This window comes from Paludibacter jiangxiensis, from assembly GCF_001618385.1.
Lineage (GTDB): Bacteria > Bacteroidota > Bacteroidia > Bacteroidales > Paludibacteraceae > Microbacter > Microbacter jiangxiensis.
The window spans coordinates 922,745-1,038,087 of sequence record NZ_BDCR01000001.1; the positions used below are offsets into that span (position 1 = coordinate 922,745).

At 44.4% G+C, this 115,343-nt stretch carries 68 protein-coding genes, 2 tRNA genes and 2 pseudogenes (2 of these 72 running past the window's edge); 32 read left to right on the forward strand and 40 right to left on the reverse strand.

The features are described 5' to 3' along the window. The 6 genes from PJIAN_RS03600 to PJIAN_RS03625 all read left to right on the forward strand — a co-directional run. Positions 1-882, forward strand: the 3' portion of a protein-coding gene (locus PJIAN_RS03600) for a hypothetical protein (RefSeq protein ID WP_068702086.1). Its footprint begins 333 nt before the window's first position; the window shows 882 of its 1,215 coding nt (coding positions 334-1,215); its start codon lies beyond the left edge, outside the window; it ends in the stop codon at positions 880-882. Between the two features lie 38 nt (positions 883-920). Beyond that, on the forward strand, positions 921-1,673 hold the full coding sequence (locus PJIAN_RS03605; protein WP_068702088.1) for a UDP-2,3-diacylglucosamine diphosphatase: 753 nt from the start codon (positions 921-923) through the stop codon (positions 1,671-1,673). Positions 1,674-1,690: 17 nt separating this feature from the next. Continuing rightward, positions 1,691-2,263, forward strand: a complete 573-nt coding sequence (locus PJIAN_RS03610; RefSeq protein WP_068702090.1) for a non-canonical purine NTP diphosphatase — start codon at positions 1,691-1,693, stop codon at positions 2,261-2,263. A gap of 85 nt (positions 2,264-2,348) precedes the next feature. Next, complete coding sequence (locus PJIAN_RS03615) at positions 2,349-3,047, forward strand: Crp/Fnr family transcriptional regulator (protein ID WP_068702092.1); 699 nt, start codon at positions 2,349-2,351, stop codon at positions 3,045-3,047. A 26-nt stretch (positions 3,048-3,073) separates the two neighbouring features. Then, positions 3,074-3,664 (forward strand): hypothetical protein, encoded by a 591-nt coding sequence (locus PJIAN_RS03620; protein ID WP_153802474.1) that lies wholly within the window; start codon positions 3,074-3,076, stop codon positions 3,662-3,664. A 113-nt stretch (positions 3,665-3,777) separates the two neighbouring features. Next, positions 3,778-5,967: a tetratricopeptide repeat protein gene (locus tag PJIAN_RS03625; RefSeq protein ID WP_068702096.1), complete on the forward strand. Its 2,190-nt coding sequence runs from the start codon at positions 3,778-3,780 to the stop codon at positions 5,965-5,967. Between the two features lie 158 nt (positions 5,968-6,125). Here the strand turns inward: PJIAN_RS03625 and PJIAN_RS03630 are convergent, their stop codons facing one another. The 3 genes from PJIAN_RS03630 to htpG all read right to left on the reverse strand — a co-directional run bounded on the left by PJIAN_RS03630 (position 6,126) and on the right by htpG (position 10,737). After that, on the reverse strand, positions 6,126-7,790 hold the full coding sequence (locus PJIAN_RS03630; RefSeq protein WP_068702098.1) for a hypothetical protein: 1,665 nt from the start codon (positions 7,788-7,790) through the stop codon (positions 6,126-6,128). A 228-nt stretch (positions 7,791-8,018) separates the two neighbouring features. Then, positions 8,019-8,558 (reverse strand): hypothetical protein, encoded by a 540-nt coding sequence (locus tag PJIAN_RS03635; protein WP_153802475.1) that lies wholly within the window; start codon positions 8,556-8,558, stop codon positions 8,019-8,021. Between the two features lie 121 nt (positions 8,559-8,679). Further along, entirely contained in the window at positions 8,680-10,737 is a 2,058-nt protein-coding gene (gene htpG, locus PJIAN_RS03640) for a molecular chaperone HtpG (protein ID WP_068702102.1), read from the reverse strand. Positions 10,738-11,020: 283 nt separating this feature from the next. On the opposite strand from htpG, the gene PJIAN_RS03645 reads away from it, so the two are divergent. From PJIAN_RS03645 to PJIAN_RS03665, 5 genes are all read left to right on the forward strand, one after another. Continuing rightward, a complete protein-coding gene (locus tag PJIAN_RS03645; protein WP_068702104.1) occupies positions 11,021-12,019 on the forward strand; it encodes a 2-hydroxyacid dehydrogenase in 999 nt (332 codons plus the stop codon). Positions 12,020-12,116: 97 nt separating this feature from the next. Continuing rightward, a complete protein-coding gene (locus PJIAN_RS03650; protein WP_068702106.1) occupies positions 12,117-14,012 on the forward strand; it encodes an ABC-F family ATP-binding cassette domain-containing protein in 1,896 nt (631 codons plus the stop codon). A 1,230-nt stretch (positions 14,013-15,242) separates the two neighbouring features. Further along, positions 15,243-16,208 (forward strand): PorP/SprF family type IX secretion system membrane protein, encoded by a 966-nt coding sequence (locus PJIAN_RS03655; RefSeq protein WP_084252277.1) that lies wholly within the window; start codon positions 15,243-15,245, stop codon positions 16,206-16,208. 48 nt (positions 16,209-16,256) lie between these two features. Continuing rightward, complete coding sequence (locus tag PJIAN_RS03660) at positions 16,257-18,464, forward strand: OmpA family protein (RefSeq protein WP_172795566.1); 2,208 nt, start codon at positions 16,257-16,259, stop codon at positions 18,462-18,464. A gap of 101 nt (positions 18,465-18,565) precedes the next feature. Beyond that, on the forward strand, positions 18,566-19,408 hold the full coding sequence (locus PJIAN_RS03665) for a hypothetical protein (RefSeq protein ID WP_068702112.1): 843 nt from the start codon (positions 18,566-18,568) through the stop codon (positions 19,406-19,408). A 5-nt stretch (positions 19,409-19,413) separates the two neighbouring features. Here PJIAN_RS03665 and folD read toward each other — a convergent pair whose 3' ends face one another. The 6 genes from folD to PJIAN_RS03695 all read right to left on the reverse strand — a co-directional run bounded on the left by folD (position 19,414) and on the right by PJIAN_RS03695 (position 28,412). Further along, entirely contained in the window at positions 19,414-20,289 is an 876-nt protein-coding gene (gene folD / locus PJIAN_RS03670) for a bifunctional methylenetetrahydrofolate dehydrogenase/methenyltetrahydrofolate cyclohydrolase FolD (protein ID WP_068702114.1), read from the reverse strand. Positions 20,290-20,399: 110 nt separating this feature from the next. Then, complete coding sequence (gene panB, locus PJIAN_RS03675; RefSeq protein ID WP_068702116.1) at positions 20,400-21,221, reverse strand: 3-methyl-2-oxobutanoate hydroxymethyltransferase; 822 nt, start codon at positions 21,219-21,221, stop codon at positions 20,400-20,402. A gap of 187 nt (positions 21,222-21,408) precedes the next feature. Beyond that, positions 21,409-22,407, reverse strand: coding sequence for a TlpA disulfide reductase family protein (locus PJIAN_RS03680; protein ID WP_068702118.1), 999 nt, complete (start codon positions 22,405-22,407; stop codon positions 21,409-21,411). A gap of 328 nt (positions 22,408-22,735) precedes the next feature. After that, entirely contained in the window at positions 22,736-24,160 is a 1,425-nt protein-coding gene (locus PJIAN_RS03685; protein WP_068702120.1) for a SusD/RagB family nutrient-binding outer membrane lipoprotein, read from the reverse strand. A gap of 12 nt (positions 24,161-24,172) precedes the next feature. Then, positions 24,173-27,391: a SusC/RagA family TonB-linked outer membrane protein gene (locus PJIAN_RS03690; protein ID WP_068702122.1), complete on the reverse strand. Its 3,219-nt coding sequence runs from the start codon at positions 27,389-27,391 to the stop codon at positions 24,173-24,175. Between the two features lie 85 nt (positions 27,392-27,476). Further along, positions 27,477-28,412: a type 2 periplasmic-binding domain-containing protein gene (locus PJIAN_RS03695; RefSeq protein WP_068702124.1), complete on the reverse strand. Its 936-nt coding sequence runs from the start codon at positions 28,410-28,412 to the stop codon at positions 27,477-27,479. Between the two features lie 840 nt (positions 28,413-29,252). On the opposite strand from PJIAN_RS03695, the gene PJIAN_RS03700 reads away from it, so the two are divergent. Then, the gene (locus tag PJIAN_RS03700; RefSeq protein WP_068702126.1) at positions 29,253-29,426 is read left to right on the forward strand and encodes a BF3379 family histone-like protein; all 174 of its coding nucleotides are present in this window, start codon (positions 29,253-29,255) and stop codon (positions 29,424-29,426) included. 157 nt (positions 29,427-29,583) lie between these two features. On the opposite strand, the gene PJIAN_RS03705 is transcribed toward PJIAN_RS03700, so the two are convergent. The 4 genes and pseudogenes from PJIAN_RS03705 to PJIAN_RS03725 all read right to left on the reverse strand — a co-directional run bounded on the left by PJIAN_RS03705 (position 29,584) and on the right by PJIAN_RS03725 (position 32,379). Further along, positions 29,584-30,021 (reverse strand): DUF4265 domain-containing protein, encoded by a 438-nt coding sequence (locus PJIAN_RS03705; RefSeq protein WP_068702128.1) that lies wholly within the window; start codon positions 30,019-30,021, stop codon positions 29,584-29,586. A 1-nt stretch (position 30,022) separates the two neighbouring features. Continuing rightward, positions 30,023-30,118 (reverse strand): annotated as a pseudogene (locus PJIAN_RS15065) (HNH endonuclease); the annotation flags it as partial. A 1,360-nt stretch (positions 30,119-31,478) separates the two neighbouring features. Then, positions 31,479-31,551 (reverse strand) — tRNA-Lys (locus tag PJIAN_RS03720). Between the two features lie 78 nt (positions 31,552-31,629). Beyond that, positions 31,630-32,379: a DUF5715 family protein gene (locus PJIAN_RS03725; RefSeq protein ID WP_153802476.1), complete on the reverse strand. Its 750-nt coding sequence runs from the start codon at positions 32,377-32,379 to the stop codon at positions 31,630-31,632. A 240-nt stretch (positions 32,380-32,619) separates the two neighbouring features. Between PJIAN_RS03725 and PJIAN_RS03730 the strand changes: the two genes are divergently transcribed. From PJIAN_RS03730 to buk, 3 genes are all read left to right on the forward strand, one after another. Further along, entirely contained in the window at positions 32,620-35,139 is a 2,520-nt protein-coding gene (locus PJIAN_RS03730) for an ATP-dependent Clp protease ATP-binding subunit (protein WP_068702136.1), read from the forward strand. A gap of 319 nt (positions 35,140-35,458) precedes the next feature. Next, on the forward strand, positions 35,459-36,502 hold the full coding sequence (locus PJIAN_RS03735; RefSeq protein WP_068702138.1) for a sugar kinase: 1,044 nt from the start codon (positions 35,459-35,461) through the stop codon (positions 36,500-36,502). Positions 36,503-36,618: 116 nt separating this feature from the next. Beyond that, complete coding sequence (gene buk, locus PJIAN_RS03740; protein ID WP_068702140.1) at positions 36,619-37,692, forward strand: butyrate kinase; 1,074 nt, start codon at positions 36,619-36,621, stop codon at positions 37,690-37,692. 5 nt (positions 37,693-37,697) lie between these two features. On the opposite strand, the gene PJIAN_RS03745 is transcribed toward buk, so the two are convergent. From PJIAN_RS03745 to PJIAN_RS03785, 9 genes and pseudogenes are all read right to left on the reverse strand, one after another. Further along, positions 37,698-38,471, reverse strand: a complete 774-nt coding sequence (locus tag PJIAN_RS03745; protein ID WP_068702142.1) for a DeoR/GlpR family DNA-binding transcription regulator — start codon at positions 38,469-38,471, stop codon at positions 37,698-37,700. A gap of 23 nt (positions 38,472-38,494) precedes the next feature. Next, positions 38,495-39,100, reverse strand: a pseudogene (ribB, locus tag PJIAN_RS03750) (3,4-dihydroxy-2-butanone-4-phosphate synthase); the annotation flags it as partial. A gap of 116 nt (positions 39,101-39,216) precedes the next feature. Then, on the reverse strand, positions 39,217-40,086 hold the full coding sequence (locus PJIAN_RS03755) for a sugar ABC transporter substrate-binding protein (protein WP_084252243.1): 870 nt from the start codon (positions 40,084-40,086) through the stop codon (positions 39,217-39,219). 9 nt (positions 40,087-40,095) lie between these two features. Beyond that, complete coding sequence (locus PJIAN_RS03760) at positions 40,096-41,100, reverse strand: GRP family sugar transporter (RefSeq protein ID WP_068702144.1); 1,005 nt, start codon at positions 41,098-41,100, stop codon at positions 40,096-40,098. Between the two features lie 97 nt (positions 41,101-41,197). Continuing rightward, entirely contained in the window at positions 41,198-42,616 is a 1,419-nt protein-coding gene (locus tag PJIAN_RS03765) for an L-fucose/L-arabinose isomerase family protein (protein WP_068702146.1), read from the reverse strand. Positions 42,617-42,649: 33 nt separating this feature from the next. Next, on the reverse strand, positions 42,650-44,125 hold the full coding sequence (glpK, locus tag PJIAN_RS03770; RefSeq protein WP_068702147.1) for a glycerol kinase GlpK: 1,476 nt from the start codon (positions 44,123-44,125) through the stop codon (positions 42,650-42,652). A 66-nt stretch (positions 44,126-44,191) separates the two neighbouring features. Then, positions 44,192-45,712 carry a DUF5605 domain-containing protein gene (locus PJIAN_RS03775; protein WP_068702149.1) on the reverse strand — a complete coding sequence of 507 codons (1,521 nt, stop codon included), beginning with the start codon at positions 45,710-45,712 and terminating at the stop codon, positions 44,192-44,194. A 30-nt stretch (positions 45,713-45,742) separates the two neighbouring features. After that, positions 45,743-46,669, reverse strand: coding sequence for a transketolase family protein (locus PJIAN_RS03780; RefSeq protein ID WP_068702151.1), 927 nt, complete (start codon positions 46,667-46,669; stop codon positions 45,743-45,745). Positions 46,670-46,683: 14 nt separating this feature from the next. Further along, complete coding sequence (locus tag PJIAN_RS03785) at positions 46,684-47,541, reverse strand: transketolase (RefSeq protein WP_068702153.1); 858 nt, start codon at positions 47,539-47,541, stop codon at positions 46,684-46,686. 468 nt (positions 47,542-48,009) lie between these two features. Between PJIAN_RS03785 and PJIAN_RS03790 the strand changes: the two genes are divergently transcribed. Both PJIAN_RS03790 and PJIAN_RS03795 read left to right on the forward strand, forming a co-directional pair. After that, on the forward strand, positions 48,010-48,588 hold the full coding sequence (locus tag PJIAN_RS03790) for a superoxide dismutase (RefSeq protein ID WP_068702155.1): 579 nt from the start codon (positions 48,010-48,012) through the stop codon (positions 48,586-48,588). A 27-nt stretch (positions 48,589-48,615) separates the two neighbouring features. Continuing rightward, positions 48,616-49,137, forward strand: a complete 522-nt coding sequence (locus tag PJIAN_RS03795; RefSeq protein WP_068702157.1) for a ferritin — start codon at positions 48,616-48,618, stop codon at positions 49,135-49,137. 85 nt (positions 49,138-49,222) lie between these two features. Here the strand turns inward: PJIAN_RS03795 and PJIAN_RS03800 are convergent, their stop codons facing one another. From PJIAN_RS03800 to PJIAN_RS03820, 5 genes are all read right to left on the reverse strand, one after another. After that, positions 49,223-49,960: a shikimate dehydrogenase family protein gene (locus tag PJIAN_RS03800; protein ID WP_068702159.1), complete on the reverse strand. Its 738-nt coding sequence runs from the start codon at positions 49,958-49,960 to the stop codon at positions 49,223-49,225. Positions 49,961-50,054: 94 nt separating this feature from the next. Continuing rightward, on the reverse strand, positions 50,055-50,666 hold the full coding sequence (locus tag PJIAN_RS03805; RefSeq protein WP_068702161.1) for an L-threonylcarbamoyladenylate synthase: 612 nt from the start codon (positions 50,664-50,666) through the stop codon (positions 50,055-50,057). A 108-nt stretch (positions 50,667-50,774) separates the two neighbouring features. Further along, positions 50,775-51,926 (reverse strand): glycosyltransferase, encoded by a 1,152-nt coding sequence (locus PJIAN_RS03810; protein WP_068702163.1) that lies wholly within the window; start codon positions 51,924-51,926, stop codon positions 50,775-50,777. A 117-nt stretch (positions 51,927-52,043) separates the two neighbouring features. Continuing rightward, positions 52,044-52,745 (reverse strand): LrgB family protein, encoded by a 702-nt coding sequence (locus tag PJIAN_RS03815; RefSeq protein WP_068702165.1) that lies wholly within the window; start codon positions 52,743-52,745, stop codon positions 52,044-52,046. Next, complete coding sequence (locus tag PJIAN_RS03820; protein WP_068702731.1) at positions 52,738-53,079, reverse strand: CidA/LrgA family protein; 342 nt, start codon at positions 53,077-53,079, stop codon at positions 52,738-52,740. Before PJIAN_RS03820 ends, PJIAN_RS03815 begins: the two co-directional genes overlap by 8 nt. 210 nt (positions 53,080-53,289) lie before the next feature. Between PJIAN_RS03820 and proB the strand changes: the two genes are divergently transcribed. Continuing rightward, on the forward strand, positions 53,290-54,375 hold the full coding sequence (gene proB, locus PJIAN_RS03825) for a glutamate 5-kinase (RefSeq protein ID WP_068702168.1): 1,086 nt from the start codon (positions 53,290-53,292) through the stop codon (positions 54,373-54,375). Between the two features lie 37 nt (positions 54,376-54,412). Here the strand turns inward: proB and PJIAN_RS03830 are convergent, their stop codons facing one another. The 6 genes from PJIAN_RS03830 to PJIAN_RS03855 all read right to left on the reverse strand — a co-directional run bounded on the left by PJIAN_RS03830 (position 54,413) and on the right by PJIAN_RS03855 (position 90,226). After that, on the reverse strand, positions 54,413-55,843 hold the full coding sequence (locus tag PJIAN_RS03830; protein ID WP_068702170.1) for a TlpA family protein disulfide reductase: 1,431 nt from the start codon (positions 55,841-55,843) through the stop codon (positions 54,413-54,415). A 112-nt stretch (positions 55,844-55,955) separates the two neighbouring features. After that, positions 55,956-76,244, reverse strand: coding sequence for a hypothetical protein (locus tag PJIAN_RS03835; protein ID WP_153802477.1), 20,289 nt, complete (start codon positions 76,242-76,244; stop codon positions 55,956-55,958). Between the two features lie 16 nt (positions 76,245-76,260). Further along, positions 76,261-80,766 (reverse strand): tail fiber domain-containing protein, encoded by a 4,506-nt coding sequence (locus PJIAN_RS03840; protein WP_068702174.1) that lies wholly within the window; start codon positions 80,764-80,766, stop codon positions 76,261-76,263. A 57-nt stretch (positions 80,767-80,823) separates the two neighbouring features. Continuing rightward, positions 80,824-86,223, reverse strand: a complete 5,400-nt coding sequence (locus PJIAN_RS03845) for a beta strand repeat-containing protein (protein WP_153802478.1) — start codon at positions 86,221-86,223, stop codon at positions 80,824-80,826. 20 nt (positions 86,224-86,243) lie between these two features. Further along, positions 86,244-89,729, reverse strand: a complete 3,486-nt coding sequence (locus PJIAN_RS03850; RefSeq protein ID WP_068702178.1) for a beta strand repeat-containing protein — start codon at positions 89,727-89,729, stop codon at positions 86,244-86,246. Continuing rightward, the gene (locus PJIAN_RS03855) at positions 89,726-90,226 is read right to left on the reverse strand and encodes a T9SS type A sorting domain-containing protein (RefSeq protein ID WP_153802479.1); all 501 of its coding nucleotides are present in this window, start codon (positions 90,224-90,226) and stop codon (positions 89,726-89,728) included. Before PJIAN_RS03855 ends, PJIAN_RS03850 begins: the two co-directional genes overlap by 4 nt. Before the next feature lie 1,243 nt (positions 90,227-91,469). Here PJIAN_RS03855 and PJIAN_RS03860 point away from each other — a divergent pair. Both PJIAN_RS03860 and ribH read left to right on the forward strand, forming a co-directional pair. Continuing rightward, positions 91,470-92,162 carry a tetratricopeptide repeat protein gene (locus PJIAN_RS03860; RefSeq protein ID WP_068702181.1) on the forward strand — a complete coding sequence of 231 codons (693 nt, stop codon included), beginning with the start codon at positions 91,470-91,472 and terminating at the stop codon, positions 92,160-92,162. Positions 92,163-92,251: 89 nt separating this feature from the next. Beyond that, entirely contained in the window at positions 92,252-92,740 is a 489-nt protein-coding gene (gene ribH, locus PJIAN_RS03865) for a 6,7-dimethyl-8-ribityllumazine synthase (RefSeq protein WP_068702183.1), read from the forward strand. Between the two features lie 54 nt (positions 92,741-92,794). Here ribH and PJIAN_RS14745 read toward each other — a convergent pair whose 3' ends face one another. Further along, on the reverse strand, positions 92,795-92,974 hold the full coding sequence (locus PJIAN_RS14745) for a DUF6132 family protein (RefSeq protein ID WP_084252244.1): 180 nt from the start codon (positions 92,972-92,974) through the stop codon (positions 92,795-92,797). Between the two features lie 148 nt (positions 92,975-93,122). On the opposite strand from PJIAN_RS14745, the gene PJIAN_RS03870 reads away from it, so the two are divergent. The 4 genes from PJIAN_RS03870 to queF all read left to right on the forward strand — a co-directional run bounded on the left by PJIAN_RS03870 (position 93,123) and on the right by queF (position 94,890). Further along, positions 93,123-93,551 (forward strand): transposase, encoded by a 429-nt coding sequence (locus PJIAN_RS03870; RefSeq protein WP_068702185.1) that lies wholly within the window; start codon positions 93,123-93,125, stop codon positions 93,549-93,551. Positions 93,552-93,605: 54 nt separating this feature from the next. Then, positions 93,606-93,688 (forward strand) — tRNA-Tyr (locus PJIAN_RS03875). Positions 93,689-93,761: 73 nt separating this feature from the next. Further along, positions 93,762-94,442 carry a queuosine precursor transporter gene (locus tag PJIAN_RS03880; protein ID WP_068702187.1) on the forward strand — a complete coding sequence of 227 codons (681 nt, stop codon included), beginning with the start codon at positions 93,762-93,764 and terminating at the stop codon, positions 94,440-94,442. 4 nt (positions 94,443-94,446) lie between these two features. Then, positions 94,447-94,890: a preQ(1) synthase gene (queF, locus tag PJIAN_RS03885; RefSeq protein ID WP_068702189.1), complete on the forward strand. Its 444-nt coding sequence runs from the start codon at positions 94,447-94,449 to the stop codon at positions 94,888-94,890. A gap of 23 nt (positions 94,891-94,913) precedes the next feature. Here the strand turns inward: queF and PJIAN_RS03890 are convergent, their stop codons facing one another. The 6 genes from PJIAN_RS03890 to gcvH all read right to left on the reverse strand — a co-directional run bounded on the left by PJIAN_RS03890 (position 94,914) and on the right by gcvH (position 100,668). Continuing rightward, positions 94,914-96,134 (reverse strand): C45 family peptidase, encoded by a 1,221-nt coding sequence (locus tag PJIAN_RS03890; protein WP_068702191.1) that lies wholly within the window; start codon positions 96,132-96,134, stop codon positions 94,914-94,916. Positions 96,135-96,141: 7 nt separating this feature from the next. Continuing rightward, positions 96,142-96,546 (reverse strand): hypothetical protein, encoded by a 405-nt coding sequence (locus PJIAN_RS03895; protein WP_068702193.1) that lies wholly within the window; start codon positions 96,544-96,546, stop codon positions 96,142-96,144. Then, positions 96,512-97,288 (reverse strand): hypothetical protein, encoded by a 777-nt coding sequence (locus tag PJIAN_RS03900; protein ID WP_153802480.1) that lies wholly within the window; start codon positions 97,286-97,288, stop codon positions 96,512-96,514. The genes PJIAN_RS03895 and PJIAN_RS03900 overlap by 35 nt, the downstream gene beginning before the upstream one ends. Before the next feature lie 26 nt (positions 97,289-97,314). Next, the gene (locus PJIAN_RS03905; protein ID WP_068702197.1) at positions 97,315-97,767 is read right to left on the reverse strand and encodes a Rieske (2Fe-2S) protein; all 453 of its coding nucleotides are present in this window, start codon (positions 97,765-97,767) and stop codon (positions 97,315-97,317) included. A 77-nt stretch (positions 97,768-97,844) separates the two neighbouring features. After that, positions 97,845-100,259: a DUF5686 family protein gene (locus tag PJIAN_RS03910; RefSeq protein WP_084252245.1), complete on the reverse strand. Its 2,415-nt coding sequence runs from the start codon at positions 100,257-100,259 to the stop codon at positions 97,845-97,847. Positions 100,260-100,290: 31 nt separating this feature from the next. Continuing rightward, complete coding sequence (gene gcvH, locus PJIAN_RS03915) at positions 100,291-100,668, reverse strand: glycine cleavage system protein GcvH (RefSeq protein ID WP_068702201.1); 378 nt, start codon at positions 100,666-100,668, stop codon at positions 100,291-100,293. 578 nt (positions 100,669-101,246) lie between these two features. On the opposite strand from gcvH, the gene PJIAN_RS03925 reads away from it, so the two are divergent. The 8 genes from PJIAN_RS03925 to PJIAN_RS03960 form a co-directional block, all read left to right on the forward strand. Continuing rightward, positions 101,247-102,236 carry a GntR family transcriptional regulator gene (locus PJIAN_RS03925; protein ID WP_068702205.1) on the forward strand — a complete coding sequence of 330 codons (990 nt, stop codon included), beginning with the start codon at positions 101,247-101,249 and terminating at the stop codon, positions 102,234-102,236. Between the two features lie 75 nt (positions 102,237-102,311). Then, a complete protein-coding gene (locus PJIAN_RS03930; protein ID WP_068702733.1) occupies positions 102,312-103,244 on the forward strand; it encodes a dihydrodipicolinate synthase family protein in 933 nt (310 codons plus the stop codon). A gap of 52 nt (positions 103,245-103,296) precedes the next feature. Next, positions 103,297-104,781, forward strand: a complete 1,485-nt coding sequence (locus PJIAN_RS03935; RefSeq protein WP_068702207.1) for a DUF4992 family lipoprotein — start codon at positions 103,297-103,299, stop codon at positions 104,779-104,781. A 33-nt stretch (positions 104,782-104,814) separates the two neighbouring features. Next, positions 104,815-108,156 (forward strand): SusC/RagA family TonB-linked outer membrane protein, encoded by a 3,342-nt coding sequence (locus tag PJIAN_RS03940; protein ID WP_068702209.1) that lies wholly within the window; start codon positions 104,815-104,817, stop codon positions 108,154-108,156. 12 nt (positions 108,157-108,168) lie between these two features. Then, positions 108,169-110,322 (forward strand): RagB/SusD family nutrient uptake outer membrane protein, encoded by a 2,154-nt coding sequence (locus PJIAN_RS03945; protein WP_068702211.1) that lies wholly within the window; start codon positions 108,169-108,171, stop codon positions 110,320-110,322. Between the two features lie 258 nt (positions 110,323-110,580). Next, complete coding sequence (locus tag PJIAN_RS03950) at positions 110,581-112,218, forward strand: thrombospondin type 3 repeat-containing protein (protein ID WP_068702735.1); 1,638 nt, start codon at positions 110,581-110,583, stop codon at positions 112,216-112,218. A 195-nt stretch (positions 112,219-112,413) separates the two neighbouring features. After that, positions 112,414-113,064: a DUF3826 domain-containing protein gene (locus PJIAN_RS03955; RefSeq protein WP_068702737.1), complete on the forward strand. Its 651-nt coding sequence runs from the start codon at positions 112,414-112,416 to the stop codon at positions 113,062-113,064. A 167-nt stretch (positions 113,065-113,231) separates the two neighbouring features. Further along, positions 113,232-115,343, forward strand: partial view of a DUF6298 domain-containing protein gene (locus tag PJIAN_RS03960; protein WP_068702213.1) — the 5' portion only. It continues 1,014 nt past the right edge of the window; only the first 2,112 of its 3,126 coding nucleotides appear in the window; the start codon lies at positions 113,232-113,234; the stop codon falls past the right edge of the window.

Sequence of the window (115,343 nt, forward strand, 5' to 3'; positions counted from 1 at the left end):
TCGGTGTACCATTTCAACGACAGACCTTCGCAGAGTTTAAGATCCTATCGCCCCGACAGAGCTCCATCCGGTTACAGATCCGGTAGCTCCCGTAATGACGATCTTTATAATTCCCGCCGGAATCCTAACTATGATAACCGGGGTACGCGGAGCAGTTCTACTCCCCAAACGAATGGCAGTCGTTCGTCCGACAACTGGCAGAATAGTTCTCCCAACAGGTCTTCTCAACCCGGTAACCAGCAATGGAACCAGGGAGGGAATTCCAATCAGAGAAATCAAAATTCTCGTCCGGATGGTTCATACAACCGCCAAAATCAAAACCCGGGTCAGGGAAACAACGGAACTGTAAGTCCTTCAAATAATAACAACACCAGACCACAGGGCGGAACTCAGAATCAATTGAATAATGGAAATTCTAACCAGAATAACCAGGGCACCCGTCCGGATGGAACTTACACCCGTCCGACTCAAAATCAAGGTCAGGGGAACAGTGGCACTGTCACTCCTTCGAATAATAACAATACCAGACCGCAGGGAGAAGCTAGATATCAATGGAATAGCGGAAATTCTAACCAGCATAGTCAGGGTGCCCGTCAGGAAAATACGTATAACCGTCCGGCACAAACGAATACCGGAAATGCCGGCCAGGGAAGCCGTTGGCAACAGTCCGGTTCCGGTAATCAGAACACCCGTCAACCGGCGGCAGTAGCGCCTCAAAACCAACAGACGCAACCTGCCAACAATGGACAACGGCAATATCAGAGCAGAAGTAACAACCAGTCGCAGGAGGGAAGCCGTGTTCAGCGTTCGGAACGAAGTGCATCACAGCCGGCTCCCAGACAAGAAGCTCCCAAGAAAACAGAAGATACCCCGAGTAAATAACTGGTGGTTTATTCCATCCGAATGTAATATAGAAACGAGTGAAACGTATATATTTTGTATCCGATGCCCATTTAGGTTCACGACTGGTAAAAGACCCGCGCGAACATGAAAAAAAACTTGTTCGTTGGCTGGATTCCATCAAAGACGATGCTGAAGCCTTGTACCTGTTGGGCGATATGTTTGATTTTTGGTTTGAATACAAGACAGTTGTTCCAAAAGGGTTCACACGGTTTCTGGGGAAACTCGGAGAGCTATCGGATAGAGGAATTAAAATACACTATTTTACAGGTAATCACGACATGTGGACTTTCGGTTATCTGGAACAGGAAATCGGGCTGACGGTTCACCGTCGGCCTGAAATTGTTGATTGGAATGGTAAACGGCTTTATCTCGCTCACGGCGACCGTCTGGGCGATCATTCCAAAAGTGTGATGCTAATCCAGACTATCTTCCACAATAAAATTTGTCAGAAACTCTTCTCGTATGTTCCTCCTCGCTTAGGCCTCGGTTTTGGGCTTGGATGGTCAAAATCTAATCGCCAGAAACCGAAGCGCAACGATTATGCCGGGTATCTCGGCGAAGACAAAGAGTGCCTGGTTCGTTATGCAAAAGCCTTTCCGGATAGTGCCAAAGTTGATATTTTTGTCTTTGGACACCGACACATACTTCTCGATCTTATGCTCAAAAACGACAGTCGGGTGTGTATTATCGGTGATTGGTTCACTCAGTTTACCTATGGCATTTTTGAAGACGGAGAATTTTATCTCGAACATTTTGAAGCAGAAAACTAATCAGACTTATTTACCTCATGGATATTATTTTTGCCACCAACAACGATCATAAACTGCACGAAGTATCGGAATATATTAAAGATAAGTATACAATACTGAGTCTTAAAGAGATCGGGTGTTTTGACGACATACCTGAAACTGCTGAAACGCTTGAAGGAAATGCCTTGCTGAAAGCGCGTTACGTGTATGAACGTTTTGGGAAAGACTGCTTTGCCGACGATACCGGACTCGAAGTGGAAGCATTGAATAACGCTCCGGGAGTTTATTCTGCCAGATATGCCGGTGCTGATAAGGATGCCGGAGCTAATATGCGTAAGCTGTTGCAGGAACTGGAAGATAAAACTAACCGAAAAGCCCGTTTTCGTACCGTTATAGCCCTGATAAAAGAGGGAAAAGAATATCTGTTTGAAGGAGAAGTTAAAGGCACTATTTTGGATGAACCCAAAGGCGTTAACGGATTTGGATATGATCCGGTTTTTGTGCCCGAAAATTATAACAAAACTTTTGCCGAACTCGATCTTACGGTCAAAAACCAGATAAGCCACAGGGCAAATGCGGTTAAAAAGCTGGTAGAATTTTTACAAGCATAAATCTAATCTAAAGAGAATCAGCATTTTTCGACAGAATTGATTTTTTGTTGAAATTGCTTACATTTGTGTTGAAAAACATGTTTTTATGGCACCAAAACAGACAACGGATTTGTCCATCCTGTCTCTTCCCGGAATTTGGGATGTGTTGACCGGTGAACAACTGGATTATTTGCGAAGCAATTCCAAGATGCAGCAGTTCAAGCGCAATGAAATGATCTACTGTGAAGGAGAAACACCAACCCATCTGCTTTGTTTGATCAAAGGGAAAGTGAAAATCTACAAAGATGGAGTCGGTGGGCGTAGCCAGATTGTACGGATGATTAAGCCGATCGACTATTTTGGATATCGTGCCTTTTTTGCCGAAGAACCCTATCTGACAGCTGCCTGTGCGGTAGAAACGGCAATGATTTTTATGATCCCGTCGGAAGTGATTGGTAAACTCCTGAAGGAAAACAATGAACTGGCACTGTTTTTCATCAAAGCAATGGCGATAGATTTAGGTATTGCCGACACCCGTATTGTAAATCTTACTCAAAAACATATTCGTGGACGTCTTGCCGAATCCATTCTTTTCCTTGTGGATAGTTATGGGTTGGAAGAAGACGGTGCTACACTCAATATTTACCTCTCCCGTGACGATTTGGCAAGTCTTTCCAATATGACCACATCCAACGCCATTCGTACATTATCCAATTTTGCAACCGAAAAGATTATTGCGGTCGATGGCCGAAAAATAAAGGTTATCGATGAAGAACGATTGCGCAAAATCAGTCGGATCGGTTAATGTTGCAAACGACAATTTTTTTCACCGTGAATATTGCGATTAAATATATGGTTGACAAAGCAGTAACGGCAACCGTACTCATCTCTCTGTGTTGTCTTTTCTTCGGATGCAACAGTTCCGACAATGACATTAAAGCTATCTGGAGTTATGAACAACGCCAGACTGCCGATCCCGATTTCCGGTTTTACCCTCTCGAAACAAAAACAGTTGGTCAGGTCACTGTCAATGATAGCCTTACATTTATAAAAAAATCACTCGTCCAGCCAGTCGACACACTTCTGAAGCAAAACAGCAAAACACTCCGGAGCCTTTTGCAGATGCAAACGCTTTATGTCAGGTATGATATGGAAACGATGCGTGAAAGTATAGCTGCTGAAATCAGACCGCTGGAGGCGAGCCAGAAATGGTTGAATTCCATGAAAGCAAAGATGGACAATTATCGCAACATGCCGTCCGACAAAGTGTTGCTGAGGAAAGTCGAATGTCGTTTCGAATACGAAATTCCCCTAACGTCGAAGAAAGAGACCAAAGATAAAATTTACTACATACATACTACAAGCGGCAATGTGGTGCAGGCCGAGGAAAAACCTCTCACGAAGCCAGCGTCTTCAAATTAGGCCACGTTCGTGGCACGGTTTTTGTTTTAAGTTAAACGGCACTTTTCATCAGTATTAATGAGAAAAGGTGCCGTTTTATATTACCTTAGCAACCGATTAATACATTACCGGATATGACAATAACCGAGATGCAAAATACCGCTACCCAGATTTTGGTGCACCTCAAGAACCGACGTCTGAAACAGGCTATCGATGCGCTGCGTAGTTGGCTTCAGGATGTTCATCTGCTCGAATATGTCGATAGCGTTGATGAACTGGAGAACAACTATCGGCTTATGCTCCAGTATGCCGTCGACGGGGTGAACGATCCTCAGCGGGAACTCGTGTATCACAACCTCGTCAAAAAGGCCTTTTTACTTACCGATACTATCAGGGAAGAACTGTTCACCAAATTTTCAAGCGGGTACGATTACTCACAAATTCGTTATTACCGATCCCAGCTGAGAAGCCTGCGGGCCATTGTTCATTCATTAGAGGAACAATCAACCAATAAAGTGGTGGCGTTTCTGATCGAAGAGGGGCTCAATCAGCAAAGCAATCGCAAAGAGCAAATCGCCTTGCATGAACAAACCCGCCTGGAAATGTTCCGCTCGTTATGGCTGATTCAGGAAGTGGATGCCGACAGCTTCAAACTCCTGCTTGCAAGTGATACTATCGATCCGGTTGACAAATCATTTGCCATTTCGGCTCTGACACTCAATTTAGTTCGCCAGTTTAATGCCGAACGAATAGGTTTGCTGGCTGATGCATGCATGCACAAGCAGCCTGAGGTTCGTCTGCGCGCACTGGTCGGACTGGCACTCGCGCTGGCTATTTACAATGCACGATTGCCATTTTATGACGGTATCCGGCAACGTCTTGCGTTGTTGAGTGATGATCCGAAGTTTGCGAAGGCATTGGTTACCATTATCATTCAGTTTGCAAGGACATCGGAGACAGATAAAATCTCGCAAAAGATGCAGCAGGAAATATTGCCCGAAATGATGAAGCTGGCTCCTCAGGTGAAAGATAAAATCGATTTCGACAACATGTCTTCGGCTGAAGAATGGGAAGATAAAAATCCTGAATGGCAGGATCTTATTGAAAAAAGTGGGGTGGGCGACAAGCTTCGTGAAATGAGCGAGCTGCAGCTGGAAGGAGCTGATGTCTACATGAATACTTTTGCTCAATTGAAACATTATCCGTTCTTCAACGAGCTACCTAACTGGTTTTTGCCGTTCGATACAGGCCATTCCACTGTAGTAGATCTTTTTGCGGAAAATAACCAGATGATGCAGTTGCTCCTGAACAATGCCTATCTCTGCAACTCCGATAAATATTCACTGGCAATCAGTATGAAGCAAATAGCCGAATCGCAGCGAAAATCGATGATGCAGGCTTTCAAATTGGAGGCTGAACAGATTGACGAACTCAAAAAATCGGATCTGAATATGGAGACGGAAACGTACGAACGTCAGGTTTCCAACCAGTATATTCAGGATCTTTACCGTTTCTTCAAGTTGTTTGCTTACCGGAACGATTTCATGCCGGTGTTCAACTGGGCATTGAGGTTTCATTCTTGTTGGTTTTTCGATATGCTCGATTTGTCGGAAGAACAGCAGTTACAAATAGCCGAATATTATTTTGCCAAAGGATATTATGGCGAAGCTTTTGCCCTGTTTGAGAAGCTCTCAAAAGCAGATGTCGATGCCGGGCTTTTCCAGAAGATGGGTTATTGCCGTCAGCAAACCGCTGATTTTGGACAAGCACTGGAGTACTACCTGCGGGCTGAGGCTTTATTGCCCGAACAGTTGTGGCTGACACGAAAAATCGCCTTTTGCAACAAAATGCTTCGCAATTACGATGAGGCTCTCGATTATTATAAGCGTGCCGAAGTTCTCGATCCTGAAAACCGGAATATACAGTTGCAGATCGGGCATCTTTTCGTGCAGGAAAAACGTTATGCCGAAGCCTTGAACTACTATTTTAAGGTCGAGTTGGCTACTTCTACTCCTAAAGTGTGGAGAGCGATTGCCTGGTGTTCGTTTCTTAGCGGGAAGTTCCGTCAGGCGGAAAATTATTACGCCAAGATTATTGAGCAGAAGCCTACGAAACTCGATTATCTGAATGCAGGACATGTAGCGTGGTCGCAGCAGAAACGGAACGACGCTTTGCAGTTGTATGCCAAAAGCGTTCAGCTTTTCCGTCTGGATGACGACGATTTCTACAAGGCTTTCGATCAGGACGTTCCCCAGCTTCTTGCTTCGGGTATCTCCAAAGAGGAAATTCCGTTGATGATGGATAAATTGAGGTATATGATATAAACAAGCCAACTTGTCAAAAAATAGCACACGGATTTCACGGAATATACGGAATTAAACTATATCTAAATTATAGATATTCAAGATAAAGTGAAATACACGTTCAGTGTTTATCTGTTTTGTCTGTGAAATCCGTGTGCTGTACTGCCTTCTCAGATATCTTACCGTTTGCTGTACCACGGAATGCACTTGCCACAGGTGTCGTAGCCGTCGTTCAGTGCATCTTTCAGCACAAAATAACCCACTTTGTTTATTTCATTCATTTCATCCAGTTCGTCGCAATAGATGCGGTGAACCTCTTTCGTGTGTGTATTGGCGATGAATCCGGGCTGAGGAGTTGTGTTTTTCTGCAACTCTTTGATGTCCAGGTTGAGGGCAATGCGTACTTCGTTGTCGGTTGTGATTAATTCCTCCGGAGCAATCAGAGCATGGTATCCAAGCGACTCAATATTGATGTCCACTACTTTCGGACAAAGGACGATGGCATGGATATGCGACTTTATCATATCAATGATCCAGCCTTTTACGATTGCGACAGCTGCGTCGGTAAGATTTTCTACAAATGAATCTCCGAAATCGAAATCAACGTCGATCTGTTCCACTTCTCCCATCACTTCCATCTGATCGTTCAAGTAAATTCTTCCCTCAATATTTTTGAGAGTCACGGCGATATTATCTGTTACATTGACCAGTGTCTGATCGATGGCTGAGGTGGACGATTTTCCTAGTAGTCCCCACAGAACTTCGGTAGTTGTGGTGATGTCGGTCTTGATGTTCAGCCAAACATCAACGCCCATTTGCGTGTCAAAGATGGAGAACCGTTCGCCGGTCAAAATATTGATATTCGGCTTTACGAAATTGATGGTCGCTCCATAGTTCATCTTAGTATTGCAAAACGTGGTGTCGACATCAATCGCCCCAAGCGTGGCAACCTGAAGTACTCTTTCTGCAACATCAATCACATCGTTGACAAAATTCTGCACTTTATCCAACTGGTCGGTTTTGGATTTGGTAATGTAATGAGGTTTAATGGTAAACAGCCACCAGAAATCGATAACCTGCTGTATGGTACTTTCCGTTATTGCCATGTTATAGTCTGCTGTCCGGTTAAACTGAATGGCATTAAAATCGCCGGCAGTATCTTCAAACAGATCAATTCCTGCGCGAAACCATGAGTTGTCAATAATTTTGCCATCTACACGATTTACCGGCATCTGATGTGTTTCAGGAACACCGGGTACCTTCAAATCGAAGATGGAGAGCGGAATCGACACCGTTTCCATTTGGTGCAGCAATTCGTGCTGAACAATGTACTTGATCACGTCGTTGATGCGTTTGAGAGATGCTTCGTCCAGATCGAAATCATCGTTCAGGCTGATGGAGGTAATTTCGGCTTCCTTCAGGTCAAGTGAGAGTTTGTGATGGGCATTGTCGTACACAATTTTGGTTTGAGCGTCGATGTCGGCATCAAACTCAATTTCGACGCTTCCTAACAAGTAGAAAATCATCTGTGTATTCAGAATCAGATTGGCAGTGTCTTCTGCCACAAAATCAAGAAGTGGCGGACTGGTCAGTTTGGCTTTGCACGTTACTCCGGCAAAGTTGGTTAGTGTTGGCGGTAGTTCGTCTGAATGAAATTTGAATACCTTTTTGATGTAGAAAAGCCCTTTATAATAGAGGGCGGCCAGCGCTTTATTAAATACCTCTTCCTTGATTTGCAACGCAATGTCATAGCCTCCGGTGTACATGTTGACCTCCTTTTTTAAGGATTGATAATCAGGGTTTATGAATGACGCACCAGTAAACTTCCCGTTTGCCTGGAGCATTTATAGAGACTTAAGAATATGCAAATCAAGAGTTATTCGCACCACTTTTACAGGCTAAACAGTATCAACCGCATCAACCGCATGGAGGAACAACTTTACAAATATAGTATTAGAATCAGGCTTTTATTCCTGTCGGTCGGATAATTAAAAAGCCGCTGCAACAATAGATTGTTACAACGGCTTCGATATTTTTCTATCAGGAACGAGCTTTAGCTTATCATTCTATGATTATGGTTTATATACTACTTTCTCGAAAAGATTGATAATTTCTTCATGAGAATAGATTCTCATATTAATTCTTTTGTAATAGTCTGTTTTTATTAAATGCACCATGAGATTTTTGCAAACAAACTCTATGGTGTCTTTATTAAAAATGACTTGAAATGTATTGTGTTCATTTTTTTTAGGTCTTGTTATATTATTTCTGAGTGAGTAAAATAAGTTTTCAAAATTTAAGGTATCTCTTTGGTTATAAGTATATAACTTTTGAGGGAGAGTCTTTGTTGTATTTGCTAAAGGTAAGTTTTCTAATCTTGATTGAATGAAGACAGAGTCATTCTTCTTAAAAATAGTATTGTATTCTATTGTGTAGTCAAAGCATGCGCCAATGGAAGCTGTTAAATAGAGCGTATCTCCATTGTTCATTTTTTCAGAAAAACGGTATATGTCTCTTTCTAGGCTGAATGTTGATAATTGTCTTTTATTATTCGGCTTTTGAGAGCATCCGAAGAATATGAACATAACGAATAAAATGGGAAATAATTTCATTTTGTGGAATTTGAAGCAAATATAATTCGTATTCAGCTCTTTACCAAGCGATGTATATAAAAAAGCCGCTGCAACAAAAGATTGTTGCAACGGCTTCGATGTATAAACAAAGAATGGGTTCTTATTTCATCAGCTGGATGCTGCGTTTTACGAAATTGCTCAACGCTTCACCTTTCAGCAGATTGTTGGCCAACAGTGCCAGGTCGATCAACTGACGCACTTCAGGATTGTTGACCGCATAGTTCGATACCACTGCTTTTTTGCTTTCGGTGGCTTCGCTGCTTTGCTTGTCGATGGCTTCAAGCTCTTCTTTTTCTGCCTGAGGAATCTCCTCGTCTTTTTTGCCTTTATGCGATTCTTTCAGCGCATCACGACGTGTTTTAAGTTCCTGCAGTTTAGCTTCAAAAGGAGCAAGTTCGGCAATGCACTTTGTCTCTTCATCTTTCAACACCTTGTCAACCAATGGGTGAGCTGTGTTGACCACTAGGTTGTAACTGTCGGGCATTTCGCCATAGAAACTCATCATACCGCCGCCCTGCATGGCCGACATTTCCTTCATACGACGCATAAACTCGTTCTGAGTTACTACCAGCGGTTGTGCTTCGGCACCAATGTTTTCGAAGGTAACGATAAATTCCGTTTTGTCGAGTTTCGGAAGCTGAGAACTGAATACGGTTGTCAATGATTCGCGTTGCAAATCAGATAGCTCTACTTTTGGCTCGTCGCTCTTGCGGATCAGTTTTTCAACGATGTCGCTGTCCACACGTACAAAACGACTCTTTTCGAACTTCTGTTCCAACTGACCAACCCAGTGGATATCGAGCTGTCCGTCCATCAGCAACACGTCATACCCTTTGTCGCGGGCAGCCTGAATGTAGCTGTGCTGTTCAACAGCATCGTTGGCATACAAATAGATGAGGTTGCCCTCTTTGTCGGTCTGGTTGTCTTTGATAAGGGTTTTGTATTCTTCGAAAGTAAAGAATTTGTTCTCTGTATTTTTGAAGAGAACGAATTTTTCGGCGCGTTCGTAGAATTTTTCATCCGAAAGCATTCCGTAGATGATAAACAATCTCAGGCTGTCCCATTTTTCTTCAAACTGAGTACGGTCGTTTTTGAAGATTTCCTGCAGGCGGTCGGCCACTTTTTTTGTGATGTGGCTCGAAATTTTCTTCACATTGCCATCACTTTGCAGGTAGCTGCGCGATACGTTCAACGGTATGTCCGGTGAGTCGATCACGCCGTGCAGCAAGGTAAGGAATTCGGGAACGATACCTTCTACCGAATCGGTTACAAATACCTGATTGCAATAGAGTTGTATTTTGTTGCGTTGCAGCTCGATGTTGTTTTTTACCTTCGGGAAATAGAGGATACCGGTCAGGTTGAACGGGTAATCTACGTTGAGGTGAATGTGGAAGAGCGGATCTTCCGACATCGGGTAAAGTGTCTGGTAGAATTTGGTGTAGTCTTCCTCTTTCAGGTCCGATGGTTTTTTTGTCCAGGCAGGAGCTACCTCGTTGATAATGTTATCCTCTTCGGTTTCAACTTCCTTGCCGTCTTTCCATTCTTTTTTCTTCCCGAAAGCGATAGGGATCGGAAGGAATTTACAGTATTTGGTCAGCAGTCCGCTGATTTTAGCATCTTCGAGGAAATCGAGGTTGTCGTCATCGATGTGAAGTACGATGTCGGTTCCACGACCTTTCATATCGATCTCTTCCAGAGTATATTCGGGGTCACCGTTGCAGGACCAGTGAGCAGCTTTTGAACCTTCTTTGTGCGATAGAGTGTAGATTTCTACCTGTTTGGAAACCATAAAAGCCGAGTAAAAGCCCAACCCGAAATGACCGATGATGGCATTGGCGTCGTCTTTGTATTTATCAAGGAACTCTTCTGCACCCGAAAACGCAATCTGGTTGATATACTTTTCAATCTCCTCGGCCGTCATACCGATTCCGCGGTCGCTCACTGTAATGGTTTTTTTCTGTTTGTCAACCGAAACCGTGACTTTCAGCTCGCCCAGTTCACCTTTGAATTCGCCAACAGATGCAAGAGTTTTTAATTTTTGAGTAGCATCAACGGCATTCGATACCAATTCACGCAGAAAAATTTCATGATCGCTGTACAAAAATTTCTTGATTACCGGAAAAATGTTATCCGACGTTACTCCTATGTTTCCTTTCATATAGCACTTTAATTTAAATGATTATTTATTGGAATAAATAGCGTCTTATCAGTTGGACGTCGCTTACTGTTATCAAAAAAAGTGCCAGCACAAATATTCTGACAAAATGACAAGTTAGTTTTCTTTCGTTTTTCTTCATGCCACGATAGAATACAAATTTGCGCAAGAGATAAAGGTGGTTTTGTACGATTATCGGCTGAATTGCTTTGTCGATGGTTTTTGTTCATTGGGTATTATCATGTAACTTTGTAACGTTAGGATTAACCATAAATTTCCAACGATTATGAGTGTAAAAATTGCATTTTTCGATACCAAACCTTATGATGAAGCTTCTTTTAATGAAGTAAACTGTCAGTTTGGCTATACTATTAAATATCATAAAGAGCATCTGAATATCGACAATGTTGCGCTTACCAAAGGAGCAGATGTTGTCTGTATTTTTGTGAATGCTGTAGTGGATGCAACTGTGATTGATGAATTGGTGAATAATGGTGTGAAACTTATTGCCCTCCGGTGTGCGGGTTTCAATAATGTTGACTTGAATGCTGCTAAAGGCCGTATCAAAGTTGTGCGTGTGCCTGCTTATTCTCCTCATGCGGTAGCTGAACATACTTTGGCGCTTATGCTTACGCTGAACCGAAAAATACACAAAGCCTATAACCGGACCCGGGAAGGTAACTTTGCACTGAATGGATTAATGGGGTTTGATATGTTTGGTAAAACGGCAGGAATCATCGGTACGGGTAAGATTGCCAAGATTTTAATTGAAATTCTTCGGAGTATGGGGCTTCGCGTTCTTGCCTACGATCTTTATCCCGACAAAGCTTTTGCTGAGAAAAATGGAGTTGAATACGTTTCACTGGACGACCTCTATTGTAATGCTGATATTATTTCGCTGCATTGTCCTCTCAATAAAGATACAGAATATATAATCAATAAACATTCCATCAGCAAAATGAAAAATGGAGTGACGATTATTAATACGGGGCGTGGCAAACTGATTAACACACACGATTTGATACAAGGCCTTAAAAACAAAAAGATTGGAGCCGCCGGATTGGATGTGTATGAAGAAGAAAGCCATTACTTTTATGAGGATCGTTCCAATAAAGTGATGGACGATGATATACTGGCTCGTTTGCTTTCGTTCAATAATGTAATAGTTACTTCGCATCAGGCTTTCTTTACCAAAGAAGCATTATTCAATATCGCCGAAACCACCCTGCAAAATATTAAGGACTTTGTAGATGAAAAACCACTTGTCAATGAAGTGACCATTTAAATTCAGTGGAATTTTGGAGAGATGACACGTTCGTGGAATGTAGGTTGACCTTTTTCCCGGTTAGAATAATAGAACTTTTGTAAATATCACATATCTTATGGCCAGTTGCTTGCAAGTAGAGAATCTCACCAAATCATTCGGCGACAACCTTCTTTTCGAAAATATTTCATTCGGCATTGCCGACAGCCAGCGTGTTGCGCTGATTGCTAAAAATGGAGCGGGCAAAACGACACTTCTCTCTATTTTGGCCGGAGATGAGGATTACGAAAGCGGAACTATCTCATTTCGCCGCGATTTGCGAGTTGGGTACCTGCGTCAGGATCCTGCGTTTGCTCCCGAATTGAGCGTACTGGAGGCCTGCTTCAGCGCTCACAATGAAGTGACGGAAGCTATTAAGGAGTATGAATTATTGACCCGGCATCTGGAAGCCAACCCGGCATCTGTTGATCATGAGGTGTATCAACACGCTTTGGCCAGGATGGACGATCTGAAGGCCTGGGATTACGAAACGCGTATCAAACAGATTCTTGGTAATCTGAAGATTACCGATTTCGATCAAAAAATAGGCCATCTTTCAGGCGGACAGTTGAAACGTGTTGCTTTGGCTAATGTATTGATTGCCGAACCTGATTTGCTTATTTTGGATGAGCCAACCAACCACCTTGATCTGGAGATGGTGGAATGGCTTGAAAGTTTCCTTAAAGGCAGTAAAATGGCATTGCTGATGGTGACGCACGACCGTTATTTTCTTGATCGTGTCTGTTCCGATATTCTCGAAATAGATCAGGCCAGTATGTTTCACTACAAAGGAAACTATAGCTATTATCTTGAAAAACGGCAGGATAGGATTGATAATTTCAACGCGGAAACGGAGCGAACCAAGAATCTTTATAAAAAAGAGCTCGACTGGATGCGTCGTCAGCCACAGGCACGGGCAACCAAAGCCCGTTCGCGCGTGGAAGCATTTGCCGAAATTGAGCGTAGGGCCAAGCAACGTCGCGAAGAGAATAGCGTTTCGCTCGAAGTGAAAGCATCTTATCTTGGATCAAAGATTTTTGAAGCCAAATATATTTCAAAGGCTTATGGCGATAAAGTGCTGGTTGACAATTTCTATTATAATTTCTCGCGTTACGAGAAGATGGGAATTGTGGGTAAAAACGGTACAGGTAAATCGACATTCCTGAAAATGCTTTTGGGCGAAGTGAAGCCCGACAGCGGTTCGTTCGACGTAGGTGAAACCGTTTCGTTCGGCTATTACAGCCAGGATGGATTGAAGTTTGACGACCAGATGAAGGTAATCGACGTGGTGAGAGAATTTGCCGAAGAGATTGCGCTGGGGAATGGACGAAAGTTATCGGCATCGCAATTTTTGCAACTGTTTTTGTTTCCTCCCGAAGTGCAGCATAGTTTTGTTGCCAAGCTGAGTGGAGGTGAACGCCGTCGTCTCTATTTGTGCACCGTTCTAATTAAAAATCCTAACTTTCTGGTGCTCGATGAGCCTACCAACGATCTGGATATTGCGACTCTGAACGTGCTGGAAGAGTATCTGCGGGGGTTCAAAGGGTGTGTTATCGTGGTATCGCACGACCGTTACTTTATGGACAAGGTGGTGGATCACCTGTTGGCATTTGAGGGTGACGGGAAAATCAAGGACTATCCCGGCAACTATACCGATTACAGAGAATGGAAAGAGCTCCAACTCGCTCAGGAGGCAGAAGAGAAAGAAAAAGCTCCCAAGCCGGAAAAGGAAAAACAACAGCGTCCTAAAGCCGATAAACCCCAAAAGCTCTCATACAAAGAACAAAAAGAGTTTGAAGCTCTTGAAACTGAAATTGAATCGCTTGAAGCAGAGAAAAAACAAATTGAAGAACAACTTTCGATTGGAACTCTCGCTACCGATCAGATTATTAATTTCTCAAACCGCATTTCTGAAATTATATCTCTCCTTGATGAAAAGACCATGCGCTGGCTCGAACTGAGCGAGTTGGCATAATCGTAAAAGAGTCAACTGATAACGTTATTTTCGGTTGCCTCTTTTTTAGTCTTTTCTTCAAACGTTGTTCAAACTTGTCTTGCGGGGTTTGATTGGTTTTTTTGATTGTTATTGTTGAATTTTATATTAAAAACTATTTTGAATTAAATATAAGGCTATAATATTTAGTTAAAAACAAATTAAATAACAAAATAAAACATAATTAATGTAATGTACATAAATTAATTATTGTTATTAATTGGTAAAACAATTATTAGGTAAAATATATTGGGTACATTTGTAATGATTTAATAGATAGGTATTTGAAATAGATTAGTGTGTTTTGTTCAATAAATTGCTTTATAGGTCTTTGTTATTGCTTGATATAAACGTCAGTTTACGCGAATATTACGATGATGTTCTAATTTTTCTCTTGTTGTTTGAAACAAGCAGCCTAATGAGTTAGTAGGCTTAGGAAGCTCAGGTTTTCTTATAAAAACAAAGTCCGAAAACTTGTTTTCTTGTACTGTGAAGCGGCAGATTTTCTTTGTAACTCAATAAAACCACTGATAAAATTTAACTATATTAATATTATTTATTTGTTTTGTAAGGGATAACGAAAAATAAAGACACCCCTAGATTATTTTTTGTTAACAAAATATTGCATTTAGGTTGTATATTACAGCGCACTTCAGCCTAACCAGAAATAAACCAAAATAGAAATCAATTTGTTGTTTTTCTTATATCGGTAAGATATTTGAACTACTGATCATATAAACCAAAGTTCTAAGGAGAAATCGAGATCGTCGGCTCTATTCATTATCAGAATAGAGACCGTCTGATCTTTTAATTTAAAGAGAATAATGATAAGAATGTTAATTTTTGCCGGGGCAAATTGTGCTGTCAATCATACCTGAATGTCAGCATTACGTATTTCCTATTCCAAGAATGAAAAGATATTCTTTCTTTTGGAGTAGGATTTTTTTTGTGCACAGGCGGAAGCCGGTTCATCTACTATAAGGCAACAGCAAAATTGAATATCTCAAATTATTGTTCGTATTGTCTCTGACAAAGACGGATTTTGAATTGCTCTTCACGAAATAGATAATAAGGGCTACTAAAATGGGAGAAATAAAGCTGTCGTGAACGACGATTGATTGCGTGCTTGAATTGCAACGTTATATTGCGGACGGTCGAAGAAATGAAATCCAGATGGAAGCCAAATTTAAGAAACTAATAAAACGAATATATATGTCATCGGCTAAAAAGGTAATTTATCAGTTATCAGTTCTTGTATGCAGGAAGACGCTTTTCCTTGTTTTGAGTGCATTCGCTTTAACAGGCACACTTCAGGCACAGCAAGAGCCCATGTATTCTCAGTATATGTTCAATATGTTGAATATCAATCCAGCGTATGCGGGTAACCGGGCCTCGGATAATATTACGGTTCTTTACCGTAACCAGTGGGTTGGCTTTGACGGAGCGCCACGAACAGGAACCGTTTCGTGGGACAGGCGTAATGAAGATAGCAATGTGGGGTACGGCCTTCAACTGTATGATGATCGCCTGGGTATAGAAAGAACCACCGGTGTACAGGCCTTTTACTCTTATCATGTACCTTTCGAAGAGTCTTTCCTTGCTTTTGGGTTGAGTGGGGGAGTTCTTAATTACCAGGCTAATTACAGCAAGGTGAGTACCATCATGGGCGGAGACCCTGTTTTTCAGGATGATGTAAATGGATGGTTACCCACCGCAGGGTTTGGTATTTTGTACGCTTCGGAGTATTGGTACATGGGTTTATCGGTTCCGGCACTGCTTCATACTAAAATCCATGCGATTAATTACCTTAATCAGAATAATATCGGAGCCAACAATCACTATTTTCTCACGGCAGGTTATACATTTGAAGCCAGCGAAAGTATGAAGTTTAAGCCATCGGTATTGCTTAAGGCTGTCAAGGGAGCTCCCTTGCAATGCGACTTCAGCATGAATGCCTGGTTCCAGAATGTTTTGGGTGTAGGGGTAAGCTACCGTACGGGAGATGCCCTGGTGGGTTCTATCGAGTTTCAGTTGTTGCCGGAGCTGCGACTGGGATATGCTTATGACTATACGCTGTCTGATTTGAAGAGTTATAACCGGGGAACCCACGAGATCATGCTGCGACTTGAACTCAAGAGTAATCATAACGGGCTGATTCTTTCCCCGCGATACTATTAAATCAGGATATCATTACAGATGGTTACAAGAAATTACCAAACAGACAAGATGCAACATATCATAGAAAAGAGGAGTAAAACTGTATTAATCCTCTGTTTTTTATTGGGAGTGTTCTATATGAACGGTCAAACCTCGGGACAACTTCAGAAAGCAGATTTGGCTTACCGGGGACTTAAGTTCTCAATGGCCGCTGAATACTATGAAGCATATCTGAGTCAGGGAACGACAGCCAACCCTGAAGTATTACAACGCCTTGCCGATAGTTACTGGCAGATGCGCAACTATCCGGAGGCTCTGCGGGTGTATACCCGCCTTTATCCGAACGGGAAAATGAACTCCACGGCACAGGAACAGTTCCGCATCGGGGAGCTCTATGCTCGCCAGGGAGACTACACAAACGCTACCAAATGGCTGTCGGGGTTGGCGGGTTATGCTAACAAAGTTAAGGCTTATCGTAAAGCAGAGTTGTCTGTCATGAAGGGAGATTCAATGCTGTGGAATGTCAGTTACCTGACAATGAATAGTGTTTACCGAGAATTCTGTCCTTACCTATATGCGCAAAATTTATTGTTTAGCAGTAACCGACCTATGTCAACCAAGACCAAAGCCTTTGGTTGGGATGGAAACTACTATTCTCGCTTGTGGCAGGTGCCGGTATCTCAATTGTTGGCTCAGGGAACAGCACCTTCTCCGGAACAGGTTGCTAAGGCAAAACAACTAAAAGAATCGCACTTACAGGATAAGCGTCTGGCCGGGGTCTTTGCCGGCAGCGATGCCGATGCATCACCCAGAACAAGGAGTGCATACCTGAAAACGGAATACGTAAAAGCGGATAGTTCATTTTCGGGAACATTGATCTCGGGACTGGATAAACTAAACTACAATTCCGGAGGAATCTCCATTGATGGAGAAGGGACGGTTTATTTTTCGGCCAACTATAACAAGCCCGACAAACACGGGGTCAACCGTATCCGTTTGATGGAAGGGCACTACAATGGCAATGCTATAACAAATGTCAAGGCGTTACCTTTTGGAGATCCGCAGAACTACTCTGTGATGCATCCGGCTATCAATAAGGAAGGTACTATTTTGATTTTCAGTAGCGACAAGAAAGGATATCCCGGCAAATATGACCTTTATTTCAGTAGACGATCGAACAGAAATCAATATTGGGCGGAACCTTTTGTTATTCCAGGGCAAGTGAACACCGCCGGCAACGAGGTTTTTCCTTATATCTCAGGAGATGGTTATCTCTATTACAGCAGTGATGGCAAAGAAGGTTTGGGGGGCCTGGACATTTACCGGATCAAGCTGGAAGATGCTATAGCAGGTGTTGGAACACCTGAACATCTGCCATCTCCGGTGAACAGTACGAGCGACGATTTCGGATGGACGCAAAGTACTGATGGGAAAGTGGGATATTTTACTTCCGATCGTGTCAGCAGCGAAGATAATATTTATTCGGCCCGATATGATGAAGAAGCCGTCCGTTTGGCTGTGTTGGCAAAACAACCACGCAGCGTGGAAGGTTTGGTTCTCGATCGGCAAACAATGGATCTGCTCAAAAATGCTACAGTATTCTTGTTGAACAAATGCGACAACAGGGTGTATGTGGCTAAAACTGACGAGGAGGGTAGGTATTCATATCCGGTCACCAAAACCTGCGAAGTGGTTATTCTTGGCACAGGTAAGGGTTACAGCAGAGATTGTTTAGCCATGAATGTTACCCTTGATAAAACATCAAAGGAGCTGGTTCAGAAGGCGCCGCATGATTTGCTGCTGGACAGGTTTCCTCAGGACTTCAAGTGGAAGCTGAGCGATATACATTATGATTTTGATAAGTGGAATATCCGTGCAGATGCCCGTCCGATACTCGATAGTTTGGTTGCTATCCTGAAGACGTATCCGATCAAGGTGGAACTGGGTTCGCATACCGACAGCAGAGGAACGTTTGCATATAACGATGCCTTGTCGCAACGTCGTGCTGAATCTGCCGTTGCCTATATCGTATCAAAAGACATTGATCCTTCGCGGATTACCGCCAAGGGTTACGGAGAACATCAGTTGCTTAACAAATGTGCAGACGGCGTTCCTTGTAGCAAGGAGGAGCATCAGGCCAATCGTCGTACGGAAGTCAAGGTGCTGATAGGTCAGCCTGCCGATATGCCCACCGATTTTGATCCTTCGGAATATAGAAATGGTACTGTGATAGATACAAATAAACTGCCGGCAGATTTCTTTGGGAAGTGTAAATAAAATTCTATTGTATAACAAGTCAACAGGGTCGTTTCGCAAGAGGCGGCCCTGTTTGTTTTGTTATCTCATCTGTTTGTAATAGCTTTGCAAAAAAGTTCGCAATGAAAAAGATCGTTTTTTTATTTCTCATACTTGTCTCTTTTTTAGCCTCGTGCAAGAAAGATGATACCGTTCGCGCCAAAGAATATTTGCAAAAAGCTCAAACAGCTTTTTTATCAGGAAATTACAATGTAGCCAAACTCAATCTCGACAGTGTTCACTTGCTTTTCCCCCGTCTGATACCGATGCGTCAGGCTGCCGATACGCTGATGTACAAGGTAGAACTGGCCGAGGCAAAACGTAACCTGATTTTTGCCGATAAGATGTTTCCGTTGCAAAAACACCTGGCCGATTCTCTGCTAAGATCGTTTCGTTACGAGAAGAATGCGAAGTACGAAGATGTGGGCCGGTATATCTACAAAACGCAATCGGGTATGAACAGGATTGGGCTCAAAGCATATGTGACCGAACTGGGTGAGATGACCATCGTGAGCGCTTACACAGGATCACCGCTGGGATTCACGAAAACAAAAGTATTTGTGAATGATTTGTTTGCAGAGACAATTGCTGGTAGTGGCGATAGCCGTACAACATTTGCTAATCAGGGGCAATCGTGGGAGAATGTGAGCTACACCGATCCGGAGATCAACGGGGTGGATAATTTTATTGCGCACAACCTTACGGCAAAAATTGTGGTGACTTTAGAAGGGGGTAAACGCACCTATAGTTATGCGTTGTCGCAGGGAGACAAGCAGGCAATTACCCAATCCTACTATTTAGCCGAAATGTTGAGAAACGTGGTACGTTTGCAAAAGGACATTGAAAAGGCCAAGAACAAAATAACAATCGTTTGCCCCCATTTACGGCTAAATCCGCAGGATCAGTTGCCTGAAAAATTCAGGTAAGATTTTTATTGCTGCGCTTTATAAGCCAACAAAGTATTTTTGAGAAGCTCCACACGGGTCATCGGACCGACACCACCGGGAACCGGAGTGATGTATGAACATTTCGGCGATACTTCGTCGAAACGCACGTCACCGGTCAGTTTGAAACCGCTTTTGGTCAGCGTAGAAGGCACACGGGTAGTCCCCACGTCGATCACGACAGCACCCTCTTTCACCATATCTTCTTTCACGAAGCCGGGAGAGCCGATGGCCGCAATCAGAATATCGGCCTGGAGACAGATTTCTTTAATGTTTTGCGAACGGCTGTGGCATACGGTAACCGTAGCATCGCCCGGATAGGCTTTTTGCATCATCAGGCCGGCAATGGGTTTGCCCACAATGTTGCTCCGACCGATTACCACACAATGTTTTCCTTTGGTTTCGATTTTGTAGCGCTCCAAGAGTTCGACGATACCTGCCGGAGTGGCAGAAACCAGCGAAGGCAAACCAATCAGCATTCGTCCCACGTTGATGGGGTGAAAGCCGTCTGCATCTTTTGCAGGGTTGATAGCTTCAATAATTTTTTGTTCCGCAATGTGTTTCGGTAATGGCAACTGCACAATAAACCCGGTTACCGAGTTGTCGTTGTTGAGTTCTTCTACCTTTGCCAACAATTCTTCTTCCGTCACGTCGTCTTCGTAACGAATCAGTGTCGATTCAAAGCCAACCTGCTGGCAGTCTTTGATTTTGTGGGCAACATAGCTTTCGCTACCGCCATCGTGACCTACCAGAATTGCTACCAAATGGGGAACTTTTTTCCCCGCCGCCTTTAAGGCTTCCACTTCCTGAGCAATCTCCTGTTTGATTTGCTCAGAGATAAGTTTTCCGTCAATTAATTGCATAAAATATAGATGGTTTTAGAGTTTTTCGGGTTTGTTATAAATGAACACAAGGCCGCAGGAAATTGAATTCGTAGCGACCTTGTATTGTGTGTAAACATCATATTAATAGATTAATACTGTTCTTTTTCGTTTGGGAAATCGCCTGATTTTACGTCTTTCACATACTGCTGCACGGCGCCGTTCATGATGGAGTGCAGGTCCGCATAACGTCGCAAAAAGCGGGGCGAAAAGCCATTGGTCATGCCCAGCATGTCGTGAATCACGAGCACCTGTCCGTCGACTCCATTGCCGGCTCCGATACCGATAACCGGTATTTTTAATTCCGAAGCAACCTGAGTAGCCAGTGTAGCCGGAATTTTTTCCAGAACAACAGCCGAACATCCGGCTTCTTCCAGCAAATGAGCATCCGACAGCAGTCGTTTTGCCTCTTCTTCTTCGCGGGCACGAACCGTGTAAGTTCCAAATTTATTGATCGATTGAGGAGTCAGCCCCAGGTGACCGATAATAGGAATTCCGGCGGATAAGATACGTTTTACCGAATCGAGAATCTCTTCACCGCCTTCGAGTTTGAGGCAGTCGGCACCAGTTTCTTTCATAATGCGAATGGCCGAAGCCAGAGCCAGTTTGGAATTTCCCTGGTAGGTTCCGAATGGCATATCTACCACAACCAATGACCGTTTTACGGCTTTCATCACCGAGCGTCCGTGGTAAATCATTTCGTCGAGTGTCATGGGCAATGTGGTGACATTTCCTGCAATAACATTCGATGCAGAGTCGCCGACTAATATGACGTCCAAACCAGCCTGATCGACAATAGATGCCATCGTATAGTCATACGCAGTAAGCATCGATATTTTTTCACCCCGCTGTTTCATCTCAAACAGACGTCGGGTGGTCACTTTCCGGATATCTTCGGATTGATATGTTGACATAAGAATATAAGTGTGTGATTTGTGTGCAAAGGTACAACATTTCGGTGAGAATGGTAATTTTTCGGAGTGTATGTATGTCTCATGTCTGCCTGTTTGCTTTGCGTTAAAATGAAAAACCGGTACCCGTTCACTTGCGCGATCGGATACCGGAATGGCAAACACACAAAAATATTTATTAGTACAAATGTTATTTAGCTGACTGTCTGAAAATCTCCTCCAGTTTTTGCTCCAACGCTTCGCCTCGCAGATTTCGGGCAATAATTTTACCCGAAGGATCGATCAACACGTTGGATGGAATACTTCGAATGGCATAGAGACCGGCTGCCTCACTGTCCCAAAACTTGAGATCGGACACATGCTTCCATGTCAGGCCATCTTTGGCAATTGCCTCTGTCCATGCCGTTTTGTCTTTGTCGAGTGAAACGGAGAAAATATCGAATCCGCTCGATTTGAATTTGTTATACACTTTTACCAGATTCGGATTTTCTCTGCGGCACGGTCCGCACCACGAAGCCCAAAAATCGAGAAGCAGGTAGTGACCGAAAGATTGCGACAACCGTATGGTTTGGTTATCGGGAGTTGTTCCGGCAAAATCTACCGCAGGCTGACCGATTTCCACCCGTTTCTTGATAGCGACAATCCGTTCCAGCTCCTTGATATAATAGAGATCTTTGAGCGACGGATCGAACTGTGCCAGGTTATCTTCAAGTTCTTTTACCGACAAATCGTTGGAAAATTCGCGGTAGAGAATGTACGCGACAACTACCGATTTGGGCTCGGCCCGTACCAGCGAATCGATACTGAAGTTATCGTGTTTTGACTGCAATTTGACATACAGATCGTTAGCTTCTGATCCCACAATACGAGCCGTTCGTCGGTTGGCCACATCAATGGTTACGTCGAGCGGTTTGTTCTCAATAAAAATATAATAAGGACTGAAACTCTCGTTCCGGTCGGTGGTCAGGCCGTATAAATCGGTACGCGGTACGCTCCCTTTGAAGTGAAACTGTCCGTTGACAATTCGGGAAGAGTCGATGGTAAAGAACATTTTGTTCCGGAATTTCTTCAGATAAACCTTTCCTCCCGAAGCGTTGATTTTGCCGTTGATAGTAAACGACGGAGCCGGTTCGAACGAACTGAGGCCGACAACAGCCAAAAGCAGCGCGAATAATTTTAATTGTTTCATACGATAATAATTTTTAGATAGATGGCGTATGGAACTCCATGTTGCAACATTATCATTTTCTTGGATGTTTAGCAGAACATGTTCGTTTCATAATAATAAGTGATGATTATCCGTAAAACCTCCTAATCCGATAAGTGAATCTCCTACGGAGAAATAAAATCCGGGAAATATTTTCTTTCTACAGATATGCATGTCGTACCGACATGAACCGGTAGCCCGTCAGGGCTTACATATCAGTAGAAACTATCGAATGCAGGAAAAATACCTCGTAGAGGTTTCATGGATTTGATATACCCGCTTATGATGTTTTGCGGATGATTATAAAGATTTATTTTGCGTCAAACCATAATTTTGTAGTCAGCAGGTCTTTGCCCTGAGCGCTGATGGCCGCTTTATAACTAACTCCGTTCAACGATTGTTCGGTACCGGGATAGAAAAAGCGCGATGGAATCTGACCGTCGAGAACGGTAGCCGGGCCTGCCGTGAGCACCGGATAATCCAACCTACGCCACTCGGCAAAGGCGTCAAGCCCTTGTCCGAAAAAGGCGATCCATTTCTGAATACCAATCGATTTGGCAAAGTTGGTGGCATCATATTTTACTCCTGGCTGGCTCAGATAGTTGGCAATTACCGTCGCATCGGTTATCCCAAACTGGTTGAGCGATGCGGTGATGGCACTCTTGTACAGTTGCTCGGCATCACCCGAAATATAGCCACGGGCAACAGCTTCGGCGCGGGCAAACAACACTTCGGAATAGCTGAATATAACCGCCGGCGATTGAGGTGCCAGAAAATAGGTACCGGGTTTGGACGTTTTGGCAAAGCCCTGACTATTGGCATCGCTGTTGGACAGACCGTTGGCGCCGCCTACATATTTCCCGACGGAGGGATCGGACGGCAGTTGCGCGTAAACCGGCAGACGGGGATCCGACAACTCATACAGTTTGTCGACCATCGTTTTCGAGATGCGGTAGTCGTCGCGGGTATCGAACCAGGCCGAAGCCGGATTCTGCTGTGGTGAACTTGCATACACAAACTGGAACGTATCGCTATTACCGGCAAGCAATCCGGCAGCATCGCCGGTAGCCGCAATGGCAGCCTGCTTGGCCAGATCGGGTTCTTTGTCGGAAATGCGAAGAGCGATGCGAAGTCGCAACGAATTGACCAGTTTTTTCCATTTGCTGATGTTGCCGCTATAAACCACATCTCCGCTAACACTTCCATTAGCTGTGGCTAACAACGACTGAGCCTGTGTCAGATCGGCCAACAAACCGGTATAAACCTCTTTCTGGGTATTGTATGCCGGTGTTATTTTCAAACCGGCCTCCTGATAAGGAATGGAACCGTAGGCATCCGTCAGTAAAAGAAACACCCATGAACGCAACGTCAGGGCAATGCCTTTGTAGTTTGAATTTACCTGATTATCCTGAGAATTGAGAATGGTATTCAGGTCGGTAATGAGCGTCGAATATCCTGTATTCCAAAGCGATGTAAAACTCGAGTTGGAAACGTCATACCGGTCGGGTTCGGCATACTGAATTTTTGCCCAGTGCTGTACAAACAGCAGCGATGAGTTGAAGTTGCTCTCCGAACCCCAGTAGAGATCAGCTCCCTGTTTCAGGGCGCTTGTCAGCAGATATGGCGCCTGAGGCGTTTCTGTCGCGTTCGGATTTTTATTGATCTCGTCCAGCTGGCTGTTGCAGGAACTGGCAAGCAAGGCGATGATTAGTAAGGGGAATAATTTCTTTATCATAAGGATGTTTTTTTAGAATTTTACGTTGAGATTGAGGCTGTAGTTACGGGTTGTGGGCAATGCCAGACTTTCGAGTCCCTGACCGTTCCCGGTGCTGAGTGCCGTTTCGGGGTCGATATTCGGTACAGCTTTGTAAATAAAGAACAGATTTCTTCCCGTGAGCGTAAGGCTTGCATCCTGCAACCCGATTTTTTTAATCAATCGCTTGCCAACATTGTAGGTTAGTTTTACCTCCCTGAGTTTCACAAACGTAGAACTGTAGATATATGCCTCACTGATGTTGTACGACGCTTTGTAATACTCCTGAGCGCTAATCACCGTAGCGTTGGGAGTTCCGTCGGCCAGAACACCTTTGAAAATCACGCCGTCATCGTAAATTGTTTCCCCGTTTGGTGCCGAGGTTCCGGTGAGTAATTTCTTGCCGTTTGCTGAAAGATTCCCCGGATAATAGTAGCTAAGACCTCCATGGGCGGCATCACGACCGGGAAGCGTTTGTTTCAAAACGCCTGTATAGTTTCCTGTTCTATTGGTTCCCGAATAGAGTTTTCCACCCACATTGGCATCGATAAGAAATGACAATTGTAAATTTTTGTAAGTCAATGTATTGGTGATTCCACCCAACCAATCAGGCGTGTAGTGACCCAACACTCGGTTTTGCGGATCGGCTTTGGGTAGCCCGTTAGCTCCTACAATAATATTTCCGTTGGCATCGCGCAGATAAGCCGTGCCGTAGAGAGTTCCGTAAGCCTGACCAACTGAAGCCAACACATCAACTCCATTTGACGAACCGATGGTATAATTCTGAATCTGTCCAGCGTAGTCGAGAATCTTCACTTTACTCTTATTGCTCGAATAGTTCACTGCCACATTCCATTTGAAATGACGGCTTTGCAACGGCGTACCTTCCACCTGTAGTTCGATACCGTGGTTGTTGATTTTTCCGGCATTGATCAATTGCGAGGTGTAACCGCTTGATGCCGTTGTTTTTATTTCAAGTATTTGGTCAAAGCTGTTGGTGTTGTAGTAGGCGAAATCCAGATGCAAGCGGTTTTGCCAGAAGCTCGATTCCAAACCGAATTCTACCGAACGGGTAGTCTCGGGTTTCAGATCGGCATTCAGCTTTTTCTGCGACGAAGTCTGGATCGGATTCCCGTTGAAAGCCGTTTGAAAATTGTAGACCGTAGCCAACTGGTAAGGATCGGCATCGTTTCCTACTTCCGACCAGCCGCCTCGCAATTTCAGGAAATCGAGCGTCTTGCTCTTTATTTTTAGCGCATCCGACAGCACAACACTTCCGTTGACAGAGGGATAGAAATAAGAGCGGTTGTTGCTCGGCAACGTCGACGACCAGTCATTACGACCTGTGATGTTCAGATAAGCAAAATTCTTGTACGCCAGTTGAGCCGAAGCGTAGCCGCTGTATGCCCGTTGACGCGAGAAATAGTTGGACGACGTAAGCGCATCGCGTGAGTTGGTCAGCGTGTAAAGATCCGGCACAGCCAAACGGGGAGCTTTCTGGTAGTTGTTGGCATAGCTGCGATTGCGCAGATTGAATCCGGCAAGCGCGTCCAGACTGAAATCCTTGTTCAGCTTTTTGATGTACTGCAAAATCGCTTCGGTGTTGTTCTCGCTAACCGTGTAGGCATCTTCGGCATACGATCCGTAAGGTGTGCCGCTGGTACCGTATTTGATAGTGTATTTACGGCGATCGTTGTAATAGTCGGTACCGGTACGGAATCTGAAATTCAACCCGTCCGCAATCTTCGCTTCGAGGTGAATGTCGCCAATGAGCCGGTTTTTATCCTGAGTGGTAGTGTTGTAATAAGCATTCCAGTACGGGTTGTTGTAGTAACTATTGTTCCAGTTGTTGTTCCAGTTTTTTTTCAGCTCGTTGATATCTACCTGACGACCGAACCACAAAAACTGTAGCATAACACCGGCAGCACGGCCACCCGAAGGGCCACCCGGCAGGGCAGGCGCATTGGTAACGATATAATCGGCCGTTGCACCTATCTTTATATCTTTGGTCAACTGGTAATTGGAGTTGATGCTGAAATTGGTTTTCTTGATTTCCGAATTGGGCACCGTCCCTTTCTGCCGCTGGTTGTTCACTCCGAGGCGGAAATCGTATTTTTTGTCCGACCCGGCAATGGAAATTCCGTTGTCGAGTGTCACTCCGGTTTCAAAGAAATCTTTCACGTTATCGGGATGCGCCACAAAAGGTACAGCCACTCCGTTGGAAAAGAACTGAGGAATAAGCCGGCCATCCAGTTTCGGGCCCCAGCTTTCGTCCACACCGTCGTTTACGCCGCCCCCTTTTCCGTCCACATAACTGAATTTGCCATTCGAGCCCTGTCCGAAAACATTCTGATATTCGGGCAATGTAGCAACATTCGCAAGGGTAACGCCGGAAGTGAGGGTAATTCCTAAGCCCTTCTGACCTTTACCCGATTTGGTAGTGATGAGAATCACACCATGGGCGGCACGTGATCCGTAAAGAGCAGCTGCATTCGGCCCTTTCAGCACATTGAGCGATTCGATATCCTCGGGGTTGAGGTCGGCAATGGCATTACGGAAGTCGCGGGTAGCTCCTCCCGAATTCAGCTGTGAGTTATCCACCGGCACGCCATCTACTACAAACAGAGGTTGGTTGTTACCGGCAATGGAGGTCTCTCCACGAATAACAATACGCGACGATCCCATATCTCCCTGCGAATTGGTAATACGAACCCCGGCCAGTTTCCCGGTAAGGTTATTGAGAAGGTTGGTCTCTTTGGTATTCTCCAGGTCTTTGTTCTGTAACGCCTGAACGGTATACCCCAGCGATTTTTTCTCTTTGGTGATACCCAATGCAGTCACCACCACTTCATCAAGAGTATTCGACTGATCTTTTAACGAGATGGTTACCGCCTCGTTTTCATATACATCTACTTCCTGAGTCTTGTATCCGACAGCTCTTACCTGGAGGGTCACCGGCAGAGCATGTTTGATAGAGAAACGGAAAGAACCATCCGCTTCGGATACCGTTCCGTTTGTTGTTCCTGCGATTGTGATGGTAGCACCAATGACAGGAACTTTCTTTGAATCAATTATCTGCCCGTGCAGAGAGATGTTTTGTTGCGCATGAAGCAGAAAGGCCGAACCGGGAAGTAGTGCCAAAAAAGCATAAAACCGGAGGTGCTTTCTGGTGGATTGCACACAAGATCTGATAATTTGGAATAATTTTGTCATACTCTAACTTGTTTAGACAAAGCGCCCTTAATGCCAATTGCAGTCGGATAAAAGGGGCGCTTTTTTGTTACAGATTAATGGTTAGTTATTGAATGGTGGATAGCAATTTTTCATCGATATGTTCTTTTTGAAAGGCAAGCGTCGCTTCGTCGAGTTGCAGGAACCCGGCTGCATGATTGAATGCCTGTCCTTTCGTCAGAATCCATTTGATAAAAGCGGTAACGGTTTTGTTTTCGCGTTGTTCCTGCGAAAGAACGAACCCGATTTTTTCTACCGGAATATTATCTACACTGCTGTGTTCCAGTAGCGATAAGGTATTGTCCAGATCCGGCAAGCTCAGAACCTCTCTTTGTTGTGTCTTTACATTGAGCGGTATCAGGGCAATGCCGTTACTGAGTTTCCTGCTTTGAGTATCGAAAACATAACTGAGATTATTGAAGGTAATTCCGGTGGTATCTTTTCTGATTGCGCTTAACAGGTAAATATCATCGCCTAATACCTTTTTCCCTTTCAACTCTTCTGGTTTTGCTCCGAAATACTTTGCGAGGGCAATGGAAGAAGGGGTGTTGTTGTCGCGGGAATAAACCGTAGCGGCAAATTTGCTTTTTGCCTCATTATTGTCTTCTGCCAACTCATCGGCCTCTTCGAAGAAAATCTTTTTAAGCTGCTTTTTAGACAATCCGCTTTTCGGAATTCTTTCCAAAATAGGATTCTTCCGGTTGGTAACCGGTACCAGAGCATAGCGGCCTACATAAGTAATTTGTTGACTGATGGTTAAATCAGAGTCCGCTGGTTGCGATGTGATGATAGTTAACGAACTCTCTTTCCCGGTAAGCGCTTGTAGTTCTTTGCTTGCCTGAAATTCAGGATTTTCTTTTGTGTACTCGGCAATCCATCGTTCAATCAACGGATAGGTAAAGCGGGCATTTTTCACTGTCTGACCGGATATGTTAGTTTGAGCTGTAAGTGTGGCAGTAAACAGAAATGCTGCCGACAATATGTTGATAATTATCTTTTGCATAAATAAATGAGTTTAAATTTGAATCTTGTTGGGCAGCCCGGCGGGCAGGATCAGGGTTCATTCATCCGGGAGGAGATATACCTGAGAAGTTGCTGTTGAAGAAAGCGGTTGTCAGACTAAAAAACTTGTTGCAGACAAAAGCAAAATGATTTCATGATGTAACTTCTCCGGTGCAGGCCTCCGGGATTGTTTCTTGATTATCTCATATTGTGGCTACAGCCACACATGGACATTCGGGCCATCATGTTCATTTTTGGATGCATAAGTTCTTTTTCTAAAATTTATTCAAAACGTATAATTGTCTTACCTATTAGCAATTAGCAACCTTCAAAATGTAGTGAGAGAACGTTAGGTGCTATAAATATGTTTTACAGCACAAAATTCGGGGTTTTATTGCTCTCCCAAAATCCCTTCTGTGTGGTATTTTCATACCATATATGTGGTACGTGTTAGTAAAAATTGATAAATAATTTCTGCCTTGCTAAACAGAAATGACGCGAAAGATGGCTTTGCTACAAGAGGAAAGCCGGATGCGACGGGAGCTTTTAAAAAAGGAAAAGCAGGCAAAATTACCTGCTTCTCAAAATACAGAATCTCAATTTTATTTTGAACACCAATAGGTTATCATCCCATCCGCAAGTCTGCTCTTTGCTGTTTAGTTCCGTCTGCTATTTGATCCTTTCTTTGCACACGGGTCATGAGACCCGCACGAGCGAATCTTATATATCCGCGCTATCAGGGGGAGGATAGAGTATCACAACAGTGTCTTATTGTATGATACTTTAGGATGTTGGCGATAAACTATTATCTTTGCCTTGTAAAATCCAATAAAATAAACTCATGGAAGAACTGGTAAACAAAATCAAAGAACAAGTAAACATTTTTGTTGAAAATGCAGACAGTCAAGTGGCAAATGGCAACAAGGCAGCAGGTACCCGTGCCCGCAAAGCTTCTTTGGAGCTTGATAAGATGCTGAAAGAGTTTCGTAAAGTTTCAATTGAAGCCGGAAAATAAGCATTGATCGATTTTCCGAATCTGCCGTAAAAGCTTTTATAAAGGGCTTTTTACGGCAGTTTTTTATGGGAGCGATCTTGTTTGCCGAATGTTCAGTCCAAGATACCGCTTCGCTCATCTTGAACCAGTCAATTTGCCATGCTTGCGCCATTAAGGGTTAATATTCATGACATAGACATGACTCTTCATATACCCATTTGTTTTCATTCTCACCTTTGTCTAAAAAATGTTTGATATTTTTATATTCAACATTTTGAGGGATGTTGACTGCTACAATTTTTCTTTGAACTAAAACCTCTGATTCACAGCCAAATTTATTAAGAATCTGACGAACATTTTCCATCAAACATGCATCTTTAAAAAATAAACGCACTGTTGTGTTCCCAGAAACAGAAACAAAATCATCAAAATAATAAACTTTATCATCATTATCATATTCCGCTGTAATAATATCACCTAAAGATATTCGTTTTGCAACTATTGGAATATTATCAATTTGAAAACCATTATCAACCCTGGTACACCAAATTGATTCTGTTTCAAAATCACCTTCATGATTTTTTTGCACAAAAAAAACTCGTTCTTGCTTTTTCATGTCAATTCGTCCCCTTTTTTAAGTTGCAGTCTCTACATAGTACCTGACCATTATCAGGTGTTCCACTACCACCATTTGCTTTTGATGTTTTATGATCTACATGTGCTCCTCTTGTTCCAAGTTTGCCTGATGTTTAGCGCAAGTTTGAGCGAAGCGGTATCTTGTGCTGGAAACCAGAGTGGTTTGTAACCACAAACAACTTTCAGTGAAGCTAATCAGTTACAAACTGATTCTATTTTGCATCCAAGCTACACGTTGTTAAGCTTGAACGAGAATCTGGGGTCTCTACATGCTTGTGCCATTAAGGTGAGGTACGAGAAAACTCCCTTAATGGCATATGCAATATTTAAATTTCAATTTAAATTTATTGTCAATATAAACAAATGAAAAGCTTGTGGGTTCATACGGTAATGGTTCATAATCAGAATTGTATGGCACATTTTTAATTTTGTTCGTTCTTGTAAAAAAATTGTCAATCAAAACCGAATCATTAATAATAATATTATTTTTTTTATACTCCAAATATCCACCTCTAATATTAGAGACACTTACATTGTTTAACAAAACAGCTTCAAGAATATATTCATCAAAAAAACTCTCGTAACGAAAAAATATAAATTGACGTTCAGGTATATAATACGGGCACTTTTTACAGCAAGCAATAACTAAGTCAAAGATAGAGTTTGTAGCTGTATCTTTAATTGTTAAAACAGGTATTTCCTTATAGTTCGATATTTTGACTTTCTTACAAAAGCTAGGAGTAAAGGTCAAACAAAAAAACAAGACTATAAAAACACATTTGAATTTCATAAATTATTTTCTTTCAATAAAATTGTTAATATCATATGTCCGGGTTCCATTTTCGTCATATGGAGTTCGAATAAAAAATGCTTTAGTATATTCAGGAGTAAAAATTCCACATTTTACATTAGGCGAAGTTTGTTTTATGTACTTAACAGTATTCATATCATCTTCAGATGGATTAGAACTGCCATTGGTATGTGAATGATCAAATAAAACTACTTCTTTTTTAGTTTTGTTGGCTCCTCTTGTTCCAAGTTTGTCTGATGTTTAGCGCAAGATACCACTGCGCTCAATCTTGAGCCAGTCAATCTGTCAAACTTGCGCCATCAGAGGCCTACGTCGTTGTTAAAAGGAAAGCTCCTGCTTTCCAAATGCCTATCAAATGTAGCGATATTTCTTATAAACAAAAAAGCGACAGCTTATTAAGTTATTGTTCGGCTATACTTTCTCAAGCGTTGTTGCCGATTGGCTTGCCCATACGAGTAATTTGAGCGGAATCGGGGAAGATGGTTTTGGAATTGGAGGAAGGGTCGATGGTTGTGGTTTACGTCAGGGTTTACCTTTCTGTGTAAAACGAACCAAAAAGAAGGATGGAAATGAGATTTTGTGAAAATAAAAAAGCACCTAAATTGTTGAATTTAAGTGCTTTCTAGTGACCCCGGAGGGGCTCGAACCCTCGACCCATTGATTAAGAGTCAATTGCTCTACCAACTGAGCTACGGAGTCATTTCGGGCTGCAAAGGTAAAATAAAATATTGACTTTTGCCTGTTTTTATGGCGTTTTTTTTAATAAAAGATGACTCATTATTGCTCGGGTCTGTTGGCAAGGCTTTCCTTGCATATTGCTACCGTAATATGATAACAGCTTTGATGGCGCTCTTTTTTTATCAGGAAGCGGCATTGACGGCGCATATCAATGAGGGTCTCGGCAAAGATATGAGGAACTTTGGCCGGATAGGCAACCGTATCTCCATCCATGAATTTGTTGTAAGTGATGTCGAAGGTAGTGCCGTACCGATGCGCCGAATTATTGCTGGCGTTGCCGTTGTGTTTGCCCAGTTTATGCTGACTTTCGTCAGTCCGCAAAACAGACGTTACAACAAAACGGAAATCCTTCAAGCCATTTTCTTTCAGTCTCTTCTGAAACTCCACGCCTATATCTTTCAGTAAGTTAACGGCTTCCGGAACCAGATACGGATGAGAGTGCCTTAACTCATCTATATGGAAGAACTTACAATCAACCAGATGAACCAATATGTCTTTTTTAACCAGCACATCGGCGGCTTTCAAAAAATCACTGTCCGTATCGAATGTTTGTTTTAGTCCTCCTACCTGAGCATGTTCCAGTTGCACATCGTTGAGGTCGTCCAGTAATTCGGACGAACTAATCGGCGCAGCGGCATCTTTGCAGAAGTCGCAGGTGCAGGTATGAACACGAAACATACGTGGTTGCAGGTAAGGTCGTATGAAAAGGGCTGCTATTACTATTGCAATCAACAGCAAACTTAGTAATATAAAGAGGTGTAGGTGGTATTTCTTTTTTCGTCTCATCATTTTTCTGTCAGATGCAAAAATAGCACTTATTTTCTTTCCGCAGGAAGTAAATCTGCCAAAATTGCCGTTTTTTTTTGTGGCACAGGCTTTGATTGTAGTAGTATCTATTTCGGTAAGAAGATTCAACAGCTATCTTATCGGAATAAAAAAAGGCCAACTTTGCCGATAAAATGGGCAAAGCATTGGCAAAAGGCAAAAGGATTAGTTATATTTGTGGTATAAACAAGAAAGGGAATAATAATGGAAAACCGATTTTCGGATAAATTAAGAGATGTGCTCAGCTATAGCCGCGAAGAGGCGGAACGGTTGGGTAACAGCTATATAGGACCGGAGCACCTGATGCTTGGGCTGATACGCGATGGCGAAGGAAAGGCCATCGAAGCCCTCAATTCGCTGCATACCGATCTGTCTCAATTAAAAAAGAAGATTGAAGATCAGGTTAAAACAGATAATGTTGTATCAGCCAGCGATTTGACAGTTCCAAGAAACACAGAACGGATACTTAAGATCTTGTATCTTGAAGCTCGTTCGTTGAACAAAAGTATTGCAGACACAGAGCATCTTCTGCTTGCAATATTGAAGGAAAAGGATAATTTACCTGCTCAGCTTCTTGGAGGTGAGGATGTGAATTATGACAATGTACGTGGGTTGATAGAAGAGAAAAAAGACATTCATATGGGTGGTGGATTTCCTAATGATGAGGATGATGATGAAGAACTTAGCGGTTCGAAATTGTCAAATCAGAAATCGGATAAACCCGGCACTAAAGAGGTTGGAGATACTCCTGTACTCAACAATTTTGGGAGCGACCTGACCAAAGCTGCACGTGAAAATCTGCTTGACCCGGTTGTGGGACGTCAGAGCGAAATAGAACGTGTTGCTCAGATTTTGAGTCGCCGCAAAAAGAACAATCCGGTTCTGATTGGCGATCCTGGTGTGGGTAAATCGGCTATTGTTGAGGGACTTGCCATGCGTATCGTTCAGCGAAAAGTTCCCCGTACGCTCTTCGAAAAGCGTATTATTGCGCTGGATATGGCTTCTATTGTGGCCGGGACAAAATACCGCGGACAGTTTGAAGAACGTCTCATCGCCATTCTGAATGAATTGAAGAAGAATCCTCAGATCATCCTGTTTATCGACGAAATACACACTATTGTGGGGGCTGGCGGAGCTGCCGGTTCGTTGGATGCGGCGAATATTTTGAAACCGGTTTTGGCCCGTGGAGAAATACAGTGCATCGGAGCAACCACGCTGGATGAATATCGTCAGAGCATAGAAAAAGACGGGGCTTTGGAACGCCGCTTCCAGAAAATTGTGGTGGAACCGACTACGCCTGAGGAAACACTGGAAATTTTGAACAATATAAAATCACGGTACGAAGATCATCACCGTGTGATATATACTCCCGAAGCAATTGCCGCTTGTGTCAAATTGACAGACCGCTATATTACCGAACGTTGTTTCCCGGATAAAGCAATTGATGCCTTGGATGAATCGGGATCGAGGGTACATATTTCCAATATTGTAGTTCCGAAGGAGATCGAAACTCTTGAGAAAGAACTCGAAGAGGCTAAACAGGCCAAGCAAAAAGCGGTAGAAAATCAGCAATTTGAACTTGCAGCCGAATACAGAGATCACGAAAAGAAGTGTCATGAACGGCTGGAAGAAGCCACTTTGCGTTGGGAAGAATCGACCAAAGAACAGCGTCAGGTTGTGGATGCCGATAAGGTAGCAGAAACTGTCGCCATGATGTCGGGCGTGCCAATGCAGCGTATTGCGCAGGCTGAAAACGAACGACTGATTGAAATGCAGGAAAGCATCAACAAAAAGGTGATTGGTCAAACGGCAGCCGTAGAGAAAGTAGTGAAGGCTATTCAGCGGAACAGAGTCGGGCTGAAAAACCCGAATAAACCGATTGGTGCATTTATTTTCCTCGGACCTACGGGTGTCGGAAAAACGCACCTTGCCAAACAACTGGCTCAGTTCATGTTCGGTTCCGACGATTCGTTGATCCGGGTGGATATGAGCGAATATATGGATAAATACACCGTTTCGCGGCTTATCGGAGCGCCTCCGGGTTATGTGGGTTACGAAGAAGGTGGTCAGCTGACCGAGAAGGTGAGAAGAAAACCTTATTCGATCATCCTGTTGGACGAAATAGAAAAGGCTCACCCTGATATTTTCAACATCCTGTTGCAGGTGTTTGACGAAGGGCATTTGACTGACGGCCTTGGACGTCGTATTGACTTTAAGAATACGATTATCATCATGACCTCCAACGTGGGAACACGCCAGTTGAAAGAATTTGGAGCCGGTGTTGGTTTCCGTCTGGAAGAAAACGATTTGACGACTGCGTCGGAACGTTCACGGAGCGTGATTCAGAAAGCGTTGAACAGAACCTTCGCGCCTGAATTCCTCAATCGTGTGGATGACGTGATTATGTTCGATCAGTTGAGCAAAGAATCGATTCTGAAGATTGTTGATCTTGAATTGCAGGGTCTTTACAACCGGATCGAGAGCCTTGGATATCGCCTGGTGCTGACTGACGAAGCAAAAGAGTTTGTTGCCAACAAGGGATACGATGTTCAGTTTGGCGCACGTCCATTAAAACGGGCCATTCAGAAATATGTTGAAGATGAGATGGTTGATATAATTATGAGGGCAACGATTGCTCCCGGTGACACAGTTACAATGATTGTGAATACCGAAGAGGAAAAACTCGCTGCTCATATTGATCATCCGGAACCGCAAACAACATAATCACAGTAAATTAAAGCCATTTCGAATAACGGAATGGCTTTTTTATTTTCTGTCATTGTGTTAGAATATTCACCGTGTCGGCATTACATTTTGAAAGAAAACTACTAACTTCGCTTATATATTAATAGTGGAACCATTGTTTTTGCTATGTGCAGATAAACAATGTATTGGTTTCTATCCGGCATTGACGTGAGAAGAAAAAGACCCGAAAGAAAGGCTCTTTTCTCCTTCTTTTCAATGAAGGATAGATTTATTGTTTTGTGGAGCGATGCAAAAGCGTTGGAAATTCATGACATCATTTATCTAAAACTGATTTATAATGAAAAATAAGGTTGTTACGTTTGGAGAGATACTGTTGAGGCTTACAGCTCCGGGATACCTTCGTTTTGCCCAGGCAAAGGAGTATGTGGCTACATTCGGTGGAAGTGAAGCTAATGTTGCTGTTTCACTTGCCAATTTTGGCGTTGATACTGAGTTTGTAACACGTTTGCCGCAAAATGAAATAGCGCAAAGCTGTCTTAGCCAGCTTCGCTCCTACAATGTGGGCACACAGCACATTGCTTACGGAGGTAAACGGTTGGGTATCTATTTCCTTGAAAATGCATCCATATCACGTGGATCGAAGGTGGTTTACGACCGTGCCGATTCGGCTTTTGCCACCATTGCTTCGGGAATGATCGACTGGGAAAAAGTGTTTGCCGATGCCTCCTGGTTTCACTGGTCGGGTGTGGCGGCCGCTTTATCACCTGAGGCTGCCGATGTGTGCCGCGAAGCTATTCATGCAGCTGATCGGCTAGGACTGACCATATCATGTGATCTTAACTTCCGGAAGAATCTTTGGAACTATGGAAAAACAGCTCCGGAGGTATTACCCGAAATGGTGGCTTACAGCGATGCTGTTTTCGGCAGTCATGACGAATATCTCAAGGTTTTAGGCATATCAATGGCCGACTTCAAGGCGGTAGATACCAGCTACGAAATGGATCTTGCCAGTTACGAAAAAGCAGCCAAAGAGATGGTGGCAAAATTTCCCCGCTGCAAGAAAGTATTTATCGAATTCCGTAATACGATCAACGCCAATCACAACACGCTTGCCAGTGTTCTGTATTCCAACGGAACTTTGAAACACACCCGCGTTTACGACATTACTCACGTGGTTGATTGTGTGGGGGTTGGCGATGCATTTGTGGGAGGAATGATTTACGGTATGATTGCTTATCCGGACGACGACCAGAAAGCTTTAGACTTTGCTCAGGCAGCATCCACACTGAAAAATACCATTCAGGGCGACTTTAATCTGATATCGGTTGCTGAAGTGGAAGGTTTGATGAAAGGCGACGGCTCAGGACGTGTTTCAAGATAAGGAAAATTTATTATATTTGCACAAAAGTTAACCTTAATATAGGCGTACAAAAGAGAACTTTTGTGCAAATTTTCTTCTCTTTGTGGACGAATATATTAATTGATATTCAATTAATTATGTCGTACAATATTTTATCTCTCAATCCTGGATCAACTTCCACCAAAATTGCGCTCTACCAGGACGAGCATTGCGTTTTCACGTTAAACATCGATCATAGATCCGAGGAGCTAAAGCCCTTCAAAAAAGTAACCGACCAGTTCGAATTCAGGAAAAATCTGATACTGAATGCGCTTGGAAAGGCCGGTTTCGACCTGCAATCGCTGGATGCGATAGTGGGGCGGGGCGGTATGGTAAAACCTGTAGAATCGGGGGTTTATGAAATGAATGCCCGCCTGCATGAAGATCTGGTGCTAGGTATTCAGGGAGAACATGCCAGTAGTCTCGGAGGCTTGTTGGCTGAAGCAATGGTTGCTGACATTCCGGGAGCCCGTGCCTTTATTGCCGATCCGGTGGTGGTGGATGAAATGACGGATGTTGCTCGGGTTTCGGGACATGCGCTGTTTTGCCGCAAATCGTTGTTTCATGCCTTGAATCACAAAGCAATCAGTCGCTTGTATGCCAAATCGGTGGATAAACCGTATGAAGAGCTGAATCTGGTGGTTGCCCATTTGGGAGGCGGAGTAACGGTGGGAGCTCATCAATGCGGGCGGGTTATCGATGTAAATGATGGCATTAGCGGTTCAGGGCCATTTTCGTCCAACCGCTCAGGTCAGCTACCGGCAGTGGATGTTGCAAAACTTTGTTTTAGCGGCGAATATACGCTCGACGATATTAAGCAGATGATTAACGGTAAAGGCGGTGTGATGTCGCTGATGGGAACCAGTGATATGCGTAAGGTAGAACGTTTAGCAATGCAGGAAAATGACCCAAAGGCAAAGTTGGTGATGGATGCAATGGCGTATAATGTGGCAAAGGAAATTGGAGCTATGGCAACGGTTCTTGAGGGGAAAGTAGATGCTATCCTGTTGACCGGGGGAATTGCCTATTGCGGTTATATCGTAGACAATATCACCCGTCGGGTTTCGTTTATAGCTCCTGTGAAGGTTTTTCCGGGCGAAGATGAAATGGAAGCTCTGGCAATGAACGGACTGGCCGTATTGCGCGGAGCTCCCGTTAAAGTTTATACCTGAAGCAATTATTCCGTTGCTTCGGCAATCACGAACTGAACATCATAGTTCTTCAACCATTTGATGTCATCTGCCGTAATTTTAGAATCGGTGATCAGGTAGTTGATTAATGATAACGCACCCAGACTGGCAAATGAACTTTTGCCGATTTTGGTAGAGTCGGCAACCAGAAACGTTTCGTTGGCCGATTCGATCATGGCTCTTTTTACACAAATATCGCTGATGCCCGGATAAGTTAACCCCGACTTCAGGGCGATGCCCGCAGTGGCTAAAAATAGCTTGTCGACATGCAGGCTCTGGAAGAAATCAGCAGCTTTCTGACCTGTCAACGAAAGGGTAGGTGCTTTGAATTCTCCGCCGGTAACAATCACGGTAATACCCATTTGAGCTCCAAGGATGAGAGCAATGTTCAGGGCATTGGTAATGACGGTGAGATTGCGGTAGTTGGTTAACAACTTGGCGATTTCAGTTGTGGTTGATCCCGAATCAAGGATGATAGTATCGCCGTCGGTAATGAACTCTACAGCTTTGCGGGCAATGGCTATTTTCTCGGCAATATTTTCCTGATTTTGCAGGCTGAAATTCCTGACATTCGAATCAATATCTTTCAGGTAGGCTCCACCATGTTCGCGAACAATAAGACCTTCTTTCTCAATTCGTTCAAGGTCCTGACGTATGGTTACTTCTGTCACTTTGAAGATACGGCTCAGATCCATCACTTTAGCGTGGCCGTCTTCCCGGATCAGTTCCAGGATTTTTTCGCGTCGTTGGTTTGGGAGCATAATCGTTATTTTTGAATGTGTTTTCTATATTCTTTGATTTGGGTAATAGATATCAGTTTTACGGAGTGTTGCTTAGCAACTTCAACAAGGTCGTCCCAGCGTGCCATTGTGCCATCGTCGTTCATTACTTCGACCAATACACCGGCGGGTTTCAAACCGGCAAGACGGGGTAAATCCACCGAAGCTTCGGTGTGCCCCATTCGTCCTAACACGCCATCAGCATGAGCAATGAGCGGGAAAATATGTCCCGGACGAGCCAAATCTTCGGGCTTGGTGTTGGCATCCACAAGTGCTTTTGCCGTTTTGGAGCGGTCGGAAGCCGAAATGCCGGTAGTGCAGCCATGTCCTTTCAGGTCTACTGAAACTGTAAAATTGGTGGTCATTAAAGCCGTGTTGCTTTGCACCATTCGCTCCAGTTGTAATTCGTTACAGCGTTCTTCTGTGAGGGCGGCACATATAAGGCCTCTTCCGTATTTGGCCATAAAATTGATGATTTCCGGAGTTGCCAACTCAGCTGCTGCAATAAAGTCACCTTCATTTTCGCGGGCAACATCATCAAAAACCAACACAATTTTACCTTGTTTTATATCTTCTATAGCCTCTTCTACCGTATTCAGTTGCAATGACATGTGAGTCCTTTTTTAGTCTTGGGTTTGGTATGCAAAGATACAGTTTTATTTGCAAAAACCCGATTTCTTGTCGTCGTCCAAATTGCTTTTTGGAGAGTATAATAGCTTATTTTATATCAAATTGCATCGTTTTTTCTGCTGACTAAAGTGAACGGGGTAGTGAAAGAACCTCTGTTTTCCAAGCCTCCGACAACTTTCAGCGTGTATTGTATCCCTTCAACAGCCATTTGTGATCCGAAAGCATCTATTGTTGCCTGCATTTGTCCGTTTTCTAACAGCGGTTGAACGGATGGATCGTTGTCGAAACCCACAACCGCAATCTTTCCAGCCTTGTCGCTTTTATCCAGCACTTTAATTACTCCCAGAGCCATCGCATCGTTACTGCACATTACTCCGTCAATGTCGGGATGCTGAGCATATAAACGGGCAAATACTTCTTCTGCTTTGTCGGTTTCCCAGTCGGCGGCTTCCGAAGCAACCAGTTGAAGCTTATTTTCTTCGATTGATTGCAGAAATCCGGCTTTACGTTGTTGTGCATTTTCGGCAACCGCAAGGCCTTCGATAAGGATAACTTTGGCACCTTTGCCTATTTTAGCGGCCAGAACATCACCAACGGCTTTAGCGGCAGTAGCATTGTCGGGGCCGACATAGGTCAATTCGATACCGTTTTGTGTCAATAAGTCATCGTCCAGTCGAATGTCTATGTTGATGACTTTTATTCCGGCCTTTACTGCTTTTACAACAGCTGGAACCAATGCTTTCGAATCGATGGGAACAACCACCAGTGCATCGACCTTTTGTTGTATCAGGTTGTCGATCAGTTCTATCTGAAGCTCTATTTCTGTCTGAGTGTTAGTTCCGACAGTAATAAGTTCAAAATCATTGCGTGTGGCGGCAAATGCCAGAGCTCCTTTCTGCATTTCCTGAAAAAATTCGGCTTGCAGCGATTTCATTACCAGTCCGATAACTGCTTTTCCTTTGTTCATGGCAACTGTTTATGCTTTTGAAAGCGTGATCAATACCAGGCCGATGATAAACAGAGAGAACATGGCTGTAAGGAGAATGTTGGTGCTTTTGGGTGCAGACTTAAATTCTTTCCATACAAAAACACCCCAAAACATGGCCACAACGGGAGCTCCGTTGGTTAGTGCATACGAAATGGTTGGGCCTGCTTTCGGAACGGCCATAAAACTGATAACCATACCCGACATCCAGATAATGCCTCCCAAAACTCCGATTAGGTGAGTTTTCAGGTCGCCTTTGAAATAGTCGCGGAGAGTGAGTTTCTCGCCTTCGACCGGGTGACGCATTACAAAAAGGTTGAATATCGGGGTGCTGATGACCGCACCGATGGTGAAGAAAAATACGCCGGTAAAAGGAGTTAGATTTCCCGAGCCGCCGCTTACGTAAGCCGGATCGAGCGATTTTACTACCAGCCCGTAGAAAAAGGCGATGGTCAGACCGGCCAGCAACGAAACGACAATCCCTTTGGTAGTGGTTTGTTGTTTGCCGGCTACCAGTTTCTTATAGGCAGCCATGCAGCAGAAAATAGCGACTACAATCAGTGCGACGCCGGTAAATAATAGTGCGACGTTATTTCCCTGTGATCCGGCAATGATAAAGTTGACAATGATGCCGAGTACCCAGGCCAGTCCTCCACCGATGGGAAAACCGACAGCCATACCGGCAATAGCCATTGCCGCAACCAGCAAAAATGTTCCTAAATTCCAAACAATACCGCCGGCTAAAGCATATAGAATACTTGTTCCGTCAGCTTTTGCAATATCTTCCAGGAAAGGACGTCCATCGGAGCCGAAACTTCCGAGAGTGAAAGCAGCAACAACGGCAGTGAGGAGAAGGCCCCACACGAAGTCAAAGTAGAATAATTCGTAGCGCCAGGTTTTGGCAGCCATTTTCTGGGTATTCGCCCATGAACCCCAACATATCATGCTAAATATCAAAAAGATAATAGCCGGTACGTAGTTCTGGATTAGTGTCATTGTGTGTTTGGTTTAATTAGATTGAGATAAGGTTGAAATGGAAATAATTAGTGGTCAGTGATGAAAAGTCGATCACTAACCACTAATTGTCTTGTTGTTATTCGTGATTGTACAGATCCCAACCGAGATACGTTTCGATTGATTCCTGCAACACTTCGGCAACATTACCACGGGTGAGTGCCACATGGTGTTCGAAGCCGTTTTTGCACATAAATTTCATCAGTTTCTGAAGGTTGTTTACTTCTGTAACGGCGATACATCCATCCATTCCGTAAGGATCGTTGGTAATTTTTCCTTCTCCGAGGTACGATTTTATTACACCGTAATTATCGTCTGTAGAGATACGGAAGAAGGTGAAGTCGCCTTCGGATACTTTGCTGAGAATAGCGCCCACAGTATTAACCCGGCCCAACACGTTGCCTAATACGCCCAGAGAACTCACGGCCATTGGGGCTTTCGTGAAACCTTTGGCAAAGTTGCCGCAGTGTGTACAAACGCATTTGTTACGGTCTTCGGCGAAGTTGTTGTTCCAGTCGGCCAACACGGCAGGAACACCCGATGCCTGCATCAACGCGTACATAGAAACAGCACCGGCAATATCCGATTCGCAGGCACTCGGGAAGAGACGGTCGCTCATCATGCTCATGTTGAGGCAGGTGGCGCAACCGTAATTTTTTTCCAGCGAATCCCAGCACTGAATAGCCGAAGCGTCGATTTCATTTTCTGCAATCCAGTTATCCACTGCCTGACCGAATTGTGCCTGAAGCAGCAATTTGTCTTCCAGCTCTTTAGGTACACTGGCATAAGCTTTCATTTGCTCGATACGGCTTTTGATAACAGCCGATTCTTTGTCCATTTTGTTGGCAGCCGCAAGTATTTCCGATAAATCAACCGGCACAACGGTGATACCGCTGTTTTGCAACAGTTTTTCGCTGGCACGGCAGGTTTGGAAGCCGATAGGACGGCAACCGATCTGACCGATGCGAGCCTTACGCAAGCTGTTCACCACGCGGCAAATACGGGCGAATTTATCCACGTCTTTTTTGAACTCTTTGCTGTGGATGGAATAGGTATGGAGTGATGTGTCCGTAAACGGAATGTTGTACTGATACAGATTGTTGCAAACCGAAAGCTTACCGCAGAAAGCGTCACGGCGTTTGTCCAGTGATACTTTGTCATTTTCGTCGTCGCATGCCTGCACCAGCACCGGAACGTTGAGTTCTGACAAACTGATAGAGTTGACAATACCTACTTCATAGCCGAAGTTCGGCAACGAAACGATGATACCGTCTATTTTGTCGCGGTTGGCACGGAACAGTGCAGCGCATTTTTTTGCGTCGTCGTAAGTTTCGATGCTACCTGTAGGAGTTTCCGATTCGTCCAGAATTACGTAGTCGTGACCCTGAGCTTTTATTTCTTTTAAAACCGTAGCGCGTACGTCGGCTGCTAATGCCGAATTGAAATACGCTCTGGTACCGATAATGATACCAAATGTAAGTTGTTGTTTGTAAGCCATTGAGAGAGTGATTTAAGTATTAGGTTTATAAATTTACATCAACGTTCTTTTCACTGCCTTTTGCCATTCCCTGTACAAAGAATTGACTTTATCCGATGGCATTGTGGGCACAATATAGTCATTCTCTTTTCTAAGAGCAATAATCTCTTCTTCAGATGTCCATTGATTCATGGCCAGGCCGCTCATCAACACTGCACCTAAAGCAGATGCCTCTTCAATCGGACTGCGGTTGATTTTTGCCTGAAGCATATCGGCCTGAAATTGCATCAGAAAGTTATTTTTTACCGGACCGCCGTCTACCCGCAGTTCTTTCAGTGCTACGCCCGACTCCTGTATGAGCGACATCAGGTCTTTTACCTGATAAGCAATCGATTCGAGAGCAGCGCGAACAATGTGTGCTTTGTTAGTGCCGCGGTTCATGCCGCAAATAAGGGCTTTTGCTTCGTTGTTCCACCAGGGAGCGCCCAGGCCTGCAAAAGCCGGTACGAAGTAGACGCCATCGGTACTTTCTACGGATGTGGCCAGCGCTTCGGTTTCGGCTGCTGATTGTATTAGTTGCAGGTCGTCCTGCAGCCATTTGATAGTGGCTCCGGTGCAGTGAATATTTCCTTCGAAGGCATAATAAACTTTGCCATTGGCGGCAAAGCCTACAGAAGTCACCAATCCTTTAGGTGCAGTCAGCGCTTTTTCGCCGATATTGACCATGATAGACGAACCGGTGCCGTAGGTTGCTTTTCCCATTCCGCTTGCAAAACACATTTGTCCGGCCAACGCTCCGTGCGAATCGCCTAAAACACCAGCTATTGGAGTTTCGGCGAGCAGTCCGTTAAGGGTAGTGGAGCCGTATTGCGCATCGCAGGGAAGTGCCTCGGGCATCATCGTTGCTGGAATGGTAAATATGTTGAGAAGATCGTTGTCCCAGTCCAGTGTGTGGATGTTGAACAACAACGTGCGTGAAGCATTCGTATAGTCGGTGGCATGTTTTGCCCCGTTTGTGAAGTTCCAGATTAGCCATGCGTCGATGGTGCCCATCAACAGATGACCGGCTTCCGCATTTTCGCGGGCACCCTTCACATTGTCTAGAATCCACTTGACACCACTTGCCGAAAAATAAGGATTGATAATCAAACCTGTTTTTTCGGTAACCATCGGCTCGTGACCCTGAGCGATCAGTTGGTCGCAAATGGCAGCGCCACGATTGCATTGCCATACCACTGCATTGTAGACCGGTTTGCCGGTGCGTTTATCCCATACTACCACGGTTTCGCGCTGGTTGGTGATGGCGACGGCTTGTACCGATGACGGTGCGATACCACTTCTTTGCAGAACCTGCTCAGCAGCTTTGTAAGCATTTTGCAAAATCTCTTCGGCATCGTGCTCTACCCAACCCGGTTGAGGATAGTACTGTTTGTGATCGACGGATGCGCGGGTAACAAGAGCTGCGTTTTCGTCAAACAACATGGCTTTGGTCGCCGATGTGCTCTGGTCGATGGTTAAGGTGTATTTCATGCTCGAAAAAAATGAGAATCGATGTAGCGCTAAAGTTTACAATAAAATATAGAATTCAATGACAGATTACTTTTCTTTTGTACAACGTATTGCCGTAAAAGGTTTTTGCGGAAGCTGAATCAAGGTTTTTCCGCTATATTCACCTTCAACAGGAGTGATGGTCATGTCCCAGCCATTGATGATTTCAACTTTGTATTGTGCATTTTTCGGTAAGTTTACTATTTGGCTGCGCGGCTGATCCATGTTGTAATAATTCAGGAAATACTCATCTTTATAGGCAACAGCCGAGTATGGCATCCAATACTCATAATTGACAACCGGGGTCAAATATCCGGGAGCGCTTTCAATGATTGTTTTTAAGAACTTAATTCGTTCCTGGCTTTTTCCTCTGAGTACTCCGCCCTTGGACCACCACATTTCGGCATCCGACTTGTATCCGAATTGAACAGGGTTTTCGGTAAGGTAGGTTTCTCCATGCCCAACGTACCCCCCATTGGTAACTCCTCGCCAGAACTTGTTCACCATCTCTTCTGCTGTGAGATTTCCCCACGACCAATTGATATTGCCTTCGTATCGGCATTCATCGTAAATGATCGGTTTCTTGAATTTATTTCTCAGTTCTTTTGCCCGATAGGTATCTTCATTTTGAATGCTGGCGTGCGTCAGTAAGGGATTGGTGTGGTCATACATGACGGAACCATGATGGATGCTACGAAGGTGGTTGTATGGATCGTTGGCCGCAAAAAGCTGGATGTAATGATCCCAATCTTCCTTTTTCTTTTCTGCCATGAAATCGTATTCATTGGCCATGCTCCACCAAACATTCTTGTAAGCGGCAAATCGTGCTATAATGTAATTGATGTAACGATCATCCGTTTTCCGATCCATCTTCTTGAAGCCCCAACGGTCGTAGGGATGAAATACAATCAGGTCAGCTTCAATGCCCAGTGAATCCAGTTGAGCAATCCTTTTTTCAATATTTCTGAAATAGGCAGGATTGAATTTTGTGTAATCCCAATCGGTTAAAGGTTTCCCTTCGAAAGGATACAAGAAAGGCTCTTTTTTGTTCCAGTCATAATCTTTTGGGAAAATGCACATGCGCATTTTGTTGAAATAACCTTTTGATAATGTTTTGAGGGTTACTTCCGCAAGGCTATCTCCTTGATGCACCCAGGCATAACAGGTGGTGCCGAACGGATAGTATGGTTTGCCATTGGCGTATGCAAAGTGGAAGGTGTCAGCTACAACCACCGGTCCGAAATTTCCTTTGAGAGCTGCTGTGCACAGAAAATTCCCTTTTTTCTTATCGAGTTTTTTTGAATTGCTGGCGGTGATATAGCTCCATTTGCCCTCCTTTTGGGGCATAAACCTGATCTTGTAAATTCCGGCTCCATCGTAAAATCCGGAGACTGTCACTGTATCGTTATTCTGAATGAATTTACCTTGCAGCCGGATGTCTGTAAACGGATTCCCGTTGGTTGGCCCATTCAATTTTACTTCGAATATTTTCCATTTTTCGATGGTTGTCTGACCAAAAACGGAACCAATACATAAAAATGATAAGAATAAGACAGTTTTGATCTTCATGGTAGTTATAAATTAAAGGTATTCTACAAGTCAGGTCAGAGCGGCATTGACAATCCCGTCTGTATCGATCCCGTAATGATGGAAAATTTCCAGGGGTTTGCCATGAATCGCGAATTCGTCGGGAATGCCGAGAATTTTTACCGGTACAGGATGAGTCTGCGACACGATTTCGGTCACAGCACTTCCCAGTCCTCCAAAGATACTGTGTTCTTCCACGGTTATAATGCGTCCGGTTTCGGCAGCCGCTTTTTCAACGATTTCTTTATCGAAAGGTTTCAGCGTGTGCATATCGATTACGCGGGCATTGATTCCTTTTTCTTTCAATATCTTAGAGGCTTCCAGACAGTGATAAACCGTTTCTCCGGTTCCGATAATAGTCAAATCATCACCATCGGTAAGCTGATTGGCTTTCCCTATTTTGAATTCCACATTTTTCGATTCGTAAACGTTGGGAACTGCATTCCTGCCTACACGGATATAAACAGGATAAGGGTAGTCGATCAATTCTTCTACCAGTTTTTTCGTTTGATAAATATCGCAGGGCAAAACAATGTGCATTCCCGGGAACGTACGCAACACGGCAATATCGTGCAGGCTGTGGTGTGAAAAACCGAGAGCTCCATAGCTTACACCGCCGCTTACACCCAGAATTTTTACCGGATTGGCAGAATAAGCCACATCCACTTTTACTTGTTCGAGACTGCGTGCAACGTAGAAACATGCCGGACCACACACGAAAGCTTTTTTTCCGGCCGATACCAGTCCGGCCGCAACTCCAACGGCATTTTGTTCGGCAATGCCAAGCTCTACAAACTGAGCCGGTAGCTCGTTTGCAAAGGTATCCAAAGTTACGGAACCTCGTGCATCGGTGGTGACGGCAATGATATCTTTATCTTGTTTTGCCAGTTCAACCAGTGTGTCGGTGAACATTTTACGGCATGGAATCGTATTTGTCATATATTATTTACAAATTATCGGATTGACGCATTGGCATATTCTTGAATGCGTTCTTCAATTTCGGCAATGGCTTCGGCATATTGCTCGTCGTTGGGTATTCCGTGGTGCCATTTGGCCACTTTTTCCATGAAAGAGATGCCACATCCTTTTGTGGTGTGAGCAATCATCAGTTTGGGTTTATTGTTGGGAGCCATATTTACAAAGGTATTTGTCACATCGGCAATGTCATTGCCATCGACATCGAAAACTTCCCACCCAAAAGCTTCCCAGCGTTGACGCATGGGTTCGAGTGCCATGACGTCTTCTGTTTTCCCACTTATTTGCAGGCAGTTGCGGTCAATGATAGCAACCAGATTATCCAATTTATAATGACTGGCCGACATAGCAGCTTCGTAGATAGAGCCTTCGCCCTGTTCGCCGTCACCCATCAAAACGTATGTTTTGTATGATTTCTTGTCCATTTTTGCGGCGATTGCCATACCGACACCCACTGCCAATCCATGGCCCAATGCCCCGCTGTTGAGTTCTACTCCAGGAGTCTTTTTTGTCGGGTGACCGGCCAAAAGAGATTTGAACTTACCGTATGTTTCGAGTAAAGAATCGTCAATAAATCCGGCAGCGGCCAACACGGAATAGAGAGCTTCCACGCTGTGTCCCTTGCTGAGAATGAAGCGATCACGGTCTTCTTTTTTGGGATTTTTCGGGTCAATATTCATGACATGAAAATAGAGAGCGGTCTCTATTTCCACGGAAGAAAGCGAGCCTCCAATGTGGCCGGATTTAGATGCGTACACAATCTCCACCAACCGTTTTCTGATTTGTTCGGACTGTAATTGTAGACGATTGATTACAGCCTCTGTTACGTTAGACATAGTTACTTGTTTTCGTTTTTCACTAAATGCAAAAGTAATAACAAATAATCGAAAATTCAAAAGGCAAATATAAAAAGCAATAAAAAAGTTCTAAAAAAGGGAACAGGTGCTTTAATTTACAGTAAAATAGATACATACTCTTATAAACAATCGAAATGTTGTTTATATAGCGAAAGGAAAAGGTCTTTATTTTGTTTCTTTTCAATCCGAAAAAATAGTAATGATTCATAGCGCATCAATTGTTATTATTGTTAAATGCAGAAAGAACCAAGTTTCTTATAGATTTTATCAATAGCCATATTTATTTCTGTAAAAGTATAATCCGAAGATTTCCGCATTATATTTGCAATCACAATCAGATTTTAACACGCAACTGATATAGAAAAAGAAAAGACAGACCGATTGAAGTTCAACGAATTTTGAACAGTTGATTAGGTTATAAATTACTAACTATTAATATTTTCAACGATGAAATACGAATTACAGGCACTGCCGTATGCAGCAGACGCATTAGCACCAAAAATGAGTGAAACAACTGTTAACCTCCACTGGGGAAAACACGTGCAGACATATATCAACAACCTGAACGGGTTGATTCCGGGCACGCCGTTTGAAGATGCTTCACTCGAAGAAATTGTAAAGAAAGCCGAAGGTCCGATCTTCAACAACGGAGCTCAGGTATGGAACCATACTTTCTTTTTCTGGCAATTCGCACCGAAACCTGCCGCATCGAAACCTTCGGGAGCTTTGGCAGCCGCAATAGATAAGAGCTTTGGATCGTTTGATGCCTTCAAAGAACAATTTACAAAAGCAGCTGTTACCTTGTTTGGTTCCGGATGGGCATGGCTGGTAAAAAAAGAAGACGGTTCGCTCGGAATCGTACAGGAAAGCAATGCCGGCAATCCGCTGAAGAAAGGACTCGTTCCGGTACTTACCTGCGACGTGTGGGAACACTCATACTATGTTGACTATCAGAATCGCCGCGCTGATTTTGTGGCTACCTTCTGGGAACTGGTCGACTGGTCGGTGGTAGAAAAGAGGTATTAACTTTCAACCGATAAAAACCAACGAATTATGCTTAGCAAACTGTTAGAAAAGGAAATCAACGACCAGATTAATTACGAATTCTGGTCAGCTCAACTCTATCTCTCCATGTCGGCTCATTTTTCCGATTTGGGATTGCCGGGATTTGCCCACTGGATGTATATTCAGTATCAGGAAGAAACCACCCATGCCATTAAATTTTTCAACTACGTGATTGAACGTGGAGGTAAGGCAGAGGTTCAACCTATTAAGGCGGTTCCGACAAACTGGGATTCGGTGTTGGGCGTTTTTGAAGAAACGATGGAACACGAACAGAAAGTGACCGCTCGTATCAACCATCTGGCAGATACCGCTGTAGCAGAAAAAGACCATGCCACACAGAGTATGCTGCGTTGGTTTATTGACGAGCAGGTAGAAGAAGAAGCAAATGTGAAAGCCATTGTCGATACTCTGAAGCTGGTAAAAGACAACGGTTATGCCATTTACTCTCTCGACAAAGAACTGGCTGCCCGTGTATTTGTAGATAGCACACAAACTGGTTCTAACGCGTGATGCACTCAGGGTTGGTTTAGCATGTATCTTTACTCATAGGTTAACTCCCGCAGATTAAAATCGTATCTGTGGGAGTTTTTTATTTTCACCGGTTCCAGATTTTCCAAGCCTCCACAGCCTGTCCTTCCAGCATTTCCAGTCCGTTTTTGATGGCAGCTCCTTTCTCTTGTCCCAGGGCTAAAAAGCGGGTGCGGGGAGGGTTGTAAACCAGGTCGTACAATAGATGATCGGGAGTAACAAACTCGTACGGAATAGCCGGAGCTTCGTCGTCGTGCGGGAAGGTTCCTACCGGTGAGGCGTTGACAATCACCGTGTACTCTTTCAGAATTTCTTCGTTCAATTGGTCGTATGTCAGGCCATCCTTGAGGGGAGAACGTGAAACCAGCGTCGATGTGATGTTCAGCTCTTTCAATCCGTAAATAACAGCTTTGGAAGCGCCTCCGGTTCCCAGTACGAGTGCTTTTTTGTGATGCGGTTTGAGCATGGGGCGGATCGATTCGCGAAACCCTACCACGTCGGAGTTGCTACCGGTGAGCAGGATGTGTTCTCCATCGCGTACGATGCGGATCACGTTCACTGCCCCGATCTCGGCTGCCCGTTCGTCGAGCGCGTCTAGGTATGGAATTACTTGCTCCTTGTAGGGAATAGTTACATTGAGGCCGATGAGGCGTTCGTCCTTCAACACCTCAGGCAACAGGGCAATATCGTCGATATCGAACAATTCGTAGGCGGCATCGATGCCTTCGCGTTCAAATTTTTCGGTGAAATATTTCTTTGAAAACGAATGACCCAGCGGGTGGCCTATTAATCCGAAAAGCAGCATGTCAATTTGGGGATTTGAAGATTTGGAAATTTGAGGATGACAAGACACAATCAAACTCCAGTCTTTGTTCTTTATTCTTTGATCTTTGTTCTCTTTAAAGCTCCACTTTTCCTTTTCCCTGACGGACAATTTCTGGTTCTTCGCCTGTACAGTCGATAACGGTAGAAGGCTTGATGTTTCCGAAGCCGCCGTCGATAACCATATCCACTTCATAAATGTATTTTTCGCACATCAGTTCGGGATCGGTAAGATATTCGAGCACATCATCGTCGTCATCACGAAGCGAGGCCGAAAGGATCGGGTTGCCCAAAGCCTTTACCAGTTCTATTGTGATATTGTTGTCCGGTACACGGATGCCGACTTCCGACCGTTCTTTGAACAGCTTCGGCAGTTTGTTGCTGCGGTTCAGAATAAAAGTGAACGGGCCGGGCAGCAAACGTTTCATCAGTTTGAAGGTATTGTTGTCGACCTTGGCAAATTCGCTGAGGTGGCTCAGATCGGAGCAAACAATCGATAGGTGCGCTTTTGCCGGATCGATACCACGAAATTTGCAGATTTTTTCTACCGCCCGGGCCTGGAAAATATCGCATCCGAAGGCATACACGGTATCGGTAGGGTAGATAATAACGCCGCCATTTCTCAAGACCTCCACGGCTTGTTCCACGGCTTTTGGGTTGGGATTTTCAGGGTAGATTTTCAGTAGCATAAGGTTATATACAGGTTATTCATTGGCGATTATAGAGTCAGTAGCCAAGATAATAGAATCAAGACAACTGCTAAACTGGAAACAGCTTTGATCTTGATTCTTGGTTCTTTAATCTTTTGTCTCGAGTTGTTTGTACAGTACTTCAAATTGTTCGGTCATGGCTTCCCAGGTAAAACGCTTGCGTTCTTCGGCAATCGTTTCTGCAAAGTGCGGAGCTCCCCCGATGGTATAGAACTTCTCGATTGCTGCGGCAATGCTTTCGGGTGAAGATTCGGCAACAAAACCAGAACGCCCGTCGGAAACGATTTCGGCCAGTCCGCCCACGTTGGTAACAATCATCGGGACCGAGAACTGGTAGGCAATCTGCGTTACACCGCTTTGGGTGGCATCTTTATACGGTTGTACCACCACATCAACAGCCGAGAAGTAATATTTTACTTCGTCGTCGCGGATAAAGGAATCGTGTACCAGAATATCATCCTGAAGTCCAAGTGATTCAATTTGAGTGGTATATTTTTCTTTGTTATTGTAGTATTCGCCGGCAACAATCACTTTCTTTCCTTTTGTCAGCCCTTTATCTTTCAATAGTTTCCATGCGTCAATCAACAAGTCGAGTCCCTTGTAGTCGCGGATAATACCGAAGAAAAGCAGGTATTGTGTATCTTCCGATAAATTGAGATGAGCAATGGCTTCTTTGCGCTCTATGCGTTCCCCGAAGTTGGCAAATACCGGGTGCGGAGAGAAAAGTGCCGGTTTGGAGGTTGTGAATTTATCGAGATCCTGTTTCACCTGCTGCGACATGTAGACAAACCCGTCGACGGAACGGACAAAATAGTGTGTCAGCCACGAATCGAAAAAGTGAGCTTCGTGAGGCACCACGTTGTCGAGTTGCGAAAAGATGCGGGTATGTTTGTTGCTTTTTGCAAGGTAACAGATAGTTCCGAGGCAGGGGGCCAGAAAAGGAGTCCAGTATTTCACCAGTACCATATCGGGACGCTCTTTACGAATGCGCAGACCCATACGTATCCAGTTGAACGGGTTGACCGAATTTACACACCGTTCGATGTCGATGCCTTCGGGTGCTGCCGATTCGGAGTATTGTGTTTTGCCGGGGAATAGAAAATTAGGATACTGTACAGTAAAAGTTTTTATGTTCAGTTGTTTCCCTTTTTTTAGGAATGTACGAGCCAGCATTTCGTTGAACGAAGCTATTCCTCCACGGTAGGGATAAGCTGTTCCAAGTATGGTGATTTTATTCATAGAGTCTTTGGTTTGTATTCTCAAGTATAGTCTTCAAAAAGTGGGAATGAGTTGGGTTAACCACAAAGGACACAAAGCTCTTTGTGTTTAGTACATAAAGCACAAAAATACAAACATTTATTCGAAAAACCGCATGATGGCTTCAATAACGGGAACCATCACGGCAGTGACTACTCCCATCAATCCGATGGCCAGTCCGCTGATGGCGCCTTCCACAGCACCAAGCTCCATGGCGCGGGCGGTTCCTACGGCATGTGCGGCCGAACCAAGTGCCAGTCCGCGTGCCAGTTTACTTTCAATGCCCAGTTTTTTAAGAATAAACGGACCAATCACAGCCCCGAAAATGCCAACAAGAATTACAACAATGGCTGTCAGTGCGGGAATGCCGCCCGAATGCGCACAAACGGTAACCGCAATCGGGGTCGTTATTGATTTCGGTTCGAGAGAGGCAACAATGCGAGGGTCTGCACCTAAAGCTTTGGCAATGAGTATGACGCTTACGATCCCTACCACGCTTCCTATCAGAATGGCCGTCACCATGGCGGTGATGTTACCTTTCATGTGAGTCATTTGTTCGTAAAGCAGATAGCCTAACGCAACTACTGAAAGACCAAGCATAAAGTCAATGATTTTGGTTGCTTCGGCATACTCCTGATAAGGAATATCTGCGGTTTTGATTCCGGCAATGATAACCAGTAAGGAAGTAATCAGCGGATGCAGCAGCATTATCTTTGTTTTGCGGTATCCCCACAATGCAACCACATAGACACCAATGGTAAATGTCAGCAAAAATAGTTGGGAATGAATGAGGTTATGCATCTTTCTTTCCCTCCATCTTTTGAGCGATCAGTGCCACAACGACAAGCACCAGCACAGTGCTGACGGCCGACGCAATGGTAATTGCAGTTAAGAATTTGCCAATCAGGGCATAAGATGCTATCAGGCCAACCCCAAGTGGAATGAAAAACAGCATCATGTTGTCCAGAAAAAAAGTGGCTGACTTGCGCACTTGCTCCGGCTTTATAATCTTAAAAACCAGCGAAAGGAAAAGCAGCAACATACCCATGATGCTTCCCGGGATAAAATTACCGATGAGATAGGCAACCAATGTCCCCAGAAAATAGTAGAACAAAAGAATGAAAATCCCTGCCATAAGTCTAAAATTAAAAGGATAAATAAGAGAAATTTTATGGTAGAAATTAAGGCGGATAATACAAAACAACTTGTTTGTTTTGCGGTTGCAAAGATACATACAATCTGCCGAAAAGCGTTTCTCTGATTTCGGAGTTGACGTAATATTTTGTTACTTTGCAGAATAAATCAGAATACAAAGTTTACTCAGATCCCTTAAAGAGCAAACAATATGATAAAGTACAAACGTATAGCGGTAAAAGTAGGCAGTAACGTGTTGACTCGTCCCGATGGGCGGTTGGATGTTACGCGGGTTTCTGCCATTGTCGATCAGATTTCTGTATTGCATAAAGCCGGTGCAGAGATAATTTTGATATCTTCCGGTGCTGTGGCTTCGGGGCGAAGTGAGATTAAGCCGCACAAAAAACTGGATGCCGTTTCGGCACGACAGCTGTTTTCTGCAGTAGGACAGGCCAAACTGATCAACCGTTATTATGAACTTTTCCGCGAACAGGGCATTGCCTGCGGGCAGATTCTTACCACAAAGGAGAATTTCGGAAGCAGGTCGCTGTACCTTAACCAGAAAAACTGCATCAGCGTGATGCTCGAAAACAAGGTGATTCCTATTGTAAATGAAAACGATACAACCTCTATCACCGAACTGATGTTTACCGATAATGACGAATTATCGGGATTGATGGCAACCATGATGGATGTGGATGCGTTGATTATACTCAGCAATGTAGACGGTATTTACAACGGCAATCCATCCGATCCGGCCTCTCATGTTATCCGGCAAATACTTCCCGGCCAGCAGGATATGGACGATTACATCTCCGACCAAAAATCGACGCTCGGGCGGGGCGGAATGCATACCAAATGTGCCATTGCTCAAAAGGTAGCCGCCGAAGGTATTGCGGTAATGATTGCCAACGGAAAGAAAGAGAATATTCTGCTCGACTTGCTTAAGAAGTCGGAGACTACTATATGTACTTTGTTTGTACCCAGTGAAAAAGAGATTTCGAGTGTGAAGAAGTGGATTGCACACAGCGAAGACTTCGCCAAAGGTGTTGTTTACGTCAATGCCGGAGCAGAAGAGGCATTGCTTGATGAATCGAAAGCCAGCAGCCTTTTGCCTGTAGGAATTTCCCGCATAGAAGGTGAATTTGAAGAAGGCGACATTGTCAAGATCATTGGTGAAAGCGGTCGCACAATTGGGGTAGGGAAGGTTCAATACGACTCTGCTTCAGCGCGAAAGCTCGTCGGTAAAAAGGGGCATAAGCCTTTTATCCATTACGATTACATGAGTTTAGACTAACATGATAAAGGCTCCCGATCAGGAGCCTTTTTTTGTATTATTGAGCAATTGCTTTTTCCATATCATCGGCGTTATTCGGCAACGCCACTATTTTGTTTGTTTTGGCATCGACCAGTACCATGGTCGGCGTTGACAATACGAAATAGGCACTAGCCTCGGGACTTCTTACGCCCTGTTCGGCTCTTTTGTGCTTAAATGCCGGATACTTCAAGACCGCTTTTTCCCATAAAGGAATCTCGGTTGGCGTTTCGTCTAAGCTGATAGCAAACACATCGATCAATTCCCGGTGTGCCGGCATATCGTACCAGGGATACAGTTTTTCCAAAACCTCTCTGCAGTGCTGGCAGTCGGCCGACCAAAACAAAACCAGCTTGTATTTTGCTTCCGTCTTAAAGTCATGGAACTGAATCGTTTTTCCGGAACTCAACTTCCATGCAAAATCGGGAGCAACGGCTCCTGCCACCAGAGTCTCTATTCCTTTTATTCTGGATTCGATGGCTTGTCGTTTACTGGTCATGCACAAGGGATCATTCATATAAGGTTCCAGCATTTTAAGTCCTTTTGTAATATTGAACGCCTCATATCCCTGATAAAAGTAATCAACCATCCAGCCATAAACGATCGGGTCTCCCAGTTTGGCCTTCTCGATAGCACGGTTTCCGGCCAGAGTGAATAACGAATCCCGCAAAGCTACTGTTGTAGACATCGAACCGTAAAGATTGACATATTTGCTCATCCAGTCTTTGAGTTCCGCTGTGCGGATCATCAACGGATCTTTGAAATTGGCATCGTCGAAATAGTGTGATATGAGGCTGTTGAGCCGTTCCTGCTCGTTGCCATGCCAGTCGATACTCTGTAATTTTTGAAACTGAAATGTTTTGGAAATAAACAAATCTTTATACTGATTCGTTTCTCTGTCGATCCATTGATTATATTCAGTTCGCCGCTTCTCAAATTCTTTGACTCCCATGGTAAAAAACGATGATTGGGGCTGGTCGTAACTTAGGAGAAAATTCTGAAGTAAACCAATCTGTTCGCGTTTTTTCATGTTCTCTTTCATGAATACCTCGTACATGGCATTTTCCTTTTCTCCCGGTTGGAAGTAGGTACTATCCTTTTTTTGTAAGGCTCTGGGGTTAACCCATAGTTCCAGATTTTGATTGCTGACAAATATTAGCTTTTCGGAAGGATATGGGGTACTGGTTTCCTTTTCCTGATAATCGAAGCGAAGAACAAATTGGCTGGGCACCATGTCTTTGGTAAATTCCAGCGTCGTGCTTTCTCCATTTTTGATAGCCGGGCTCTCGATAACCGGCTTCAAAGCCTTAGGGCCCGCCATGGCAATAACACTCACCTTACTGGAATATACCCCTCCAAGATGAATTTTTAATTTTAGAGTTTGAGCGTCTATGTTAGAAATGGACAATACAGATCCAAACAGAATGAAAAGAAAAAGTTTACTGTTCATGCAAAATTTATTTTGGGCGCAGATAAAATAAATGGATTTATCTACAAAGAAAAACGTGTGCAAAAATAAAACGTTTTTCTTTGTAGATATCCATGGATAGTGATAATAATTGTTACGGGCGAATACAGCGTAAAGATGCACCAATTGACTTACCGCTATACGTAACGTAACTTGCTCCGGAATACAGATACATCATATATCCGTTATCAGTTCCATATTGTGCGCTAGACCAGTACCAGCCATAAGCTCCTTTATTGGTCATTGAACCACCACTCAGGTATCCGGCCAGATGTAATTTTAGCACCGAGTTGAATGCTTCTGCCGGGCTGGTCCAGTTTTGAGGAGGAGCATCGGCATTAAGCCATTCGTTATAGGTAGGAATCCGCCAACTTCCACCAAGCAATAAACTACAGGGATCGTTTGCAGGGCCCCAGTTCGCCGATTCTGATATACTTCCGTTCCATGCACTTGCCGGAGTTCTTGTAGATCCGTCATGTTTGTATCCTTGCGAGCGGTTGAATTGCCAATACCAACCAGCGGATGCTTCCGTTACGTCGCCAGCGGATGATGCCTGTTGATCAGCTCCCAGATTCTGTGTCAGCCAGCAAGCAGGACTTCCCGAAATGCTCGAGCTGATGGAATGGTATGTCACAGTTTTACTTACCGGGGCTCCGTTAACTCCTGCCGTATGCGTTACAGAGAATGACTGCGGACACATTTTGAAACTGGTTACGGTTGGACTATATGTTGTTCCTTTGCTGTTGGTTGCATAAGCACGAACATAGTAGGTAGGACCTTCACTTAAGCCGGAGATGGTTGTTGTAAATATGCCGGTACCACTACCATTAGCAATCTTATTGTCAGAAGTAGTAGGAGTACCAGTCGTGTTCCAACAAATACCTCGTTCTGATACATTAGCACCTCCATCCAAAGCTACAGTTGCAGTTCCGTCAGCCGTAGTAGCCGTCATTCCCGCAGTTGGGAACGTGATGTTACTTACAGAAGGAGCCGATATGGTAACTGCATCGCGGAGACAGCGCAAAGGAGCAGCATATGCCTTGTCGAGATATGAAATGGAAGAACCCAGATAGATGTCATCTCCGTTACTTGTATTGTATTGCGTACTAGCCCAGAAATAACTGTAGCTACCACGGTTTTGCAAAGCACCACTGTTATAAGCCAAAAGACCTGTATGATGAAGTTTGATCACAGAATTCCAGCCATCGTTGGCACTTGTCCAGTATTGAGGTGGCGAAACAGCTGCAGTCCATTCCGTCTTGGTTGGTATACGCCAACCAAGGCCAAGCAATAGGTTACAGGGGTCATTGGCAGTACTCCATCCACTACTTTCCGAGATGCTTGATACCCATGGCGTCCATGCATTAGATGGCGTGAGGGTAGAACCGTCATGCTTGTACCCTTGCGAACGGTTAAACTGCCAGTACCAGCCGGCAGAAGCTTCCGAAGCATCGGTCAAAGCAGTAGCCTGATGGTCAGCACCCAGGTTTTGTGTTAGCCAGCAGGCAGCACTACCCGATATGGTTGTATTGATAGAGTGATAGGTAACGGTCTTGGTTACCGGAGCTCCATTCAGGCCGGCAGTATGAATCACATCAAATGCCCTCGGGCATATTTTGAAACTGGTAACGACAGGGCTGTAGGCAACACCTGTGCTGTTTATAGCATAAGCACGCACATAATAAGTCGGACCTTCTGTTAAGCCGGTCATAGTTGCAGTGAATGAACCAACATCGCTTCCGGAGGTAATTTTATTGTCAGATGTTGTCGGAGTTCCGGTTGTGTTCCAGCAGATACCCCGTTCGCTCACAGTTGCTCCACCATCGATAGTGATGGTTGCCGTACAATCTGCCGTTGTTGGCTTTATTGTTGCATCTGGTATAGAAACATTGCTTACCATTGGAATTGCAGTAGTTACTCCCTGACGTATACAACGCAGCGGAGCAGCAATCGATTTGCCACTATATGTAACCACACTTGAACCGGAATACAGATACATCATATATCCGTTATCCGTACCATATTGTGTGTTGGACCAGTACCAACCATAAGTTCCTTTGTTGGTAATTGAACCTCCACTCAGGTAACCTGTCATGTGTAGTTTAAGTACCGAGTTGAAGGCATCTGCCGGGTTGGTCCAGTTTTGAGGAGGAGCATCGGCATTCAGCCATTCGTTGTATGTTGGTATACGCCATCCTGTGCCCAGCAGCAGACTACAAGGATCGTTCGCGGGTGCCCAATTAGCGTTTTCGGATATGCTTGGCCACGTTTCCCATGCATTTTTCGGCAACCAGCTGGATGTACCGTTGGGAATATACCCTTGCGAACGGTTGAACTGCCAGTACCAACCGAGTGCGGCATCTGATCCGTCATTAGTGGCTGAAGCCTGTTGATCAGCACCAAGGTTCTGTGTCAGCCAGCAAGCCGGGCTACCTGATATACTGGAACTGATAGAATGGTAAGTCACAGTCTTGGTTACCGGAGCTCCGTTTGTCCCTGCATTATGAATCACAGTGAATGTTTGTGGGCATATCTTAAAGCTGGTCACGGTAGGACTGTATGTTGTGCCTTTACCGTTTGTAGCATACGCTCTGACGTAATAAGTTTGAGATTCCGATAAAGCAGGCATTGTAAGGGTAAAGATTCCAAGGTCGGTACCTGAGTCTGTTATTACATTGTCCGAAAGCGTAGGCGCTATTGTTGATGAATTATTCCAGCAAAGTCCACGTGCTGTGATAGCAGAGCCTCCATCCGAAGCTACAGTTGCAGTTCCATCAGCCGAGTTGGCGGTCATTCCCGAAGTTGGGAAAGTGATGTTACTTACAGAAGGAGCCGATATGACCACAGCATCACGGATACACCGTAAAGGAGCAGCATATGCCTTGTCGAGATATGAAATGGAAGAACCCAGATATATATCATCTCCGTTACTTGTATTGTATTGTGTATTAGCCCAGAAATAACTGTAGCTACCACGGTTTTGCAAAGCACCACTGTTATAAGCCAACATTCCGGAATGATGGAGTTTGATCACAGAGTTCCATGCATCGTTGGCACTGGTCCAGTATTGAGGCGGAGAAACGGCAGCCGTCCATTCCGTCTTGGTCGGTATACGCCAACCGAGGCCAAGCAACAGGTTACAAGGGTCATTGGCAGTAACCCAACCACTACTTTCCGAGATGCTTGATGTCCAAGCAGTCCAGGCGTTGGACGGCGTGAGGGTAGATCCATCATGCTTGTACCCTTGTGAACGGTTGAATTGCCAGTACCAGCCGGCAGAAGCTTCCGAAGCATCGGTCAAAGCAGTAGCCTGATGGTCAGCCCCCAGGTTTTGTGTTAGCCAGCAGGCCGCACTACCCGATATGGTGGTGTTGATAGAGTGATAGGTAACGGTCTTGGTTACCGGAGCTCCATTCAGGCCGGCAGTATGAATCACATCAAATGCCCTCGGACATATTTTGAAACTGGTCACAACAGGACTGTATCCGGTTCCCTGACTATTTATGGCATAAGCACGTACATAATAAGTCGGACCTTCCGTTAAACCGGTCATAGTTGCAGAGAAAGTGCCGACACCACTTCCGGAAACAATTTTATTATCAGATGTTGTTGGATTTCCTGTCGTGTTCCAACAGATACCCCGTTCACTTACAGGAGATCCCCCGTCAGTAGGTACGGTTGCCGAACAATCTGCCGTTGTTGTCTTTATTGTTGCATCTGGTATAGAAACATTGCTTACCATTGGAACTGCAGCGCTTACTGCCTGACGTATACAACGCAGTGGAGCCGCAATCGATTTGCCACTATATGTAACCACACTTGCACCGGAGTATAAATACATCATATAACCGTTATCCGTACCATATTGTGTGTTGGACCAGTACCAGCCATAAGTCCCTTTATTGGTAATTGCACCGCCACTCAGGTAACCTGTCATGTGTAGTTTAAGTACCGAGTTGAATGCATCTGCCGGGCTACCCCAGTTTTGAGGAGGAGCATCGGCATTCAGCCATTCGTTATATGTCGGTATACGCCATCCTGTACCCAGCAGCAGACTACAGGGATCATTAGCGGGTGCCCAGTTAGCGTTTTCGGATATGCTTGGCCACGTTTCCCATGCATTCTTCGGCAACCAGCTGGATGTTCCGTTGGGAATATACCCTTTTGAACGGTTGAATTGCCAGTACCAGCCAAGTGCGGCATCTGATCCGTCATTAGTGGCTGAAGCCTGTTGATCAGCACCAAGGTTTTGTGTCAGCCAGCAAGCCGGACTACCTGAAATACTGGAACTGATAGAATGATATGTCACCGTTTTGCTTACCGGAGCTCCGTTTGTTCCAGCAGTATGAATTACAGTAAATTCTTGCGGGCAAATCTTGAAGCTGGTTACCGTAGGACTGTATGTTGTTCCTTTACTGTTGGTTGCATAAGCACGGACATAATAGACTGGCCCTTCCGACAAACTGCCCATAACGCCTGTGAAATTACCAATTCCACTACCAACTTTTATGACATTATCAGTCAATGTCGGGGTGGCACCGGTGGTATTCCAGCATAAGCCTCTTTCGGTCACCGTAGCCCCTCCATCCGAAGCCACTGTCGCCGTTCCTGCTGCTGTATTAGCCGTCATTCCCGAAGTTGGGAAAGTGATATTACTTACAGACGGAGCCGATATGACAACAGCATCCCGGATACACCGTAAAGGAGCAGCATATGCCTTGTCGAGATATGAAATGGAAGATCCCAGATAGATATCATCTCCGTTACTTGTATTGTATTGCGTATTAGCCCAGAAATAACTGTAGCTACCACGGTTTTGCAACGCACCACTGTTATAAGCTAAAAGTCCGGAATGATGGAGTTTGATCACAGAGTTCCATGCATCATTGGCACTAGTCCAGTATTGAGGCGGAGAAACAGCCGCAGTCCATTCCGTCTTGGTCGGTATACGCCAACCAAGGCCAAGCAATAGGTTACAGGGATCATTGGCAGTAATCCAACCACTGCTTTCCGAGATGCTTGAGATCCATGCAGTCCAGGCATTTGACGGAGTCAGTGTAGATCCATCATGTTTGTAACCTTGTAAGCGGTTGTACTGCCAGTACCAGCCGGCAGAGGCTTCCGAAGCATCGTTCAAAGCTGTAGCCTGATGATCAGAGCCCAGGTTTTGCGTTAGCCAGCAGGCAGCGCTACCCGATATGGTTGTATTAATAGAGTGATAGGTCACGGTCTTACTTACCGGAGCACCATTCAAGCCGGCTGTATGAATAACATTGAACAATCTTGGGCATATTTTGAAACTGGTCACAACAGGACTGTATGCCGTTCCCTGACTGTTGGTCGCATAAGCACGAACATAGTATGTCGGGCCTTCAACTAAATTAGTCATACTACCGGCAAATGAACCTAACCCTGATCCACCAACAATTAAGCTATCCGCAGTAGTTGGAGTTCCCGTTGTATTCCAACAGAACCCACGCGAAGTAACGGTTGCTCCTCCGTCGGTTGTAACGACTGCAGAGCAGATAGTCTTGGCGGCGCTCATTGTTGAATCAGGTATAGATACATTGCTGACCATAGGAACAGAAAGCGTTACTCCCTGACGTATACAACGTACCGGAGCAGCAATCGATTTGCCACCATATGTAATCATACTTGCACCGGAATACAGGTACATCATATACCCGTTGTCCGTACCATATTGTGTGTTGGACCAGTACCAACCGTAAGATCCTTTGTTGGTAATTGCACCGCCACTCAGGTAACCGGTCATGTGCAGTTTAAGTACCGAGTTGAATGCGTCAGCCGGGGTGCCCCAGTTTTGAGGAGGAGCATCGGCGTTCAGCCATTCGTTATATGTCGGTATACGCCATCCTGTACCCAGCAACAGATTACATGGGTCGTTAGCGGGAGTCCAGTTAGTGTTTTCGGATATGCTTGGCCACGTTTCCCATGCATTTTTCGGCAACCAGCTGGATGTACCATTGGGGATATACCCTTTCAAACGGTTGAACTGCCAGTACCAACCGATTGTAGAGTCATTGGCATCTGAGAATGAGGTAGCCTGCTTGGAAGCACCTAAATTCTGTGTCAGCCAGCAAGCCGGACTGCCTGAAATACTCGAGCTTACAGAATGGTATGTCACTGTCTTGCTTACCGGAGCTCCGTTTACACCAGCTGTATGGATGACCGAGAATGTTTGCGGACATAACTTGAAGCTGGTTACAGCCGGACTGTATGTTGTTCCTTTGCTATTTGTAGCATAGGCTCTGACATAATACGTTTGAGATTCCGACAAACCGGACATTGTCAGGGTAAAGTTTCCAAGATCGATATCTCCATCAGTAATTACATTGTCCGACAGAGTAGGAGCTATTGTCGATGAATTATTCCAACAAAGTCCACGTGCTGTGATAGCAGAACCTCCATCAGAAGCCACGGTTGCAGTTCCGTCTGCCGTAGTAGCCGTCATTCCCGAAGTTGGGAAGGTGATGTTACTTACAGAAGGAGCCGATATGACAACAGCGTCACGAAGACAACGCAAAGGAGCTGCATATGCCTTGTCGAGATATGAAATGGAAGACCCCAGATAAATATCATCTCCATTGCTGGTATTGTACTGTGTACTAGCCCAGAAATAACTGTAACTACCACGGTTTTGCAAAGCACCACTGTTGTATGCCAAAAGACCTGAATGATGGAGTTTGATAACAGAGTTCCATGCATCGTTGGCGCTGGTCCAGTATTGAGGTGGCGATACGGCTGCAGTCCATTCCGTTTTGGTCGGTATACGCCAACCGAGGCCAAGCAATAGGTTACAGGGATCGTTGGCTGGAACCCACACGCTACTTTCAGATATACTGCTTATCCACGGAGTCCATGCATTTGACGGAGTCAGGGTAGATCCATCGTGCTTGTACCCTTGTGAGCGGTTGAACTGCCAGTACCAGCCGGCAGAAGCTTCCGAAGCATCGTTCAAAGCTGTCGCCTGATGGTCAGCTCCCAGGTTTTGCGTTAGCCAGCAGGCGGCACTACCCGATATGGTTGTATTAATAGAATGATAGGTCACAGTCTTAGTTACCGGAGCACCATTCAGCCCGGCGGTATGTATCACGTCAAATGCCCTCGGACATATTTTGAAACTGGTTACAGCAGGGCTATAAGCGACACCTTTGCTATTGATAGCATAAGCACGTACATAGTAAGTTGGACCCTCAGATAGTCCACCAAGGGTTGCTGTGTATACTCCAAGTCCTTCTCCTACAGCGATCTTGTTATCAGTTATTACAGGCGTTGAACCTGTGGTATTCCAACAAACACCTCTTTCCGTAACTTTTGCACCTCCATCTGTTGCTACTGTTGCTATGCCGGCTGCTTTTGTCGTTGTTATGGTCGAATCAGGAATGACAACATTGCTGACCATAGGAACAGAAAGCATTACTCCCTGACGTATACAACGTACCGGAGCAGCAATCGTTTTGCCACCATATGTAATTATACTTGCACCGGAATACAGATACATCATATATCCGTTGTCCGTACCATATTGTGTGTTGGACCAGTACCAACCATAAGTTCCTTTGTTGGTAATTGCTCCGCCACTCAGGTAACCTGTCATGTGCAGTTTAAGCACAGAATTGAATGCGTCAGCCGGGGTGCCCCAGTTTTGAGGAGGAGCATCGGCGTTCAGCCATTCGTTATATGTCGGTATACGCCATCCTGTACCCAGTAGCAGATTACAGGGATCGTTAGCGGGTGCCCAGTTAGCGTTTTCGGATATGCTTGGCCATGTTTCCCATGCATTTTTCGGCAACCAGCTGGATGTACCGTTTGGTATATACCCTTTCAAACGGTTGAACTGCCAGTACCAGCCAAGAGCAGCATCTGATCCGTCATTAGAAGCTGAAGCCTGTTTATCAGCTCCCAGGTTCTGTGTCAGCCAGCAAGCCGGACTGCCTGCTATACTCGAACTGATAGAGTGGTAAGTGACGGTTTTGGTAACCGGAGCTCCATTTGCTCCTGCAGTATGAATTATAGTAAATTCTTGCGGACATATCTTAAAGCTGGTTACAGTAGGACTATAAGCTGTTCCCTTATTGTTGATTGCGTATGCACGGACGTAGTAAGTCGAATCTTCCGATAAATCCTCTATCTTTAACGTAAATGTACCTATAGACGCATCTGCATCTTTGATTACGTGATTAGATACGGTTGGTGCAGTTGTCGATGATGTATTCCAGCACAATCCACGTTCGGTTACGGTCGCTCCTCCATCGGAAGCCACTGTAGCAGTTCCTGTTGCTGTAGTAGCCGTCATTCCTGACGTTGGGAATACGATGTTACTTACAGAAGGAGCTGTTATGGTAACAGCATCACGGATACAGCGCAATGGAGCAGCATAAGCCTTATCGAGATATGAAATGGAAGAACCCAGATAGATATCATCTCCGTAACTTGTATTGTATTGTGTACTAGCCCAGAAATAACTGTAGCTACCACGGTTCTGCAAAGCACCGCTGTTATAAGCCAAAAGTCCGGAATGATGCAGTTTTATGACAGAATTCCATGCCGCTGTTGCACTGGTCCAGTATTGAGGAGGAGAAACAGCTGCAGTCCATTCAGTCTTGGTCGGGATACGCCAACCGAGACCAAGCAACAGGTTACATGGGTCGTTGGTTGTAACCCATACGCTACTTTCCGAGATGCTTGATACCCAAGGAGTCCAGGCATTTGACGGAGTCAGGGTAGAACCGTCGTGTTTGTACCCTTGTGAGCGGTTGAACTGCCAGTACCAGCCGGCCGAAGCTTCCGAAGCATCGGTCAAAGAAGTAGCCTGATGATCAGCTCCCAGGTTTTGTGTTAGCCAGCAGGCAGCACTACCCGATAGGGTGGTGTTGATCGAATGGTAAGTAACAGTTTTAGTTACCGGAGCACCATTCAGCCCGGCGGTATGTATCACATCAAATGACCTTGGACATATTTTGAAACTGGTTACAACAGGGCTGTAGGCAGTTCCCTTGCTGTTTGTGGCATACGCACGTACATAATAGGTTGGCCCTTCTTCAAGGTCAGCAAGTGAAATGGTAAACGTTCCTGTTCCGTTCCCACCTGAGATAGTATTATCCGATAGCGTCGGATTTCCTTTTGTATTCCAGCATAGTCCTCTGCTGGTAACCGCAGCACCTCCGTCAAGAACTACAGTGGCAATACCGTCTGCAGTTGTAGACGTGAGAGTTGAATCCGGAATCACCACTGCACTAACAGAAGGAATCGTTGGCGTCAATGATTGACGTATACAACGTAGTGGAGCGCCAATTGTTTTTCCACCATATGTAACCACACTTGCCCCCGGATACAGATACATCATATAGCCGTTATCCGTACCATATTGCGTACTAGACCAATACCATCCATAAGATCCTTTGTTGGTAATTGCACCACCACTAAGGTATCCGGTTACGTGTAGTTTAAGCACCGATTTAAATGCGTCAGTCGGACTGGTCCAGTTTTGAGGAGGAGCATCGGCATTCAGCCATTCATTATATGTCGGTATACGCCATCCTGTACCAAGCAACAGATTACAGGGATCGTTAGCGGGTGTCCAGTTAGCGTTTTCGGATATGCTTGGCCACGTTTCCCATGCATTTTTGGGCAGGTAGCTTGAGGTTCCGTTAGGAATATACCCTTGCGAACGGTTGAACTGGAAGTACCAGCCGATGGTTGAATCGTTGGCATCGGTTACCGATGTTGGTGCTTTATAAGCTCCCAGATTTTGAGTTAGCCAGCATGCCGTTTTTCCTGATAAATCTGCGGCAATAGAGTGGTAGGTAACGGTTCGTGTTACTGGAGCCCCATTGGTACCGGCTGTATGTATGACATCAAATTTGGTCGGACAACTGATAATTGTTGTTACCGAAGGACTATAAGCCGTTCCGTATTTATTGGTTGCATAAGCACGCACATAATAGGTGGTACCTTCAACCAGATCATCCATGGTTCCCTGGAACGATCCTGTACCTGACCCTCCGCTAACAATGTTATCGGCTATTGTCGGAGTACCCGTCGTGTTGTAACATAATCCACGAGCAGTTACAGAAGCTCCGCCATCGGATACAACAACAGCAATACCAAGAGCTGACGTTGTTGTACGCGAGCTATCCGGTAATGTGATATTACTTACCATCGGAATGCCGCGGGCAATGGTATCACGGATACAACGCAAAGGAGCAGCGTAAGCTTTATCTAAATATGATATAGAATACCCATTGTATATGTAGTCTCCGTAACTAGTATTGTATTGTGTGCTTGCCCAGAAATAGCTGTAGCTACCACGGTTCTGTAATGCGCCACTATTATATGCCAACAATCCTGAATAATGAAGTTTAAGTACTGATTTCCATGCATCGTTAGAACTTGCCCAGTTTTGAGGAGCTCCCGCGGCAGCACTCCATTCTGTTTTTGTAGGAATACGCCATCCGAGACCCAACAGCATGTTACAAGGATCGTTCGATGCACTCCAGCCGCTACTTTCGGAAATACTGCTTACCCACGGTGTCCATGCATTGGATGGAGTCAGGGTAGAACCGTCGTGCTTATACCCTTGCAGACGGTTAAATTGCCAGTACCATCCGGCGCTTCTTTCAGCCGATTCCGTCAGTGCTTTTGCCAGTGTGTCGGCACCCAGGTTTTGTGTCAGCCAGCATCGGAGCGCTCCCGTAATCTTAGTACTTACAGAATGGTACAATACCGTTTTGGAAACAGGTGCACCGTTGAATCCGGCGACGTGAATAGCCGTAAATGTAGACGGACAACTCTTGAAGCTGCTTCCGTCAGGACCATAGCCTACCCCTGCACTGTTCACGGCAAAAGCACGCACATAGTAGCTCGGGCCTTCTTTCAGACCAGAGATGCTGTCTTTGAATATACCTATACCAATGCCGCTGTCAATGATTACATTGTCGGCCATCGTCGGATTACCGGTAGTGTTCCAGCAAATACCACGTTTGGTCACCGCAGCGCCACCGTCGTCAATAATTTCGGCGGTAGTAACAACCGAAGTATCGGTAATTGACGAGAATTTAGCTTCACCTACTATTGGCGGTATCGGCAGCGTTCGTACCGTATCTGTTTTGCCATATGTTGTGCCTAAACTATTGGTTGCATAGGCTCTGATAAAGTATACGCTGTCGTGTTCGAGCCCTTTTATGGTACTGGTGAAGCTTCCAAGTCCGTTGCCATTCACTGTCTTTGTTATCAGGGAAATTGACGGAACTACCGTGCTGCTCCAGCAAACACCTCTTACCGTTACCGGCATACCACCATCCGTAAGTACTTTACCTCCTGAAATTATTCCGGTACTCCAGATTGAGTCGGCTTTAGCGGTAATTACAGTCGGAGTGGTCAGTGTGGTTAAGGTATCGACATTCCCATAGTTGATACCCATTGTGTTGATAGCATAAGCTCTCACGTAGTAGGTGGTACCTTCTTTCAGACTGTCAAGAGCCAGCGAATAAGTTCCGGTGCTTGCCGTTGAGTGTGCCTCGTGCAGGCTGTCGATGGTTGGTATTCCGGCGTAACTGTAGCAAACACCGCGTCCGGTTATCGGTGCACCGCCATCGCTGGTAATGTTACCGCCACTCACAGCCGTAAACTGCCATACCGATTTTGCTTTTAACGTTATAACAGTAGGCAATGTCGGTGTGGTAAATTTAACCGGAGACGTGCTGAATCTGATACCAACGCTGTTGGTTGCATACGACCAGATATAGTATGTTGTATTTGGTGTCAGGTTTATCACTGTGCCGCTGATAGCGGTACCGCCCGCACCATTCGATACGAGACTGTCACCCGGATTAATGCCGGTAGGCTTGATACCTGTAGTGTTCCAGTAAACGCCTTTGTCCATGATTGGCGATCCGCCGTCGGTAATTACCGAAGCAACTGCATCTGCCGTTGTCATTTTGATGTTTGACATAACGGGGATGCTTACCGTAGGACGAACCGGATAAGTCACGACACTATCCTGCAAACCATAAGCAGTTCCCAGACTATTTGTTCCGAATGCACGGATGTAGTATTTCTTGCCTGGCAACAAACCGGTTATTGAGCTGGTGAAGCTTCCTGTTCCTCCCGTGCTGGCAAATAGTTTGGAGCTTAGAGACGTCGTGGGGTTCGGAGTAAGACTCCAGCAGACTCCGCGTTCATTTACAGGCATACCACCGTCATTCAGAATGGTACCTCCGCTTATAGCCAACGTACTGTCAACGTAAGTATGAGGTGTTGTAGTTACAGTCGGTAATTCTACAGGATGTGTTTTGAACATCACCTGACTTCCGTAAGAAGTACCTACAGCATTGGTTGCGTAAGCTCTCAGGTAGTAAACGGTTTCCGGCTTCAATCCCGTCATGTTTGCGAAGAACTCTCCAATGCCGGTAGTGGTGTTGTCTACTGTTTTAGTGTCAAGCGCAATAGTCGGATTACTGTAAGTACTCCAGCAAAGACCACGAGCCAGAATCGGAGAACGCCCGTCGTCGGTGATCTCGCCTCCACTGGTAGCAGTGGTTGCAATGATATTAGTAACCGGCTTGGTTGCTGTTAATGTGGGAAGGGCATCCGTTAGTATCGTTTTTTCTATACCGTATGCCGTACCGATTTTGTTTACTGCGTAAGCCCGAACGTAGTAAAGCGTATTGGGGGATAAGCCGGTAATCGAACTTACATAGCTGTCGGTACCTGACCCGTCGTATGTGCGAATATCATCCACGGTCGGGTTGGTATGGGTAGCCCAGCAGAGCCCTTTCAGCGTAACCGGAGCACCGCCGTCGCTGGTAATGTCGCCACCGCTCTTGGCTGTATAACCACCTACCTGAGTAATATCTTTCGTGAGGAGGCGGGGAGCTGTCGGGAATATAGTGACGCTTACCTGGTTGCCGTATGCTGTTCCTGCACTATTGGTTGCGTAAGCTCTTACGTAGTATGTAAGGCTCATGCTCATACCGGTGATTGTGCTGGTGAACGACCCGCTGCCCGTTCCATCACTTGTTTTGTTGACGCTTACCGTATCAGGGATAAAGTTTGCGTTTGTACTCCAGAGTACACCCCGGGCGGTAACAGCTGCACCTCCATTGTCTGTAATATTTCCACCGGTTACCACCGATGTTTTTGAAATGATCGTGGTATAGGTAGTTGTAATCGTTGGAGCAATGGCCGGAGTGGTGAATGCCCTTTCCTGTCCATACCCTGTACCTTGGTTGTTTGTTGCATAAGCACGTACGTAATACGTGGTAGCCGGTTTCAGACCGGTAAGCTTACTATCGAACGAATTACCTGTACGAGGATCATAGGTCGTTTTGGTTGAAAGACTGATTGTCGGATTATGGCCTATACTCCAGCAGACACCCTGATTGGTGACCCCGGCTCCGCCATCGGCAATAATCTCTCCGCCACCGCTTGCCGAGATACCGTTGGCCGAAGCAGCTATACTGTCGGTTGTTACTGTCGGAACTGTCAATGTTGTGAAGCTTAGTTCGTTTCCGTAAGCCACGCCGACTTTATTGATAGCAAACGCTCTGATATAGTAAGTCGTACCCGGCTTCAGGCTGCTCAATGCCGTGGTGAAGTAACCATTGCCGGTACCTGTTTGGGATACTTTGTTGACAACTACGGTATCGGCACGGAATCCTGAAACAGTGCTCCACATCATACCACGGGTGGTAACAGGTTCACCTCCGTCGTCAGAAATGTAGCCTCCGCTGTATGCTGTTGTTCCTCCGATAGACCATGCATCGCGCGTAGTGAGCTTGGCAAGGGTAGCCGGATCGGTAATGAAGCTAAGCAGATTTCCATATGCTGTTCCTGCAACGTTGGTAGCATAAGCCATTATGTAATAGGTAGTGTTGCCTTTCAAACCTGTAATGTTACTGATAAACGAGCCGATACCTCCTCCGTTGTATGTTTTATGGACGGTTACCGTGTCGGGGTTGAACGACGCAATTGTGCTCCAAACTACACCACGAGATGTAACATATGAACCTCCGTCGTTGGCAATGTCACCACCGCTCGAAGCTTTTGTGCTTCCGGTTGCTGTAGCATAAGCAGTGGTCAGGCTCGGTACTGCCGGTGTTGTAAAGCTGACTTCATCGCCGTAAGCAATTCCTGCACTGTTGATTACGTAAGCCTTTACATAGTACGTGGTATTGGGCTTCAGGCCATCCATCGAATGAGTGAAGCTTCCTACGAAATAACCGGTTTCAGCCGTCTTATTATGAATTATCGTATCTGTATTGAAGTTCGGAACTGTACACCAGAACAATCCACGGGTAGTTACCACAGCGCCACCGTTAGTCACAATTGTACCACCGCCTGTAGCAGAACTTGCCGATTTCAGGGTGACCTTATCCGTTACAATAGTGGCTATTGTAGGCGGTTTTGTTGTAAAGCTGATTTCGTTTCCGTAAGCAAGGCCGACGCCATTGACAGCATAAGCTCTGACATAATACGTCGTACTTCCCAACAGGTTGGTAATGTTGCTCGTAAAGGCAGCTTCTCCCGGACCGTTGGTTGTATGGTCATTGTCAGTTGTCGGGTTGTGGCTTGTACTCCAGCAAACTCCGCTTGATGTAACCGACGATCCTCCATTCGTTAAAATAGTTCCTCCACTGATAGCAGAGACATTTGTGATTGTGCCCGGGTTGGGTGCTGTTGTTTGTACCATGGGCACTTCAAGAGTCGAGACACTTACTTCGTTACCGTAAGAGGTTCCGATACCATTAGTTACATAAGCCCGGATGTAGTATGTGGTTCCTTTTTTCAATCCTGAAATGACAGAAGTAAAGCTTCCTGTCGTCGAAAGTGAGTTTCTGTTAGCTACCACGGTGTCGGGTTTAAATCCGGAAACGGTGCTCCAACACATACCACCTGTTGTAATAACAGAGCCACCGTTGCTCGAAACATTACCACCCGAAGTGATACTTCTTCCGTCGCTGCCACTGGTGCCATTAACTGTAGTCAGTGTGGCCAGTTCGGGAGCTCCGGTCATAAACATTACAGGATCACCGTAAGCAATTCCTGCACTGTTGATAGCATAGGCGCGAACGTAATAAATGGTGTTACCCATCAGGCCGGTCATTGTATGAATGAAGTCTCCGATACCGATAGTACCTGTTGTATGAGGATCTGCAATGGTTGGAGAATTGGTGGTACTCCAGCACAAACCGCTTGTTGTGACAGGTGCGCCTCCGTCACTTGTAATTGATCCTCCGCCTTTGGCTGTTGCTCCGGTAGTTGCAGTTACAGCAGAGGTAGTGATGGTAGCCGGAGTAACTGTAGTAAACGTGATGTCGGATCCGTACGCTATACCTACACTGTTGATAGCATAAGCACGGGCATAATATTTTGTTTTTGGGGTCAGACCGGTTAATACACCTGAGAAGGTACCAACACCCGCTCCATTTGCAACGTGATTTATATCAATTGTCGGAGAAGCGCTTGTATTCCAGCAGATACCTCTTTCAGTAACATCAGCACCTCCGTTTGCCGTTACGTTACCGCGTACTTCGGCAGTGGTTCCTCCAATATTAATAGCATCTACCGTTGTAACCGTAGGCACTAATGCAGAGGCAGTCACGAAGCTTACTTCATTACCGTAAGCCACACCGGCAGTGTTCATTGCATACGCACGAACATAGTAGCGTGTACTTCCATACAGTCCGGTTATAGAGCTGGCAAAAGTTCCGATTCCTGAACCATTGGTGATGTATTCGCTCGTCAGAGTAGGATTAGGAGCAACACTCCAACATACGCCGCGTGTTGTCACAGGATCGCCACCGTCGCTGGTGATAATACCTCCGGTGGTAACCGACGAGTTGGTCACATTTGTCGGGGCAATGGTAGTAAGTGTGGGAACAACATTGGTGATAAATGTTTTATCTTCACCGTAGGTTGTACCCGCACTGTTTGTAGCATACGCTCTCACATGGTACGTTGTGCCTGCTGTCAAACTGGTAGCTTTGACGTAATAGAGGCCTAATCCGATACCGTTACTTTGGTACGAATCCGAAATTGTCGGGTTGGCGGTTGTGCTCCAACATACCCCGCGTTCGGTTACTGACGAACCACCTTCATCCATTACCTGTCCTGAAAGACGAGCCGATACTCCGTTAATTGAATCAATTGCAGCTGTAACCACAGCAGGAGCGCCCGGAGATACGGTAACCAAGCTATCCAGATTACCATACGATACTCCGGCGGCATTCACGGCATAAGCCCTTACATAATATTTTACGGCAGGAATCAATCCTGTGATCGAACTGGTAAACGATCCGGTGCCATCGCTTCCTAAGGCTTCCGATGTCTTGGTAGAAAGAGCGGTGGTCGGATTCTTGCCAAGGCTCCAGCATATACCACGGGATGTAATCACAGAGTTTCCTGTATTGCTGATAACCCCTCCGCTTTGAGCGGTTGTGTAGCCGATGTTATTCGGAGCAATGGTTGTAATTGGCACGAATGCAGCCGTTATAAAGCTGATTTCGTTGGTATATCCGGTACCGCCTGTGTTGGTTGCATATCCTTTTGCATAGTAGGTTACACCCGGAGAGAGACCTGTAATGTCGGTCGAAAATTCTCCCAGATCATTGAGATTAACAGTAGCCGACGGAATATAGTCATAGTGAATTCTGTCGGTAGTAATACAAATACCGCGCGAAGTGACAGGCGCACCTCCATTATTGAGAATACTGCTGTAACCGGTTCCTGTGGTGCCGGTAATATTCATTACTCGAACCAAAGGAAGATTGAGTGCCGGAGGAATTGCCGGAGGTGTCACAAACTGAATAATGTCGCCGTATGATGTTCCGTAACTGTTGACAGCATAAGCTCTGACGTAATAGATGGTGTCGCCCCACAATCCGGTGATGTTGCTTGTAAAGATACCATTCCCTGTACCGTCGTTGGTTTTTATTGCCGAAGGATCGTCAATAGGTTCACCTTTTTTGCTTATAATAATACCTCTTGATGTGATCGGAGAAGCTCCGTTGTCGGTAATATCTCCGCCTCCGATGGCGGTCATGCTGGTCACATCATGAACCTGTAGGGTAGTCACGCTTGGAGCACCCGGAATTATCATGAACGTTTTGTCCTCGCCATACGCGTAGCCTACGCCGTTGTACGCATAAGCACGAACGTGGTAAGTCACATTGGGTTCGAGTCCTGTCAGTGTGGCCGAATACAGGCCCAATCCTGAACCTGATGCTACAGCTGATGAATAAACGGTTGGGTTTGCGGTTGTACTCCAGCATACACCACGTGTAGTAACGGGCGAACCTCCATCCGAAAGGACATTACCACCTCCGGTTGCTGTATTGTTTACAAACGAAGAAACCGAAAGGGTTGTTACTACCGGATAATTCAGCGTTGTCAGACTGTCCAGTTCGCCGTAGGCTGTACCTGCAACGTTTACGGCATACGCCCGTATATAATATTTCGTTCCGGGGGTCAATCCTGTCAGTACGCTGCTGAATGTTCCCACGTCGGCGCCGTTTGTTGTGTGGCTGTCGGTTGTTGTTGGATTTTTGCTAGTGCTCCAGCATACTCCTCTTGCCGTAATGACCGCATTACCAGGATCGGAAATGAATCCACCGCTTTGAGCCGTTGCTCCTGCAATATTGGACGGGTGCGTGGTGGTTATTGTAGCCAGTGATGCGGTAATAAAGCTCACTTCGCTGGTATAAGAGGTACCCGCACTATTGGTGGCATATCCTTTGGCGTAGTAAGTAACACCGGAGGTGAGACCTGTTATATTGGCATAGAATGTTCCGACATCAGATCCGGTTACGGTTGTGGAAGGAACATATTCATAATGAATACGGTCGGTACTCCAGCAGATACCACGCGCTGTTACCGGTGCTCCGCCATTGTTGAGGATAGTCATGCTTCCTTTAGCCGATTCGGATGTAACATCGGTGATGTGAATAGCAGCAGAGTTAAGTGCCGGTGGAACAGGAGGCGGTGTGGTAAACATCAGCAGATTACCATACGATTTGCCATAACTGTTCACTGCATAGGCACGAACATAGTAGGTGGAGTTACCTAACAAGCCGTCGAGGGTACTAGGGAACAGTCCAACACCCGAACCGTCGTCGGTAATTACGTGCGAAGGATCGGACAACGGATCTCCCTTGGTGCTCCATACGATGCCTCGTTTGGTGATAGAGGCTCCGCCATTGCTGGTAATATCACCGCCACTTATTGCCGAAATACTTGTAATATCTGTAATGTCGAGCGTAATAATTGTAGGTGCTTCGGGGATAATGATAAATGTCATATCATCACCGTATGCAACGCCGACACTGTTGCGGGCGTATGCTCTCATGTGATAGGTCACATTGGCCGTCAGTCCGGTTAAGGTACTGTAGAATAAGCCCAGTCCCGAGCCATTGATTGTATGGTAGGAATTGACAGTCGGATTTTCAGCCGTATCCCAGCATACACCTCTTTCAACCACTTCGGCACCTCCGTCCGAAAGTACTTCACCACCGCCTACACCGGTATCATTATTGAATGCTGCTGCATCAATAGTACGAACTTTAGGATAGTTCAGTGTGGTGAGGCTATCCAGATTCCCATAAGCAGTACCTGCGCCATTTACAGCATAAGCGCGCACATAATATTTTTTACCTGGTTTCAGACCGGTCATCGAACTGTAATAGTTGCCTATTCCGCTGTCGCTGACAGGTTGAACCGTTTTGGTTGCCAAATCGGTTGTAGGATTGGGGATAGTATCCCAACAAACACCTCGCACGGTAATTACCGAGTATCCGACGTCAGCAATCGTTCCTCCGCTTAATGCCGTGGAACCTGTTACATTGCTTGGAGGAATGGTGGTGATATGTACCAGCGCTGCTGTACAGAAGCTTGTTTCGCTGCTGTAACCTGTACCGGCACTGTTTTTCGCGTAACCTTTGATGTAGTAGGTAGTTCCCTGATCAAGGCCAGTCAGGTCAGTGATAAAGGTGCCGATGTCAGTAGGAGTAACAGTAGACGATGGTATGTAACTATAGGTTAAATGATCGGTTGTGTAACAGATACCACGTTCGGTTACCAATGCGCCGCCATTGTTTTGGATAGTGCTGGTGCATGTGGCCGACGAGCCTGTTACATTCTTAACCGTCACGATAGGGTTCAGTACCGGAGGAACCGGTGCCGGTGTAGTAAACTGTACCAGGTTGCCATAAGCTTTACCTGCACTGTTTACGGCATATGCACGGACATAGTAAACTGTATTGCCTAACAGTCCGTCGAGCGTACTTGGATATTGTCCAACACCTGAACCGTCGTCTGTTATTATGTGCGATGGATCGGAAAGAGGATCTCCCAAAGCACTCCAAATGATGCCGCGATGAGTAACGGAAGCGCCTCCGTCGGCAGTGATGTCGCCGCCACTTTCGGCTGAAATGCTGGTAATATTTTTGGCATCCAAAGTGATGATGGAGGGCGTTGATATCGGGGTAATGAATAACCGGTCTTCGCCGTATTCAACACCTTGTGAATTTACTGCATAGGCACGAACGTGATAGGTGGTATTCGGAAGCAATCCTGTAATATTGCTGGCAAACAATCCTAATCCGGAACCTGTTACCGGTTGCCGTGTTTTTGAAGTAAGCAGCGTGTCCGGGTTGATATTCGGACTCCAGCAGACACCTGTGAGCCAAATGTTAGCTCCGCCATTCGATAAAACGTTTCCACCTCCGGTTGCCGTATAAGCGGTTATATTCGTAGGAATAGCCGTGATGACGATCGGGTGGCACATAACGTCCTGCCAGTCGGTACCGTTATAAAAGCGTATGGTTTTGGATGTTGAATTGACATAGAAAGCTCCGGCAGAGAGTCCTGTGGGTGCAGGATTGTTGCTGATTACAGGCAGTTTGTATGTTTTTACGGCCGAACCGGAAATGAAACTGTTATTGTCAGAGATGCTGCCCATTAATAAGTCGGTCATTTTCGACCAGGTAGTGCCGTTATACACCATCACCGATTTGGTAATCGTAGAGTAGTAAACAGAACCGGATTGCGGGTTTAGAGGAGCATCACTCAACGACGGCAGGAAAGGAATTCCGTTTTTGACTACAAAATAATCCTGCGCAGTTGATGCGGTTATATTATTGGTACATAAAGTTTCCCATCCTGTACCGGTGTAAATAAGCGGTTGAGAGTCGGTGCTGCTGAAGATAAGCATCCCGTTTTCGGGAGACGAAATAGACGACGGATTAATTACAGGAAGATGCGGAATTCCTCCGATCACCCTGAAATAGTTCTGCCCGTAAGCCATGCTGAAACCAGCAAGCAGTAATACAATCCTGAAAACCGATATGTAGATAAGTCTTTTCAACCCAATTTTTTCCTTGTTATTTATCCAGTTTTTTCAGAATGGCATTGATCTGTTCCTGTTGTCTGTCAAGCCTGTTCTTCAGTTCGTTTATTTGCTCCTGTTGCTCTTTCACTGCCTGGATAAGTACGGCGGTTAATTGCGTGTAGTCCACTTTCAGGAAGCCGTCAGCGCCCTTTGTCACCATCTCCGGAAAGACTTTCCGAAGTTCCTGTGCGATGACACCAATCTTAGGCCCTTTGGCATATTTCGTCTGGTCTTTATACTCGAAACGAACGCCCCGCATCCGGTCGATGGACTGAAGAGCTTTCGTCAGTGTTTCGATTTTTGTTTTCAAACGCTCATCAGAAGGCGTGTAGAAATTTCCTTTTATAGTCACATCCTGCCCAAAAGTAGCGTTGCCACTTGTTTCAAAGCTCAGCCCTTTGTTGTTTTGGCCGTCGTTGCTGATGGCATAAGTGCCCAGTTGAATGTTTTGAGAAGCCGTATGGTTACCGAGGTTATCGCCCGCCGGCACCCAATGTGATCCGTCATAGACGTAGAGCGTTTTATCTGTTGTGTTATAATAAGTAGCCCCTGGAGTTGTTGTCGGCGGCGGAGTGGTTCCTGTCGTGGTATTCCCGGCCTTGTCGTCTACATATTTTTTATTGGCAGCTTCCAGGTCTCCGGTTGGTGTTGCCAGATTGATAATTTTGTAGTTGTTTGAACCATCACCCAGCGATACATTGGCTTTCGCATCGCCAAAACCGCTGAGGGTGATAGCGCTTTTAGGAGTGGGAACTGCCTTTCCATTCGCATCGCCCACATAAAATTCATCCTGAGGCAGTGCATTGTCCACCGGTACCCATTTACTACCATCATACACGTAGAATGTTTTTGCGGTAGTGTCATAATAAGTATTTCCCGGTTGTGGAGTAGTGGGTTTGGTGGTTGTAACTGTTCCCGCTTTGTCATCGACATACTTTTTGGTAGCAGCATCCTGATCAGCGGCAGGCGTTGCCACGTTGATCAGCTTTTGACTACCCATATCCACATCGGCCGCGGCAGGGGCAAAACCGCTTACCGGAATTGTGTTTTTAGCTGTAGCGACAGCTTTCCCTGAAGCATCCCCGACATACAACTGGCCTGTAGGCAACAGGTTATTTACCGGAATCCATTTCGTTCCGTCATAGACGTATAGCGTTTTGTCGGTTGTGTTATAGTACGTAGCTCCGATAGTGGTGGTCGACGGCGGTGTGGTTCCAGTGGTAGTTGTACCTGCTTTGTCGTCTACATATTTTTTGTTGGCAGCCTCCAAATCTCCTGTCGGCGCTGCCAGATTGATAATCTTGTAGTTGCTGGATCCGTCACCCATCGAAACATTGGCTTTTGCATCGCCAAAGCCGCTGAGGGTGATGGAGCTTTTAGGCGTGGGAGCCGCTTTCCCATTTGCGTCGCCCACATACAGCTGGTCCTGAGGCAGTGTATTGTCCACCGGTACCCATTTACTACCATCATATACGTAGAATGTTTTCTCGGTAGTGTCGTAATAAGTATTTCCCGGTTGTGGAGTAGTGGGTTTGGTCGTTGTTACCGTTCCCGCTTTGTCATCCACATATTTTTTTGTGGCAGCATCCTGATCGGCGGCCGGTGTTGCCACGTTGATCAGCTTTTGACTTCCCAGATCCACATCGGCGGCAGCGGGAGCAAAACCGCTTACCGGGATTGTGTTCTTAGCTGTAGCGACGGCTTTCCCTGAAGCATCCCCGACATACAACTGGCCTGTAGGCAACAGGTTATTTACCGGAATCCATTTGGAGCCGTCATAAACATAAAACGTTTTATCTGTCGTATTGTAGTAAGTTGCTCCAAGAGTGGGAGTTGATGGAGGCGTTGTTCCTGTGGTTGTTGTCCCCGCTTTGTCATCTACATATTTTTTTGTGGCAGCATCCTGATCGGCGGCAGGAGTAGCTACGTTGGTCAGCTTTTGACTTCCCAGATTCACATCGGCAGTAGCGGGAGCAAAACCGCTTACCGGAATTGTGTTTTTAGCCGTAGCAACAGCCTTCCCTGAAGCATCCCCGACATACAATTGGCCTGTAGGCAACAGGTTATTTACCGGTACCCAAGTGGTTCCATCGTAAACGTAAAATGTTTTATCTGTTGTGTTATAGTAAGTTGCTCCGGGTGTGGTTGTAGATGGCGGAGTGGTTCCGGTGGTAGTTCCGTTAGCTTTATCGTCTACATATTTTTTAGTAGCGGCATCGCGATCGCCGGTTGGCGTTGCCAGGTTGATTATTTTATAGTTGTTGGAACCGTCACCCATCGATACATTGGCTTTTGCATCGCCAAATCCACTGATAGTGATTGTACTTTTCGGAGTAGCCACAGCTTTGTTTGATGCATCTCCAACATAAAACTGGCCGTTTGGCAGTATGTTATTTACAGGTACCCAACTTGTTCCGTCGTACACATAAAATGTTTTGTCTGTTGTGTTGTAGTAGGTAGTTCCGGCAGAAGGAGATGTTGGAGGTGTAGTACCTGTGGTGATACTTCCCGTTTTATCGTCTACGTATTTCTTGGTGGCGGCATCCTGATTGTTAACTGGTTGAGCCAAATTGATCAGGTTTGTTCCCCCCATCGAGATACTTGTCGTGGCTGATCCCCAATCGCTTAAAGGAATAGACGATTTTGGGGTACCAACGGGAACATTGGTAGCGTCTCCTACAAAAATATAATTATTGGTTAGTGAAAGGTTCTTGGAATCCACATAATTTTTGGTCGCCGCATCTTGCGCATTTATCGGGTCAAGCATGTTTTTAATGCTCTTACCTCCCATTAGGATATCGCTGGTGGGAGCTCCCCAATCGCTAAGAGGGACGGCTGATTTAAGGACGGGTGAGGCGACTCCTACTGCCGTGCCTACTAATATTTGATTTGTGGCTAACGAAATATTAGCAGGACTAAACATTTTCGTGTCCACGTAATTTTTTGTGGCGGCATCTTGTGCTGCGGTCGGATTTGCCAAATTTGAAATGTTATAATACGGACCTCCTGATGTACCCATGTTGAGGGCAGCCGTTGCCTTGCCGAAATCACTAACAGGAATAGCATTTTTTAATACCATAATGGCCCGGTTGGAAGAATTTCCGACAAACACATTGTTGTTATTCAGCCCAAGCGTAGAAGGGGTCGTAAAAAGCATATCGACCCAACCTTTGGTCGCGGCATCATCTATAAGGGTAGGGATTGCAAGGTGTTTGATCTGGTAATTGTTGGTTCCATCCCCCATTTCGATGTGGTTTTGCGCACGGCCAAAACCACTCAAAGGAATATTTGCTTTGTCGAGTTTTGCATTTGAGATGGCTCCGTTAGCAACCGTTAGTTGACCCATATCATTGATGGTGGCATCACCCGACATGGAAACTGCAGCAGGAACATTGGATGCATTACCCACAAATATCTTTCCGTCAGGCAACGTGTTGGTAAGGCTTACCCAGGCAGTTCCATTGTAATAATAAAACTTTTTGTCAGTAGTATTATAGAATACTTCTCCTTCCTTCACGGTCGTTGTGGATGGACTTGGGTTCATTGCTCCGGTGGGAGTTGCTCCGTTGATTGAAACCATAACCCACCGGTTCAGGGCATCATAGACATAAAGAATATTGTCTACGTTATCAAAAAAGAAATCGCCGGCTTTGGGAGATGTTGGCCGATCTGTAACGGGTCCTGCAGGGATGGAGGTACTACTGATAGACATCCATGTTCCTGTTTGCCCCATCATATACAGCTTATTATCAGTGGTCGTAAAATAAACATCCCCATATTTGTATGTCGTCGGGAGAGAAGTAACGCTTGGAACCAGAGACCATGTCGTTCCATCGCAAACATAATATTGCGAATCAAAAAAGTTCTTTACAATGGTACCACTTGCTTCCGGAGCTCTTGACGATGCCGGTGAATCATAAGAATCCTGAATGCCTGAAACTGCAGTCCATCCAGTACTTGTGAGAGTATAAACCGTTGATGTAACAGAATTAAAAATGGCAGATCCAATCGAGTATCCGGAAGATGAAGGAAGGCTTGTACCAACATAATAATTGGGAGTCGTCCCGTCAATGGTGAGCAGTGCTGCATTTATTGCTGTGGCTAATACATTTGAGGGAATGTCAGCTCCGGAAAGGTATAAACCCTTGGTAGTAGGGCGGAACAAGACACCGGTTCCTAGGGTAGCATCACTTCCATCGAGGCATTTGACAGTACAATAGATAGTAGAGGTTGGATTAGGACTTATATAATCAATTTCATAGGAACGTCCATTTGAATCAACGACAATATCTCCAACTTGTACGCTTGAACCCTGAAAAATTTCATTCTCATTAAGGCATAGTAAAGTTAGAGCATTTTCGCTATTCGGGGTTAATGAAGTAGCTTCCATTATATTTACGGCACCACTGAATTGTCTCTTTGTTTGAGCATAACTCAATATTGTACAAGCAAAAATGAGTGCTGTAACAATGTATATTTTGTATCGTACAATTTTCATATACCTTGAGAGTAAAGATTAAAGGCCTTCCTATGACCAATTTGTTCTATGTGGTATCTAAAAGTGTAGAACAGCAATAAAGCCATTCCCTGATGTATTCGTTAAATTGGCTATTCCTTGATTTTTTAGAGTAAGAGTGCCATTTCCCACAGCAGTACAATACCAAGTATAGTCAGATTTCATTGTATTTGAACCGGAAATAAGTACTGTAAATGGAGAATTCACTTTAATATCAAACATTGTAATATTAGGGAAGAGCAAATCAGTAAAATCAGTTGCTGAATTATATTCTTTTCCTGCGTAGTTAATAGAGATAAGCCAGTTGCCTTGACTTCCTAATTCTGAGTATGAAGTTTTTATTTTGAGATAATCGAGCCATACTCCGGCAGGAACAGTTACGGTGTGTGTATTGCCTGAAAGAGTTACTGTTACACCGGGTCCCGAAGCTCTGCAAAAAAATCTTGTATCACCGGATGGATTGTAAGACATCAAACTGCTACCTCCTGAAGCCGGTGTTTTCCATGTAGGAGAACCGGTTGTTGCATCTACAGTCAGCACTTTATTTGCATCGTCCGGAATAGTTGCTGTTGGTAAAGAAGAACCACTGCCTCCTGATGGAGTTGCCCATACTCCGTCACCCCGTAAGAAGGTGGTTGAGCTTGCTGTACCTGAAGAGGTGTTGATGGCAGCGACCGGTACTGTGCTGTTTCCAAATCTTCCAGCGGGAATAGATCCAGTGGTCAGTTGCGTTGCATCCAGATTAGTAATGCTTCCTGACGCATCTCTTTTGACAAGCGAATTGGGCGTTGACAACGTTGTTGCTCCATTTGCCAAATCGACTCCGGTGCGGACTGCGGCTGCTGTGGCTCCTCCCACATAGGCAACTGTTGGTGCCGCTGCTGTTCCGCCCAAATCGTTTGCAAGCATTAAAACTCCCTTGGTTGAGTTTGTTGCATCGGCAGCAGTCGGTATTGCCCATGTTCCGTCTCCACGCAGAAAAGTCGTTGCATCGGCCGTTCCGCTACCCAGTCGGGCTGTAGCAACGGTGCCTGATACAAGGTTCGATGCATTAAGATTTACGATATTACCCGTGGCATCTCTTTTGACAAGTGTATTTGCATTAGACGAAGTGGTTGCGTTATTTACCGCAATAGTAGCAGAATTGATAGCGGCAGCCGTTGACCCGCCAACGTTAGTGACAGAGGGCAAAGATGCCGTTCCTCCTAAGTCGCCGGCCAACATCAGAATACCCTTCGTACTGGTAGTTGCATCCGTACCACTGCCTGCTGCAGCCCATGTTCCGTCTCCTCTCAAATAAGTGGAAGAGTTGGCAGTGCCTGTCCCCAAACGAGCAGGAGCGACAACACCTGAAGTGATATTGCTCGCATCGATATTCCCACTAAAAGAGGATGCGGTTAATTGTCCGGTGGAGGGTACGAACTTTAGACGTGATGAGGTTACTTTTTGAGCTAAATTACCTGTGTTGGATGTTACCCATACTGGATATACTGAGGTTGCTGTTGTTCCATCATCTGTAATCGCTGTTGTTGAGGCTGATCCTGCCGACCCTGTCACGCTGCCGTTTATTGGAGCAGTTACGGTCAGTCCTGTTAATGTTCCTACCGATGTAATCGCAGGTTGAGCACTTCCTGTCACAGTTACAGCCGTTGTAGCTGTTGCCGCATTTCCTGTGGTGTTTTGATTGAGAAGAGGGATGTCGGTCGCTGATATTGCGCGGAATGTCGGGACGCCGCTACTTCCTGTAGGCGCAGCAAGGAAAGTTCCGGCAGACTGACTGTTAAGCGTACCTGTGAGCGTACCGGAAGCTGTAACCGGAGAATTGGTAACCGTAAATATGGAAGGCAGAGATAATCCTACCGAAGTTACGGAGCCCGATCCTGTACTTGGAGTTACCCATGCTGGGTTTCCGGAAACAATGGTCAATACCTGTCCGTTTCCTCCCGTAGAAGGAACTTTTGCATCTACATACGTTTTTACAGCTTTAGCCGATGGATATTGTGTGTCGGTAACCGAAGCAAGCGTTCCGTCGGTAGTTTTATTCGATTTATCTTCTTTGCCAACAACAGTGGCATTGGCAGAAACCAATGCATCGGAGTAATATTTTTTTGTTCCTTCGGTTACCTGGTCGGTGGTATAGTCGCCGGCTGTGGCAACAATTGCGCCGGTTCGTCCGAATACGGAACTCACGGCTCCTCCGTTTGCAACCTTGTCCCACGAGGTACCGTTTGAAATTACCCAGTCACCCACATTTAATGCCATAGGAATAGATCCTGCGGTATTGACCACATAATAGTAGCCCTGGCTGGCACTTGCTGATGGAAGGGATGGTAATCCTGACGAAGCATTGTAAGTGCCCTTGTATGTAACGGCTCCGGTAACAGAATTCGGAAGGTAAGCCGGATCAATTTTTACGGATGCATTCAAAGGAACAACGCCATTAGCTTGTCCTTTGGTGCTTACGTCGATTTTTGATGCAAAATCGGCAATATCGGCTCCCGAAAGAGTGCGGAAAGTAGGTGCTCCATCGCTACCACTGGGAGCTGCTAAAACTGTATTGGCAGTCTGATTGTTTAAAGTTACGGTCAAATTGCCCGTAGAGGTAACCGGAGAATTGGCAACGCCAAAGATAGAAGGCATGGCTAATCCTACGGAGGTTACAGTTCCCGGGTTGGTTGACGGGATAGCCCATGTACCATCACCTCTCAGAAACCCTGAAGAATTTATTGTTCCGGCATTAAGGGCTGTCAAAGGGATAGTATTTGTTCCATAGTTGGCAGCAGGAATGGTACCGGTCAGGTTAGTTGCCGCTAATGCTCCGCTGAAGGTTGTGGCTGTAAGTGTTCCTGTAGAAGGAGCATACTTAAGCTTGGATGTACTGATGTTCAGGGGAACATTACCGCTTCCGGTGACCCAGGTTGGATATACGGTGGCTCCTGCCGAAACGTCGGTCACCGTTACTTTGGTGGATGTGGTAGCTGTAGTTGCAGTAGTTGCTGTGGCCGCATTTCCGGTTATGTCACCCTGAATAGGATTGACTACCGAGAGGTTTGTCAATGTTCCAACAGAGGTAATATTGGGCTGCGAAGCTCCTGTAACCGTAACAGCGGTGGTTGCAGATGTTGCTGTGGTTGCGTTGCCGGTGATATCGCCGGGAACTTTTCCGGAGCCGTCTCTGATTACAAGTGTATTCGCATCTGTTGACGTGCTGGGTAAGATTCCTCCTATACTGACGACGGATGGCGTATCGGCTGTACCGGCTAAATCTCCGCTCAGTTTGAGAATCCCCTTGCTGCTGGTGGTGGCGTCAGGTATGGTGGTCGTTCCCGGGGCTTGCCAGGTTGCAGCATTACCCAGTGCATTTATTGTTAGAACCTTGTTTGCGTCACTTGCACTGTAAGTAGGAAGACTGCTTGATCCTCCTGATGGCACAGACCAGTTGCCCGATCCGTCAAGATATGTACCTGCTGCCCGTCCCGATGCCTGGATGGCCGAAACCGGAATAGTATTGGAGGCATAACGTGCTGTTGCAATCGTTCCCGTCAGGTTGGAGGCATTCAGGCTACCCGAAAGAGTTGCTCCGGAAATGGCTCCTGTTGCTGTAACCGATGTCGGAGTGATGGCTCCGAGCGATAGCGAGATAAACGGTGTGGTTGTCTGATTGGTTATCGAACTGATAATCCCGTTGCTGGAGCTGACAGTGACGCTAGTTACTCCCGGGGCTGACCAGGCAGGTGCTCCGCTGACCATCGTAAGAACCTGCCCTGCCGTTCCTCCGGATGGCACTTTCCCATCAACATAATTCTTTACCGCGTCAACGGTAGGATATTTTGTGTAGGTAGCGTCAGAGATAATCGAATTTACTTTGTTAGCAACGTCTTCTTTTCCTATCAAAGTGGGATTGGCATTCGCTAAAGCATCTGTATAATATTTATTGGTAGAACCCTCGGTAACCTGATCTGTATTGTAATCTCCTGCATTAGCAGTGATTGTTCCTGTTCTTCCGAATACGCTGGAAACAGCCGCGCTATTATTCACTCTTTCCCAGCTGCTTCCGTTTGAAATTATCCAGTCGCCTACATTCAGGTTGATGGGATTTGAGCCAGTTGTTGTTACAACATAATAGTGTCCTTTATTCGTTGAGGATGCCGTGGCGAGGGATGGCATGCCCGAACTTGCGTCGTATGTTCCTTTGTAGGTTACAGATCCAAGAATTGCATCTGGCAGATATGCAGATGGTATTTTCAGGCTGGCATCCAGAGGTGCCACTCCCGATGCTGCTCCAATGGAGCTGACATTGACCTTGTTGGCAAGTCCGGGAACATCAGAATCCTGTAAGGAACGAAACGTTGGTGTACCGGCAGCTCCCGAAGGTGCGGCAAAGACAGTTCCTGCCGGCTGACTGGCTAATGCGCCGGTCAGCGTTCCTGTACTGGTGACGGGCGAGTTGCTTACCGTCATGAAGGAAGGTAATGATAATCCTACCGAAGTGACGGTTCCTGTTTGTACCCAGTTTGTGCCATCTGATACCCAGTAGGTGTGCGTTTGAGAGTTGTAGAATGTTGTTCCTGCTGGTCCTACAGCGGGTAATACTGCTCCGCTTGGAGTTGAGCCGGCTTCTGCCCATTTGAATTGATTATTACCGGCCGATACCAATACCTGACCGGCGGTGCCTGCGGTTAAAGCACTGCCTCCGGTTCCCTGAAGTTTAACGTCCGTGATGCTGCCATTTAATACACCTCCTACTGTAATCCAGTTTGTTCCATCAAATATTTTCAATACATTTTGTGCCGGATCTGCATTTGTCAGATAGAAAACATCCCCGGTTTTTGCACTTGAAGTAGCAGGTAATATTGTTCCACTTGGTGTTGTGGATACAGCAACCCATTCAGTATCCTTGTAATAATAAAAATTCTTGGTCGTTGTGTTATAAAAAACGTCTCCGGGCGATGGTGTTGAAGGAAAAGTACTTCCGCTGGGAGTCGTTTTCATGTCATTCTGGTCTGCGATGCGAACCCATTGACCATTAGCGATATCAGAGGTGGAAGATGTATTTGCTGCGGCATTAGGATTACTGAAATAATAATACCCCGGAGTGACACTTGTCGATTTAAGTCCTTGTCCCGAAGGAGTAGTCCCTGTCGCAATATTATAAACGATCATGCCATCATAAGCAGATGGAAATGTCGCACCATCAAGAATTCCTGTATTAAAGTTAAAAGTAGTGAGATTCGTTCTCGGAAATAGTAGACCTTTCCCTGCATTGCTGGGATCTATACTTAAATCGAAATTACTTGAAGCGTCGAAGAATGGATTCTCTGCAGTAATATTTGCAGTAACTGTCCCATTTGAGAATACCTGTGCATAGGTATGGCTGCAAAATGAGATAGTTATTAGAAGGGACAATCCTATTTTTGAAATATTTGATAACTTTATCATATTCTTCCTCTATATTATTATTAAAAACCAGCGACTACATACCAGCTTGTTCCGTCAGAGATCATCATTTCTCCTCTGGATGCTGCTATCGAGGTGTTATTAACAGGTGCGTAAGTGATGTATGTGTAGGTACCCGAAGTTCCTGCTTGTACGCTATTGTTTCTTATCATCAAGACGCGACCCGGGCAGGTAACTGGATTTGGCAAAGTAATATTTCCTGCTCCCGCAATCTGAATGTTGATTATATAGTCATCATCATTGACTGTAAATCCGGCAAAGGTGCCTGTATAGGTTCTTATCTTTGCATATACTGCACCATTCATTTGAACGTTCCCGTTAAAGATTGTCCTTCCGGCCGATCCTGTAAGTCCTGTATTTGAGAATGTCAGGGTATTTGCTCCTTGGTCTACAGTCGTGTTTTTTGTTAAAGTACCGCCTAACGCAACATCGCTACTGGTTACGGTCAAACCATTGCTGGCTGTCGATATACCAGAACCGCCTCCGCTTGGTGTTTGCCAGGTGGCCGATCCTGATGCATTTGCCGTAAGAACTTTCCCGGCATCTGTACTCGCAGGAGTTGGCGCAACGGTGTTCAATGTTGATCCCGAATAACTCAACCCACTGCCGAGTGTAATTTCAGAAACGGCTGTTCCGGTTAGCCCTGATCCTAAAAGTTTATTTGCCGTCATGGTTTGCATTTTGGTATAAGTAACGGCGTTTGATGCTATTTTGGCAGTAGTAACAGCATTGTTTGAGATGGTTCCGGCAGCAGTCACATTCGTGCTACCATCGAATGCCGGAGATGTGTAAGTAAGGTCTCCGGAGATTGAAATTGTTTTTCCCGTTTGTAGTTTGGTTGCCGAAGCGGCATTATCAGTAGGGGTTAAATAATCGGTACCGGCTGTTGCTGCTGTAATGGCTCCTGACGTTGCATTACCTTTTAACAAACCTGTAACTGTGGTTCCAAGAGAAATATCAGGTACAGCAGCTGAGGTGGCAGTACCTTTAAATCCATTTGTGGTCGCAACCGTCACTCCGGTTACAGTTCCGCTACCACCTGAAGATACAATAGAGGAGATTTCTCCCTGTAAATTTTCTAATGCCGTTTGGACTGTGGTTGCCGTTGATGGCAGTCCGTTTTGTACTACAACCGGTACGGTTGCCGCTGTGGCAGAAGTGGTTGGTGTAGCCCATGTTACTCCTGTTCCGGCTGCGTTTACAGAGAGCACCTTGTTCGCATCAGTGGTTGCATAAGTGGGAACTTTATCATCCACGTATGTTTTTACTGCTTTCTCGGATGGATATTTGGTGTCTGAATTTGATGACAGTGTTCCATCTGTGCTTTTATTGGCTTTGTCTTCCTTAAGGTTCAGTGCTGTTTGAGTAGCAGTACTGATAGGTTTGTTTGCGTCACTTGTATTGTTAACGTTTCCTAGTCCTAAATCGGTTGGAGTGAGTGCAAGCATTGTCTTTAACGAGGTGGCAGACAGCGCAGTTGGAGCAGAGGCGGAGCCTGAGTTATTCCCCAGAACCGTATTGTTTGCAATGCTGTTCAACCCAAGAGTTACAGATCCGGAAGTACCTCCTCCGACTAAGCCTGTTCCGGCTGTTACGCCAGTGATGCTCCCGCTCCCCGAGCCACTTCCGCTCCCGGTGGCAGATAGAACACCGGCGACTAATGAAAGACCCGATCCGATTGATATAGATTCAGGACTTCCGTTTCCGCTGCTTGTGCGTCCGATAAGCGAGCTGGATGCAATATCAGCCATTTTTGAATATGTAATTGCCTTGTCGGCAACCGACAATAGTGAGCTGGAAGTTCCGCTTCCGGTCAGGGTTGCATCGTGCGATACAGTGGAAGAACCGCTTCCTCCAGAGGAAACTTTTGCATCTACATAAGTCTTTACTGCTTTTTCGCTGGGATATTTGGTATCCGAATTTGAGGAAAGCGTTCCGTCCGTGCTTTTGTTCGCCTTGTCTTCTTTAAGATCTAATGCTGTTTGTGTCGCGGTACTGATTGGTTTATTCAAATCAGATGTGTTGTCAATATTGTTTAGTCCGACGTCAGACTTTGAGAGCGAAAGCAAGGTTTTTACCTGTGAGGCAGATAATGCTGTAGGTGTTGATGACGACGACGAAGCATTTCCCAATATTGAGTTTCCAGCAATACTTCCTAATCCGAGCGTTACACTTCCGGATGTTCCGCCTCCGGTCAAGCCGCTTCCAGCATTGACTGCAGTAATTGTGCCCGATCCACTTCCTCCTCCTGATGAGCCGGTTGCGGAGAGAACTCCTCCGGTAAGCGATAGGCCCGATCCTATCGTAATTGCTTCAGCAGCTCCAGTTCCGCTGCTTGAGCGTCCAATTAAAGTGTTTGAGGAAATATCGGCCAGTTTTGGTAGTGTTACAGCTTTATCAGTCAGTTTGGATGAGGACACACTGTAATCAGCAAGGCTTAAAGGGGATGACGAAATTCCATTTCCGCTAAAGCTCGAGTCGTGATACACGGTGGTGAGTCCTCCTCCGGCAGCTGTTCCTATTTGTTGTTGGAGAACGCGTAAGGCATCCTGAACATTAGTGGCATAAAGACCCGGAATTTGGGGCGATATTTGAACATTTTCCGCGTATAAAAATTCAGGAATCCATGCAACTCCGTTGAAACGTAACGTTTGGCCGCTGGCAGGAGCTGTTGGCGCTACCGGAATGTTCTGGATCTGTGTGACTTTTGTGGCTGTATATGCTCCGTTCACATCTCCGGATAAAGTTAAAGTTTTTGGAGTCCAGAAGACGCCATCATATAGTAAAGTTTGACCTACTAACGGAATATTTGCTACTATGGGATATCCCTGTAATTTTTCAATTTTTGTAACAGAGCCGGCAGAAGTTACGTCTCCTGTAAGGTTTGAGGTGCCTGTAGTTGTTCCTCCTGTGGTACCCCCTGTAGTTCCGCCCGTAGTGCCTCCTGTTGAAGTATTGATACCATCAATCATATCTTTCAGTAACTTACCCTGATATGCAGATAAAGCAGATGTGGTTGAGGTGGAAGTCAGATTGTCGATTACCGTAGTTGGAGAGGAAGGGCTATTACTGCTATTGCTGCTGTTCCCACTGGTAACTGCGTAGAGCGCATATGGAACACTTAATAACTGGCTTACACCTGAAATCGTATAGTTGGTACCTCCGGTTGGATCGGTTTCGGTCTTGATGTAATAAGGTCCTTTAGACCAGTCAATTGAATTGAAAAAGGATACCTGGGCAATGCCGCCTCCCACTTCAAGAGAAACCAACCCGTTCGTATTAGTCGGAACTATATGGTTTTCAACATATACCGCTGGACCGGTTGAAGTGCCCTGTAAAATACTGATTCGTATACCAACAGTTTTGTTTTGAATGAGATTCGAATTGGCATCTCGAATAATGGCCTGATAAGTCATTCTTTGCGGTGCCTGAGCATACAAAATTGTTGTAATGAACAGTGCAATGGTTATGTGTAGCAGATGTTTCATTGTTGAATGTAATCCTTTATAATTTTGACAATTCGAAGAATATTTTTCTTAGGGTTCATTACTGTCAGCAGGTAAGTCCCGGTTGGAAGATCTACCAGTGAAACAATAGTGTTAGCTGTTTGTATATCGTTTTGTGTAATTAATTTTTTGCTGGAGTCATACAACAGGTATTTCAGATCGTTGTAATTGGAGTTCTTGATAGTAAGCGTTACATAGTTCGTAGTCGGATTTGGAAATACGACGCAATCGATAGTCAAATCGCTTGATGATGTTTCTCCGGGAATGATGATGCCGGATGTTTTGTCAAAGGCTTGCTGCACTCCCTCTCCGAATATTATGTCAGACACAGAAATACTTGTATATGATACTTGTCCTAATGTATAGCTTACAGATCCCCCTTTGCCTGAAATGTTTCCACCGGCACTTGATGTTGCCTCCTGTGCAAAGAGCGCAAGAGGAAACAGTATAGAGAGAAATATAAATGCAAAAAATCTCATATATAAGTAAAATAAGATTAAAATATAATTTTTAAAATATTGTTCAGTTTGGGTTTCCCGTTTATTGAATAGCCAACATGTTTCGAACCTTTGTTGATAATTCTTTTTTTTGATGGAATACAACAAGTCGCAATTAACTCATAATATATTGCAAAACAATATAAATGACGAATATGCGTCCCTCTTCATACTGTAATATATCGATTGTCGATGTATTGTCAGCAGAGACGTTTTTTGACATGAAAACTAAAGTTGTGTATGCTCCGGAATGGGCATGACATGTCAAATAGATTAAAAAAATAATGGATTTCTCTTTTTGGATTATTTAAGAAAAATACTTCAAGCGCGTTTAGCGATGAAGTAAGTTTGGAAATGAAAGGATAGTTTCACTTCCTTGAATGATTTTGTCAGCCAAAAAATGTAAGAATAATTAAATAATCTTGTTGTAAAATTACAGCCATTCAACTCAAGCGGTATCTTTCTCTCTGATTATAAATGCCTGATTATGATTTATGTTAGGCATAAAATAAGGCTGGTTCTCTTTAGATAGGACAAATATGATTGTGGTTTTTTTGAATGTTGCGTTTAATAATTACATATAAAGCAACACTTCCATTCAAAAATAATTAAATTTGATGAATATCGCAACAGCAACGCATATTTTTTGCGTTAAAATACATTTTTTGCATTGGGTTGTTATTGGATTAACCTATAATGGTATACTATCTCGGAATTTTGTTCGTTAAACTTTTGTCTTTTAATAAGCAAGGATTTATTTGTGTTTGCATAATGTAAAGATTGACAATGTGATGGTCATAAAAACATTTGTTATTTATTCGAATGAAAAATTGGATGGAGAATTCAACTTGTAGTCAATCTATCATTAATTAATATGTTAAAATCAAATCCCAAATGTAACAGGCATATCCATTTTTTTCTTTGTTGAAGCACAATTTTCAAAAAAGACAATAAAAGTGTAAATTGTAAAAAATATATTAAACAAACGCGTGGACTGTAAAGCCAGATTACTCCATTAATATAGGGTGTAGAAATCCGTTGTTCTTGGTGGGAAAGTCTTTTTTGAGACGAAGATTAGGTTTGCGAATGCCTTCTCAAAAGACAATTATGGCTATTGCTGATAGCAAAGTTGTAAAAATAGAGGATAATTCTTTTTATTTATTGCCGATAATTATGTATTTTTGCGCACCAAATAGAATTTTCATCTTATAAACATTCCATTTTTATGGCAACAAAAAAAGAAGCGCAAGAACCTGATAATCTGAAAACCGTTGAAAACGTGTTAAGTAAGTCAGAAGCTTTCATTGAAAAATACCAAAAACAAATTTTATACGGTGTCGGCGTATTCGTGTTGGTTGTATTGGCCATCCTTGCTTTCCGAAACTGGTATCTTGTTCCTAGAGAGAATAATGCCGAAACCAAGTTGGCGGCATGTCAAAATTATTTTGCTGTTGACTCGTTTAGAGTTGCTCTTAATGGAGATGGAACAGAAAACTGTATTGGTTTCAAAGGTGTGATTGACGAATATGGCATGACAAAATCGGCCAATCTTGCTAATGCATACGCTGGTGTTTGTAGCTATAAATTGAAAGATTACAATAACGCAATCAAATATCTCGAAAAATTCAGCGGAAAGGATGTTAATATTGCTCCTTCTATTACAGGTCTTATTGGTGACTGTTATGTTGAATTGGGTAAAGTCGAAGACGGGATTAAGTACTTCATGAAAGCTGCCGATTCAGAAAATGAAATGATCAGTCCTATTTATCTTAAAAAGGCAGCAATTGCATATGAAAGCAAAGGCGATTACAAAAAGGCGATAGAAGTTTACACTAAGATTAAAGATGAATATGCAAGAAGCCAGGAAGCTTCGGACATTGATCGTTATATCGCCCGTGCACAAACTTTTGTGAAATAAAACATTCTCTCCTTCCTTTACGGAGAATAAAGTATAACTGCTTCAAAATAGTTGGAGCAGTTTTTTTATAACAATTTCAAAACAATCTTATGTCAACTGCAAATCATAATCTGTCTGACTACGAAAGTGATAAACTCCCATCAGCCAGCGATATGCGTTTTGGTGTTGTAGTATCGGAGTGGAATCCGAATGTTACGGAGGGTTTATTGGAAGGTGTGCTGCAAACATTGCAGAACCAGGGCGCTGCACCTGATCAAATTGTTGTTCAGTATGTACCCGGAAGCTTTGAATTAGTTTACGGAGCTAAATTTTTAGCCGAAAATGCAAAAGTAGATGCTGTAATTGCTCTTGGGTCTGTGGTTCGTGGTGATACTCCTCATTTCGACTATGTATGCCAGGGCGTAACACACGGCATTTCTTATCTTAATGCGACGCAAACAGTGCCCATTATCTTTGGTGTTCTTACCACAGATAATATGGAGCAGGCAACCGATCGCGCAGGTGGCAGGTATGGCAACAAAGGCGATGAAGCCGCAGTTACTGCCATTAAAATGGTTGCTTTGAAGCGTGGCCTGTAAACAGACGTTTGAAGAGGAACCTGCATGCGTGTGCGGATTCCTCTTTTTTGTGGTTTATAATGTAAAAAGCAATCCTAAAATAGCTCCGTAGATCGTGGATATGTATTTATTTGACGTGATGGGGCAGCTTCCTGAGGCACACCCGATAAAGCGGTAGTATAAATATCCGATAACAGCTCCGGATACCGTTCCCAAAATGACTTTGAGAAAATGATGGGAAAGAATATTTTCCATGTTTTAATGTATTGTTTTTGCCGTTTTTCCTTGTTTCAGGCAACAAAAATAGCGAAGGAAGATGAATTATAATAATATCACCTGATAAGTTATAATAACATCACTTTTTTATTACTATTTTTGCATACTGAATAAGAATCATTATTTTATGTTGTTCAAAAAATCAATAACCCCGGAACTGGCTCAGGAATTGTTTGATGACAGCGAAAAGACGCTGCGTTTTATCGCTGATATTAAATGGGAAGAGGGATTTGTGTGCCGCAAGTGCGGAAACACCAACTATTGCGATGGTAAGTCTCCATCCTCGCGTCGTTGTACGAGGTGCAAAACAGAAGAATCTGCCACAGCGCATACTCTTTTTCATAATTGTAAATTCCCAATTAACAAGGCATTCTATATCGCATATACGGTGTGTGTCGAAGGCAAGCCTCTTTCTTCCTACTGTTATGCCGATCAGCTGAGTCTGAATCAGATGACGTGCTGGAAATTTCGCAAACGTATTGAGAACTGCCTTAGCAAGCACAAAGAGAAGGCAGAAGAATCATCGCTGCAATCAATTTTGATGACACAAGATTAGGATAGTCTTTGTTTTATTGCAAATAATTCTTATCTTTGCACCCGCTTTAAGGAAGGGCAGTTACCAGAGTGGCCAAATGGGGCAGACTGTAAATCTGCTAGCTTACGCTTACGGTGGTTCGAATCCATCACTGCCCACCTTCTTTTATTTTATGTTGCTCAATTATAAATCCGGGCACGTGTTCTTGGTAACCACGTAAAAAACAAGATTATGAAACAGAATATTTCTCCCCTTTACCTCCTTTTGACGGTGGTTTTCACCACCTGTTTGTTGATTTCCAATCTAGTTGCATCAAAAATTGTCGTTATTGCATCTGTTGCAGTACCGGTCGGTATTTTTTTATTCCCGATAACGTACATTATCAACGATGTGATTGCTGAAGTTTGGGGTTTTCGTAAAGCCAGACTGATGATTTGGCTGGCGTTTGCAATGAACTTCTTTGCGGTGCTGTTTTATCAGTTTGCCGTAGCATTGCCACCGGCTCCTTTTTGGTCGGGGCAGGATGCATTCAGTACCATATTGTCTCAAACTCCGCGTATTGCTATTGCCAGCTTGTTGGCTTTCCTGGCCGGATCGTTTCTGAATGCTTACGTGATGAGCAAGATGAAGGTGGCTATGAATGGAAATAAATTTTCCGTACGTGCAATCGCTTCTACGATGGTTGGCGAAGCTGCCGATTCTGCCATTTTCATTTCAATCGCTTTTTGTGGTATTCTTACAACTTATCAACTGGTGATGATGATGATTACTCAGGCATTACTCAAAACGTTGTATGAAATTATTATATTGCCTATAACACAGCGGGTTGTGGTGTATATAAAGAAAAAAGAACAAACAGATGTTTTCGATACTGACGTGTCGTACAGTATCTGGAAAGTCAAAGAAGTTTAGAATTATGTCATTGCATCACTTAGGAAATAAAACCAATTACCCAACCGACTACGCTCCCGAACTGTTGGAAACATTTGATAATAAACACCCCGGAAATGATTACTGGGTGCGTTTCAACTGTCCAGAGTTCACGTCATTGTGCCCGATAACAGGGCAACCGGATTTTGCTACCATAGTTATCGATTATATTCCGGCTCAAAAAATGGTGGAGAGTAAAAGCCTGAAACTTTATTTGTTCAGCTTCCGCAATCGTGGTGATTTTCATGAAGATTGCGTGAATATTATTATGAAGGATTTGATTCGGTTAATGGAACCGAAATATATTGAAGTGACCGGTCTGTTTACTCCGCGCGGAGGCATAAGCATTTATCCTTATGCCAACTACGGAATGCCGGGGACTGAGTTCGAAGAGATGGCAAAATACAGGTTGAAAAACAAAAACCTGTAAGGGCTTCCATCACTAACCAAAATCTAAAGGTATCCGGGTGTTTGAGAAAAATATTCGGATACAAATTGGTTTATCCAACGGTATAATTCGTCCATTTCCTGATAGTTTATTCCACGGCTTCTCCAGCCATTCAGGTTCGTCTCCGACCGGGAAATGATTCCTTTTTCTACTGCAGAATTCTTTTGCAGTATTCCCTTATTTTCTTTGTTGATTAAAGCCGAAAGGTTCAGGTAGTCATTGCCTTCTCCTTTTGTTATCGGGAAAAGTTGCTTCTTGAGCTGCAATGACCATTCGCAAAGCGGAGCGTTTCCGGTTTCGTTCGGGAGTAGTATTGGAGGGAAGTATCCTTTTGGGTTCATCCATACCGGTATTGCAACAGAAGTGAGGGGCGAACCGAGGATTGTCCACATGGTTGTCAGGGCAGAGGATTCCTGTTCTTTCGTCCCCTGAATAAGCACAGTTGCAGATGTTAGATGGCGGGGAATAAAATCTCTGAAAGGGACAAAAACAGGTGTCTCTCCATTAGATGGCATTGCATCATACAGGTTGGTTTTCGTGAGGCCGTGCGTGAGACAACGGGCAACTGTATGCAGGAAAAAATCGCACGAAAGCGATTGTGTTGCTGACGCCTTAGTGAAAAGCTGTTCGGCTTCCAAATAGCGACTGACTCCTTTATCCTGACTGCGGTCGCCGGAAAAGGAAAAATTGGTGCGGATGATATATCCTTTAGGCGCAATTGCCGGATCATTCACATCGTACTTCACATAACGGGAATTCCCGGTTTCAAAATAGGCGCCACCTCCTTTGGCGTCGATTACCCCAAAATTCGCTTCAACGCCCAACGGTTTGGGTAACGAGTCGAGTAAATGCTCAAAATCGCTGACTGTGGTGCATCGTTGCAGCGCCATTCTCATGAGTTTACCTTCACTGTCTTTTATGGGTGAGGGATCGTTGCTGTTAAGATTGTAGGATGCGGAGTTAATTATGGCAAATCCTGCATTGTTGTATCCTCCCCAAACGGCTTGTGACGGATCGTTGCTGTTCACCAAACCTACATAATCGAATTTCCCGTCTTTGAAGAATTCTATTTTGTTGTGCAGTTCGTCAGTGTCGCGTTGTTTGAAAAGCAGCGGGCGCCCATCGGGAGTGGCTTTGCCTGATACAATTGCGGTGGTGCAGGCGATACTTTCGTTGATTCCGGCTGCAAAAAAGAGAGCTACAAGAAAAATGATGAGTTTGTTCATTGTTCTATTATTCAGTTGGTGAATCGTTTAATAGGGCTAAGACTTTATTTTTGATTGCCTGTTGTTCCGGGTCAAAGGTTTTGGTCTTGTGTTCCCACATATTCCATACAAATATCGCCTTTTTTAACGATAAACGATCTGTGGCGGATAACGGAGCTTCGGGCAAAGTAGATGCGTAAAGCAGGTTGCCAAGATATTCGAGCAAAGAGGTGTTTTTCCCCTGAATAAAGCACTCGAAATCTTTCTCAGACATTTGTTGCAATCGGGGCAGGGTAATGTCAAAGTAGTGCAACAGTTCGGTGGATATAATCTCTTGTGCTTCCTCCTCTTTGTCGACACGCAACCGCAGAATCTTCTGAAGGACAGCACGCATTTTTTCAATTTCCCTCTCCAAGTAATCGCGACGCTCCATGGCAGGTTTCTTTAATTTTTTTGTATGAGGCTACAAAATTATCTCCTTTGTTCAGATTCTCAATAATTTGCTTTATTCCTTCGATGCCGCAAGAGTTTAGAAACTGCTTAATTTCAATCCGGGCAATGATATAGTTTTTCTTCATTAGCGGCCAGCCGCCTTTGTAGAACTGTTCCGGAGTTTCGATGTTTCGAAGATTATCGTAGTTTGTTATGTAGGTCTTCTCTAAGGCCGAATCGTTAAGAAACGAACGGTAATCGAGCTGGGAAGCAAGCCCTTCGTCAAACCATGTCGGGATTTTCCGTTTATCGAAATAGCTTAACTGTGACCAAAAATAAGAGTGGCAGAGTTCGTGACTGATAACATCAACGTTGAACCCTTCCCTGCCTATTACAGTGAATGTTCCCAGTAACAACGTGCGGCGGCTCACCGTATGAAACTGATCATTCCCTGAATACCTGCCGACTTCATTATTGTTGGCACAGAAAATTATTTTGTATTTGTGGTCGTTAATTCCCCAGAATGCAATATTCCGTTGCTCGGCCTTTTGCACTAAGGTGCTTAGGCTGTCTTGTAATGATGTAGGCAGTAAAGGGCTGAAATATACTTTATTGTCTTTTGAAATAAACCCTGATTGATTGATAAAAACGTTGCGTAAGACAAACGAGAATTGCCAGGTCACAATGACTATAATCAAAATGCAAAACATGGCAACAAACAACATAAGTTTCTTTCGACTCATAATTATCTGTTTTTTAGATTTTTCGTCTAATAAGTAACGTAAAGATAATTCCCTGACGGGTATATATGGTATTGTTTCAATTTTTCTTTTGAAGGCCCGGTTATTACCCAACCCGAACCGTCGGTTATACGGTATCTCGATCCACATTCCGGACACTTTACCGACAAATCAGTCTGGACTTCCACCCGTACGGTGTTTTTTACTTCGTATGGGCATGCTAGATCGAATGCGCAGTAGCTGTCATCAAAAGTGTGCACTAAAAGAATGCCTCCGAATCCCAATGATTCGAGGCCCGTGGACACTTTCGTGTATGTTTTTGTGGCTCCTAATGAAAGCAGTGTTGGTTCCTGTAGCAGGTTGATCTGCATGCTCACCGGCATGGGAGGGATGGATGTCTTGTTGTCGCCGCAAGATACCAGTATAAGCGCTAAAACAAGAACGCTAGCCCGGAGAGTTAATATGAAAAATTTGAAACGCATGCGAAATAGATTGAACCGTTGGGTAGATAACGTTGCGAAGGTAGAGATTATTTTTTCTTTTCCGATGGAAGGGCGTATTAAAATGCGACGTAGAATAGCACCCGCATTCCCCAGTTGTTCGCTTTGGGGTCGTTTCTGTGAGTTAATCTCCAGACCGATTGGATTCCCAGACAGCTCAATATATTATAGACACCGGCAGCGGCTTCTACATAAGGAGTGTTGAGAGTTTGGGAGCCGGAGGGTAGAGCCATTACTTCAAGGTGTTTTTTGCTGAGTCCGTTTTCAGCCACTCTGAGCGAAAACATTTCTTTGAAGTTCAGCCGTCGTATCAGCGGAATTTTCTTCAGCAGCAAACCACAGGAATAGTAGTCCACATAAAGGTTGGCATATTTATCCCCAACATATTCCAGATTGTTCATCAGGTTGAAGTTGCAATCGGAAAAAAACAATGTTTCGTTTCCTCGCGAAAAAGAGAGCAATGGGAACGGGACTTTGCCCAGTATGCAACCGGTCTCTCCGGTATAGTAAATCATTCCTCCGATAAAATCTACCGATTGTTTCACTGTCGCCTGAATTTTACCGTAGTTTCGGGTTGCCTTATTCATAGAGTATTGGCCTCCTTCAACCTGAAAATGGAAAACCGGGAAGTGGTTTGAAAGAAACCGTCTTCCGAAAAATTCGTCCCAAATCAATTGGTCGTTCGAAAGCCTGAAATCAAGTTTGCCCCCGTAATGCAAAATGCTTTGAACGGGCTCATCCTGGCTCACAAAGCTCACATACTGGTTCGAAAAATAACGGTTATCGAAGAGCGTAAGTGTTGTTTTAAATTCTCGTCTCCATTCTTTTTCATACTGAAACTTCCACGTACTTACTTCGTTTACTGCATAATTGGGTTTGAACCGCAAAAGGGTAGAGAAGAGGTTGTCGTCGCTGAGGAACACTTTTCTTTCGTTCACCAGCATAATGTCTTCGCTAAAGCCTGTTCTGTAGGCGTTTTTGCTGTATGAAAACTGCATTTGCTGGAAATTTTCCGAAGGAAACCGGTATAAGACCTGTCCTCCGAGTTTCCACGTGTGATTATCGAATGCGTACCCAAGGGTTGCTCCCACGCTAAAGTTTTTCCACAAGCTCTCTCCTGTCCTGAAACTGAAAGCTCCGGTTGGACCGTCCAGTACATTTTTATGATACAGCGAGTTAATTGGCCCAACGTCAATCTTACCGACATGAGCATACTGATACATCAAAAGATCGGTTACCCATTTCACATCACGCATAAATCGTGTTTTGTTGAGTTGTGTCACCCCCGAGTAGATAGAATCACTGGTGGGTTTACTCTCTTTTTGGCGCATAAGTGCAATTTGTTGCAAATCGCCGTCGTCGTGTTTGGGTGAAGAAAAAAGCAACTCTTTATCAATAACCCCAAGTACGGGTTTTTGATGGGGACCGACGGGAAGCGGCAGGTTTAACACCAAAAGGGTATTGATGCTGCTGTAGTCCCATTTGTCCTTATTTAGGGTAAACTGTTGTTTGATGTTGAAGGAGTGCGCAAAATTGATAGGGAGCGTTTTAGGAATGCTTGCATCGATAGTGACTAACCCGTATGTCAATGAATCTATTGTCATACTACCGGTCAGAAGTAGCGCATCTCTTTGTTTCGGACGAAAACCTATTGTGTAACATTTGCGTTTGTTGACAATACTGCTGTCTTGCAAGAAAAATGCATAATGTTTGAAAGCCTTCTTTGCGAGAGGACTCAAAAAATATTTGCCCAGTATCTCAACATGCTCTTTGTAGAAATTTTGTTGTAAGGTTAACAACAAAAGCATTTTTTCCACATATTCCTTCTCAAGCGGTAAAATGGTTATCTGATTGTTCCGTACCATGCTTTTGTCGAGCCTTACCGACGGGAAGCTGGGTTGGCGGTAGATTTTGTCGGAAATGAACAGAGGAACGGTAAACAGAGAGTCGGGAGACCATACGGAGGCTTTTCGTGCATTGACGTCGTTCATCCAATTTGGAGGCACATTATATGCGTAGGCTTTCAGTCGATCGGATACGGTGGATGGGTTACGTCCCGAAGGTGGGCTGTTGTTTGTACGTTTCAGAATTGAATTTTGAACAATTCTGTGAGAAGCAGAATCTTCGTTTACTTTCTCCAAAGGGATTGCGGCAGGCCCTATCGGAGATAACCAGACTTCAACCCCGAGAGTGGAGTTGCGCTTTATGCGAATTTGGAAAGGTTTGTATCCGTTTGCAAACACCATTAGTTTTGCAGCGGGATTGTTGGTTTTAATTAAAAAATACCCCTCATTTCCGGTAATGGTGGAAATGGAGGTATTTTTAAACTGGACGGTAGCACCGGCAACCGGCTGTTGTGTGAATCTATCAAACACCTGCCCGATAACCAGTGTTTCCTTTTGCGCGGAAACCACAAACGATAACATCGTCAGTAACGAAAAAAGAATGATTCGTCTTGCAAAAGAGGTTTCCATTTTGATGATACAATTCTATTTGGTAGAGTTGTTATCCTATCAGCGCCTGATATTTTTCTGCTGTCAGCAGTTGAGCTGTTTGTGCCGGATCAGCCACGGTAACTTTAATTATCCAGCCTTGTCCGTACGGATCGTCGTTTACCCATTCAGGATGGTCGTTCAATTCTTCATTGAACGCTTCTACTTTGGCATCAATGGGCAAAAAGAGGTCGGAAACCGTTTTTACGGCTTCAATAGATCCGAAAGTTTCACCTGCTTTGAGAGTTTCACCTGCTGTTGCTACATCTACAAAGACGATTTCGCCCAGTTCACTTTGTGCATAGTCGGTAATTCCTACGTACGCAGTTTCACCTTCGAGACGAATCCATTCGTGTTCCGCGGTGTAAAAAAGATTTTCAGGAACGTTCATAATAATTTGTAATTAAGAGTGATAAGTATTTATATGAATTTGAGTTATTGCGCGCTTGTATAATATTATGCATTTCTCTGAATGAACCACAAAAGTAATATAAAAAACGTGTATCGTATATATATTCTAAACACGAATCGGGATATTTTGACTTCATATAATCATTTTTTCTGATTATGACAATGGTTGTTTTAGGAGGAAACTTTTCTTTTGCAGGCATCCTCTTTTCGGGACAGGCAAATGTTGTTTTATATGTGTATTTATTCTTTCATTTATTTACTAATACCTTTCATTTTGTTCTTAATTCACAATAATGGGTTGTTTATTTGAAATAAAAATATTGTTTATGACAACCAATTAAAGATTTAACATTGTGTAAATAGCAGAAATACAGATATATAAATAATGTTTTCTGATTTTAGAAAACAAAATACCAAAAACATGTTGCATAACATGTTTTTTTAAGATAGAAAGCAAATAAAAGCCTCTATTTTTGTCAGCACAGTACAGTACAGTATAATATTTTTTAATGCGCTGTAATTCAAATATATAATATAAAGCATCCTAATTTTATTCAAATGTTTGAAATAGAATTCTCTCAACAGACTACTAAGGTGAAGCAGCTGGCGAATGCAATTCAGGATGCAATTACTATTGGCGAATACCCGGAAGGCAGCGCACTACCTTCAATAAACGATCTGAGTAAGACATGCCGTGTGGCACGTGATACTGTTTTCAAGGCATTTCAGACGCTAAAAGAATCCGGAGTTATAGAATCGACTCCTACCAAAGGATATTATGTTGCAACAGCGACAACCCAGATATTAGCTATGTTTGATATTTTCAGTCCGTATAAAAATGACATGTATCATGCATTGACTAATAATTTGCCGGCAAATTATAAAGTTGATCTCTATTTTCACCACTACAATAAAAAGTTTTTTGAGTCTATCATAAAAGAGAGTATTGGTAAATACAACTTATACATCATCATGAATATTTCTAACGATGTTTATTCGGATGTATTGGATGAGTTGGATAGTAACCGTGTTTTATTGCTGGACTTCGGAAAGTTCGAAAAAGATAAATATGCTTATGTTTGTCAGGGTTTTGACAAGACATTGTATGATTGCCTGATGTCGGGAGCTGAATTGTTCAGAAAGTATAAGAAGGTCACGATGGTTTTTCCGGAGAGTTCTGAACACCCCAGAAGTTGCATCCCATATTTTGAAAAATTCTGTGATGAAAACGCTTTGGAACACGCTCTGATAACACGTGAAAATATTTTGGAGTCGGACGTGAACGTACACGAAGCTTATCTCATTGTCAAACATTCTGACTTGATTGAATTTACAAAGATTTGTCGTAGCAAAGGATTTAACATGGGCACAGATATTGGTGTGGTGACCTTTAATGATGCTCCAATGCTGGAGGTTATTGAGAATGGAATCACTTCTATATCAGCCGATTTTAAGAAAATGGGGAGTCTTGCATCCGAGTTTATTCAGACTAAACAAAAAATACAAACATATATTCCTACAAAGTTGATTGTTAGAGGATCCCTCTGATTTTTTATGCAAAATAGGTGTTTACGTACACGGTAAGAAAGATTGTAGTAGTTTTTAGAAATTAATAAAATGGAAATGGAGTCACAAACAAAGACTTATAGCAAGTTGAGCGGAATTATCCCCCCGATGATTACGCCGTTATTAGGTTCGGACAAACTGGATACCATTGGAGTCCGGAATCTCGTAGAACACCTTATTAAAGGTGGTGTAAGCGGCATCTTTATTCTGGGAACCACAGGAGAAACGCAACACCTGAGTATTAAACTGAGAGAAGAGCTTATCAGAGAAACATGTCAGGCGGTGGATGGTCGTTTGCCTGTATTGGTAGGCATTACCGACACTTCGATGAGCGAAAGCCTTTATTTGGCAAATGTTGCGGCAGAATGCAAGGCCAATGCTCTTGTAGCAGCTCCTCCTTACTATTTTGCTTTGGGACAACCCGAATTGTATGAATACTATCAGGCTCTGAGCGAAAAATGCCCGTTGCCATTGTATTTGTATAACATGCCTTCTCATACAAAAGTGATGATTGAGCCGGATACTGTGAAACGCCTTTCGGAACTTCCCAATATTGTAGGGTTGAAAGATAGCTCGGCAAACGGGGTTTACTTTCATAAATTATTGCATATTATGAAGGATGATCCTGATTTTGCTTTGTTTGTGGGACCTGAAGAGATGATGGCCTCGGTAGTGCTTATGGGAGCTGATGGCGGTGTAACCGGAGGTGCAAATCTATATCCTGAATTGTTTGTTGACTTGTACAACGCTGCGGCTGCAAAAGACCTGAACAAAATTGCCGAACTGCAGGAAAAAGTAATGCAGGTAGGTGAGGCTTTGTATGGCATAGGCCGTTTCGGCTCCAGCTATATAAAGGGGCTTAAGACGGCCCTGGCACTGAAAGGCATCTGTTGCGACAGCCTTGCACAACCTTTCAATACATTCCAGATGCCTGAAAAACAAAAAGTTCAGGTGGCTTTGATGCAACTGGAAACCTTGTTAAAGAATTAATTTGATATCTAAAAATAATTGGTGAGTTTGTTTAATTTTTAAAATTTAATCTATGAAGATGAGAAGCAAAATCAGAACAGTCCTAAGTCTGATTTGTATCGGAGTCGCTCTGTCTGTTACATCATGTATAGATGGATTCAAGGATGACTTGACTTGGGCTCCCAGTGTGCAAAATGCACAGCTGGAGTCACCGGCGGCAGATCAAATCGTGGTAACTCCTAGTGCTGACGGCTCTAAACTTACAGTTAAATGGCCGGTAGTGTATGGAGCAGGAGGATACCAGTTTTCTCTTTATATTGTTGATGATCCTTCCAAACCGGTGTTAGTCGGTACAGAGAATGAAGTGATTGATGGTTGTAGTGCAGTGCGTCCTATGCAGGAAGATACACACTATAAAGTTGTTGTTAAAACGTTGGGAAATACGAAGTACAATAATAAAGAGGCAACCACTGCATCCGAAAAACTGTATGATAACCTGTTAGCTGTTACGGCAACTATCCCAAGCGGAACTAATTTGACGGATTATTTTACTGCAAATCCAATGCCCTCCAGTTCAACCGAATTGTGTTACCAGTTGGAAGCGAATGGGAATTATACTATGAGTGGTGATGTCGCTATCGGATCGCAGGTAACTTTCCGTGGAGACAAAATTCATCATGCTAAGATTACCATGACCAATGGTTCATTTGTCAATAATGGAGTTGGATTCAAAATGAAATTTATGGATATAGACTATTCCGGTTTTGCGGGAACAGCCAGCAATTCAATAATCCTTATGAGCGCCACGCCAAATCCTGCTATTCCATTGACTTCTGCCGGTTATACTGTAGTTCCGACTACAGCTCCGATTGCCATTCAGTCATGTAAGATAACAGGTCTTAAATATTACCTTTTCTACGATAACAGTAAGAAATATGGTATAGGCACTTTCCTTATTAAAGATTGTATTATCGGACAAAACACCAATACTTTCAATCAGGCTACGATCCGTTTCGGAGCAGGTATGGTAAAAGATATGACGATAACAAACAGTACCTTCTATAATGAAGTGACCGGTAATAGCAGCAATCGTATTTGCCAGATTTCTTCAGGAAATGCAGGTAGCGTGAAGCCGTTGACTGAAACCTGGGCAAATGGAAGTGTTACCATAACCAACTCTACATTCTACCATTGCGCAGAAGGTGCCCAATCCTTTAACTCGAATGGTGCTATGGGTCAGGTTGGCGATAAAATCACCATACAAAAATGTGTTATAGTCAATTCAGCAGAGAATGCTACTACTTCGGGTAGTAATGGCTTCGTAAGACGTTTCCGCAGGGGAAGTGCCAGCGCTACATTTACAGGTGGCGGAAACTCATATTGGTACAACGGTGTCTTCCCGATAGGAGAAGTACAGGGAACAACTTGTGATACCAGTGGTGATTATATTCAAACCGATCCAAAACTGACTTACCAGGGTAATGGAGTATTTACTATGGCCGGTGCAGATCAGATTGCACGTGGTTCCGGTGATCCACGCTGGTTACCTACTCATTAATATAAAGAATATAAACGTTTAAAATATAGCAAGATGAAGAAATTTTTAATTCTTGGTCTAATCCTAACGCTCATCCAGGCATTTGCTTTGCCGGTTTATGCTCAGCAATCGCGCACGGTCAAAGGAACCGTTGTGGGTGAAGATGAAAAACCCATTATCGGAGCTACTGTTAAGGTAAGCGGGAGTAATATAGGGACGATTACAGATATTGACGGACAATTTTCGCTGCAGGTTCCGGCTAATGGTAAATTGGCAGTATCTTATCTGGGGTATATCAGCCAGACAATCACCGATCTTAAAAATCCACGCATTGTATTGAAAGAAGACGTGATGAAGCTGGATGAAGTTGTAGTTGTAGGTTACGGTACTCAAAAGAAAGCTCATTTGACGGGTTCGGTAGCTTCGGTTGCCACTTCTGACATTAGCGATCTTTCGGTTACCAATTTATCTTCGGCATTGACCGGCCAGATTAATGGTGTGAGTATAAGTGAGTCCGGTAGTCGTCCTGGCGATGCTGCCTCTATCGTGATCCGAAACAGTAATTTAAGTGTAAGTGCACCGTCTTCCAGTACCGGTCTTTTAGTTCCGTTATATGTGATTGATGGTTTTGTATATTCACCGGAAGCCGGACAGGCAGCATTCAATAATCTGGATGCCAGCATGGTTGAAAGTATGTCTGTGTTAAAAGATGCTGCAGCAGCCATTTATGGTGCTCGTTCTGCGCAAGGGGTTGTTCTCGTAAGAACCAAACATGGTCAGGTAGGGAAGCCAAAAATTACTTACAACGGACAGTTTGGTTACACTGATGAAGCGTATCGTTCCAAAATGCTGGATTCTTATAATTTTGGTTTGATTTGGAATGGCATACGTGCTGCAGACCCTACGAGTCCATATGATAAGAAAAATGATTTATTTCAGAGTGACGAATTGAATGCAATGAAGTCGCTTAATTATGATTTGCTTGACAAATACTGGAGTTCTGCGATGACACAAAAACATAGTGTCAATGTAAGCGGAGGTACAGATAATGCTACATATTTTGCAGGTATGTCGTATGTTACACAAGACGGTAACCTGGGCAAAATTGACTATAACCGATGGAACTACAATGCAGGCGTAGATACTAAAATCAATAAATGGACAAAAGCGTCTTTGCGCGTATCGGGAGACTATGGCAGTACAACAAAAGCAAACGTTAAAGTCGGGGGATCAAATGCTGATAAAGACTATGTGGCATTATTGACTCATCCCCGCTACATTCCTGAATATGTAAATGGCATGCCAATTGCGGCTTATGGCATTACAAACGGAACAATTGAACAATCGCAGCTGTACAATTACAATGTTGTCGAAAATCTGGGTAACTTTGTTAAGAACATGCCTCAAAACATGGTCATTAATGCTTCTTTGGAATATGATTTCGGTTGGAACAAAATTTTACAGGGATTGAAACTGCAAGCTACTTATTCTAAGAGTATCAGCACAACAAAAGATAACGAATTCGGTTCTGATTATTCGCTCTATAAATTTGCCGACGGAGCTCGCGGTGGTAGTGGTTCACACTTGTATACCGACACAGAAGAACAGGCTATGAACTTTACAGGAATGACAACTGTTCCTGTTTCCAATGGAAACTATCTTAAAAGAAATACGAGCCGCAGCGATAGTTATCAGTTGAACTTTATTGCTAACTATTCACGTAAATTCGGACAACATGATGTAAGCGGATTGTTTACAATTGAAAAAGCTGAAAATGAATCTGAATATGTATGGGGAAATGTTACCGGACCTTATTCATTTACTAATTATCAATCCAATGGAGCAGGAGGAAATCAAACAACAGCTTTCTCACGTTCTGAAGGTGGAGTGTTATCATACATTGGTCGTTTGAATTACTCCTATGCCAACAAATATTTAGCAGAATTCTTAATTCGTTCGGATGCAAGTACCAAGTTCGCTCCTGAAAATTACTGGGGAGTTTTCCCATCTTTGTCTCTTGGTTGGGTCATCTCTGAAGAACCTTGGTTTAAGAAAAATGTGAGGTTTGTTGATTACATGAAAATTCGTGGATCTTATGGTTTACTTGGCCGCGATAATGTAAAAGCCTGGGCTTGGGCACAATTCTATGGATCGGAAACTGTTAAGGGTCCTATCTTTGGAACAGATCCTAATGCAATTGCAGGACCACACTTCCAAATACCGAATGCAGTGCCTAACCGCGATTCACATTGGGATAAAAGCTATAAGAGTAATTTAGGTTTGGATTTGGCTTTCCTGAATAATCGTTTATCAGTTACATTGGATGGTTATTATGACAGAAACCGTGAGGTATTTATGGCTATTACTGATGCTCCTGATTATCCAAGTACAGTAGGTGCTGTAGCTTCTGCTTCAAATTACGGTTCTATTGATAATTACGGTATAGAAATTTCATTGGGATGGAGAGATAAGATTGGAAAGGATTTCAAATATTACGTAAAACTCAATACCGGATATACCGACAATAAAATCCTGAAGGCACCTTGGAAGGATGCGGGATCAAGAGAACTTGATGATATTGTTCCGAATGGACGTGCCGACCGTGGATTGTGGGGCTACCAATCAATAGGAATGTTCCATAGCTATCAGGAAATTGCCGAGTATTTTGCTTCGAATAAGATTGTAACCTATATGGGAAAAACTCAGGCAGATGTTCATCCCGGTATGTTGATCTATAACAACGTAAGAGGTTCTCAGAAAGCTGACGGTACATATTATGCGGCAAATGACCCGAATGATCCTGCCGGAAATGTAATTGATAAAAATGACCGTGTACAGATATCTAAATTCCGTAGTAACCCTTATGGCTTTACTCTCAATTTTGGTGGAGACTGGAAGAAACTGTCATTCAGCGCTCAATTAGGTGCCAGCTGGGGTAGTTATACCATGATGCCGACACAGGCGATTAGTAATTCAAGTATTATTTCTACAGCTTCTGGTTATGACGTAATGCAGTATACCAATCTACCTTCATTCTGGGCAGGAAACATGTTTGTTTATAATGATGTTCTCGATAATCAGGGAAGAGTGGTTTCACCTCAGAACCTCGAAGGAAAATATCCTAACCTGCGTTTCTCGGATGTTAATAGTGTAGCTTCTACTTTCTGGAAAGTTAGCAATACGAATGTTACCCTGCGTAACATCACGCTCGCCTATACTCTCCCGAAGGCTTGGGTAAGCAAAGTGGGTGTTGAAAGTTGTCGCTTAAATGTTACCGGACAGAATATGATAAGTTTCTATAACCCTTATCCGGATCATTTTATGAGCACAATGTCAAATTACAGCACATATCCTACATTACGGAAAATCACTATGGGGATCAATGTTACATTCTAAAAAGACACAACAATGACAAAGATATATAAATCAATTTTAAACGTCGCTTGCTTATTGAGTATATTCCTTTGGATGGGATGTAGCGACCAATTCTTGAAAGATAAAAAGAATTATGATAATCTCAGTCCCGAGATCTATAACGATTATGCGGGTGCTTCGTTGAGGGTACAAGACCTTTATCTGAGATTGTTGCCGGATGTAAATTCCGGATTGTCCTACAGAAGTACAAGTTCTGGAAAAAATGACATTCAGTCCCAGTCGACCGAAGAATTTAGCGGTCTTTCTAATTTTGTAAGTCCTGATGTTACATTGACCTCATCAAGTACTTTGAATGATTGGTTTTACGTAAACAAGGCAACGAATGCCGGTCCATGGGGTGAGATTCGTAACTGTAATGATGTGATTGAAGGTGTTACCGGAAGCACATTGTCTGAAACACAGAAAAAGACGTTACTTGGCCAGGCCTACTTCTTTCGTGCATGGCAATATTATTTGCTGGTAAAAACCTATGGCGGTGTACCTATTGTCGATCATGTGCAGGTAACTGATGTGAATCAGGCAAAAGAACTGGAAGTGCCGCGTTCAACAACCAAACAATGTATTGATTTCATTTGCAAAGATCTGGAAACAGCTGCCGGCATGCTGCCTGCACGCTGGGACGATGCAAATTTTGGACGTATTACCCAAGGTGCAGCCCTGGCTTTGGCCGGACGTGCTCGTTTGCTTTATGCAAGTCCATTGTTTAATCGTGCCGATAATGCCGAACGTTGGCAAGCAGCTTACGATGCAAACAAAAAAGCTATTGATGCACTGACTACTGGTGGATTTGGGCTGGCCTACAAAGATGCACCGGGCGTTAATGCTGCCGGTTGGGCAAAAATGTTTTATGAATTTAATAGCAATGAGGCTGTATTTGTGACACTTTATAATAAAGTTCACGATGACAATGCAGCTAATGAGATTTATAGAAATAACCACTGGGAACAGACCATCCGTCCAGCAAATGCACACGGTGGCGGTGGTATGAGTGCAACCTCTTTGATGGTGGATTTATTCCCGATGGCAGATGGTAAGAAACCGACCGAAGTAGGAACTTACAACTACAACCCATTGACATTCTTTGCGAATCGCGATCCACGTTTCTATAGAACTTTCGGATTCCCGGGTGTATCCTGGAGATTTGATGCTGCAAGCGATCCAACTTCGTTAGGTGTTGACTATCCCTACTCAGGAGCTAACTATATGCTTTGGAACTATTCATGGTATGCTAATTCAACCAAACAGGCGGATGCGACACTTAGTGGTTATGGGGCTGATGGTCTGGGTTTGAATTACAAAGGTATTTATATCCGTAAACGTTCAAACGATTTCGATATGACAACTCCAACACCTGTTTGTATGTACAGATGGAGCTTGGTGGATAACAGACAAGGTTCGTTTGCCGAAGGAGCTATGCCATGGATGGAAATCCGTTATGCTGAGGTATTATTAAACTTTGCAGAAGCTGCTTGTGGAGCAGGACACCCGGATGACGCTGTTCAGGTATTGAAAGACATCCGTAAACGTGCAGGTATTCAGGCTGGTGCCGATGGGCTCTACGGTTTGAGCTCAGACTTGTCTTCTAATAGAGCTAAATTATTTGCTGCGATTCTTTATGAACGCCAGATTGAATTGGCTTTCGAAGGAAAACGCTTCGACGATATGCGCCGTTGGCTGCTTTGGGATGGCGGAGCTAATTTCGGTCAAATCAGCGGAGCTCCAAGCTCATGGACATTGACCGGCTTTAGCGGAAATACCTGTTCTTATCTGGGAGTCGAGCCGTTCAACGGAAAACGTCGCGATAATATTGAAATTACCGCAAAAACATTTGCCAATGAAGTACAAGGTGCAGATCCGATCAAAGCCAGCCGTCCGGCACCCATGGATTTGAAGAGCGATTTAAGCACTCAAACGAATGCTTTGGTAAGCTTTTATAATACATATCTGATGCGTAAAACACGTCAGGGAGATGAAGCTGGGAAGGTAGTTTCTTTCAAACCGCAATATTATATCATCGGTTTGACAAGCGGAGCGCAAACTAATAACATTACTCTTTTGCAGACTATTGGATGGCAAGATGTTCTGCATGGCAATACTAATGGGACATTCGACCCGTTGGCTGAATAATAAATTTTATTGTGAATAGAAATATACAACCGGGCAGATTTATTTGTCCGGTTGTATTCTCAAAGTATTGATGTTTCAGGCAGAGAAGCATTGGTATTAGGTGTTAGGTTTAACAAAGCAAAGAAGATTACAATCATCGTGGATTATTACCTGCTTGCGTGAGGCTCTGAGATATCAGGCGCAAGATGTAATACTAATTAAAAATTTATTCGTGTGAAAAAGTTTGTTTTAACGGCATCTGTCCTGCTTACCGTGGGAATGATGCAAACCGCAAAGGCACAATATCCGAAAGTGTCGAATGAAGACAAAGCAAAATCGGAGGCGTTGCTTAAGGCCGCCGAGCATCGTTCGGACAGCATCTGGAAACTGGTGTTGCCTATTGTTCAGGATCAGGCAAAACATGGCAGACCTTACATTCCATGGGCAGCCCGTCCTACCGACCTGCCTCAGGCTGAAATTCCTGCTTTCCCGGGTGCAATGGGTGGTGGTGAATATGCTATCGGCGGTCGTGGCGGTAAGGTAATTACTGTTACCAACCTCAATGACGATGGTCCCGGCAGTTTCCGTGCAGCATGTGAAGCCGGTGGTGCTCGTATCGTCGTATTCAACGTAGCCGGGATTATTCACCTGAAATCACCGGTAATTATCCGTGCTCCTTACATCACTATTGCAGGTCAAACAGCTCCCGGCGACGGGGTTTGTATTGCAGGTGAAACTGTATGGGCCAACACACACGATGTGGTTGTACGCTTCATGCGTTTCCGCAGAGGTGAAACCTGGGTAGGTCGTCGCGACGACAGCTTCGGTGGCAACCCTGTTGGTAACATTATGATCGACCACTGCTCTTGTTCATGGGGTCTGGACGAAAATATTTCATTCTACCGCCACATGTTCGATCCGGGTGCAGGTATCAAGGAAGAAAAATTACCGACTGTAAACGTAACTATCCAGAACACTATTTCGGCTCAATCGCTGGATACATACAACCATGCTTTCGGTAGTACACTGGGCGGCGAAAATTGTTCGTTCCTGCGTAACCTTTGGGCCGACAATGCCGGTCGTAACCCGTCAATCGGATGGAACGGAGTGTTCAACTTTGTGAATAACGTTATCTACAACTGGAATCACCGTTCGGTAGACGGCGGCGATTACACTGCGTTGTACAACATCATCAACAACTACTACAAACCGGGTCCTGTTACCTCGAAAGGCAATGTGGGTCACCGTATTCTGAAACCGGAATCGGGTCGTGCGAGACTGGGTTATCTGGTATTCGGTCGTGTATATGCTAACGGCAATATCATGGAAGGTTATCCTGAAATTACAAAAGATAACTGGGCCGGTGGTATTCAGGTGGAAGAACAACCTGACACAAAAGGCTATACCGAGACTATGAAATGGGACAAACCTTTCCCTATGCCTCAGTTCCCGATTATGTCGGCTCAGGAAGCTTTCGATTTTGTATTGGAAAATGCAGGAGCTTACCTGCCTAAACGCGACATCGTTGACCAACGTGTGTTGAAACAGGTAAAAACCGGCGAGGTTTACTACGACAAAGAGGCTGACAAACGCGATTACTATCAGTTTGAACACCGCAAATTGCCGAAGGATTCGTATAAAATGGGTATCATTACCGACATCAGTCAGGTGGGTGGTTATCCCGAATACAAAGGCAAAGCTTACAAAGACAGCGATGGCGACGGTATGCCTGATGCGTGGGAAAAGAAATACGGTTTGAATCCTAACGATCCTTCTGATGCCAACGGCGACATCAACGGTGACGGATACACAAACATCGAAAAGTACATCAACGGCATCGATCCTACCAAGAAGGTAGACTGGAAAGATCCGAAGAACAACAACGATACATTGAAAGGCAAAACAGGCCTGATGTAAGTACAATTAGTCAGCAGTCGGTGGCCCCAACTTAATGACATTGTGTCCACCGGCTGCTAAATGACTATCATATTATTGTTTATTGTGGTTTATTTGTTGATTATTTGTCGCTTGTAAACTGGATTACAGGACTATTACCGGTCCTGTAATTTGTTTGTGGCAGATATGAACCGCGACCACCAATTAAAAAAAGCTATGAAGAAAAATCTAATGTCTTTATTTTTGTTGCTGATTGTGGTTGCAACCGCATCGGCTCAAAACAACGAAGACAAATACAATAAGACACTTACGGATCGTGCCGAGAAAATTGTGAAAACTTTATCGATTTCCGACTCAATCGTCTTTAAACGTTTGACAGGAATCTTAGTCTATCAATACAAGAGCCTCGGTAAAATCCACGATGGTCGTGATGCGGCCATTAAATCTGCCAAAGAAAAAGCCGGGAATGATAAAGCTGCTTTTCAATCTGCCGAAAAAGCTTTACAAGACGAAGCAAACTCTCAATTGTACAACCTGCATTGCGAATTTATAGGGAAACTTGCGGGTGATCTTAATGCCGAACAAATCGACAAGGTGAAGGACGGAATGGTCTTTAACCTGATTAAGGTTACTTACAGCGCGTATCTCGATATGATTCCTACGCTCAAGCCTGAGGAAAAACAACAAATCTACTGCTGGCTGGTCGAAGCCCGCGAACGTGCCATTGATGCACAGTCGTCCAACAAAAAGCACGAGATTTTTGGAAAGTACAAAGGCCGTATCAACAACTATCTCTCGAAACAGGGATACAATCTTGATAAGGAGCGTCAGGCGTGGGGCGAACGATTGAAAGCTGCTAAAAAGTAAGAATATTTCATCCGGTGAACCAAACGTTTGCCGGATGAATATCTTTGTCAACGATCAGGCTTCGTCTACGATTTCCGCAACAATAGCAATCTAAATTCAACAGATGTAAATCTTGTTTCTGACAAGGTCATTTCATATGATGCTTGCAGAACAATAAATAGCAATCAATGTATAACAAAGTAAAATATTCCGTTGCTGCACTTATATTGTTGCCGGTAATGCTTTTTGCCGGAAGCGCACCGAAGAAAACGACGAAGCCTCAGTTGCCTCTCGAACATACCAAAGAAGGGCTGGTTTATGCAGCCGACAGCCTGGGAAACCGTATTCCCGATTTTTCGTATAGCGGCTATATGGCCGGCGAACAGGCAATCCCCAATGTCTTCGCCAAAATAGTTGTTCCGGCTAAAACCGGCGACGCGACAGCCCGCATTCAGGCCGCTATTGATTACGTATCTTCACTTAAACCGGATAAGTTGGGCTTTAGAGGAGCCGTACTTTTACAACCCGGCGTTTTCGAAATTGACGGACAGCTTATCATCCGCACTTCAGGAGTTGTGTTGAGAGGTAGCGGTATCGGCGAAAACGGAACGAAGCTGGTTGCAACCAGCAAAGACCGTCGCACACTCATTCGCGTGGTGGGTAAAGATGATCGCACGAAAGCAGAAGCGCTGAAAGTGGCCGATGCTTATGTTCCGGTCAATGCGATGAAGCTGACGCTTAAAAATGTTGGTTCGTTGAAAGCCGGCGATAAAATAATGGTTCGCCGTCCGAGTACCCAAAACTGGATTGAAGCTCTTGGCACTGTCACTTTTGGTGGAGGAGTTTCCGCTTTGGGATGGAAACCCGGCGACCGCGACATTTATTGGGACAGAACTGTTGTTGCCCTGAATGGAAATGAAATTACACTGGATGCACCTGTCACTACCGCTCTCGATGCCAATTACGGTGGCGGCGAAGTAATTCCTTACACGTGGAATGGCAGAATTAGTCAGGTAGGTGTTGAAAATATGCAATGCACATCTACTGTTGATGCCGCCAATCCCAAAGACGAAGCTCATGCCTGGATGGCAATTACCCTCGAAAATGTAATCGATGGCTGGGTACGTCAAATTACCTTCTCACATTTTGCCGGTTCGGCTGTGATGGCGCTCGAGTCTTCACGCCGCCTCACGGTGGAAGATTGTATCTCTACCGATCCTGTTTCCGAATTGGGCGGTCAACGTCGCTACACTTTCTTCAATGCCGGACAGCAGTCGTTGTTCCAACGCTTGTATGCCGAGGGTGGCAATCACGATTTCGGAATTGGCTTTTGTGCTGCCGGTCCCAATGCATTTGTGCAATGTCAATCGGTTTTGCCATACAGTTTCAGCGGTGCGATCGATAGCTGGGCTTCCGGCGTTTTGTTCGATATCGTGAATGTGGACGGCAATAATCTTCGTTTTTCGAATCGTCAACAAGATAACCGCGGAACCGGATGGAGCGCCGCCAATAGTGTGCTCTATCAATGTACGGCAGCGCTGATCGATTGTCCGAAACCGCCGACAGCGCAAAACTGGGCATTCGGATGCTGGTCGCAGTTTGGCGGCGATGGCGGCTGGTATGATTCCAACAACCAGATTCAGCCCCGCAGCCTCTACTATGCGCAATTGGCACAACGTCTTGGTAATGCGGCAGGTGATCGCGCCTTCTTGATGTTCAATCCTTCCGAGGCCTCCAGCAGCCCGTCGGTAAAGGTGGCGCAGCAACTGACGCAAGAATCTCTGAAACCCGCTCCCTCTTTGTTACAATGGATAAAAGAAGCCTCTTCCCGTACTCCCATTATTACCGAGGGGAAAGGGTTGAAGAGCATTGAAGAGATTGGAGTTCCTGCTCCTAAAAAAATAAATACACTGCCAACTGCCATCATCAACGGAAAATTAGTTCACGGCGATGAATTGTTGGCAGGAATGCAGCACAACACACCCTGGTGGAATGGGAGTGTTCTGCCGACTTTTCTGGATGAAGCCAAACCGGCGCTTACCCGTTTTGTGCCGGGGCGTACAGGTACAGGTCTGACTGATGATGTCAATGAAGTGGCTGCCTGGATGAAGAAGAGCAATATTGTCTCTTTCGAACAACATTACGGGTTGTGGACCGACCGCCGTCGCGATGACCACGAGCGCATTCGTCGCATCGACGGTGACGTGTGGCCTCCTTTCTACGAACAACCTTTCGCCCGTTCGGGTCAGGGCACTGCCTGGGACGGCCTGAGTAAATACGACCTTACCAAATACAATAAA

Excerpts from the sequence above, each read along its gene's own strand:
- PJIAN_RS03610 (WP_068702090.1), top strand. The coding sequence starts at position 1,691 with ATGGATATTATTTTTGCCACCAACAACGATCATAAACTGCACGAAGTA.
- PJIAN_RS03615 (WP_068702092.1), top strand. The coding sequence starts at position 2,349 with ATGGCACCAAAACAGACAACGGATTTGTCCATCCTGTCTCTTCCCGGA.
- PJIAN_RS03625 (WP_068702096.1), top strand. The coding sequence starts at position 3,778 with ATGACAATAACCGAGATGCAAAATACCGCTACCCAGATTTTGGTGCAC.
- PJIAN_RS03630 (WP_068702098.1), bottom strand. The coding sequence starts at position 7,790 with ATGCTCCAGGCAAACGGGAAGTTTACTGGTGCGTCATTCATAAACCCT.
- PJIAN_RS03635 (WP_153802475.1), bottom strand. The coding sequence starts at position 8,558 with ATGAAATTATTTCCCATTTTATTCGTTATGTTCATATTCTTCGGATGC.
- htpG (WP_068702102.1), bottom strand. The coding sequence starts at position 10,737 with ATGAAAGGAAACATAGGAGTAACGTCGGATAACATTTTTCCGGTAATC.
- PJIAN_RS03645 (WP_068702104.1), top strand. The coding sequence starts at position 11,021 with ATGAGTGTAAAAATTGCATTTTTCGATACCAAACCTTATGATGAAGCT.
- PJIAN_RS03650 (WP_068702106.1), top strand. The coding sequence starts at position 12,117 with ATGGCCAGTTGCTTGCAAGTAGAGAATCTCACCAAATCATTCGGCGAC.
- PJIAN_RS03655 (WP_084252277.1), top strand. The coding sequence starts at position 15,243 with ATGTCATCGGCTAAAAAGGTAATTTATCAGTTATCAGTTCTTGTATGC.
- PJIAN_RS03660 (WP_172795566.1), top strand. The coding sequence starts at position 16,257 with ATGCAACATATCATAGAAAAGAGGAGTAAAACTGTATTAATCCTCTGT.
- PJIAN_RS03665 (WP_068702112.1), top strand. The coding sequence starts at position 18,566 with ATGAAAAAGATCGTTTTTTTATTTCTCATACTTGTCTCTTTTTTAGCC.
- folD (WP_068702114.1), bottom strand. The coding sequence starts at position 20,289 with ATGCAATTAATTGACGGAAAACTTATCTCTGAGCAAATCAAACAGGAG.
- panB (WP_068702116.1), bottom strand. The coding sequence starts at position 21,221 with ATGTCAACATATCAATCCGAAGATATCCGGAAAGTGACCACCCGACGT.
- PJIAN_RS03680 (WP_068702118.1), bottom strand. The coding sequence starts at position 22,407 with ATGAAACAATTAAAATTATTCGCGCTGCTTTTGGCTGTTGTCGGCCTC.
- PJIAN_RS03685 (WP_068702120.1), bottom strand. The coding sequence starts at position 24,160 with ATGATAAAGAAATTATTCCCCTTACTAATCATCGCCTTGCTTGCCAGT.
- PJIAN_RS03690 (WP_068702122.1), bottom strand. The coding sequence starts at position 27,391 with ATGACAAAATTATTCCAAATTATCAGATCTTGTGTGCAATCCACCAGA.
- PJIAN_RS03695 (WP_068702124.1), bottom strand. The coding sequence starts at position 28,412 with ATGCAAAAGATAATTATCAACATATTGTCGGCAGCATTTCTGTTTACT.
- PJIAN_RS03700 (WP_068702126.1), top strand. The coding sequence starts at position 29,253 with ATGGAAGAACTGGTAAACAAAATCAAAGAACAAGTAAACATTTTTGTT.
- PJIAN_RS03705 (WP_068702128.1), bottom strand. The coding sequence starts at position 30,021 with ATGAAAAAGCAAGAACGAGTTTTTTTTGTGCAAAAAAATCATGAAGGT.
- PJIAN_RS03725 (WP_153802476.1), bottom strand. The coding sequence starts at position 32,379 with ATGATGAGACGAAAAAAGAAATACCACCTACACCTCTTTATATTACTA.
- PJIAN_RS03730 (WP_068702136.1), top strand. The coding sequence starts at position 32,620 with ATGGAAAACCGATTTTCGGATAAATTAAGAGATGTGCTCAGCTATAGC.
- PJIAN_RS03735 (WP_068702138.1), top strand. The coding sequence starts at position 35,459 with ATGAAAAATAAGGTTGTTACGTTTGGAGAGATACTGTTGAGGCTTACA.
- buk (WP_068702140.1), top strand. The coding sequence starts at position 36,619 with ATGTCGTACAATATTTTATCTCTCAATCCTGGATCAACTTCCACCAAA.
- PJIAN_RS03745 (WP_068702142.1), bottom strand. The coding sequence starts at position 38,471 with ATGCTCCCAAACCAACGACGCGAAAAAATCCTGGAACTGATCCGGGAA.
- PJIAN_RS03755 (WP_084252243.1), bottom strand. The coding sequence starts at position 40,086 with ATGAACAAAGGAAAAGCAGTTATCGGACTGGTAATGAAATCGCTGCAA.
- PJIAN_RS03760 (WP_068702144.1), bottom strand. The coding sequence starts at position 41,100 with ATGACACTAATCCAGAACTACGTACCGGCTATTATCTTTTTGATATTT.
- PJIAN_RS03765 (WP_068702146.1), bottom strand. The coding sequence starts at position 42,616 with ATGGCTTACAAACAACAACTTACATTTGGTATCATTATCGGTACCAGA.
- glpK (WP_068702147.1), bottom strand. The coding sequence starts at position 44,125 with ATGAAATACACCTTAACCATCGACCAGAGCACATCGGCGACCAAAGCC.
- PJIAN_RS03775 (WP_068702149.1), bottom strand. The coding sequence starts at position 45,712 with ATGAAGATCAAAACTGTCTTATTCTTATCATTTTTATGTATTGGTTCC.
- PJIAN_RS03780 (WP_068702151.1), bottom strand. The coding sequence starts at position 46,669 with ATGACAAATACGATTCCATGCCGTAAAATGTTCACCGACACACTGGTT.
- PJIAN_RS03785 (WP_068702153.1), bottom strand. The coding sequence starts at position 47,541 with ATGTCTAACGTAACAGAGGCTGTAATCAATCGTCTACAATTACAGTCC.
- PJIAN_RS03790 (WP_068702155.1), top strand. The coding sequence starts at position 48,010 with ATGAAATACGAATTACAGGCACTGCCGTATGCAGCAGACGCATTAGCA.
- PJIAN_RS03795 (WP_068702157.1), top strand. The coding sequence starts at position 48,616 with ATGCTTAGCAAACTGTTAGAAAAGGAAATCAACGACCAGATTAATTAC.
- PJIAN_RS03800 (WP_068702159.1), bottom strand. The coding sequence starts at position 49,960 with ATGCTGCTTTTCGGATTAATAGGCCACCCGCTGGGTCATTCGTTTTCA.
- PJIAN_RS03805 (WP_068702161.1), bottom strand. The coding sequence starts at position 50,666 with ATGCTACTGAAAATCTACCCTGAAAATCCCAACCCAAAAGCCGTGGAA.
- PJIAN_RS03810 (WP_068702163.1), bottom strand. The coding sequence starts at position 51,926 with ATGAATAAAATCACCATACTTGGAACAGCTTATCCCTACCGTGGAGGA.
- PJIAN_RS03815 (WP_068702165.1), bottom strand. The coding sequence starts at position 52,745 with ATGCATAACCTCATTCATTCCCAACTATTTTTGCTGACATTTACCATT.
- PJIAN_RS03820 (WP_068702731.1), bottom strand. The coding sequence starts at position 53,079 with ATGGCAGGGATTTTCATTCTTTTGTTCTACTATTTTCTGGGGACATTG.
- proB (WP_068702168.1), top strand. The coding sequence starts at position 53,290 with ATGATAAAGTACAAACGTATAGCGGTAAAAGTAGGCAGTAACGTGTTG.
- PJIAN_RS03830 (WP_068702170.1), bottom strand. The coding sequence starts at position 55,843 with ATGAACAGTAAACTTTTTCTTTTCATTCTGTTTGGATCTGTATTGTCC.
- PJIAN_RS03840 (WP_068702174.1), bottom strand. The coding sequence starts at position 80,766 with ATGAAAATTGTACGATACAAAATATACATTGTTACAGCACTCATTTTT.
- PJIAN_RS03845 (WP_153802478.1), bottom strand. The coding sequence starts at position 86,223 with ATGATAAAGTTATCAAATATTTCAAAAATAGGATTGTCCCTTCTAATA.
- PJIAN_RS03850 (WP_068702178.1), bottom strand. The coding sequence starts at position 89,729 with ATGAAACATCTGCTACACATAACCATTGCACTGTTCATTACAACAATT.
- PJIAN_RS03855 (WP_153802479.1), bottom strand. The coding sequence starts at position 90,226 with ATGAGATTTTTTGCATTTATATTTCTCTCTATACTGTTTCCTCTTGCG.
- PJIAN_RS03860 (WP_068702181.1), top strand. The coding sequence starts at position 91,470 with ATGGCAACAAAAAAAGAAGCGCAAGAACCTGATAATCTGAAAACCGTT.
- ribH (WP_068702183.1), top strand. The coding sequence starts at position 92,252 with ATGTCAACTGCAAATCATAATCTGTCTGACTACGAAAGTGATAAACTC.
- PJIAN_RS14745 (WP_084252244.1), bottom strand. The coding sequence starts at position 92,974 with ATGGAAAATATTCTTTCCCATCATTTTCTCAAAGTCATTTTGGGAACG.
- PJIAN_RS03870 (WP_068702185.1), top strand. The coding sequence starts at position 93,123 with ATGTTGTTCAAAAAATCAATAACCCCGGAACTGGCTCAGGAATTGTTT.
- PJIAN_RS03880 (WP_068702187.1), top strand. The coding sequence starts at position 93,762 with ATGAAACAGAATATTTCTCCCCTTTACCTCCTTTTGACGGTGGTTTTC.
- queF (WP_068702189.1), top strand. The coding sequence starts at position 94,447 with ATGTCATTGCATCACTTAGGAAATAAAACCAATTACCCAACCGACTAC.
- PJIAN_RS03890 (WP_068702191.1), bottom strand. The coding sequence starts at position 96,134 with ATGAACAAACTCATCATTTTTCTTGTAGCTCTCTTTTTTGCAGCCGGA.
- PJIAN_RS03895 (WP_068702193.1), bottom strand. The coding sequence starts at position 96,546 with ATGGAGCGTCGCGATTACTTGGAGAGGGAAATTGAAAAAATGCGTGCT.
- PJIAN_RS03900 (WP_153802480.1), bottom strand. The coding sequence starts at position 97,288 with ATGAGTCGAAAGAAACTTATGTTGTTTGTTGCCATGTTTTGCATTTTG.
- PJIAN_RS03905 (WP_068702197.1), bottom strand. The coding sequence starts at position 97,767 with ATGCGTTTCAAATTTTTCATATTAACTCTCCGGGCTAGCGTTCTTGTT.
- PJIAN_RS03910 (WP_084252245.1), bottom strand. The coding sequence starts at position 100,259 with ATGGAAACCTCTTTTGCAAGACGAATCATTCTTTTTTCGTTACTGACG.
- gcvH (WP_068702201.1), bottom strand. The coding sequence starts at position 100,668 with ATGAACGTTCCTGAAAATCTTTTTTACACCGCGGAACACGAATGGATT.
- PJIAN_RS03925 (WP_068702205.1), top strand. The coding sequence starts at position 101,247 with ATGTTTGAAATAGAATTCTCTCAACAGACTACTAAGGTGAAGCAGCTG.
- PJIAN_RS03930 (WP_068702733.1), top strand. The coding sequence starts at position 102,312 with ATGGAGTCACAAACAAAGACTTATAGCAAGTTGAGCGGAATTATCCCC.
- PJIAN_RS03935 (WP_068702207.1), top strand. The coding sequence starts at position 103,297 with ATGAAGATGAGAAGCAAAATCAGAACAGTCCTAAGTCTGATTTGTATC.
- PJIAN_RS03940 (WP_068702209.1), top strand. The coding sequence starts at position 104,815 with ATGAAGAAATTTTTAATTCTTGGTCTAATCCTAACGCTCATCCAGGCA.
- PJIAN_RS03945 (WP_068702211.1), top strand. The coding sequence starts at position 108,169 with ATGACAAAGATATATAAATCAATTTTAAACGTCGCTTGCTTATTGAGT.
- PJIAN_RS03950 (WP_068702735.1), top strand. The coding sequence starts at position 110,581 with ATGATGCAAACCGCAAAGGCACAATATCCGAAAGTGTCGAATGAAGAC.
- PJIAN_RS03955 (WP_068702737.1), top strand. The coding sequence starts at position 112,414 with ATGAAGAAAAATCTAATGTCTTTATTTTTGTTGCTGATTGTGGTTGCA.